Here is a 115,343-nt window from a genome sequence, read left to right on the forward strand (position 1 = left end):
CATGCGCCTGGCAGACTTTGTCGCGGAACTGACCCGCTATCGGCGTGGCTTCGTGCGCTACGACCCGGCCATTGCAAACCTGCGTATTTCCGGGGCCTTCCCCATCGCCGATACCCAGCGCACCTTGAACATGCTGGTGCAGACCTACCCGGTGCGCGCCAGCGGCCATTTGAACGGTTATTGGGTCAGCCTGTCGCCGGCTTGAGGCGGCGCCAAAATAAAACGCGCCGCGGGTGATACTTTTTTCGCGCTCGGCTGGCAAACACTCATACCCCTTTTCCCTTTCGTCCATAGGGCTGCCCTCCATGCTTGTGATTCGCAGCGCGCTGCTCAGCCTGGCCCTGGCCGGTGCCGCCCTGGCGGACGTGCCGGCGCAATGGGACAGCGTGACGGTGCGCACCTACCACATCGACCCCGGCCCGCTCGGCGCCACGTTGTCGAGCTTTGCCGTGGACGCCGGTATTGCCCTGTCATTTCTCCCGGCACTCACCGAGGGCCTGACCAGCCCAGGCTTATCCGGCCGTTACTCGCCCCAGGAAGCGGTCACGCGGCTGTTGGCCGGCAGTGGCCTGGACATGGTGCAGCGCAGCGACGGCAGCTACACCCTGGTGCCGGGTCAAGTCACGCTTTCGGACATCACCGTCAGCGCCCCCGAGCCACGCGCCAGCGACCTGCCGCCGCTGTATGCCGGCGGCCAGGCAGCCACCGGCGCGCGCCTGGGCATGCTGGGCAATACCGACGTGATAGATGCGCCGTTCAGTGTCAGCGCCTACACCGCCGCGCTGATCCAGGACCAGCAGGCAACCACGGTCGGCAATGTGCTGGAGCGTGATTCCTCGGTGCGCTCCACCGGGCAGACGGGCGGGATTGTCGACTCGTTCTTCATCCGCGGTTTCCCGGTGGGTGAAGGCAACCTGGGAGAACTGGCGTTCGACGGCGTGTACGGCGTGGCCTCCAACTACCGGGTGTTTACCGACTACGCCGAGCGCATCGAAGTGGTCAAAGGCCCCGGTGCGCTGCTGTACGGCATGTCACCCAACAGCGCGGTAGGCGGCGTGATCAACGTGGTGCCCAAGCGCTCCCTGGATGAAGACCTGACCCGCTACACCGCCAGCTACACCCAGGACGCGCAGGTCGGCAGCCACCTCGATATCAGCCGGCGCTTTGGCGACGAGCGCCGCTTCGGCGTACGCCTCAACGGTAGCCTGCAGAACGGTGACACGGTGATCGACCAGCAGTCGCGCGATATAGGCATTGGCGCGCTGTCCCTGGACTACCAGGGCGAACGCCTGCGCACCAGCCTTGATCTGATTTCCCAGCAGGAGAAACTCGACGCCGCCTCGCGCCCCTTCCTGATTGCTGCCGGCGTCGACGTCCCCTCCGCCGCCAACGGCCGCACCAACGTCAGCCAGGACTGGGGCTGGTCGCGCACGCGAGATAAATCCGCGCTGCTGAGCGGCGAATACGACCTCACCGACGCGCTCACACTGTTTGCCCATGCCGGTGGCGGCAAATCGGCAGTAGCGCGGATGTCCGACCAGACGCCGACCCTCATCAACGCTGCCGGCGACACGTCTTCGATCCCCGGTTATTACCGTTTCGATGTGCAGCGCTACACGGTCGACGCCGGTGCGCGGCTGCGCTTCGAAACCGGGCCGATCAGCCACAGCGCCACCGTGCAGGCCAGCCGTTATCGCGACGAGCTGTCGCGGGGGATTATTTCCGGGGCCCCGGTGCTGTCCAATCTCTACCACCCGGTGGACCGGCCCAAGCCTGCGATCGCCAAGCCCGCCACGCCGAAAGTATCAGCCAGCGAACTGTCCGGCGTAGCCATCGCCGATACGTTGTCGGTGCTCGACCAACGCGTGCAAGTCACCGTCGGCCTGCGCCAGCAGCGTATCCAGTCCAGCAACTACAACAGCGCCGGCGGGGCCACCAGCACCTACGACGACAGCAAGGTCACGCCACTGTTCGGCGCAGTGCTCAAGCCCTGGGAGCATGTGGCGTTCTACTACAACTACCTTGAAGGGTTGAGCAAGGGTGACGTGGCGCCTTCCAACGCCGCCAACGCCGGCGAGGTGTTTGCGCCTTACGTGTCCAAGCAGCATGAGGTCGGGGTCAAGGTCGACTACGGCACCTTCATGTCGACCCTGGCGCTGTTCCAGATCCACAAGCCCAGCGGCGAGTTGGCCGCCGGGCGCTTCTCGGTACAGGGCGAACAGCGCAACCGCGGCCTGGAACTCAATGTGTTGGGCGAAGTCGCCCACGGCACGCGCCTGCTCGGTGGCGTGACCCTGCTGGATGCCCAACTGACCAAAACCGCGATTGCCGCCAACACCGGCAACACACCGGTGGGCGTGCCCGACGTGCAAGCCAACCTGTGGGCCGAATGGGACACCTCATGGGTCGAGGGCCTGACGCTCACCACAGGCGCCATCTACACCGGCAGCCAGTACGTCAACCAGGCCAACACCCAACAGCTCGATGCGTGGACCCGCTTCGACATCGGCGCACGCTACAGCACGCGTATCGCCGAGCACCCGACCACCCTGCGCGCCACGGTGCAGAACCTGTTCGACCGCGAGTATTGGTCAGGCGTCGCCTCCTACGGTGCGTTTTCCCAAGGCTCGCCGCGCACCCTCCTCCTCTCGGCCACGGTCGATTTCTGACACCTGCAAGGGCTTGATTCATGATCTGCATTGTTCGACGTTGCCACCTTCTAGCGGCGCTGCTGTTCACCGGGTTGTTGGGGGCTAGCCTGCCGAGCATGGCGGCGCTGACCACCGTCACCGATCTGCTTGGGCGCCAGGTCAAGGTCAAGCTGCCGGTGCAGCGGGTGATTCTTGGCGAGGGCCGCCAGCTGTACCTGGTGGCGGCGCTGGACACGCAAAACCCGATTGAACGGATCGTTGGCTGGCGCAAGGACCTGATCCAGTCCGACCCGGACACCTACAACGCCTACCTGCGCGCGTTTCCCGCCATCGCCAAGATCCCCACCTTCGGCGGCTTTGAAGACGGCACCTTTGATATCGAGCAGGCCATCTCCCAACGCCCTGACGTAATCATCCTCAATATCGAGGCGCAGCATGCCACCGAGGATGCGCGCTATATCGAGAAGCTCGATGCCTTGGGCATCCCGGTGGTGTACGTGGATTTTCGCAACCAACCGATGACCAACACCGAGCCGACCATGCGCCTGTTCGGCCAGTTGTTCGGCAAAGAGCAACGGGCCGAGGATTTCATTGCGTTTCACAACCAGCAGATCCGCCGCGTGACCGACGTGATTGCGGCGCAGCAACCGGCGCGCCCGTCAGTGTTTATCGAGCGTATCGGTGGCTACACCGACGACTGCTGCCTGAGTTTTGGCAATGAAAACTTCGGCCTGTTCGTGCAGATGGCCGGCGGCGACAACATCGCCAAAGGCATTATTCCCACCACCTTTGGCCAGTTGAACCCCGAACAGGTGATCGTGGCCAACCCCGACCAGGTCGTTGTCACCAGCGCCAATTGGGAGGCGTTTGCCCCCGGCGGGCATTGGGTTGGCGTGGGGCCGGGCGCCGATATGGCCCAGGCCCGAGCCAAGCTGGCGTGGTACACCCAGCGCCCCGCCTATGCCGGTATCAAGGCCCAGGGCCCGCAAGCCTTCCACGCCATCTGGCATCAGTTCTACAACAGCCCGTATCAGTTCGTGGCGATCCAGCAACTGGCCAAGTGGTTTCATCCCGACCTGTTTGCCGACCTGGACCCGGACGCTGCGTTTCGAGAACTGCACGAACGCTTCCTGCCCGTCCCTTATGAGTCGGGTTACTTCGTGAGCCTCAAGCCATGAGCGCCCCGACCTACCGCAACCTGGTGATACGCAAACGCCTGATCCTCCTTGCCCTGGCATTGCTGTTGTTGTGCAGCGTGCTGCTCGACCTGGCCCTGGGCCCGGCCAGCTACAGCCTCAGCGAAGTGCTCGGCGCCCTGTTCTCGCCCGACAGTGCCGCGCCGCAAGTGCGTGTGGTGATGTGGGACATCCGCCTGCCCGTCGCCCTGATGGCGGTCGCCGTTGGCGCGGCGTTGTCCCTGGCCGGGGCGCAGATGCAGACCATCCTCAACAACCCGCTGGCCAGCCCCTTTACCCTGGGCATTTCTGCCGCCGCCAGTTTCGGTGCGGCCATGGGCCTGGCGTTTGGAGTGGCGTTGTTTCCGCTGGCGGCGCAGTACATGGTGCCGGTCAACGCGTTCATCATGGCGATGCTCTCGGCGCTGCTGATCCACTTCCTGAGCCTGCGCCGTGGGGTGACGGCCGAAACCATTGTGCTGCTGGGCATTGCCCTGGTCTTTACCTTCAACGCGCTGCTGGCCCTGGTACAGTTTTTCGCCACCGAACAAGCCGTGGCAGCCGTGGTGTTCTGGACCATGGGCAGCCTGACCAAAGCCACCTGGCCCAAGCTGGGGGTGATCTGCCTGATCATCCTGGTCACCCTGCCGATTTTCGCCAAGCGCGCCTGGGCCCTCACCGCACTGCGCATGGGTGACGACAAGGCCGCCAGCTTCGGCATCAACGTGCGCAGCCTGCGCTTTCAAACGTTGATCATGGTCAGCCTGCTCGCCTCGTTCCCGGTCGCCTTTGTCGGCACCATCGGCTTTATCGGCCTGGTGGGCCCGCACATCGCACGCATGTTGATTGGCGAGGACCAGCGCTTCTTCCTGCCCGCCTCGCTGCTCACCGGCGCGTTGATTCTGTCAGCCAGCTCGGTGGTCAGCAAAACCCTGATTCCGGGGGCGATTTTCCCAATAGGCGTGGTTACGTCACTGATCGGCGTGCCGTTCTTTATATCCCTGATCCTGGGCGGCAAGAAAAACTCATGGTAAGTCTCCAGTTGAAAGACCTCGGCGCCCGCTACGGCCAGCGCACCATCATCCGCGACGTGAACACCGCAGCCTTTGTCGGCGGCCAGGTGGTGGCGGTGGTCGGGCCCAACGCTGCCGGTAAATCCACCCTGTTCAAGCGCATGGCCGGGCTGATCGACGGGCCAGGCGAGGTGCTGCTGCAGGGCTCGCAAAAAGGTGCACAAGCCATCAGCTACATGCCCCAAGGACTGAACGCCAGCGCCCGGTTGACGGTGTACGAATCGGTACTGCTGGCGCGTAAACAACTGACGCCGGGGTGGGTGGTACAAGACGACGAGTTGAACTTGGTCGACGAAATGCTCAGCGCCCTGGGCATCACCGGCCTGGCCTTTCGCAACCTCGGTGAACTCAGCGGCGGCCAACAACAGCTGGTGTCCATCGCCCAGACGCTGGTGCGCGAACCCGACGTACTGCTGATGGACGAACCCACCAGCGCCCTCGATATGCATCGCCAGGTACAAGTACTGGATTTCATGCGCACCCTGGCGCGCAAACGCGAGGTGATTGTGTTTATCGCACTGCATGACCTGAACCAGGCACTGCGCTTTGCCGACCAGGTGCTGGTCATCGCCGACGGCACAGCCCAGGGCAGCGGGCCGAGCCAGGCGGTGATCAACGAAGCGATGCTGCGCGAGGTTTACCAGGTGCAGGCACGCATCGAGCGCTGCAGCCGGGGGCAGCCGCATATTTTGATTGATGGGGTTGTGTGAAGACCATGCGAAAGCATGGGTATCCACGATACGAAGCGAGCCGCTCTTGCTCTTGCTCTTGATCTGCTTTTGATCTTGATCTCAGGCGCCCCGTTAAACCACGCTGGCCGAACGCAGGCTTGAATTCGTGGGTAACCCGGCAGGACGCCGGGTTAGCCGCCCCGCGCCATGGATGGCGCGTGGCGGCGGCCCACGGATTCAAGCCTGCGTTCGGGCACACCGAGCCTGGGCGAGGTGCCGAGTGGTGGGGCAAGAGCCCTTTGGTTACTTTGGGGCTTTTTTTTCCAAAGTGACCCGCTGTCAGAGCGGAACCCTAAGTGGCCGTTACCGCAGGAATGGATATGTACACGGTATAACAGCGTCGGCTGTCAGGGCGCCATCGCAGGCAAGCCAGCTCCCACAGAGATGCCGGGACTTCAGTCAAAATCTCGGATCAGCCACTGCTTCTATCGCTCAATCCTCGCGAATACTTGCCTGATCCTCCGACTTATCGCCTGCCGGGATAGATACCCCTTGCGCCGTGGTCTAGAGTCCAACCATGCGCGCGTGGCCAAGATGAAACCGGTTCTCAACCCCGCCGCCATAACCCGTCGCCCATGAGCGACACCAGGGCATGCCACCGCGCACGTCCCTGATAAGAAAAAGCACCACCAACCGATGATCAGCAGGTGAGCCCGCATGGAATTACGTATCAACCAAAAGGCCTATCAGGTCGATGCCGAAGCCGACACCCCGTTGTTGTGGGTGATCCGCGATAACCTGGGCATGACCGGCACCAAATACGGCTGCGGCCTGGCCCAGTGCGGCGCCTGTTCGGTGCTGGTGGACGGCAACGTGGTACGCGCCTGCGTGACGCCCGTGGCCGGCGTGGTTGGTCGGGAGATCACCACCATCGAGGCCGTGGAGGCCGATGACGTGGGCAAGCGTGTGGTGGCGGCCTGGGTCGAACATCAAGTGGCGCAATGCGGTTACTGCCAGTCCGGGCAGGTGATCGCGGCCACCGCGCTGCTCAAGCACACCCCCGCGCCAACCAAGGCGCAGATCGACGCGGCGATGGTCAACCTCTGCCGTTGCGGCACCTACAATGCCATCCATACCGCCATGGATGCCTTGGCCGCCGGGAAGGAGACCGCCTGATGAACACCACCGAGATCATTCCCGGCGTTACCCTGGGCGAACCAATCAACTTGTCCCGTCGCCGCTTCCTGGCCAGCACTGCCGTGGGCGCGCTGGTGATTGGCTTCGGCTTGCCGCTGGGCACCTCCCGCGTGCAAGCCGCGACCGGCGCCGTCGCTGAACGCGGCACTCAAGTACCCGCCTTCCTGGAAATTCGCCCCGACGGCAGCGTGCGCCTGCTCAGCCCTTTCATGGAAGGCGGCCAAGGCACCCACACCGCCATGGCGCAGATCGTCGGTGAAGAATTGGATGCAGACCCGGCCACGTTCATCGTCGAAGCGGCCCCGCCCGGCGAAGCCTACGTGGTGATGGAAAATGGCATGCGCATCACCGGCGGCAGTATGTCGGTGCGCATGAGCTACCCGACCATGCGCCGCCTCGGCGCCCTCGCCCGTGCGATGCTGATGCAAGCTGCCGCCGAGCAACTGCGTGTACCGCTCAGCGAGCTGACCACCCAACCCGGTCGCGTGGTGCACGCCGCTTCCGGTCGCTCCCTGGGCTACGGCGAATTGGCAGGTGCCGCCCTGGATATGCCGGTGCCCGACCCGGCCAGCATCACCCTGCGCGATCCAAGCCAGTTCCGCTGGATCGGCAAGCCGGTCAAGCGCCTGGATGCCTATGACAAATCCACCGGCAAGGCGCAGTACACCATCGACCTGAAAATCGACGGCATGCTCCACGCGGCGGTCCAACACGCGCCGCGCCTGGGCATGACCGTGGGCAGCCTGCGCAACCAGGCGCAGGTGCAAGCCATGAAAGGCGTGCATTCGGTTCACACCCTGCCCGGCGCCGTGGCCGTGGTGGCCGAGCGTTGGTGGCATGCCAAGCGCGCCGTCGAAGCCATCCAGGTGGAGTGGCTTGAAGCCGCCGCCGACTCCACCGTGCGGGCGATGCCGGCGGATTTTTCCAGCGACAAGTACCGCGACTTCCTTGCCGCCCAGCAAGGCCCGGCCCGCGATGAGGAAAACGAAGGCGATGTGCCCGGCGCACTGGCCAGCGCCAAGACCCGCGTCGAAGCCACCTACCACAACCAGTACCTCAACCACGCCCAGTTGGAGCCGCCTTCAGCCCTGGCACGCTTTAACCCCGACGGCACGCTGGAGGTGTGGCTGCCTAACCAGGCGCCGGATATGTTCCGTGCCGACATCGCCAAACGCACCGGCCTGAGCACTGAGCAAATCACCCTGCACTCGCCGCTGCTGGGCGGTTTTTTCGGCCGGCATTTCCTGTATGACTCCGCCAACCCTTACCCGCAGGCCATCGCGCTGGCCAAGGCGGTGGGTCGGCCGATCAAGCTGATCTGGAGCCGTGAAGAAGAGTTCGTGCGCGATGTATTGCGCCCGGTCGCCGTGGTCAAGTTCCGCGCCGCGCTGGATGACAAAGGCCTGCCTGTGGCCATCGAAGCGGTGAGCGCCACCGAAGGCCCCACCGAAGCCATCGCCGGCAAACAGGGCGACGCCATCGACCCTACCGCCCTGGAAGGCTTGTCGGGCAAGAGCTACGCGATCCCCAACAAACGCATTGCGCAGATCTACGTCAAAGGTCCGGCCATGCTCGGTTACTGGCGCTCGGTGGGTAACTCGCTCAATGACTTTTTCTACGAAGCCTTCCTGGACGAACTGGCCGACAAAGGCGGCCATGATCCCTATGAACTGCGCCTGCACCTGCTGCGCGACAACCCGCGCCTGACCACCCTGCTGCAAGCGGCCGCCGAGCTGTCTGGCGGTTGGAAGCGTGGGCCCTACACCGCCGAAGACGGCACCCGCCGTGCACGCGGCGTAGCCATGGCCTCGCCGTTTGGCTCCCATGCAGCGGTGGTGGCCGAGGTGTCGATCGAGAACGGCCAGGTCAAGGTTCATCACATCTGGGAAGCGATTGACCCGGGCAGCATCGTCAACCCGGCGATTGTAGAGGCGCAGGTCAACGGTGCCGTGGCCTTGGGCCTGTCGCAAACCTTGTTGGAGGAAGCGGTGTACGTGGATGGCAAGCCACGGGCGCGCAACTACGACCTTTATCCGGTGCTGCCGCCTTCCCGTATGGCGCAGGTCCACGTGAAGATCGTGGAGAGCGGAGAAAAAATGGGCGGTATCGGCGAACCGCCGTTGCCGGCTGTGGCCCCGGCCGTGGCGAATGCCGTGGCGCAGCTGACCGGCCAACGCATCCGCAGTCTGCCTTTGAGCCGTTACACCTTCAGCTAACCGACAGGGAGTGCCCATGAATAACCGCCGATTCGCAAGAACCGCAGGGTGGCTGGTGCTGCCCTGCGTGGTCGCCGCTGGCGTGCTGGCCTGGTACGTCACACGCCAGCCCGCCTCGCCTTTTGAACAACAGCAAAGCACAAGTTTCGACCCCGCCTTGGTCAGCCGCGGTGAATACGTCGCCCGCGTAAGTGACTGCGTGGCCTGCCACAGCCTGCCAGGCAAGACGCCCTTCGCCGGCGGCCTGGAAATGGCTACGCCGCTGGGAGCGATCCACGCCACCAACATCACCCCCGAGCGCGAGCATGGCATCGGCACCTATAGCCTGGCCGACTTCGACCGCGCGGTACGCCACGGCGTGGCGCCGGGTGGGCGACGGCTCTACCCGGCCATGCCCTACCCGTCTTACGTCAAACTCAGCGATGACGACATACAGGCGCTGTACGCGTTCTTCATGAAAGGCGTGCAACCGGCCAACGAACCTAACCTGCCCAGCGACATTCCCTGGCCGCTCAACCTGCGTTGGCCCATCGCCCTGTGGAACGGTGTGTTTGCGCCCACCGCGACCTACGCCGCCAAGCCCGGCCAGGACGCGCTGTGGAACCGTGGCGCGTATATCGTGCAAGGCCCTGGCCACTGCGGCAGTTGCCACACGCCACGCGGGCTAGCGTTCAACGAGAAAGCCCTGGACGAATCCGGCGCGCCATTCCTGGCCGGTGCCCTGCTCGACGGCTGGTACGCCCCCAGCCTGCGCCAGGACCACAACACCGGCCTGGGCCGCTGGAGTGAGGAACAGATCGTGCAGTTCCTCAAGACCGGTCGCAACCAGCATGCCGTGGTCTACGGCTCCATGACCGAGGCCTTCAACAACTCCACGCAGTTCATGCAGGATGATGACCTGGCCGCGATCGCTCGCTATCTGAAGTCACTGCCCGGCGACCCACAGCGTGACGGCAGCCCCTGGCAGTATCAGGCAGTCACGGCGCGCTCGGATGCCCCCGGCGCCCACACGTACGCCACCCGCTGCGCCTCCTGCCATGGCCTCGACGGCAAAGGCCAACCCGACTGGATGCCACCCCTGGCAGGCGCCACCTCGGCCCTGGCCACGGAAAATGCTTCGGCGATCAACATCACCCTCAACGGCTCGCAACGTGTGGTCACCGCCGGGATGCCGGACGCCTACCGCATGCCAGCATTTCGTGAGCAATTGTCCGACCAGGAAATCGCCGACGTGTTGAGCTACGTGCGTGGTACCTGGGGCAACCACGGCGGCGCGGTCGATGCGAAGGCCGTTAGCAAGTTGCGCGGGCATACGGACCCTGCGAGCAGTAGCCCGATTATTTTGCATATGCGCTGAGGACCAGGCGGTGCAGCGCTTGTGGCCGTTGATAGGCCCAAGGGGTGCACTGCCTCTGAGCACAGGCAGCGAAACGACTGGTATTTCCGAAATGGAGCATATAGCCAAATAGTTTTCTGCCCCACTGGCGAGCAATCGGTACCGCGACTAACCTCCCCTCAGTATCAGAAAGGAATCACCCAGCAGCCACGGAGGCTACCCCCCGCTAAATATGATCCAACTGCCCACGTTATCGAACGTTATAAATGGATTATCCAAGCTACTCGTTGTTGTAGGTCAGTGCGCGAAAACAGGCTCACTCACTTGACAGTAATCAGTAAATAGGGAGCGAGGCGACCTATTTGATTTCTGCGTCTCCCATTGCCTCTAAGCAGTGCAATTCACGCCCTTAATAAACACGTCTTATCGCCACGCAAAAGGGCGCAGGCGTGCTCATATAAAATTATTGCTTCAGCAGGAGATAACCATGAGACAAGTTCAAAAAATCACCGTCAATAACAAAGGCGGTTACGTGTTTAACTTCAAGGTCCAATGGCTCAAGAGCGACGGTAAGTGGTACACGTCCCAATGGAGTAGCGGTGACTATCCGGTGGCGCAGTCTCGGACCACACCGAATCTGGAAACCATCGGCGTGCCTTCAGACGCGCTGGCCGTCACGGTGTATGGGCATGCACTGGCCGGGTCATCAGGCCAAGGCACGCCGTTTGTGGGGTTTGCCGCAAACGGCCAGATCGCGACCTACGATGCGGTAGGAACAACCCTCATCGGCTTTGCGATTAACTTGATCGAATAAATCAAGTTCTTTACCACGGGGTATCCGGCCCCCACTTTTCGTGACTTGCCGTTGGAAGTTGGCGCCGGCTTTCTTTTTTACTCTCAACTCACCTGACGTTAAACACCACGTAACAGGACACCAACATGAAACAAGTCGAACGCATTGGTTGCCTTAACAACGGCATTTTTGTCATGAACTTTTCGATTCAGTGGCTTGATTCGGCCGGCCAATGGCATACCTGCGATTGGAACAGTGGCAACTTCGAAAATGGTGTGTACAGGGTCAGTCCTTCACTTGCATTGCTCGGCATTCCCGCGGATGCAATTGGCGTCACGCCTTATGTGTCCGCCGTCGCAGGCATCCAAAATCAAGGAGAACCTTTAGTTCAGTCGGCCAATAACGGCAGGCTGGCCGCCTATGAAGTCACGGGAACAACCTTGAATTTCAAGGTTCAGCCGCTACCGTGGAAAAACTGGGCTCAGAACATCGTCGACACCCTGGAAATCGATGGTCAATACTACTTCTCCCCAACCCATCTGGCAGCGCTTCAAGACATCGTGCGCCAGGCCGGCGCGGCAGGCGCGACAGTACGCGTATCGGGCCAACGGCACGCGCAACCGGCCTTGGTTGCCGAAGACAATCGCATCGCCCCAGCCCCCCACCGCTGGCTCATCGACCTCGCCTGTTACGCAGACTTGGGCCCGAACGGGGATGAGTCTATTGTGCTGGGCACCGCCCCACATACGATCACCGTGAACACGGGTGTGCGCGAGGATGAGTTGGATGCCTTCCTGACCGCCCATGACCTGATGCTCAAGACCGCGACCGCCGGCGGCTTCTTCAGCCTGGGGGGCATGACCGCTGTCGATGTCCACGGCGCAACCATCCGCGCACCGATTTTTGCCGAAACCGCTTCGGCGTTCACCCTCATGGGGCCGGACGGCCAGGTGCGGACCATTGACGCACAGACGCCAGCAGTCGACGGATGGTCGCCCTTGCAATTTGCACGCGTCTCCCTCGGTGCGTTGGGCGTTGTCACTTCAGTGACTCTGGATGTATTGCCCCGCCCATGGGCAACCACGTTGAATGCAGGCAAAGACACCAACGTTGTCTGCGCTGACGAGCCAACCTTCATCGCCCGGTTCAAGGCGCTGCTTACGGACCATGACCGCGTCGAATCCTTTCTCAATCCCTACACCGACAATTTCCTGATCTTGTGGTGGGATGTGGTTGCTTCCCCTGCGACCCAGGTTCCCAACCTGAAGACAAGCGTACCGAATGCCTGTGCCCTGGCGGGAGAGAATGTATTCGGAGCACCCTACCTGATACCGTTTGAGCCCATCATCGAGCCGCCCCTCATCGCCGCCCAGTATGGCAATAACACGACAACGGCGAGTGCAATCATCGACGCTGGGTTCCTTACGATCGAAACGCTTTTTGATCAAGCCGCGGCGGTCTACTCAGACTTGTGGCTAACCAAGGCCTCACGTGTTATTTTCATGTCGTACTTTATCGAGCTCCCGGCTCTGGATGACGAAGGCCTCAGTAAAGCCTGGCAAGGACTCGACGCCGTAAAGGCACGGATCAAGAGTACCAGCGACTTCCTGGTGGTTGCCCCGCTGGAGTTCCGCTTCGTCCGTGGTGGGGACACAGCGTTGGCCGGGACGTACACGCAAACCCCAGACGCTACCTTCGTGAACCTGGATCTTATCGGTTACGTACCCGCTGTGGCGGCGTCTGACTACCCGGATCGCCTCCTGCACTTTTTTGCGGATATTGAACGAGACTGGGTTGCCCTGGGTGGCATGCCGCACACCGGCAAAATGTTCGGTTTTTACAACCCGGCTCAACCCTCGGGAACTTACTCTGAGCCGTTCAACCCGGAATTCCTGAAGGACCTTGCACAGCGCCGCAGCGAGAGAACTGCGGCCTTCAACGCCTTTCGCAAGGCCTGTGATCCAGCGGGTCGATTCCACAACCACTTTGTCGCGACGCTGCTGGGAGACATGCCGTAGCAGGGGTGTTGTGCGCTTGCCTGTGAATTCATCGACTCGGTTTGTCTGATGTACCGAGGTGTTTGCATCGCAGGCAAGCCAGCCCCCACATTCGGGCGATGAGTACCCTTGAGTTAAGCGTCGGCTGTTTGGACGGCTTATTTGCTCTCGTCCGCCTTGCCTTCCTGCATCTGCACTGACGACTGGGTGCCACTGTTGTTGTCTTTGGTGGCGTTATCGGCGTTGTCAAAACAGCCGTGTAGCATGAACGCGCTGCATAGACCCAGGCACATATAGAGTTTCTTCATGAGGGTTCACCTGTTGATGAGTGAGTGATGTACGCGTGACGAAAGTACGATTCGTCCGCCCATGATCTATCTGTCTGGAATAGAGGCGCTGGCGTTCAAAAAATAGCCCCTTGGCTGACGAATGGGGGCCGCGTGTTATTCAAACGGGATCACCGAGATCTTGCCGTTGCGCTCAAGAATCGCGAAGCGGATCTGCTTGAGCTCTACAAGCCCTTGGGTGGACCGGGCCGCCTCAAGGATGTCGCCCTCGTCCAGGCGCGCATGCTTGAGGCGTTTATGCAGCACCTGGCCTTGCTCGACCAGCACCGTCGGCCCGCCATCGAGCACCCGCGCGAACCAGGCTGAACGCTGCTTGACCAGCGAGAATCCGATATCGATGGCAATCAGGGTGGCGATGACCAGCACAGCATTGGTCATCGAGAAGTCTTCGCCCAGCAACGCCTGTTGGGTGGCCTCGCCGATGACCATCAACAGCACCAGGTCAAAGGTGGTGAGTTCAGCCAGCGTGCGCCTGCCGGCAACCTTGAACAGCACCAGCAGTACCAGGTAAATCGCCATAGCCCGCAGTACAGAGTCCATGGTTGACCCTCGCAACAGTGAATGGGAAACGACCGATTCATACGGATTAGGTGACCACCGCGCCGCTCAGGTTCATTCTTTCGACTCGCCCCGGCCACCATCTAAAAAGATGATGGTTCCAGCGCAACTGAAGCGTTGAAGTGATCGAAATTTCGGCAGAAACCCAATTGATATAGGGGCGCTTGAAGCGGGTCACACGTCTATATCGACCACGTTGAAGAAGGAAACCCCTGTCATGAACGACTCACAACGCGCCTGGGAATTGGCCATGGTGCTGATTGCCAATGGCCGGATCCCCTTTGACCCCGCCAACCCGAGCGGGTCGGTGAAGATCCTGTCCAAGCATTTGCAAGCACTGGAAGAAGCACTGCGTGAACAGGCCACAGACGTCGCCACGCATGAGCGCCTGGGCAAGAACAGCAGCCGCAGGCCCTCATTGGTGTGTGCCGACTAGGCGTCAGGCTTTGGTGCGGTTACAGCCGATCCGATTCGGCAACTGGCCCTGCCTGGTTTTCAGCGTGGCCTGCAGCGCTTGCGGCAAGGTGCTCCAGAACGTCAGCCCGGAGCGCTCTTCGATGTGATCCACGGTGACCTGGTAATCACAGAAGTCTGCGCCCTTGGCAGTTTCCTGGTTCATCACGAACGAGGCGTACAGGCCCGTTTCCGGCGAACTGCCGACCACGATGATTTTCCAGTAGCCGCTGGGGATGGTGTGCACTTTATTCGTGCCCGGCAACGAGCCGACAAAATGCTCATACAACGGGCCGGTAGCCACATACACCTGATCGACGCCTGGCTCCTTGCTGAGGTTGCGCTCCTGGTCTTCCAGGCGCGCCCACGGCCCCTGGTTGAGCTCGGCCTTTTGCGGGGTGATGTTCGACAAGTAGTTGAGCGTTTGCCAATCGGCCACACCGGCCATCGAAGCCAGGTTGGCCTGATGCCCCCGGTCGATTTTGAGCGCGACGTTGGCGCCGTTGTAATCCACCGGGTCCAGGGTTTCCCCGGCTGGAATATCCGGGTCGGTGCGCCAGTCACGGGATCGCCCGCTGGCCGCCGTGGCTTTGGTGATTTTGTAGGAGACCCAATTGGCAAACTTGGTCGAGCCGTTGTTGTTCAACGTGTAGGCCTGGCGGTTCAACGTCACTGGGCTGCCACCGGTGGGGCAACCAACCGCGCAGTTATCGAACGGCAAGGCTGGCGCAGGGAGGACGGCGGACTGGCGCGAGGGTGTGGTACAGGCGGCCATCAACGGGATCAACAAAAACGCCAGGTACTTGAACGATGTGCTTCCTTGCATGGTGTTACTCCTTGGGATGTATCTGTTAAAAGACTGAATGGCCTCGGCCGATGCGCTTCCTGCGCAAGTCGAGATAACCATTGGAACACATAAACATTTCTAAACAACGACCGCAACCAGGCCAACAAACGTAACCCCTTCGCACCCTGTAACTGTGCTATAGCGGGCGATAGCATCGCCTCATCAATGCACAAGGGACTGTCATCAAGCACGTGGGGGCAAATGTTCAAACAGAGGATGCTCCACGACCATGGCTGAATACCTTCTTCCTCCCGCTGCCCCACACTGGCTGATCCGCCAAGCCACCCCCGACGATGTGCATGCATTGGTCGCACTGGATGCCTACGCAACCGAGCATGCCAGCCGTCGTGTGTTTATCTATGACGCCGTGGTTCGCCAGCAATGCTTGGTAGCCGCCGACGCTAACGTGTGCGCCGGCTACCTGGTGCTCACCCACGACTTTTTCAACCATGGGTTTATTGCGCTGGTGGTGGTTTCACCGCTGTACCAGCGCCAAGGCGTCGCCCTTCGTCTGCTGTCAGCGGCCGAAGCAGCCTGCAAGACGCCCAAGCTGTTCGCGTCGACCAATGCCTCCAACGGCGCGTCCCACGCCCTGCTGACGAAAGCCGGCTTCATCCCCAGCGGGCAGATCGAAAATCTGGACGATAACGACCCTGAACGTGTGTACGTCAAGTTCATCCGCTGACCTTCAGGCAATGCCTTTTGTAGGAGCGAGCTTGCTCGCGAAAAACGCCCAGGCGCCGCACTTCTTCAGGGAGCACGCGTTATCGTTGAGGTTTTTCGCGAGCAAGCTCGCTCCTACAGGAAGTAGAAAGCAGAAAGCCTTCTGCGCGGGCAGGAACCTTTTCTTGAATGGGCAATCTGTGGTTCACCCTTTTGAACCGATCGAGACCCTGCGCATGCTTGTGAAAAAAGCCGTCCTCTGCCTTGCACTGCTAAGTGCGGGCTTTATCGCAGGCTATGCGGCAAAACCCACCCCGCAGTTGCAAGTCACCGCTGGCCAACTGATGGAGTGCGGGGAACTCATGATCCCGACGCTGGGGATGTGAGTCGGTCCGCGGGATGCACGTTGAACCCATTGCGCCCCGCTGCCTTCGCGCCGTAAAGCGCTGTGTCCGCAGCCTCCACCAGACCCAACACCGGCTCCAGCCGTGAACCCGTGCCCGTCGCGATACCGATACTCACACTCACGTGCCCGAAGGGGCTGCCTGGATGAGTGATGTTCTCCTGCTGCAGGCGCGTAAGGATGCGTTGCGCGACCACCGCAGCCCCTGCGTTGTCAGTCGCGGGCAGGATGATCGCCATTTCTTCTCCGCCATAGCGCGCCACCAGGTCCGACGGGCGCCGCACGCAGGTTTCCAATAACGTGCTGACCGCTTGCAAGCACGCATCTCCCGCGACGTGACCAAAGGCATCGTTAAAGCGTTTGAAATGGTCGATATCGAGCATCAGCAATGCCAGCGACGTACCCTCGCGCTGCGCCCGGCGCGCTTCCACGGCCAGCGTCTCATCAAAACAGCGACGGTTGGCCAGGCCGGTCAGCGCGTCCTTCTTCGCCAAGAGTGCCAACTGCCGATTGGAGTCGAGCAACTGTTGCTGGGCGACACGCAACGCCTCTTCCGCCGCCGTACGCCTGCGGATATCCAGGATCAGAAACCAGCCGATCAGTCCCGTCAGCCCCAGCAGCCCCGCCACCACGACCGCTGACAGTGCCGCCTCGATACGCCACGCCGCGAGGGCTTCGTGCTTGCCCAACGCGACGGTGGTGATCAGCGGCAGGGTTTCGCTTTTGCGAAAGGCATAGAGCCGCTCTACCCCGTCCAGGCTGGAGGTATAGGCCGCAGTGCCCACCGGTTGGTCGACCAAGTACTTGGAATAAATAGGCGAGGAGGAAAAGTTGCGGCCCATGTCCTGCTCGCGGAAGGGGTAACGCACCAGCAACGTGCCGTCGGCGTAGGACAGGCCGATGGCGCCCTCCTGGCCTACATCGAGTTTGCCGAATACCCGCAGAAAGTTTTCCACCCCCAGGGTCACAGCGACCACGCCAGCGAAGTTGCCCGCCGCGTCGTTGAAACGGCGGCTGATGGTCACCACCCATTCATGGTTGGAACGGCTCTGAATCGGCGGGCCAATAAAAGGTTCAGCGCTCGGATCGTCGCGATGGTGGATGAAATAGGCCCGATCACTGCTATTGGCGCCCTCCGGGATCGCGCGATTGGAAGACAGCAGCCACCGGCCCTGATGATCATAAATGGTGATGCCGCTGAGCTGCGGCATCAGCGGCTGCTGTCGGTTGATCAGCGTACTGATGCGCTGGATTTGCACCGGGCCACTGCCTTCGGTTTCCAGGCGCTCCACCAACCCCAGCAACAGCAACGAGCTTTGCCGCACGATGCCTTCGGTATAGGTGTTAAGGGCCTGGGTCAGGTTCAAGCCATGCACGTCCACTTCCGCCAGCGCACGGTCGCGGGAAGACAGGACTTTCCAAATCGTCAGCGAAGTCAGGGAACAGCCGATCACCAACAGCAAGAGCATCACAAGACGGGTATCACGCTTCACGTCAGCACCTTAAGGAAGTCCGGTTTCCATCCAGCCATCATTCGAACGTCGGTACTCACAGGGGCAACCGGTTCCAGAGTGCCAGCATACAAGCAGTCTGTGCGGGCTGCAGCAACAGAGTGTGGGGCTGAGCGCCGGCCAGAGGAACCAGCGGCTTTAATGACCACTACCAAGCAGCGTATTGAATGCTAAACCAACCGTTCAGGTCGCTATTAATTCAATATCAATCGACGCAGCAAAACTTATACGAAGCGGCACTTTGCGAGCCTACTTGTACAAGTTCCATCTGCCCCTCTACCGTTCATCGCCCTTTTAAAAAAATTTCAAAACATCTGCGCACCTGCCCTTATCAGAAAAGATGTCCGTTGCATAAACGGGCAACTAGCGAAACGACATTTCAAAACTGGGAGTATTGTTATGACGACGAGCAATAAAAACCCTGGAAACTTTGCCAACGATCGCGAAAAAGCATCACAGGCGGGCAAGAAAGGTGGACAGGCCTCTGGCGGCAACTTCGCCAACGACCGCGAGAAAGCCGCGGAAGCCGGGCGTAAAGGCGGCCAGAACAGTCATGGTGGTGGACGTAAGTCCTGACCACACGGGCAGTACCGCTGTTCCGTTCGTTAACAAAGGGCATTGATCATGCGTGCGTCCATTGATAATCAGCGCGGCGAGCCAGCTCGCAGGCCGATTGTAGAAGTGCAAACTAAAGCAAGGACTGGCCTGCGTTCTAATACGTCTGCGTGTTACGAACATCAGCAACTTGTTGAACAAGCCGAAGCCACGATAAGTGCATCTAAAACGCCACCCTTGTGTGAAAGGCACTTATAACCGTGCAGCTTGATGCACGCGACCAAGTGCACGTTTCCAGCACAATCGAAGTGAACGTTACATTACCGACATAACGACGAGGTAACTGAACATGACTAATCAAGACAAGCAAGGCCAAATGAGCGTCAGCGAAGCCGGGAAAAAAGGCGGCGAAGCCACTTCTGCGTCCCATGACAAAGAGTTCTACCAGGAGATCGGCAGCAAAGGTGGCCAAAACAGTGGCGGGAACTTCAAGAACGATCCCGAACGCGCCGCTGAAGCCGGCAGCAAAGGCGGCCAGAACAGCGGCGGCAATTTCAAGAATGACCCCGAACGCGCCGCCGAAGCGGGCAGCAAAGGTGGCCAGAACAGTGGCGGCAATTTCGCCAACGACCGCGAAAAAGCTTCCGAAGCCGGGCGTAAAGGTGGCGAACACAGCCACGGCGGCGGGCGCAAAAGCTGATGTGCTTGATGCAGGGGAGCAATGCTCCCCTGCTTTCATTGATGAGGGACACCATGCCTTTACACATTATCAACTTCACCGCACCGGTCACCGCCTCCACGTGCAGCCAACTGATCGAAAAAGCCTCATTAGCCGTGCAGCAAGGTGCCCAAGGCCTGGTACTGAATATCGCCACCATGGGCGGCGAATGCAGCTACGGCTTTACGATGTACAACTTTTTATTGTCCCTGCCGATCCCGGTGCATACCCATAACCTCGGCACCGTGGAATCCATGGGCAATATCATCTTCCTGGCCGGTGAGCGCAGGACCGCCTGCAAACACAGCAAATTCCTGTTCCACCCCTTTCATTGGCATGTGCAAGGCGCGGTTGACCACTCGCGCATGTCTGAATACGCAATGAGCCTCGACTATGACTTGCAGTTGTACGCACGCATCGTCGCCGAGCGCACCGCCGATGCCGTCGAAAAACTGGAGACCGAAAAATACCTGATCGCCGCGCCACGCATTCTCGACCCGCAACAAGCGCTCACCGCCGGCTTGATCCATGGGATCGAACTTCCCGTGGTCAAGGCGGAATTCGTGAGCAGCTTCATTCATTCCTAGGGCTTATCAGGCAAAAACTGCACAACACGAAAAGTACGCAGCAGAACGGCAAAAACCTGACCCCACGAACCGAGCGGGCGCACGCGCCCGCAACTACGTAACTATCACCACAAAATACTGGCAATAGAACATCAACTAAGCGCTTGTTTGAATTCTTCCTTTTTAGCAGTTGAAAACGTCCACTTCTTAATTGAGAGTGGCCGTTTCATTCAGGGAGGAATCGATGTGACGCATCTACAAGCGAACCGAGGTTGCCTGCACTGCAAACAGCCTTATGAATCAACGCTGGATGACCCGGACTACCTGATGTCGCCAGCGTCAGACATGCTGTGCCCGGCGTGCAGGCAACAGTATGCAGCCGACATCATGAAAGAGGCGCTGCAACGCAGCGTGCAAAAATTGTGCATATTGCAGGAGCGACGCAAAAAACAGTAAACACTTGCCTCGTTCCTGCCGCCCCCTAATGCACATCATCCATTAAAAACCCATTCATTCGGGGGACGGTGGTACATAGGGTTTTGCAATAAACGGGATACTCCCAGACGGACGCCATCTTACATTCTCAAGACCGTAGCGCTCGGCCAGCGGTTTGCTGATGCGTTTGATCTTTTCATTACGCGACCTGGGAATAATGCCAATGCCTGCATCGCAACAGGCCCAATGCCAGGCTTCTGCGTTATTCATCACCTCCGCTCTTATAATGAAAGACTTAGGCTCGTGGTGGTATTCGTATTCGATGACATATAAAGAATTTTTCATAACCTCTCCTTCTGATTTTTTGTTATTTGCTCAGAACGAAGGTTCAGAATTTTTAATGTTTGAATGACGACGATCACACACTTGCCGTCGCACTACCGTTCGTCGGCCTCGCATTAAAAAAATAAAACCGCTCATGCGTCTTTTGTTTCTTAGTAGTGAGTCTGTTCACTCCAGGCTCTTGGTAAAAAACTCCTGTCTTGCCCGCACTCCGTGCGGGCTTTTTTATTTGCGGCGGCGCTACACCCTGTGGCGAGGGAGCTTGCTCCCGTGACGTAGCGACCGACGGTAACCACGATGCGAAGCGAGCCGCTCGTGATCTTGCTCTTGATCTGCTTGTGATCTTGATCTTAAGCGCCCCGTTAAACCACGCTGGCCGAACGCAGGCTTGAATTCGTGGGTAACCCGGCAGGACGCCGGGTTAGCCGCCCCGCGCCATGGATGGCGCGTGGCGGCGGCCCACGGATTCAAGCCTGTGTTCGGGCATACCGAGCGTGAGCGAGGTGCCGAGTGGTGGGCAAGAGCCCTTTGGTTGCTTTGGGGCTTTTCCAAAGTGACCCGCCGTCAGGGCGGCCCCCTAAGTGGCCGTAACCACAGCAATGGATATGTACACAAACCAACTGTGTTGACTGTTAGGCCGCCATCGCAGGCAAGCCAGCTCCCACATTAAATTGCGGGCGTCAGTTAGTTAGGCGTCGGCTGTAAGGCCGCCTTCGCGAGCAAGCCCGCTCACAGTTGCAGCGCAGGGCCTCAGGTAGGTCCCGACTGTCGGCCGCGCCACTCAATCGTCGTCGTGCAAGTGAGCGTCCGCACAGGGCAGTCGGCCGGACTCACCACCGGCAATCCGTTCCGCCTGATCAATGCCGCGTTTGAGCGCGTCCCGCACCGTCCATTCGGCGCCCGACAATTGCTTGGTACGTTCAACCACGCATTGCCCCGTCGCGGTGTAGACGCACAGCAGCACTTCGATATCGCCATCTTTCCGCTCCCGAGCCCTGACTTCGATATGGCAGCCGTTTTCAACCTCCTGGGTAAAGCACTCTTCGTCGAGTGCCTTGGCGGCCCAGGCTTCATAGGTTTTGCCACGTATAAACATAGCGCTTCTCCAAAACCGTTAGTGGGGTTGGCCATCAACTAACGACTGAACTTCTTAACCCGAATTCAGACTTTTTCCAAGGCCAATTCCATCATGCACCGATAAAAACCCTTTACCGTTTCGCCTGTTAAACCGTTCGTCAGGCGAGGAAACAAATTGTTAAACCAACCCACCGGGCTCTATTCAAAATGTTCGGGAGCGCGGCGAAATGCGCCCTGCAGAGCGGCAGCAAAAGCTAATAGAACCGAGCAGTAGAAGCACTTTGTCTACTGACGGCACCTTATTGCCGAGTGTTTAACACCTGGCGGCGTCTGAGGTTAACAAGCGCTTCGCTTAGTTAACGCTTGAGCACTGATTCGGCGCAGCAAAACGCAAGTTTCCAACACAGGAGCAAGGCATGAAACGAGCGATGGGTTATTGCCTGGTCACTATTACCAGCCTCTTCTTACTCACCAGTTGCAACCTGGTGGTATTCAACCCCAAGGGGCAAGTAGCAACCGATGAGCGCGACCTGATCATTCTCGCCACCGGCCTGATGCTGCTGGTGGTCGTTCCGGTGATTGTGATGATGTTTGTCTTCGCCTACCGCTACCGCGCCACCAATAAAAAAGCCCGCTACTCCCCCCGCTGGGCCAGCTCGCACAAAATCGAGGCGGTGGTGTGGGGCGTTCCCCTGCTGATCATCATCGTCCTGGGATGGGTGACCTGGGAGACCACCCACGCACTCGATCCCTATCGCCCGCTGGAATCAGACACCCCGCCCATCAATGTGCAGGTGGTGGCCACCGACTGGAAGTGGCTGTTTATCTACCCTGACCTGGGCATCGCCAGCGTCAACGAGCTGGCCCTGCCGGTGCACACGCCAGTGAGTTTCACCGTCACCTCCGACGCGGCCATGACCTCGTTCTTTATTCCCGCACTCGGCGGGCAGATCTACGCCATGGCCGGCATGCAGACCAAGCTGCACCTGATCGCCAACGAGACCGGTGAGTTCAGAGGGATCGCCGCCAACTACAACGGCCCCGGTTTTTCCGACATGCATTTCACCACGCTGTCGCTGAGCGCTGCCGACTTCCAAAGCTGGGTGACAAAGGTCAAGGGCGCGGCCACGCCTCTGGACCACAGCACTTACGCGCAATTGGCCAAGCCCACCCTCAAGCACCCCGTGACCTATTACTCGGCGGTACAGGAGCGCCTGTTCCTGGACATCGTCGACAAATACGAAGGCATGAACAAGGCCAATAAACCCCAGCGCTCGCCATTGAGCGACGCTGCACAACGCACCGATCAACACCCAAGTCTGCTGGCTGAGGAGCGGTAACCATGTTCGGAAAACTGTCGTGGGACGCGATCCCAACCACTGAACCCATTGTGATGTACACCCTGGCCGTCGTCGGCCTGATCGGGGTGGCGCTGGTGGGCGCGATCACCTGGAAACGCAAGTGGGGCTATTTGTGGCGCGAGTGGTTCACCTCGGTAGACCACAAGAAGATCGGTTGCATGTACATCATCGTCGCGCTGGTGATGCTGCTGCGCGGGTTCTCCGATGCGATCATGATGCGCACCCAGCAAGCCATGGCCGCCAGCGGCGGGCCGGGTTACCTGCCGCCGGAACATTACGACCAGATCTTCACCGCCCACGGCGTGATCATGATCTTCTTCATGGCCATGCCCTTCGTCGTCGGCTTGATGAACATCGTCGTGCCGTTGCAAATCGGCGCTCGCGATGTGGCTTATCCGTTTCTCAACGCCCTGAGTTTCTGGCTGTTTGTGGTGGGTGCGGCGCTGGTGAACATTTCGCTGGGGGTGGGTGAGTTCGCGCGCACCGGCTGGGTCGCGTATCCGCCGTTATCCGAGCTGGGCTACAGCCCCGGCGTCGGCGTGGATTACTACATCTGGTCATTGCAGATATCCGGCATCGGCACGCTGCTCACGGGGGTGAATTTCTTCGTCACCATCCTGAAGATGCGCACCGAAGGCATGACGCTGTTCAAGATGCCGGTGTTCACCTGGAACGCGCTGTGCACCTCGGTGCTGATTCTGGCGGCCTTCCCGATCCTCACCGCCACCCTGCTGATGCTGACCCTGGACCGTTACCTGGGCATGCATTTCTTCACCAACGAGGCCGGCGGCAACCCAATGATGTATGTGAACCTCATCTGGGCCTGGGGGCATCCTGAGGTGTACATCTTGATCCTGCCGGCGTTCGGGGTGTTTTCCGAGATCGCAGCCACCTTCAGCAGCAAGCGGTTGTTCGGCTACGTGTCGCTGGTGTGGGCGACCATCGCGATCACCGTGTTGTCGTTCATCGTGTGGCTGCATCACTTTTTCACCATGGGCGCGGGGGGCAACGTCAACGCGTTCTTCGGCATCATGACGATGATCATCGCGGTGCCGACCGGGGTGAAAATCTTCACCTGGTTGTTCACCATGTACCGCGGCCGCGTGCGTTTCGAAACGCCCATGCTATGGACCCTGGGCTTTATCGTGACCTTCAGCATCGGCGGCATGACCGGGGTGCTGCTGGCGGTGCCGGGGGCCGACTTCCTGCTGCACAACAGCCTGTTTCTGATCGCGCACTTTCACAACGTGATCATCGGCGGTGCGGTGTTCGGCTATATGGCCGGCCTGACGTATTGGTTCCCCAAGGCGTTCGGTTTCCGCTTGAACGACAAGCTGGGGCGCATCGCTTTCTGGTGCTGGCTGGTGGGCTTTTATTTCGCGTTCATGCCCTCCTACGTGCTGGGTTTCATGGGCATGACGCGCCGTCTCAATCATTTCGACAACCCCGAATGGCGGCCCTGGCTGCTGCTGGAGTTGGTGGGGGTGGCAATCATCCTCTGCGGTGTGGCGACGCAGGCCCTGCAGCTGTTGGTGAGCATCCGCAACCGTCATCAATACCGCGACCGCACCGGCGACCCATGGGACGGGCGCACCCTGGAATGGGCCACTGCGTCTCCGCCGCCGCTGTACAACTTCGCCGAGCAGCCCAAGGTCAATGACCTGGACGCGTACTGGGGCATGAAGGAGCGCGGCGTCAGCACCCTCAGCCACACCGACTATCGCAGCATCCACATGCCGCGCAATACCGCGTCGGGCCTGGTCATCAGCCTGTTTGCGCTGGTCTGCAGCTTTGCGCTGGTGTGGCACATCTGGTGGATGGCGGCGTTCGGCCTGGTGGCCTCGGTGGTGGCGTTCGTGGTGCGCAGCTACGACGAAGACACCGATTACTTCGTGCCCGCGCAGGAAGTCGCGCGCATCGAAACGGCACGTCTCAAAGACCTGGCAGAGGCTTGACCCATGTCCAATATCGTTATGGAAAAAGACATCGCTCACACCCACGAACAAGGGCATGAAGACGCCGGTTCCCTGAGCCTGTTCGGGTTCTGGATCTACCTGATGACCGACTGCATCCTGTTCGCGACCTTGTTTGCCGGCTACGCCGTGTTGCGCGACAGCGTGGCGGGCGGGCCGTCGAGCATGGACATTTTCGAACTGCCCTATGTGCTGGCCGAAACCATGCTGCTGCTGTTGAGCAGTATCACCTACGGCTACGCCATGCTCGCCATGAACCACGGCAAACAACGCGATGTGTTGCGCTGGCTGGGGCTCACGTTCGTGCTGGGCGCGGGCTTTATCGCCATGGAGATCAACGAATTCCACCACTTGATCGCAGAAGGCTACGGGCCGGACCGCAGTGCCTTCCTGACGGCCTTCTTCACCCTCGTCGGCACCCACGGCGCGCACGTGTTGACTGGGCTGATCTGGATGGCGGTGCTGATGGTCCAGGTCAAGCAACGCGGCCTGACCAGCACCAACGCCACCCGGCTCAGTTGCCTGAGCCTGTTCTGGCACTTTTTGGACGTGGTATGGATCTGCGTCTTTACCGTGGTCTATCTGTTGGGGGTGGTGTGACATGTACAAGCAAAGCTCGCTTCACAGCAGTGCCGGTACGAGCCATGGCAGCAGCCGCTCCTACCTGGTCGGGTTCCTGGTGTCGGTCCTGCTCACCCTGATCCCGTTCGGCCTGGTGATGTTCCCGTCACTGCCGCGCACCTTCACCGCCTGGCTGGTGGTGGCGTTGGGCGCGATACAAATCGTGGTCCACCTCAAGTTCTTCCTGCACCTGGACACGGCCGAAGAACAACGCTGGAACCTGATTGCGCTGATTTTCTCGGCGGTCATCATTCTTCTGTTGGTGGGGCTTTCGTTATGGATCATGGACAGTATTCATCACAACATGCTGGCGCACTGAAACACTGGCGGGGGTTGTTCAATACCGCTATCGAGCTCACCAAGCCGGGCATTATTGTCGGCAACCTGGCCTCGGTGCTGGGCGGTTACCTGCTCGCCGCCAGCGGGCATGTGGCCTCGGTGACGCACGGGCTCGCGACCCTGCTCGGCACGGCTCTGGTGATCGGGTGCGGTTGTGTCATCAACAACTGCATTGACCGCGACATCGACCGGCGCATGGTGCGCACCTGTCACCGTCCGCTGGCACTGCGCACCATCAGGGTGTCCACTGCCGCAGGCTATGGGATCGTCCTGGGCGCCTGCGGTTTTGGCTTGCTGTGGGCCGGCAGCAATGCGTTGGCGTGCATGCTGGCCATGGTCGGGCTGGTGATCTATGCGGGGGTCTACACCTACTGGCTCAAGCGGCGTTCCCACTGGGCCACCTTGATCGGCAGCGTCTCTGGGGCGATGCCGCCGGTGATCGGCTATTGCGCGGTCACCGGGCGGTTTGACCTCACGGCGTTGCTGCTGATCGTGGTGTTCTGTTGTTGGCAGATGCCGCATTCACACGCGATCACCGTGATGCGCCGCGAGGATTTCCGCGCCGCAGGCCTGCCGCTGTTGAGCCTGGCCCAAGCCCACCGGCAGATACTGGCGTACATGCTGGCCTTCCTCGCAAGCGCTCTGATGCTGGGCGCGGTGGCGCAGATGGCGGCGTTGTATTTTGTGGTGATGCTCGGGCTTGGGGGGTATTGGCTCACCCTGGCGGCCAACAGCACACGACTGACTGACCCGACCGCCTGGGCGCGCAGGATATTCGGGTTTTCGATAGTGCTGGTGCTGGCGCTTAACCTGGCGTTGGCAGTACTGAGGTAGCTCTGCGGGCAGCGCCCTCCCCCTGTAGGAGCGAGCTTGCTCGCGAAAAACGTCAACGATAACGCGGGTTGCCTGCATAAACGCGGCGCCTGTGAGTTTTTCGCGAGCAAGCTCGCTCCTACAGAAGGTCATATCGTCGTCGGCTGTCTGGCATCAAGCACCGCACGGATTTTGCGGGGCAAGTCAGCAGGCTGATACGGCTTGGGAATCAACTCGAACTCATGCACCTCTATGTCCGCGCGGGCCAACGCGTCTTTCGCATAGCCGGTGGTCAGCAAGATCCTGATGTGCGGGTACAAGCGCGACACCTCCCGCGCCAGTGCCGCGCCATTCATTGCGCCGGGCATGATCAAGTCACTGAACACCAGGTCATACGTCGCCTGCCTGAGCATGCCCAATGCCTCGGCGGCATTGAGGGCGATGTCTGTGTGGTAACCGTAGTCAGACAGAATGACCTGCGCCAACTCGGCCACCTCGGGCCGGTCCTCTACAATCAGGATTCGCTCGTTACCTTGGGGTGAGGTCGCCTCAGGTGCCTGCTCGACCCACAGCTGGCTGTCATCGGCCGGAAAGTACAAGCGTATCGTCGTACCGATGCCCGGGTCTGAATGAATCCGCGCTGTGCCGCCCGATTGCTTGACGAAGCCGTACACCATCGACAACCCCAGGCCCGAGCCCTGGCCTTCTTCCTTGGTGGTGAAGAACGGCTGCATGACTTTGTCCTGAATACCTGCGTCGATGCCGTTGCCGTTATCCGAGACCGAAATGCTCACGTAACAGCCCTCCGCCAACCCCTCACGCTCGGCATCGATATCGCCGGGCACTTGGACGTTGCAGGTCTTGACGGTGACCGACGGATCAGCACGCCCGTGCAAAGCGTCTTGGGCGTTCGACAACAGATGCTGCACCGCCAGCTCCGCCTGGACCGGGTCGATGCGGCAATTCCACAGCTCGTCGGCAAGCTCCACCTGCAACGCGACGCCCCGCAGCGCACGGGCCATGAAGTCCGGGCGGCCGAGCAAGCTGTTCAAGTTGATCACCCGGCTGTCGAGCCGTTGCTTGCGCGAAAACGCCAGCAACTGCTGAGTCAGGGTTTGCGCCTTTTCCGCCGCCGCCCTGGCACGGCTGGCGCTGCTGACGATGCGCTGCGGATCGCTGCCGGGGCGCTTGGCGCTCTGCTGGATCAAGTCGAGATAGCCCATCATCACTTGCAGCAGGTTATTGAAGTCATGGGCGATGCCACCGGTCAGTTGCCCCAGCGCTTCCAAATCTTGTGCGCGACGCACGCGCTGCTCAGCGTCGTGGCGCCGGCTCACGTCCAGCTGCGAGGCGAAAAAATACACCAGTTGCCCACGTTCGTTGAACAACGGCGAAATGAACAGCTCGTTCCAGAAGGTCGAGCCGTCCTTGCGGTAATTGAGCACCTCGACACAGGCCTCATGGTGCCGCTCAACTGCGCGTTGCACCTGGTGCAGCGCGTTTTTGTCGGTTTGGGGCCCCTGCAGGAACCGGCAATTGCGTCCGATCACTTCGTCCAGTTCAAAGCCTGTCAGGGTCAGGAACGCCTGGTTGGCAAAGATGATCGGGTTATCCGGCTCGGCGGGGTCGGTCACGATCATTGCGCTGTGGCTGGCTTGCATGGCCGCAAAGAACAGGTCTTTGCGGCTGGCAGACAGCATCGCCAATTCCATACCCTCGACCACAGGCTTCTTCTTTGTCGCCAAGGTTCACCTCCAGATACGTGGTATGTGTTCCATGGACCGTGAAAATGCTGCGCAGTGCCATCAAAGGGCGCGGCGCCCGTGATTGGGCGCCGCGCGACCGTACAGCCTGGGTCATGGCTCAGGTTTTGGCTGCAGCCCCCTGCCCAGGTCAGCGCCGGTGGTGGGGTCGCTGGTGGGGTCCGAGAGCGTGCGGATCTTCATCGCGCTCAGCACCGCTTCCTCGTCGGCGTCCAACTGCACGCTGGCGGTGCCGTCACCGCCATCGACCGCCGGTTGTGGGTTTTCCACGAACTCCCAACCATCACCCTGGTTCCAGGGCCCGCGCAGGTTTTCCGCACCTTGGGACATGTTGAAGTACACCTGCGTGAACTCCGGCTTGCCCGGCAACTTGCCTTGGGGGAAATTCGGTTGAATGGCATGCAGCGCTTTTTCGAATGAAAGCTGGTGAGCGATTTCCCGCGTCATCAAAAACCCCAGCGCATCTTTTACTCCCGGGTCATCGGTGACGTTCATCAGCCGCTCATAGACGATTTTGGCCCGGGCTTCGGCGGCGATGTTCGAACGCATGTCTGCGGTGGGTTCACCGATGGTGTCAATGTAGGCGGCAGTCCACGGCACACCGGCAGAGTTGGTCAGCGGCGAGCCCGCCCCGTACAGCAGGCTGGTGATGTGCGAGTCATTGCCGGCGCCATTGAGGGCACGATACAACTCGCCCTCCTCTTCCACGCCTTCGGCCATCCGCCCCTTGGCGCCCTTGTTGAGCATCACGATGATGGAGCCGACGATCTCCAGATGGCTGAGTTCTTCGGTGGCGATGTCCATCAGCAAATCTTTGCGCCCCGGGTCGTCTTCCGCCAAGGCTTGGGTGAAGTAACGGGACGCGGCGGCCAACTCACCTTGAGCGCCGCCAAACTGCTCGAGCAAAAGGTTGGCCAGGCCCGGGTTGGGCTCGGCGACACGCACGGTGTATTGAAGTCGCTTGTTATGTAGAAACATGAACAAATCTCCTCAGGCTTACGGAAAAAGGCGCCCTGCTGGAATGCGCGCCTACCTTGCATGGGAAGTGGCCTGCGCATGGAAAATTTCAAAATAAACCGGCGCCTCACGACCAGCGGTAATACGCTGCAGGCCAAGCGAAACGGCGCTTGTAGCGCAGCTCTCTCAATCGGCACCGTGGTTTTCCGACTCGGGCACGACGTCGATGCCGGGCGTACCGCTGGCGGGTTTGATGCTGGCGTCAGCGGGTGTCGCGGCGCTGTCGGGATGGTCCCAATCGGTGGTCGCGTTGGGGTCTTCGTCGCGCCCGGCAGTGCCAATCACGCAACCGTCTTCATTGGGTGCGCCTGGTTGCTCAAGCGGCCGGTACTGTGGGTTGGATGGGTTGGGCTTCATGGCTGAAATGCTCCCGTTCACAGGTTAGGAACCTCGTTGGAACGACGCCTTTTTTTGGAGTGCGACGAAAAAGACGAATGGCAGGACCCTAAACTAAGCCGGCAGTTTCGATCTTATTAATACCGAAGCGCTGACCGGCAATAAAAGTTATACGAAGCGGCGCATCAACCAAGTTCCTGTATAACTTTTTCAGCGAAATCACCGTTCGTCGCCGGTTAGAAAAATCGGTAAAACATTTCCCAAACAGCCAATATCGGAATAAGTGTCCGTTGCGAAACGGCCAACTAACGAAACGCTAACTTAGCGATTGGAGAACTATCATGACTACAGGTAATAAAAACCCGGGCAACTTTGCCAATGATCGCGAAAAAGCCTCCGAAGCCGGTAAAAAAGGCGGCCAGGCGTCGGGCGGCAACTTCGCCAACGACCGTGAAAAAGCCTCGGAAGCCGGCCGTAAAGGTGGGCAGCACAGCCATGGCGGCGGTCGGAAGTCGGGTTCTTGAGTAACGGTGGGAGGGGCAGCCTGGCTGCCCCTTCAAACCAAACGCACAGAACATAAGTGACATATTCATCACTGATAAATAATCGTAAACGTCGCCGACGCATTGGCCGGGCCTGGCGTGACTCGGTTGGCGGTTTGCAGATAACGGGCACGCAAGCGGATGTTGTAGCTGGACTCGAAGGACAGTGGGTTAATACCGCTGGCCCGATTCATCCCCAGGGGTACCGGGGTACTGTCTAGTGTCGCTACTTGGATGCCGACTCCGCTTGCGGCAGGCGAATTACCTGTGCCTGTGGGATCAATGCTCAGCACGCCCGTACTGGCATTGATCGCCGGGCGCGAGGAGTCGATGCGAAATTGCAGGGTGTTACCCGCTAGGGTTCCGCCGGAGCCAACGCCGCTGGGTGAATTACCACTTTGCGAAAGCCAGCCAGGTCCGGTGGTGGAATAGGTGCCATGGAACGCCGGGCAATCATTCAAGTTGATGGAAAAATCTGTCCACCCTGTGGCGCTGTTAAGCCCGGTGAACTTATTGGTCAAGTGCGTCCCCATCGGCACTGAAACATCCGGCGTACTGCATGTGCGCGAGACAATCTGGATACTGCCGGAGATGCCCATCCTGAAACCCTGCATCCTGGCATCGCCGAAGTTGCCAAACAGGCTCACGACCGGCAATGAGCTGCCCGCCAATACACCTGGCGTTACTTCCCCTAGTTTGATCAGTATCAATTCGAAGTTCGAAGGTCCATCAAACGGAATCAGGCAGCGAGAGCCCGATGTGCAGGCAGTCCAGGATTTGTTGGTTTGCCTGGGCAGCACGCCGCCGAGACTATTGATAACCACCCCCAGCCCTGGAATTCGGGTTCTGTAGACCTTGTTGGCATAGGGGCCGCTGGACCAATTGGCTAAGCCAGAAGTCGCCTCGACCGTCAACTCGGTCCACTGTTGAAACGGAGCAAACCGGCAGTCCAGCTCGGGTGCCTGGCCCAAGGCCATGCTGAAGCGCTGTCGATAGACTTCGGCGCCCACCGGCACATCACGTCCGACGGTAATCGCCGAGACCTGCAATGGCATGTTGCCCACTGCGGCCTGGATACCGTTGTTATATGTACAGGTCACTGCCATGGCCGTATCGGCCATCGCCCAAAGTGCCGCCAGCGCTAGGCTGGGTTTGATCAAAGCGCCCATGTTCATAACGGTACCTTTTGCATGTTGTTGGGCGGCGTGCTGCCCGCGACCTGTTTGCCGGCGGCGCAAATAGCGTCCACCTGCTGCAATTGCTGGCCCTCGCCGGGGCCGGGAGGAATCATCAGGGCACACTGTTGATGGGTCTTGCTGCCCCAGTTGATCAACAACTGGCGGGTTTCTGGCTTGATCCGGGCATAGAGCAGACCGCCCTGCCCGACCATTCCCACCGAGGCGCCTTCGCCGTCGGTCACGCCTGCGCCAAATGGCAAGCTGCTGCCATCGTCCAGGCGCACATTGAGCAGCACCGCACGGCCCTGATTAGTGGTGTATTTAAGATGCACCACGGCACCGGCGCGTGGGGCGACTTGTTGGCTAGTCTCGTTGAGTTCGACATCCAGCGAACTGCCAATCGGGTCGATGGCCACCTCGTTCAGCTCATAAGGCCGTAGGTACGGCACCACGGCATTGCCGCGACTGTCGAGCGTGAGGCCGGGGTATCCCGAAACCTTGGCGCCCGCGGCACCCGGCGCACTGACCACCGCCATGGTTTCGCCGCGGTACGGCGTCATGGTCACACCCTCGGCGTGGGCCACCACGGTGCCGCTGGCGCCCATCGAGGCACTGGTATAGCCATCGCCACGCCCCAGTGCCGCACTGAGCATGGCTCGCCCACCCGTGTACTGACCGTTAAGCGCGGCGCTCTTGCTGTGGTTGGCGCCGTCATGGCCGAAATTGGCGCTATAGCCATATTGACGGTCTTGGCCGGCGGTGCCGCTGATACCGGCCTGCTCACTGTAATTGCCTTGGGTATCGCGGCCCACCTGCGCGGTTATTTGCGGAGTGTTACCCGACGCGCCGAAATCCAGGGGCATGCTCATGGTCAGCAAAAAGCTGTTCTCCATGTCGCCCAGCCCCATGCGGCTGCGGTTGGCATTCACACTGAAGCTGACGCGGTTGAACTGCTTGCTGTAGCTGAACTGGTACTGCACATCACTGCCCGGCTGATTCCAGTAGTTTTGCGCGTAACCGCTGATAGAGACTTGCCCCCAAGCCCCAAGGTTCTGGTCGGCGGTCACCGAAAAACGACTGCGCGGGCGACCGAACATGCTCGAATCCCAGCCATTTTTCTCGGCATCCAGCAGTTGGATGGCGTTGCTGAAATCCAGGTAGTCCTGAGTGGAAAACCGATAGGCCGCCAGCGAGAAGTTACTGCCGGTACTGAGCACATTCTTGCTGTACGACACCCGCATGCTCTGGCCCTTGGCAGCGCCGCCGGCCAGGTCGGTCTGGGCGTGCGTGATGTCCACGGCCATCGCACCGATGGGTGTGCCGAACGCCAGGCCGGTGAGCACCGCCGTGTAGTCATCGCTCGATTGCAGACCGGCAAAACCGGTGAAGGTATTGTTCAAGCCGTACTGCACAGTCCCTTGCAGCAGGCGCGCCTGATCGTCGACGAAGTTGTTGCGGGTTTCACCCGCGGTGAGGCTGAACCGCGAGGTGCCGGGGCGTAGCAACTGGCTGACCGAGGCGTAGGGCACGATAAAGTTCTGCTCAGTACCGTCGGCTTCGGCCACGCTCACGCTGAGGTCGCCACCATAGCCGGTGGAGTACAGGTCATCGATCACAAACGCGCCGGGCGCCACGGTGGTTTCCAGCAAGATATTGCCGGCCTGGCGAATGGTTACCCGCGCATTGGTGCGGGCAATACCCCGGATGACCGGCGCATACCCGCGCATCGAATCAGGCAGCATGCGGTCGTCAGTGGACAATTGCACGCCACGGTAGGACAAGGTGTCGAAGATCTCGCCGGTGGTGTTGGACTCACCCACCGTCAGTTGGCTTTTCAACGCGGTGATATCACGCTGAGCGTATGTGTCCAGAGCCTGATACCGGCTGCCCAAACGTGACTGCCAGCTCATGGACGCGTTGTGGCGCAGGCGCCAGTCCCCCAGGTTCAGGCCCGCGTTGAGGCCCATGAACGCCGAATCGGAGTTGCCACTGCGGGTGCGGTTACGATTGGCGTTGAAGTTGTAGCTGAGCATGGCGGCCGTCACGCCACGGTCCCACAACTGCGGGCTGACGTAACCCCGCGCATTACGCTTGAGCGCCACCTGGGGAATGCTCAGGTCCAGCGCCTGGTTCTCTGGGGAGAAGTTCGCGGTAGCGCCAGGGATTACCTGCCACACTGCCGGGCACGCCTGACTGTCGAGCATCGTGCTGGCCTCGGGCGTAAGGCTGGCCATTTGCACACCCTGGCGCTCAAGCAAGCCACGGTTCATACACACCACCGGCTTGCTGCCGTCGGCCTGGGCGTCAATGCGAATATCCTGCCGGTTGTTCAGTTGCCCGTTGAGGATGATGTCGGCTCGGTATTGACCGGGCATCACCGGGTTGCCGGCCTGGTAGGCACTCAGGTCAAGATTGCGCGAGTCTTCGGGCAGGAAGGCGTCATTGAACTGCACTTCTTGCGCCAACGCGCCTTGCATGCTCCACACGCCTGGAGCAATGGCCAATGCCTTGAGGATCAGGGCAGTGAGCGGATTCAAGGCGAAGCGAGGCCGCGCCCGCAGAAAAAGCCTGGAGCAAGAAAAGGTCGACATAGATGACTCGCGGGTAAAAACGTCAGGAATGGATCAGGGCTGCAGCGTGTTGCGGGTCGGGACCAGCGCGCCGTAATCGTTGATGGCGCTGAATTCCACCTGGGCCTGGCTCGACGGCCTGGCCTTGAGCGTGGGCAGCGCGAACTGCCGGGTTTCCCCAGGGCCGACCATGCCGTCCTCACTGCGATAGCGTTGGTTACCCGCCACCAGGTCCAACTCGATCAGCGAGACGTGGAACGCCGACGGGTTGTACGCCTTCAGCGCCAGGCCTTGGCCATCGCGTGCCGTAACCAATTGCCACTGCACCTGCTCAACCGCCTCATTGGGATTTCCAGGCAAGCCGACCGGGCGATAGAACAGCTTGATGCGCGAACGGAAAGCCATTTGCAGCGTGTTGAGGTCTGCACCCGCCTCGGGTTTGGGCGGGATTTCGAGAACGTTGAGCCAGAACACCGACTCTTTGTCCTGCGCCAAAGGCGCGCCGGTAAAGAGCACTCGCAAGCTTTGGCCCTTGGTCGGGTCAATGCGCGCCACCGGGGGCGACAATAGGAACGGCGCCTTGGAGCTGGTGGGTGTCGATTCGACGCTGCCGGTGTCGATCCATGATTGGACCAGTGCGGGCAACGTGCCGTTATTGTTCAGTTTTACGGTGATTTCTTTCTGGTCCGCCGGATAGACCAGGCGCGTACCGGTAATCACCACTGCAGCGAATGCATGGGAACACATCAGTGTGGCCAGGCCGATCAGCAGCAGTGGTTTGAATGCACGTGTGCACGACATAGAGCAATCCCTTTACCGTCTGGATGCACGCCCTTCAATACCGAGCAGGGCGTGTGTCCAAAGCCTGCGACTTACTGATAATTGATGGAGTAAGTCACGGAGCCCACAACGGTGCCCGGCGTGGTAGCCGACTGGGCGTAGTACTGAACGGCGTACGGCAGCACAGCGGTCAGGGCAGTTGGGTCAACAGTTACGCGGCTGGTGGAGGTAACCTGAGACGTGTTGCCGGCCTTGATCGCGTTGCCATTGGTGGCATCCACCAACTGCAGTTGGACCTTGGTGGCTGAACCGCTGATGTTCTTCACATTACCGCTGGCCGGATCCACGCCACCGCCCGACTCAAAGAACGCCGCCGCGGTTTTGATCGCAGCAGAGCACTTGCTCAGTTCGATGTTGAAACCGGTCTGGCCAGCTACTTGCCCGGCGGAAGCCAAGGAAGCGGTGGAGATGGTTGGCAAGGTGACGGTGGTCGCGCCGGAAGCTGCTGCACCATTGACGGCCACTTGGCAGGTTTCGGCTTTCAGCTCACCGTTGAAATCAATTTTGCCGTCCGAAGCCATGGCAGCAGAAGAGACGGTGGCAGCGACCAGTACAGCGAGGGCGCGAGCTTTGTAATTCATGAGTAACTCCGAGAACGCGATAGGCTTGATTAAGTTGTGAAGTTCCCTGGACGGGAAATACTTCTGCGTTGTTGCGAAATGAAGTGTAAGCAGCGCACTTAATTTTCAAAATAGGAGTGCTCTGAAAAACAAATAACCCGGGCAAATCACCTTATAAACAGGCGATTAAAGTCAACAAACAAAGTCCCCCACCATAGTGGGCTGGCTTTAATAAGCCAACAGACAAAGCGTCTATAGGAGTGGTCCTAAAAGCGCGCCTGAACGGTATATTTAAATCCAGCTTATATAATGAGTCATCGTTATCCTGATCATCAGATGTTGACTGACCCACCGTTATCGCAGCCTAAGCATCTACACAACTTCGAGGTTAGGCTGGACCCGTGGCGGCCTGACATCCGACGCTTATCTACCTGGCGCGCCGCAGTCCAAATGTGGGAGCTGGCTTGCCTGCGAAGGCGGCCTGACAGTCAACACAGTTGGATTGGGTACATATCCGTTCCTGCGGTAACGGCCACCTAGGGTTCCGCCCTGACGGCGGCTCCCTTTTGAACAGCGCAAAAGCAAGCAAAACGCTCTTGCCCCACCACTCGGCACCTCGCTTAGGCTCGGTGTGCCCGTAATCCGCCAGTGATTTGGGGGCCGCCTGAACGGCTCGCTTCGCATCGTGGTTACCATTGAGCGCTACAGAATTGTATAGATACCCATCGCTATCGCAGGCAAGCTCTAATGCCGTTCAGTTAAGGCATTTTGTAGGAGCGAGCTTGCTCGCGAAAAACTCACAGGCGCCGCGTTCATTCAGGAAGCACACATTATCGTTGACGTTTTTCGCGAGCAAGCTCGCTCCTACAGAGGGCGATATACGCTTAACTGAACGGCATTAAGGCAAGCCCCACCTGTGAGAACGAGCGGGTACAGCAACGAGGCTATGCTGGCGCAGGCCTTTGACCAAGCAGCACGCTGAGACGCTCGGCTATCTGCTGCGCTGGCCAGTCACGCTCATCGCGCAATAGCCGTTCCAGGCTTTCGACAGTGCTCACCAGGTCGTCCCGCTCCAGCCCCAGCGCCGCCCCGTGCAGACGCTGAACTGCCTGCAACGCTTGGCTTCGCTCGCGCAAGGCCAGTGCCTCGATCAAGTCGTTAAAGGCCGTGCGCAGGATATGCGACTCCTCCTCTGACTCTTCCTTGGGCATTGCCGGCAGCGGACCTTGCGGCATGTCACACCAAAGCTCGATCATCTGCTGCAACTTGGCTGGTGTAACCGGCTTGACCAGCACCCCGTCGAGCCCCGCATCAAAACAACGCTCTAGGTGCTCGTTATCGCTGAAGCCCGCGACAGCTACAAGCGGACAATGGGCACGCTGCAGCACCTGCTCCAACTCACGAAAGGCGCCCGCCAGCGGCTCGATTTCACTGTTTGGCAAGTCGCAATCGATCAATACCATATCGACCCGTCGCACATTGAATAGCGTCAACCCTTGGGCGCCATCAACCGCCAGCAACACCCTACAACCCAGCGCTTGCAGGTGTGCAGGCAGTGTCTGTTGGCCGGTCACAGGCGCCTGCACCACCAACACGTGTGCACCGTTACCCTCCACTTGGGCCGGCGCCGCTTCAGCCTGGGGTATATCCAGGGTCTTGGCCCACTCGACGGACAGCTTGACTTCAACCTCAGTACCCACGCCTTGGGTGCTGTTGAGGGTCAGCTCACCCGACATCAGCCTCACGAGGCGACGGCAAATCACCAGGCCAAGCCCGCTACCACCGGTACGTTTGTAAGAATGCTTGGCCCGTGCGTAGGGTCGAAACAGGCTGGCCTGCGCCTGCTGTGACAAGCCAATGCCGCTGTCGATGATGCGGATCAGCACGTGCGGCCCACGAACCTCTGGCCATTCAACCACCTTGAGCTGCACCTCTACCCCGCCTACCTCGGTGAACTTGACCGCGTTGGAGATCAGGTTGCGCAGCACCTGACTCAAGCGCATGCCCTCCAGCATCAAGGGGCCGCTGGGGCGTTCACCACTCAATGTCAGCAGCAGGCCTTTTTCTTCGGCGCCGGCGCGATACTCCTCCACCACCTGCTGGACTAAGGCCCAGAGGTCCACAGGCTCCAGGGTCAGGGTCAGTTGCCCGGCCTCCATCCTGGAAATGTCCAGCACGTCATCCACCAGCCGCAGCAAGGTATTGGCGCCGCTGTTGGCCAATTGAGTGAAGTGGCGCTGCTGTTCGTCCAGCGGTGTGTGCTCCAACAACTCGATAGCCGCCAGCACCGCGTTCATCGGCGAACGCACTTCATGGCTGACCACCGCCAAAAACATCGCCTTTTCCCGCTCGCTCTGCACGGCCTGGCGGCGCTGACGACGGCTTTGCCAGGCGAACGCGATCAACAGCAGCACCACCGACAGCAACAGCCACAACTCACCCTGGAAATGCTCGGCGATGTCCTTGATCGTCGGAATGTCCAGGTTCATGTCATCGAACCAGGCGTCATAGATCGCTTTGCGCTCATCGTTGCTGATGGACCCCAGCACTTTCTCCAGGATCGACAACAGGATCTCGTCGCTGTCACGCACCGCCATGCTCACGCCGGTGTGCAATTGCGGCACCACCCCGGATACTTGCAACACCCCCTGATACTGCCGGGAAAGATAGGGGATCAGTAACCATTCAGAGGCGATGGCGGCATCCGCCCGACCGTCCTTGACCATCGCCATGATGTCGACGGCGTTCTGGCCGGAGATCACCGTTATGCCGGGGACCTTCTGCTGCAAAAACGCCTGATACCCCTCGCGCCCCAACATCACCAGACGTTTGCCGGCAAGTTGTTCCAGGTCCACGAATGGCTGTTGGCCAAAGCGGCTGACGAGGATGGTGGAACTGGTGTTGTAGGGCGTCGTATAGCGCATGCCCAGGTCCTTGACCGGATCGTCGTCGCGGCGCCGGGTCGGCAAGATATCCACCTCGCCGCTGATCAGCATGTCCTTGCGGGCGCTACGATTGCCGGTGACCACCGACTGGAAATGCAGGCCGGTACGCGCCGCAATCAAACCCAGGTACTTGGCCGATAGCCCACGCAACTGGCCGTCGCTGATGTACTCGAAGGGCAGCAGGTTGTCGAACACACCGACACGCAGCACGGGGTTGGCGGCGATCCAGTCACGCTCTTGCTGGGTCAAGGTCATCGACGGCGGGTCGGCCTGCGCATCGGCCAGGCCCGCGCTTGCCAGCAGCAACCACCCCAGCAGCAGGCGCAACCGTGCAACCCTCATGGTTGCGTCATCGGCGGCGGCGCGACCATGGCCAGCATGTCCAGCGGGGTCTCCTCGCTCGCGGCACGCCAGTGCTGAACCAACGCCTGAAGCGTGTGCACGTAAACCGGGTTGCCCCAGCCCTCCTCTGCCCGCAACAGGTTCTCCATGTGCGCGGCCGCCTGGGCCAGGGCCGGCCATTCGATGATCAGTGCCGCGCCGTGTAACCGATGGGCAACATGGATGGCCGAAGGGCGATCACAGAGCGCCATCGCCCTGAGCAGGCTCCCCAGGTCAGCCGCCATCTCACGGTTGATAGCGGCCTGATCAAGTGTCGGGGCCATCAAGCTGGCACGCGGTGCCGCCAACGTGACGCCGCACCACTGCTCGATCACGTCACTCAACTGCCCCAGACGTATGGGCTTGCTCAACGCCCCATCCATGCCCGCCGCCAGGCAGCGTTGAAGGTGCTGCTCGCCGGTCAAGGCGGAAATGGCAATGATCGGGCAGCGCGCTCGCCCCCATTGCTGTTCGAGCGCCCGCAGTTCGCAGACCAGGCTGTAGCCGTCCTGATCCGGCAGGTCGCAGTCCATCAATACCAACGCGTAAGCGCGCTCAGCGAACCGCACGCGGGCCTGGGCCGCATCGGCGGCAATCACTGGCACACAACCAAACCCGCTGATTTGCGCCCGCAGCACTTCCTGGTTGGCCAGGGTGTCTTCCACCACCAGCAGCTGCAAACCATCGGTGACATGCAAAGGCATTGGGGCCGGGGCTCGCGTCGGTTCAGCGGCCTCAGGGGCAAGGGTTGCGGGCAAGTACAGGTTGATACACGTTCCCACTCCCGGCTCGCTGCGCAGGGTCAGCGAGCCTTGCATCAAATCGACCAATTGCCGACATATCATCAGGCCCAGGCCGCTGCCTCCCGCACGCTTATAGGACTGACTCGCCTGGGCATAAGGCCGGAACAAAGAGGCCTGCACCGCTTCGCCCATACCGATGCCGGTGTCGCGGACTTCAACCTGCAACTGATGCTTACCGTCCAGCAAGTCTTCCAGGCGCAGGGTGATGTCAACAGCGCCGGTATCGGTGAACTTGATGGCGTTGGACAACAGGTTATGAAACACCTGCGTCAGCCGCGAACGGTCGAGCCACAACGACGGCAGGGGTGTCTGCACGCTCACATTCAGACTCAAGTGCTTTTCCCCGGCACGCAGGCGATGCAAGCCCACTACGCCATGCACCAGCGCGATGACATCCGTCGCCTCAAGTGTCAGGCGTAACGCCTTGGCCCCTGAATCCGGCCGGTGCAGCACATCATCGAGCAAGCGCACCAGCATATTGGCGCCGCTGTTGGCCAAGTGCGCGAAGTGGCGCTGCTGGTCATTGAGTCGGGTGTGCCACAGCAGCTCCATGGCCGCCAGCACGGCGTTCATTGGCGAGCGTATTTCGTGGCCCATCACCGCCAGGAACATGGTTTTTTCCTGCTCGTTCCGCTCGGCCTGCCGCTGCTGGCGGTAACCGCGATAGACCAGCACACACAGGCCAATCAACGCCAACATGCCCAGAATCAAAAGGTGCAAGTAATGGCTGGCGATGTCCCACAGGGTCGGCGCATCTACCTCCAGGTCCCGGTACCAATGCTCGTACATCGCATTCTGTTGTGAGGGGCTGATCGAGCCTAGGGCTTTGCCAATGATCGAGGCCAGCATGGCGTTATCGGCGCGCACCGCCATGTTCACATCCAACATGCTACTGCCCACCACGCCAGAAATTTCCAGCACGCCCTGAAACTGTCGATACAAATAGGGCATCAAGAAGGCTTCGGAGGCCACGACTGCATCGGCACCACCGTCCCGGAGGGTGTTCAGCATGGCCAAGGCCTGGGGGCTTTTGATCAGAGTGGCTCGGGGTGCCCTTTTTCTGAGCAACTGCTCGTAATACTCCACATCGGGGATCACGACGGTTTTATCTTGTAGCTGGTCAAGGTCAAAAATATCGGCGTCGTCGACACGGGTCACGATGATCGGCACGGTAGTGTCGTAGACCAGCGCGGTAAGATCCTCGATAGGCGGCTCGTCACGAAAGCGAAAGTGCGAAGACAGCAGGTCTACCTGGCCATCCAACAGCATGCGCTCACGTGCAGCCCGGGTCTTGACCGGCACATAGGTGAATTCAAGCCCCGTGGCATCGCGCACATATTGCAGGTACTGCACCGGCCGCCCTTGCAGCACGCCATTACTCATGTACTCGAAGGGGACCAGGTTTTCCATCACCCCCACTCGAAGGACCGGATGCTGCGCTATCCACAGCCGCTCCTGCTCCGTCAGCTCAACCGGCGCCGCACAGGCAAGCGCGGCATCCAGCATCAGCAACATGAATAAGAGGGCACCCGGTCGCCATCGCCTCATGGTGAGCCGATGATTTTATTGAGCTTGAACAGTTCATTGTTCGAGGTGACCCCCAATTTGCGAAACGCTGAGGTTTTCTGGGTGCTGATGGTCTTGATGCTGCGATTGAATTTTTCTGCGATTTCACTCACGGTCATGCCCGCCAGATAGCAGCGGATCACCTCCTGCTCACGGCTGGTCAGCTCGGCCTGGACCAGGGCATCCGAGGCTTCGCTGGGGTCTTTGCGCGTCTCGCTGGTGACGGTTTCCGCCAGGCGATACGTCATGTCGGTGCTCAGGTACACCGCGCCGGAGACTACCTTGCGAATGGCCTTGACCACTTGCGTCATGTCCTCGCCCTTGCCAACAAAGCCACGGGCACCGACCCGCATGGCCAGGGCCACGGTAGCCGGGTCATGATGGGCGGACAACACCAGGATCTGGCAACTGGGAAACTTGACCCGCAAGGCGCGGATCAGCGATACGCCATCCATCTCGTCGGGGCTCAGGGAGAAATCCAGCAGCAGCAGGTCAGCCGGAGCGCTGACCAGGCCGGCGAGCAAGTCGCGGCTTTTTTCATAAATGCCAACCACGTCAAAGTTGGCCTCGGCCGCCAAGGTGTTGGCGAGCCCATGCCGAACAACAGCGTGGTCGTCCAATAGAGCAATGCGTACAGGTTTCATCGTATTCGAACCCACTTGGCCCCGCTTAGGTGGCGCGGTCAAACAACAGGGACAGCTATTACGGCACTTCAAGGAGTATATGCAACAACCGCCAAAGGGCACGCCCGCCTACCGCTGTTTTTGCGCGCGTCGGCGTGGCCTGCGTTTAGCGTTAAACACTCTCGATGATGTGCTTGATCCGAAACAGCTCGTTGTTGGACATCACGCCCAACTTGCGAAAAGCCGAGGCCTTTTGCGAACTGATGGTCTTGATACTGCGGCTGAATTTTTCAGCAATTTCGGTGATGGTCATGCCGGCCAGGTAACAGCGGATCACCTCTTGCTCCCGCGCAGACAGGCTGACAAAACGCATCGCGTCATCGCGTGATTGCTCCTCACCGTCATAGTTGACCGCCGTGGCTTCGGCCACCCGATAGGCCATGTCGGCACTCAGGTAGACAGCGCCCGAAGCCACCAGCCGCACTGCGCTGATCAATTGGCTCATGTCTTCACCCTTGCCGATAAACCCACGAGCACCGACGCGCAGGGCAAGAATCACCGTGGCCGCGTCATGGTGTGTGGAAAACACCAGGATTCGGCAGCCCGGGTACTTTACCCGCAGGGCACGGATCAGCAGGATGCCATCCAGCTCATGAGGGCCGAGCACAAAATCGAGCAACAACACCTCGGCCGGGTGTGTCAGCAGGCCGGCCATCAACTCACGACTGCGAGCGTAGACCCCCACCACTTCAAAATCAGGTTCCTGTACCAACCGATTGACCAAACCATGCCGCACGATTGCATGATCATCCAGCAAAGCAATTTGTAGGCGTTTCATAAATGACGGAACACTCTGTATAGCGTGCAAAAAAATGGACAACAGCGCTGCCTCACTCTGAATAAGTTAAGGTCCTCTCAGACTCATCCATTTCATCAATTACATCCGTGCAACTGAACATCACACGCCACACGCTCACTCCCTATAACTTAACGCGCACAGGCTCACCATCGCAGTTAAAAAATGCGCCAATTCTTCACAATAACAACGGTATAAAACTTAATAGATCTGCGAAAAACTTAATATAAGAAAACTCCTAAAAACCAAGAGCTGACCTACACACATCAAGTTCCAATACTTACCTGCCCGCCAAACTTTACAGCCTCAGCCGTTCTTTTCCCGCTCAATCACAAAGTTCAAGAAGGCGTCTATTTCCATCGGGCGCGCCAGCGCATAGCCCTGCCCTACCCGGCAACCCAGGCGGTGCAGCAGGGGGATCGTGGACTCGTCCTCGATCCCCTCCGCCACCAGGCTCAGGTTAAGCAGACCTGCCCAGTTCACAATGCCTGCGATCACCTTGCGTGACGAGGCGTGCTGCTCGACACCGCGCACAAACGAGCCGTCGATTTTCATTTCATCAAACGACAGGTTCGCCAACAGCTTGAAAGTGGCTGCGCCGCTGCCGAAGTCATCCAGCGAAACCTGAAAACCCTTGGCGCGAATAGTCGTCAATGACGCCGAAAGATGCAGCTCATCCGGCTCCTGCACATCTTCGGTCAGTTCGACTTTCAGCAAGCGGCTCGGCAGATCTGCCTGGCGCATGCGCAAGGCCAGGCGCTCGGCAAAATTGGGGGTGCACAGGGTCTTGGCCGACGCATTCACCGCGATAGGGATCGTAATGTTTTCGCGCTTTAACGCTAGCATCACGCGCAGAGTCCACATCTCCACCAGGCTGAACAGCAACAGGTCCAGGCCGAGACGGTTGACCAGCGGCATCAACACCGCAGGCGGAATTTCACCAAAGCGCGGGTGCTTCCAGCGCACCAACGCCTCAGCGCCGACGATGCGCCGGCTCAGCAACTCGAACTGTGGCTGAAAGACAAAGCGCAATCCCTCGCCGGTGGTCAGGGCGTTGATGACTTCATCCTCAGCCAGCGACTCAAACGTCATGGCCTGCAGCTTGGGGTCCGGTTGAGCGAGGGTCAGCAGCACCGTGCGCAAGGCATCGCCCAGCTCCAGCGGGCCACCGTCACGCAAGATCTGCACGCTGATTCCCGCCGACTGCGCCAGGCGCGAATGGGATTCCAGTGCGCTGATGGCTACGCCGCCCATGTGCTTGACCCACAACTGCTTAGCGGGCGCTTCGCACGCCGGTGTAACTGTTGCTTCGATCAAATTTTCCTGCACATTCAGGGTGGTTTCGCCGGTCCAGAAAATACTCGGAAACTGCATTAACGTACCCGCGTCATGCAGTGCTTTGAGCACACTTGGCAACATCAAGCCATCGCCACACTCGGAGCGGATTTCGCACACAATGATGTCCACGCGGTGCTCGCTTAACCACGCCTGCAGCGCCTCCAGTGAGGCGACCGTGGCCAGCGGCGTGACCCCCATGCCACCCAACGCAGAGGCGAGGCGCAAGACACACGCAGGGTCGGTTGCCAACGTGATCACGCTCAGGGCGCTGAACTCGTTAGGCACGGCGGCATTTAAGATCATGACAAAGAATTTCCCGAGATTGTTTCAGCGAAAAAGCTTATCAGTGCCTAAAAAGAAGCAAATAGGAATGGGACTAAAAGCATAAAACTGAGGCGGTGGCGGGTCCCGCGAAAAGCGTGCAATAGCTCACATCAGGATTAATTGGATTCCAGCAACGGTCTGCCCGAGCGCTGTTTTATTTGCACATCCACCCGGTTCATGACGCGCGCCAGAATCGATCGGTCCGGAACACCGGAGGCAATAAAGCCGCAGCGTTGCGCCGTGACTGAATTATCGGGAAACGCTTGCAGGGTCACGCCCTGATAAATCAATGAGTGTCTGACACACGCGTACTCCTCAAGCATTTGCTTAAACTGTGCGCCCGCCGCGTGCACGGTTTCTTCATTGATCACCAACAGATCGAATACATCTCTTGCGTTATCCAATAACGTAATCAACACCTTGAGGGAATCGACAGGCACAACGCGGTGGTATCCCAAATGGCCAAGGTCTTTTTCAATACTCATTCGCCGGGTGGCATCGCTATCTACCAACGCGATCCGCAAACGTGGATTGGACATAAAAGCCCTCCTGATTGACATCAAATATTGCTGCGCGAGTTCAACTGGGTCGCCAGCCAGGCCAACGCGCGCGCAGCGTTCATGGGACGAGCACAGAGATAGCCCTGGGCCTCGTTGCATCCCAGCTTCAGTAATCCCAGGCGCTGGTTTTCGTTCTCGACGCCCTCCACCACCACTCGCATGCCCAGTGCCTCGCCCAGTGCCAATGTGCTACTGACCACGGCACGGTTGCGCGCACTGCTTTGAAGATCGCGGGTAAATGCGGCGTCCAGTTTGATTTCGGTAAACGGCAACTGGCACAGGCGCTCCAGCGAGGAATAGCCGGTGCCGAAGTCATCAATCGACAGGCCGGCACCCATCATGCGCAGTCGTATCAGGGTGTCGAGCACGGCGGGAGAAACTTCCAGCAGGCCGCATTCAGTGATTTCAAACGTCAGACGACACGCAGCAATGGCGTGGGATTGGAGTGAGTCGCAAAGACGCGGCAGTAATAAGCCATGACCGAGCTGGTCGGACTCCAGGTTAAACGCCAGCGATAGGAACTGCTCCTGCTCTGCCAACTGCTGCAAGAACTCAAGGCCTTGTTGCAACAGCGCGAAGAACAGTTCATCCAACGCGCCAACTTGAGCGAGCAGCGGCAAAAAATCTGCCGGATACAACAGGCCGTATTGTGGATGTTGCCAACGCGCCAGCACTTCAAAACCGCGCACCTGCCCCGTGCTCAAATTGAACTTGGGCTGGAAAAACGCCTTGAACTCATGCCTTGAAAAACCCCCAGCCACGCACGCCTTGCTCAAGAACCCAGACCGGCTGCTTCGGCGCGCCTGCTTTGTCGGCGCCCCAATCCTCTCCAGGTAGCGGCTGAGCATAGGCGCAATGGCGCTTGCTGGCACCGGGAAGTCCACATAACCCAATACACTGATGCCCAACAGGCCTGCCATGCGATCAATTGCATCGTGCAGGTCCGTGCCATGGGCGCTGAACATAATGAGCGCTTTAGCCAAGTGGCCACGGCCGAGCACTTCGATGGCCCTCAAGCCGTGTGCGCCCTCGTCCTTCAAGTTGCACAAGGCGATATCGACAGGCCCGGTACGCTCGAGCAACTCAACGGCCGCCGCGACATCGGTAACGGCGGCCACCTCTTCACACCCGACCTCCCGGAACACCTGGGTGGCAACAAGCCGCTTGAACGGGTGTTCTTCGATGACCAGAACACGAATAGGTAGGAAGGACATGGCAGAGCACACATAGGTGGGGATGTGCGAATTATCGGCAGACCTTCAGCCGGCGTATTTAGGAACGCTCCTAGAAAGGGCCAGAAAATCTGCATGGGTTTATCGCAACGATAAAAGGCTGCCCCGTGGTTAATCCTGTTGAACACTTAACAGCGCCTGCTCAAGATCATCTATGGCGCGTTCAACCCCAGCCACGCTCGCTTCAAGGGCAATAACCGAGACCTGAGGATCAGCACAGGCCACCTCCAGCGCCCGACACCGCTGCACCAACTGTTCACCTTTGACGACTCGGGCAGCACCTTTGATCCGATGGGCCAACTCGACTAGCCTGTCGGTATCAGCCGCCTGTAATAGCGCCCCCAGTCGCTGCCGATCCTTGCGATTGTTGTTGATCAATTCATTGAGAATCTGCCGAAACTTCACCGGCTCGCTGCTGATCAACAACTCCAGCGGGCCAAGATCAAGCAGACGTGCCGCCTCAGACACCGCGCTCAAGCGTTCTACCACTGCCAGAGGGGCATCCACTTCGCACGCGTGGCTGTGCTGGAAGGCAATCAACCGCGCGTCAAGTTCGTCCAGGCCAATGGGTTTAATCAGGCACTCATTCATACCCGCCTGAATGCCTAGCTCGATTTCTTCGGGCTGGGCATCCGCCGTGAGCCCAATGATGACGGTGGTGTCAATCGTTTGTTCGGTCTCGATTTGGCGAATCGCCTGAGTCAAGGCCACGCCGCTCATGCCAGGCATGTGGCAGTCAGTGATGACTACATCGAACGCCTGCTCACGCCACAGCGCCAGCGCTGACTCACCATCGGCCGCCTCGATGACATCATGGCCGAGAAAGGCCAGTTGCTGGCCTAGCACCTGCCGGTTGATCTGATGATCATCCACTACCAATACCTGCAGGCGATAACGGTGCTGCGGTTGCGCAATCGTGGTCAGTCGAGGGGCGTTGATACGTTCCAATACCTGCAGACGCAGCTCGACATTCACGCAGGTGCCACGGCCAAGCTCACTGCTCATGCCGACCCACCCGCCCATCATTTCGCACAGCGAACGGCAAATCACCAGGCCAAGGCCGGTACCTTCACCGCTTTGCACATTGCGCTGCGCCTGGACAAACGGGCGGAACAGCCGCGCCTGATCGGCAGCACTGATACCCACGCCGGTGTCCTCGACCCGAAGGCTGACGTTGAGCAGGTTATCGTCGCTCAATGCACCCGCGATGCTGACTTTGATCGTGCCTTCTTCGGTGAACTTGATGGCGTTGCTCACCAGGTTCGACAGGATTTGCTTGAACCGCAGGCCGTCAACCAGCACGTCGCAACTGATGCTCGACTCAATGTCGAGCAGCAGATTCAGGCGTTTCTGTCGCGCCAACCCTTCAAATACACGTGCAACTGACTCTACCAACTCGCGCAGGTTGGAGCGCTTGGGCGAAAGGCTCAGGCGTCCGGATTCAATACGTGCGATATCAAGAATATCGCCTATCAGCTCCAACAGACTTTTGGCGGAAACGTGAGCGATTTCGATATTGGCACGGTTGATGGGTTCGCTGTCGGCACGCTTGAGGGCAAGCTCAAGAATGCCGATCACCGCGTTCATGGGGGTGCGAATTTCATGGCTCATGGTCGCCAGGAAATGGGTCTTGGCCCGACTGGCGTCATCGGCCAGGTTCTTGGCCTCCTGCAATTGCTCCACCAACTGGCGGTGTTCGGTAATATCCATCCAGCCGCAGATAATGCCTTTGGTGACGCCCTGGGAATCCTGGAACGGTTGTACCCAGTGATTGATCCAGACTTCGCGGCCTTGCAGCACAACGGCATGCACCGACTCGTGAGACTGGCCCTCATTCATCGCTTGCAGGTAGTAGCGGTGAAGGTCCGGTGTAGATTCGAAGGACTCACTGGGCAGTTCGCTGACGGTTTTGTTCAACACCTGCTCTGCACTCAACCCCGTACTGTTCAGATAACTGCGGTTGCATGACACCATGCGCCCATTGATATCTCGCACGTAGAGCGCTGGCGGCATGCAGTCAGTCAGGGTTTCCACAAATTGCAACTGATCGTTGAGCATGCGTTCGGCCTTGAGCCTGGCGCGGATCTGTCGACGCAAATAGAACACCCAGATCAACGAGAGCAATAGCAGAAGCGCCGCACCGGCAACCACTTCGCTGATCACCCGCTCATAATCGACCCATGTCTGCCCGCTCATACCGGGCGGAGAACGCCAGCGGTTTGAGATAGCGTTGAACTCGTCCGGCGAAATACTCTGCAGGACTTTGTCGATAATCGACTGCAGCTCGGCATCGCTACGGCGCAGGGCAAAATTGAGATTGGCCGGCCCGACGTCCAGCGCCTGATTGATGGCCAGCTTCTCTCGGAACAGGCGCTCTATGTAATAACGTGCGGCAGGCAGTGACACGACTGCCGCATCGGCCTTGCCTTGATAAACCATGTTCATGGCATCCAGCGAACCACCCGCCTCGATCACGATCGCTTCAGGGTAATGCTTGCGTAGTTGCGTCAGCGCCACATGGCCGGAGGGAATGGTGACACGTTTGTCGACCAGGTTACCCAACTTGCCTTGCTGGTCCAGGTTGCTCAGCAATACGAAAGGACCGCCCACCAGCGGCCTGGAAAAACGCAAGTACTCTTCACGCTCGGGGCTTGCCGTCATGAGCGCCAGTTCGGCCTCACCCTTCTGTAGCGCCTGGATGATCTGCGGGTACCCACCACTGTGCACCACCACCTGAAAATTCAGGCCCGTGCTGAGCGTGATGACTTCCAGCAGATCTGCCACCCCGCCTGAAAAAACTCCGTTGGCATCGAAGTATGCTCCGGGTGCCAGATCATCGTTAATCACAAGCCGCGCCACTGGATGACGTTCGATCCAGCGCCGCTGTTCTGAGGTAAGGTCGATAGGTTCTTCACTGGGTATAAAGCTGTTACCGACCCAGCGTTTGGCCAGGTTGATTAATTGGTCTTCGCCAATGGCATTGATTGCAACGTTAAGCAAGCGTTGTAGCTGTGTGTTGTCAACACGCATGGCATAGCTATAGCCACCGACGGGCAGGTCGATAAAGCGCTCATAGCGTACGAAGCCGTAAAACGCGCGGTTGATGCGGTAATAGGCACTGTACAAATCGTCGAGGTAGACATCGGCTTGCCCAAAAGCTGCGGCGGCAATCGCTTTGTCATGGTCACTGTAGACCCTGAAATCCGCACGCGGGAAACGCTTTATCAGGTCGCCGCTATGCTCCTCAGTCACAGCCACGCGCAAGCCCTCCAAGTCCGTCGGCGAATATCGCGGCTCGGCGCTGCGCTTGAACAGCGCAAGCCGATCCCGAGCATAAGGCACGCTGAGGATCAGGTTCTCGCTCGGTGACAACGCCCCATGCCTGCTGACCATATCCACACTGCCGGCCTGTAATGCCTGCTCGGCCTGCGTGGCGCTGGCGAAAGCTACAATCTTGACCTTCACGCCCAACAACTGAGCCACCAAGGCCGTCACATCGGCACTGATACCTTCGTATTGGTGATCTTCTGCATTGACGGAAAAGGGTTCCGATTCATCGGGTGAAATCCCTAACCGCAGCTCAGCCTTATGCCTTAACCAGTGCCAGTCCTCGGTTGTAATTGCGATGTCGTGGCGATCGAGGCGCAGTTGGCTGGACAGCACCTGCGGCGCCAGAGGCAGCGAAACCGCCGCCACTTGGGTGCTGATCAGCAACAGACACAAGGGCAACCAGGAAGAACGTAAACGCATGGAAGATCAGGACCGAAAGTGGGAGGGACACAGGGAAACGTTGGCAGGTCCTTCTGCACACGCACTAGGGATGTCTAGCGAAGAGAGTGGGCACAATGATAGTTCAAAGCGGATGCGTTCCTTCAGCCATCCGCCAAGGTCGATCTCTCAGAAGCGACCTGGTGCACGCAGTATGTGATGAAATGACGCTCGGGCATCGGTCGAGCAAACAGAAAGCCTTGTGCCACGCTGGCTCCCAACTCGATCAGGCACGCCTGTTGCTCAGCGGTTTCGACCCCTTCGATGACCAGCGACATATCCAGCGCCTTTGCCAGGGCGACCGCGCAACTGATGATCGCAGCGTTTCGAGGCCGATGTTGCATCTGAAGCACAAAAGCGCGATCGAGCTTGATTTGATTGAATGGCAGATCACTGAGCCGCGCCAGTGACGAATAGCCGGCGCCGAAATCATCCATCGCCAGGCCACATCCGAGCATACGCAGGCGCGCCAGGTTTTCCAGGCTGCTGGCGGGTACACGGATCAAGCCGGACTCGGTGATCTCAAACATCACACTGGGCGCAGCTACCTGATATCGCTTGAGTAACTCGGTAATTTTTTCGGTCAACTTGCGGCACGCCAGCTGCGCAGGATGCAGGTTGAACGCCAATTCAATCGCCACGCCCTGCGATGCCAAGCGCTGACGCAGCGAGAGACCTTGTTCGAACAGGTGCCAGAACATCTGTTCGATCAAGCCATGCGTTTCCATTACCGGCAAAAAATGTGCGGGAGCCAATACGCCCCACTGAGGATGCGCCCAGCGTGCCAGCACTTCCGCGCCGACTAATTTCTGGCCCTCCAGCGTCACTTTTGGCTGGTAATAGGCCTCAAACTCGCCGTTGTTGAGGGCACGCTGTATATCGGCAAAACTCGCTAACTCCGTGGATTCCAACGGCCTGGGCGCAACGTTGCCCAGCGCACGGTAGCGTTTTACCAGCTGACTGAAGTCCACCAGGTTGAAGGGTTTGCCCAAGTCGCCAAGCAAAGTCAGGCCCAGACAATGAATCATTGATATCGCGGTCTGGCGCAGTACCGCGTCAAGCTCGCTGCACAACACAACTGCACGTACCTTTGCGCTGTTGCTGGCATGACGCAGGAAGGCCAGCCCATCCATTCCTGACATTTTCAGATCGCAAAGAAGAATATCCACATGAGTGCTGGCAGCCAGGATAGCCACGGCTTCGGCGCCATCCGCCGCTTGAAGAACCGGCATGGCCAGGTTTTTTTCCAAGGCAGTCACAGTCACCAGGCGCTGGAAGGGCTCGTCCTCCAGCACCAGCACAATCAAATCTTGCATCACAGTTCTACACACAAGAGGGAGGCCCAGTGTGCGAAAGCCTCGCTGACGCATCCATGAGAAATTTCCTACATCAAAAGAGAAATTTCTGAAGCCGCGCTATCCGGTTAGACAGTCCTGCTCTATCCTGTAAATAGTATTAACCCTTATTAATCCGCTTATATTGCCTCGTCATAATGCGCGCTGAAGGTCAATTTAAACTATGCACAGTGTCCTTGTAGTCGACGATCATCCGGTAATTCGGCTTGCCGTAAAAGTAGTGTTGGAAAAGCATGGGATGCGCGTGGTAGGAGAAGCAGATAATGGGCTCGATGCCGTCCGACTGGTTCGGGAACTCACGCCTCAAGTGGTAATTCTTGATATTGGTATCCCTAACCTTGATGGTTTCAGCGTGATTACTCGCATCAAGGCGCTCAACGTACGCAGTGAGATATTGATACTGACATCTCAGCCGGCCGACTCAGCCTGCCGTCGCTGCATCCAGCTGGGCGCTCGCGGTTTCGTCAATAAGGAAGAAGATCTGTCCAGCTTGGTGACAGCCATCAAGGCGGTTGATGCCGGTTATAACTTTTTCCCGGCACTGACTTATGACAGCGTGAACTCGGCAGAGCAATTGACTGAACGTGAGCAGATACACTCATTGACTGATCGGGAAGTCACGGTACTGCAATACCTGGCGCAGGGTTATTCAAATAAACAGATCAGCGACATGCTGTTCCTGAGCAACAAAACCATCAGCACTTATAAAACCCGCTTGCTGCAAAAGCTGGGTGCCAGTTCCCTGGTAGACCTGGCTGAATTTGCCAAGCGCAATGCCTTGACCTCCTGATACACACCACCAACGTAGGAAACGTCTGATGGGTACATAGGCAACGTCCCACTCACTTTTAACCCTCTCACTCCTAGACTCGCTCCAGCTCAACGGCACACAGATGCCAGAGCTTTACAGAGAGTTGCGTTGAATCCACTTCCCGGATTTCAACACCTAACCAGGAGTAAGAAAATGAAAGTTAGTACGTTGGCTGGTGCAATCATGGCAATCACCCTTGCAGCGACTTCAGCTGTGAGTATGGCGGCAGACAAGGGGCACGGCACCATCACCTTCAAAGGCTCGATTATCGACGCCCCCTGCTCTATTGCCCAAAATTCGCAGTACCAAACGGTCGAGATGGATCAGATTGCCAACGTCGCACTGAGAAACGGCGGCAAATCCCAACTGACCCCCTTCAAGATTGAGCTGCTGGGCTGCGACATGGGCACGCTGAAGTCCGCGACCGCCAAGTTCACCGGTTCGCCTGCCGCCAACCCCAAGTTGCTCGCCCTTAAAGGCAGCGCTAAAGGCGCCAGCCTGGCCATCGCCGACCACACCGGCGAATTGCTTGATCTGGGCAGCGAGTCGCCCGCTCAGACATTGGCCGATGGCAATAACTACCTGCTGTTCAATGCTTATCTGCAAGGTGACATGAGCACCCCTGCAGGCGGCGGCGAAGCGGTTGCAGCAACGGTTGTTCCAGGCAGCTTCGAGACCTTCGCCAACTTCACCCTCGATTACCAATAACAGGCATCGTCACTCAGGCACCCCGGCGTACGCCGGGGTTGCTTGCGGAGGTTTGGATGACGCGCTCAACCGCTGTGTGGGTGATGCTTTATGCCTTGGGACAGCCCGCCTGTGCTACCGAACCTGCGGCCAACAGTGCACTCAAGGGCCGGGTGCAATTGACGGGCAGCATTGTTGACAGCGCCTGCACTTTATATATGGGCAGCGACAGTCAGACGGTCAACTTTAAACCCACGGCGCTCAATCGATTGATAGACAGGAGCCCTGCGGCCCAACAATCCCTGAGCCTCTATATCGGCAATTGCATAAGTTCAACAACGCAGCGCAATTCCGATAGTTCAAAGCGCTTCAAGCTGACCTTCGAAGGAGAGGGTCAAGGCCAATATTTCGGCATGCAAGGCAGCGCCCATGGCGTTGCACTACAGATAAAGGACACACAAGGCAGGTTAGTGTCCCCCGGCATGTTACTTGAGCACAGCCTCGTCTCCAGCGACCTGCTGGTGCTGAGCTACTCACTGACTCTTGTCGGAAGCGGACAGACACTGGAAGCGGGCGACTATCACGCCACGATCAAGCTGAGCATTCAGCACTTCTGAACTGCAGACACGCATTACGCCGTGTCGCTCAAGGATTTAGTCACGTGGATCACGCAAAGGTACTGGCTGCCACTGCATTGTGCTGCGCTGCGGCGTGGGCAAGTGCGGCCGAAGAATTCCAATTCAATACGGATGTACTGGACCTCAAGGATCGCCAGAACCTGGACCTGGGCGTATTTGCCTCGGCCAATTTCATCATGCCTGGCGAGTACAACCTGCTGGTACACGTCAATCGCGATACGTTGGTGGAATTTCCCATTGCATTCATGCCGGCGCCGAACGATGCCAAGAGCAGCCTGGCCTGCCTGTCGCCAGCGCTGGTCAAGCAGTTGGGCTTGAAACAACCCGTGCTCGACGCCCTGACCTGGTGGCACGACGGCGCTTGCCTGGATCTCAACAGTGTAGCCGGTATGCAGGCGCGTGCTGACCTGAGCAGTTCCGGCCTGTACTTGAGTATTCCCCAGGATCAACTGGAATACACAGCACCCAACTGGGACCCACCTTCGCGCTGGGACGAAGGCGTTTCGGGGGTATTGCTGGATTACAACTTCAACGCCCAGACCACCCAGCGTCAGCGTGGCCAAGGGCGTACTGACAACCTAAGCGGCAACGGTACCGCAGGGATCAACCTGGGTGCCTGGCGCCTGCGCGGCGACTGGCAAACCCAGCTGCAACGCAGTGGCGACCAACCCTCCCAACAACAGTTTGCCTGGAGCCGCCTGTATGCGCTGCGAGCGGTGCCCTCGTTGCGTTCAAACCTGATACTGGGCGAGGACTATCTGGATTCGAACCTGTTCGGCAGTTTTCGCTATACCGGCGCCAACCTGAGCAGCAACGACAATATGCTGCCACCCAACCTCAGGGGTTACGCTCCCGAAGTCACTGGCGTAGCGCGCAGCAACGCACGGGTGGTGATTCGCCAACAGGGCCGCGTGCTCTACGACACCCAGGTGCCCCAGGGCGCTTTCCGTATCCAGGACCTCAACAACGCGGTCAGTGGCCAGCTGGACGTGCGCGTCGAAGAACAGGATGGCAGTGTTCAGGAATTTCAGGTCGACACCGCAAGCATTCCCTACCTGACTCGTCCCGGTACGGTGCGCTACAAGCTGGCCGTCGGCAAACCTTCGGACTGGGACCACCAGCGCAATGGCCCGGCCTTCGCCACCGGTGAGTTTTCCTGGGGCGTGAGCAATGGCTGGTCACTGTATGGCGGGGGGCTGGGTGCCAAGGATTATGGCTCCCTGGCCGTCGGCGTAGGCCGCGATCTGATGCAATTCGGTGCGCTGTCAGTGGACGTCACCCAGTCCAGGGCCACATTGCCGGGCCAGGACACGTTGAGCGGCAAATCCTACCGTGCCAGTTACTCCAAGCGCTTCGACGAGTACGACAGCCAGGTGACATTCGCCGGCTATCGCTTCTCCGAGAAGAACTACATGAGCATGAACGAATTCATCGAAACCCGGCGTGGTGCCCTGCCGCTGAACCAGAGCAAGGAATTGTATACCGCAAGCCTGAGCAAACAGTTTCGCGGATCCGACCTCAGCGTCTACTTCAACTACAACCACCAGACCTACTGGAACAGCCGCGCCAGCGATCGCTACAGCCTGTCGCTGTCCCGCTACTTCGATGTGGGCCGTTTGAAAAACCTCAGCCTGTCATTGACAGCCTACCAGAACCAGGCCAACGGCACATCCGATGACGGTGCCTACTTGTCGGTCAGTATTCCATGGGACGGCACCGGCTCGATCAGCTACAGCTCCTCCGTCAGTCGTGGTGAAAGCACCCACAGCGTGAGTTATTACGACCGGCTCGATGAGCGTAACCACTACATGCTCAGTGCCGGCAAAGCCTCCAGCGGCGAGACGGCCAGCGGTTTTATCGCCCATGACGGCGACCAGGCGCAGGTAGTAGCCAGCGCCAGCTACCAGGCTGCGCAATACACCTCGGCCGGCCTGTCGTTGCAAGGTGGTGCGACGTTGACGGGCGAAGGCGCCGCCTTGCACCGCAGCAACGTCATGGGCGGCACTCGTCTTCTGGTGGATACCCAGGGAGTGGCGGATGTACCGGTGCGCGGCAATGGCGGCACCACCCGTACCAACCGCTTTGGCAAGGCGGTGATCACCGACGTCAACAGCTACTACCGCAACTACGCAAGCATCGAACTGGACAGCCTGCCGGACGATGTCGAAGCCACCCAGTCCACCACCCAGGCGACCCTGACGGAAGGCGCCATCGGCTATCGCCGCTTCGATGTCATCGCCGGCAGCAAGGCCATGGTCGTGATTCGCATGGCCGACCGCAGCGCCCCGCCGTTTGGCGCGAATGCCCAGAACCCTCTGGGCCAGGCCACCGGCATCGTGGGTGAGGAAGGCTCGACCTACTTGAGCGGCATGAAGCCGGGTGAACGCATGTCGCTGCATTGGGATGGCCGCGCGCAGTGCACATTCACCCTCCCCGAGCAGGTCGTTTCACCAGACAAACCACTGGAGCTGCTTTGCCAGCCCATCCCCGCAGCGGACGAAACCGCCGTTTAACCCATTGCACAGGTACGCCTACGTATGACCCGTTTAACACGCAACACCCTGCCCTTGCTCGCCCTGCTGAGCGGCTGCGCGGCGCCCTTGAGCCAGGCCGCTGTATCGCTGGATCGCACCCGCGTGATTTTCCCCGGCGGCGAAAAATCGGTCAGCCTGGGCATCAGTAACCAGAATGCCCAACTGCCCTACCTGGCTCAGGCCTGGATCGAAAACGAACACGCCGAAAAGATCACCAGCCCGTTGGTGGTATTACCGCCCATTCAGCGTCTGGAAGCCGGCGCCACCAGCCAGATCAAAATCCAGGGCCTGCCCGAGCTGAGCCTTTTGGCCCAGGATCGCGAATCGCTGTTCTATTTCAACCTGCGCGAAATCCCGCCGCGCAGCGATAAACCCAACACCTTGCAGATCGCCCTGCAAACCCGCGTAAAGCTGTTCTACCGGCCCGCGGCCATTGCCGCAAAAACCGGAGCAAACCAGACGCCCTGGCAGGAAGCGCTGACCCTGACCCGCCAGGGCGACAGTTACCTGGCCAATAACCCGACTCCGTACTTCGTCACGCTGATCGACGCCACGAAAACACTGGAATCGGCCAGCGCTAGCGACTTCAAGCCTTTGATGATTGCCCCCAAGGCGCAGGTCGACCTGGGCGTCAGCGCCAAGGCGTTGGGCGACAAGCCCGTGCTGACCTACATCAACGACTACGGCGGCCGACCACAGTTGCAATTTCACTGCAGTGCAGACACCTGCACCGCCAAGCCCGTCACCAGTCAACGCTGACCCTCAAGCCATGACGTACTCACGTGAGTGGAAACGATGAAGTTTGCAATCCTCAGTTGCCTCGGAGTCTTGCTGTACAGCGCTTCAACGCTTGCGCAAGCCGAGGGTGGGCTCGCACAGACCGCCGAAATCCAGGTCGCCGGAACCTTGCTTGAAAGTGCGTGTTACCTAGACCCGGCCTCGGCCTACCAAATCCTGCAAGTGGGTGATTTGAGCACGGCCCGGATGGCACGCATCGGCGATCAGGGCGCCCCCCTGGCGCTGCAACTCAAGTTACAGGGGTGCGTGCGCAGCGAAGGCGGTCGACAGGACCAAGCTCATGGTGTGCTGGTGTGGAGCGCGATCGAACCCGTCGCCACGCTGACCTTCAGCTCCGTGGCCGACGCCGACAGCCCCGAGCTGATCAAGGTCAGCGGCGCAGAAGGTTTCGGTCTGCGCCTGCTCGATGTACAGGGCAACGACGTGCATCTGGGGCGTGAAGCCCCGACCTGGTTCGTCTCGCCGGGCGACAACCACCTGACATATTACATCCGCCCGCAACGCACGGCAGCGCCTTTGCGCCCGGGCAGCTTCCACGCCAGCCTGAATGTGAACCTGGCGTATGACTGAGGATTGCAGCATGACGCGTATGCGCAGGTTTCTTCTGGCCACGCTGCTCACCTGTGCAGGGTCTGTACAGGCCGTTGAACCGAAGGTGGTGACGATCAAGGGTGTCGTGTATGCCGCGATCCCCTGCGTGATCAATGACAACAAACCCATTACGGCCGCTTTTGGCGACGTGCTGATCGCCGCTATCGACGGTCATTACAAAACCATCACCTTGAACTACACGCTCGATTGCGCGCGGTCGGCGTCCCGTGAGCTACAGATGCAGGTTCGCGGTAACAGCGCAGGGTTCGATCCCGCGTCACTGCAGGTGCAAGGGTTTGACAACCTGGGGATCGCCCTCACGAAAGACGGCACGCCGCTGGCGATCAATACCTGGAGCGACTTCGATACCGACAAGCAGCCGCTGCTGCAGGCCGTGCTGGTCAAGAGCAACGCTGGTGAAGTCAAGGCCGGCAGTTTCAGCGCAGGCGCAACCTTGATGGTGGACTACCGATGAGACAGTTTGATCGTTGGCTGGCAACCCTGTGCGTGGCGACCTTGGCGCTGCCGTGTCTGGGCGCAGACAACCTGCAATTTTCCGGCACCTTGCTGGCGCCTCCTGTGTGCCAGGTCAGCGATCAGGGCGGACGGCTGGAGGTGCGTTTCAAAGGCAATATCGCGATCAGCCGGATTGATGGCGAACGCTATCGCCAGGCAATTCCTTACCAGATCGAATGCCCCGGTGCCAGCAACGCGCCTGTCACCTGGCATATGCGCCTGACCCTCAAAGGGGCGTACGCCCATTTCGATCCTACCGCCCTGAAGACCTCGGAGCTTGACCTGGGTATCAAGGTATTGCTCGGTGGCACTGCGCTGATTCCCGGCGAACCCAGGGACATTGACTTCAACACCGCGGCGCTCCCGACGCTGGAAGCCGTGCCGGTGAAACTCGCCGGCGCGGCGTTGCGCAGCATCGAATTCACCGCTTCGGCGTTATTGATGGCCGAACTCTACTAAGGAACCTCTATGAGCAAATGGGCCATGACCCTCAGCGTTTGGGTCGCTACCGCCGTTTGGTGGTCCGCGGCGCAGGCAGCAGAGGACAACCTGCACTTCTCCGGCGTCCTGGTGGATGAACCCTGCGTGCTGGCGGTGGAGGACGAGAACGTGGAGTTGGACTTCACTACAGTCATCGACAAGGACCTCTACCTGAACGGCAGAACACGCGGGCGCCCGATCAATTTGCACCTGCGCAACTGCGACCTGGAAGTCGGCAAGCGGATGGTCAGCATCACCTTCAGCAGCAGCGCCGAAAGTACCGAGCTGCCCGGGCTGTTGATGCTACAGAGCGCCACGGTCCGCGGCCTGCTGGTGGGCCTGGAAAGCACCAGCGGCGACGCCTTGCCGCTGAACAAGACTCACCCCATGAAGGTGCTTGCCAGCGGCGACAACCTGGTCAGCTTCAATGCCTACCTGCAAGGCGAGCCCGAGGCCTTGGCCAAGCGCACCCTCGGCCTGGGCGCCTTTGATGCATCCCTTACCTTTGCCTTGAGTTACGAGTAATCGCCATGAACTGTTTGTTGATCGCCCTGCGCCATTGCCTGGTGTCTTGCGTGCTGTTGTTCGCCGTGACGGGTCAGGCAGGCGCCATAACTATCACCTCCACTGAAAGCCGATACGAGTCAGGCGGCATCCGTTATTACTTCACCGTAGACAACTGGTCGATATACGACACCACTCCCAGCCCATGCAGAAGCGACAACTATGGAGTCGACACCTGCGTTGTCGAACTGGCAATGCGACCGAACCCCGCCAATGCGTCGACAATAGGAGAAAGGTATGAATGGAGAGTACCGGTCGGACGAGGCAAAGCCACAATGGGGGATATGTTGACAACGCTTAACCGCTACGGGTTTTCGATACCGTTCAGAGGTTCTGTTCTGGTGAGCAAACAGAGTAACGTCAACAGTGAGATGTGTCTAAGTTTCAGCGTATCGACAATAGGGCCGGCGATAGGTGGCGTTATCGGCCTTTTCGGCCCTTGCACACGCGTTATGCCCCCCATTCTGCGATGCGATATCAGCGGCGATACCACCATCGATCACAAGAGTCTGGCCGATACACAACTGGACGGCGCAACGGCATCGATTCAACTGACGGTACACTGTAAGGGGACGACCAGCGTCACTATCACAACAAGCATCTCAAACTACTTTGGCGTGAAACTCAGAAGCGATGGAAGCCTTTATTCCAGGATCACCGTCAATGGCAGGGACGCCACCTATGGCACTTATCAGACGGTGCGCGATGACGAGCCAACTCCCGTCAACATTACTTCAACCCTGATCACGCACGGCACTGTTGCCCCGGGCAGCTTTTCCGGCTCTACAGTCATCACCATTTCACCGCCTTGAGGACAGACACATCCAGCAAACTCGCATCGCACAGCCATTACCTTGCCAGTATTTACGCCAACTGATTCTGAGCTAGCCTTAACGCGCTGAGTCCTTTATGCGGTGAACTCATGGATACGTTAACGAAAGCCGAAATCGAAACGGCCCTGTCCGCTCGCCTTCCCAAGTGCGCGGTCAAGTGCGCGCTCAACCCGGACGGCAGCCTTTCAGTCACCGTAACGGCGCGCGGTATGGACCAATTCACCATCGCCAACATCAACCGCGCCCACTACCACGGTGTTTCCGGGATCAACCGGCTTGTGCGGGAAATACGTGAAGAAATGGTCATAGCCAGGCAGTCTTTCTGGCTGTCATCGGTGGGGTAACAGATATGCCAGACGCTACTGACGCAACGCTGCAACCGGTCAACATTGAATACCTGCAAGACACGCTGTTCGGTGTGAACACGCTCGCCAGCGAGTGCATGGCGCAGCTTGTGCGCGCTGCGCCCGGTGTGCAGTTGCGGCTTGCGCCGCCATGGCCCGCGCAATTGCTGAAGGCCCACAGGATTAGCTTTGAATGGAACGGTCAGGCCTATCGTGGCGTGGTGCAGGCGGCTGAATCCTTGACCAACGGCGACTTGCTGCTGGACATCGAACCGCAGCCGTAAACGCGCGCACTTGGCAGCATTAGGCGCGTTCACCCGCCAACGCCCGCTGGTGAAAATGCGGCAGCCATTTCAACGCGTGAAGAGACGCGGCCAACTGCACCTGCTCACGAGAGCCCATAAAACGTTCCTTGCGACTGAACACACTCAGAGCCCCGCCGTTTCGATAAGCCCAGGCAAAACAGACAGTGCCTGGGGGAATGCCGTCCATCCCATCCGGCCCCAGCAGGCCAGTGGTGGCGACCGCCACATCGGCGGGGCTGTCGCGCAGCGCGCCTTGGGCCATTTCCTGGGCGACCTCACAACTGGTGAGGTTGAACGTTTCGATGGTGTAAGGGCGTACGTTTAACAGCCGCTGTTTCGCCTCTGGCGAATACACCACGTACCCGCTTTCGATCCATGAACCGCTGCCGTCGACCTGGGAAAGCAAGGTGATGATCTTGCCTGCGGTACACGACTCCGCCGTCGTGATGACCAATTGATGGTGCTTGAGGTATTCAACGATAGAAGCAGCGACCGACATGCTGAACGCTCCTGTGCAGAGGGGTGTTGCTGATTGATTTTTGTCAAAAAAAATCGATTTGTAAAAAAGAATTTCGAAAATCTGCTGGGGTCTACAGAGGAACATCCCCCAGGAGACAGCACCATGAAGTTCGCGAAATTCTGCCAAAAACTCTCCAACCAGGCGGGCAGCTCAAAAACCTTTCTGACGGCCGTCAGCTTGATTGCTGTTTGGGCGCTCACCGGGCCTTATTTTCAATACAACGACACCTGGCAGTTAATCATCAACACCTCCACCACCATCATCACCTTCCTGATGGTGTTCCTGATCCAGAATACCCAGAACCGCGACAACGATATTCTTCATCTGAAACTGGACGAGCTGATTCGTGCCACCAAAGAAGCCCACAATGCAGCGTTGAGCCTGGATAAGCTCGGATCGCGAGAGCTGCAGAAATTGCGCGAGCAATACAGCAAGTTGGGGCAGCCTAACGCGGTTGATGACAGCGAGCGGGAGGCGGATTCTTCCGGTGCTTCTAGTGGCCCAATCTGAGGCCTACATGGGTCTGCGTGCAGCGATCGATGGTAACCACGATGCGAAGCGAGCCGCTCTTGATCTTGATCTGCTTTTGATCTTGGGCGCCCCGTTAAACCACGCTGGCCGAACGCAGGCTTGAATTCGTGGGTAACCCGGCAGGACGCCGGGTTAGCCGCCCCGCGCCATGGATGGCGCGTGGCGGCGGCCCACGGATTCAAGCCTGCGTTCGGGCACACCGAGCCTAAGCGAGGTGCCGAGTGGTGGGGCAAGAGCGCTTTGCTTACTTACGCGCTTTTCGAAAGTGAGCCGCCGTCAGGGCGGACCCCTAAGTGGCCGTTACCGCAGCAATGGATATGCACACAATCCAACTTTGTCGCCTGCCAGGCCGCCTTCGCGAGCAAGCCCGCTCCCACAATTTGATCGTGGGGCATCAGGTAGATAGGGGCCGGCTGGGAGGCCGTCATCGCAGGCAAGCCAGCTCCCACAGTTTGATCGCGGGGCATCAGGTAGATAGGGGCCGGCTGGGAGGCCGTCATCGCAGGCAAGCCAGCTCCCACAGTTTGATCGCGGGGCATCAGATAGATAGGGGCCGGCTGTGAGGCCGTCATCGCCGGCAAGCCACATGCGTGAGTGTTCAACTCAAAGCATTTTGAACGCTCCGCACGCTCGTCTTTCCAACGAGAACAGGATTAAACCTGGCTTTGATCCTCGAGCGTGAACACACCGGCAACAGGAGGCAGCCGACCATGACTGACAACCCCACCCAACTCTTAGCCGCAGTAGCGATGCTGGCCCTGCTCAGCGCCTGCGCTGGCAACAACTCCCCCTCGAATGTCGAGGCCCCCGGAAAACCCACGAAGCCCTCGACCCGAACGCTGGAAGCCGGCGCCGCCCTGCTGCAATCTCGCCCACCGATTGACGCACTGAACGCCTACCTGGACGGCTTTCACTTCTACAACGGCCATCCCGATGTACAAATGGAAGCCCATCACTACTGTGCAATCCTCAACGAGGAGGTCATCCAGTGCGTGATCTACGACGGCAACCGCAAGGATGCCAAGTTGATGGGCGTGGAGTACATCATCAGCGAGGCGCAATTCAACACGCTGCCCGCGCCTGAGAAGGCGCTATGGCATAGCCATGTGCATGAAGTGAAGTCAGGGCAACTGGTGGCTCCGGGAATCCCCGAGGTGGCGGAGCATGCACTGATGGAGAAGCTGGTGCACACCTACGGCAAGACCTGGCACACCTGGCATACCGATCTGGATAAACGCCTGCCCCTGGGTGTCCCGCAGTTGATGATGGGGTTCACCGCTGACGGCCAGGCCGACCCGCGTATGGTCGCCGAGCGAGATAAACGCCTGGGCATCGACAGTACCGAAAAGAAAAAGGCTCGCGCCGATATCCCCGCGCCGCCCATCGCACCCGGTGCAGACGCGTGGCGCCAGGGCACGGTTATCCAGATCGCCGACCCAACCCAAAAGGCCCACCGGCACTGACGCCGCCATTCAGTCATTTGGATTGAACGATCATTTGCGGGCCCTTCTCTACCCAAGACCAGCCAAAGGAGGATGTCATGATGATTGATACCGCAACCGGAATGAGGCCTGGCGAGCGATACGCCGTGGAAAACCTGGAGCGCACCCCGAACTTCAGCGGGTTTTTCTTGGACGGAAAATATTACCTGGGCCCTGAACTGATGACGGCAGTCGGATGGCTTGAGGGCCAGACGTTTATCTACGATGAGCTCGATGCCACAGGCGAACCGGTGTTTCCCGACCGCGTCGCTGGCACCCTCGAAAACTTGACCCTGATACTGACTGACGGCGCCCGCCTACAACTGCACCCGGTGCCCGTCCACGTGCCCGAGGATTCGCCTGGCGTCATGCAGGCCAAGGGGAAACTGCACGGCAAAACCGTGGTGATCACCGGCGCCTCCAGTGGCATTGGCCGCGCGGCTGCTCACGCCTTTGCCGAGCAAAGTACCCGCTTGGTGTTGGCGGCCCGAGATGAAAAAGCCTTGGAAGAGGTCGTCGAGGAATGCGCTGCGCGTGGCGCCGAGGCCATCGCCGTTAAAACCGATGTGACCCAGGGCGACCAGATGCGCGCCCTTGCCGAACAGGCGGCGGCCTTCGGCAATGGCCGCATCGATATCTGGATCAACAACGCCGGAGTAGGTGCGGTCGGCAGTTTCGAGGACACGCCCCTGGAAGCCCACGAACAGGTGCTGCAAACCGACCTGCTCGGGTACCTGCGCGGCGCCCACGTAGTGTGGCCCTATTTCAAAGCCCAGCACCGCGGCATTCTGATCAACACCTTGTCGCTGGGCAGTTGGGTAGCCCAGCCCTATGCCGTCGCCTACTCCGCCAGTAAATACGGCCTGCGCGGCCTGACTGAGGCACTGCGTGGCGAGCTGACTGACTACCCGGATATTCATGTGTGCGACATCTATCCCGCCGTGATGGACACACCGGGCTTTCGCGATGGCGGCAATTTTACCGGCCACGAGTTGACGCCACCGCCACCGGTCTATGACCCGCATAAAGTCGCGCAAGCGATGGTAGCCTGTGCGCTGCAACCGAGGGACAGCACCACAGTAGGCAGTGCTGCCACTGTGGCCCGTGTCGCGCATTTTTTGCTGCCCGGCTTTGCCCGGTTATCCGGTTGGCTCACCCGCCTCGGCCTGGAGCGCAGCCAGCGCGCCGCGACCTCTGCGGGCAACCTCTACACCCCGGCAAGCGGCGAACGTCGTGTCGAAGGCGGCTGGCGGCAAACCCGCCGTACGCCCTATGGCATTGTTGCAATAGGCGCAGCGCTGCTAGTGGGTGGCGTTGTCGTTGCGCGCAAATATTCAGCTCGTCACAAATGAACACGGCAAATCCCGAATGCCAGCCAGTCAAGCGCAGCTCCTCTGTGGGAGCGGGCTTGCTCGCGAAGGCGTCGGTCCATTAAACATTGATGTGACTGATCCACCGCTTTCGCGAGCAAGCCCGCTCCCACATTTGATCTTCGTTGTCTCCCCTTTATGAGGTAACCCAGCATGTCTTACGATTACCAAGGTACTGCCAGTGTCATCACTGCCTCGCGCCATCTTGGAACACCCTCAGATGAACGCCTTAACGAATCAAAAAGCATCCAAATGGCCAGCAGCGGGAAACCGACCATCGCGCGCTTGGACTTTGACACGCCATTGGATTGGCCCGGCAATCCCAACTTTATTACCGTCAATTTGCCTGACGGCTCCTCTGTCAGCGGGGTGATCGCCGAGCTGGAACGCCCGGCCGATGGGCCTGGATGGGTCACCTTTACGGTAGATGATTAAGCCTCATCCACGCCCTGCGCCCAGTCATCGAATTGTCGGACAACTTATTTGAATTTTTTTTGACGTCAAATATCTGTACTTCATGAGTATCAAGGAGGCCTCATGAAACACAACGACCTATTCACTATCGAGTACCAGCTGCACGGCGAGCCCAAGTCCTTCATCGTGCGCGCGCCGCGCATGGACAATGCCGAGGCTTGGCATTGGGCCAGTTGTGACGCTGGTGTGGCGGTGATCCCCAAATTCGGGCAACACACGTTCAAGCGTGTGTCCAAACCGATGGCGGAGAAATACGGCATTACCCAGGTGCGCTGGAGTGGCGCGGCACAGATTCAATGGGCGGAGGGCCTCAGAGGATGAACAGCCAGACTCTTGGTTACACAACGACAAACAGGCGGGACGATGAGGTCGCGCGAAACGCCGAGATGTTTTTTGAAGCGGATCGATTGGATGCGTTGGCGTACGAGATCATTGAGTCCTACAGCGGCGATGCGCAGACGTGGGCGCGCTTTACCGAGGCGAAGAAACGTGCGGATGCGCAGCGTACAGTGGCCTATCGGGAGTGGATGCGAATTCATCGTTCCAAGCGCAAATAACGTCAGCCTGTGGGAGCTGGCTTGCCTGCGATAGCGGCCTGACAACCCATCAGGATGTCAGGCCGAGTGTATATCCCCTCGCGTTCACGCCCCTGACTCAGGGTCTGTCGAAGGCCCGCCGGGAGCAACACCGCCTTGCTCCTTCCCGCGTTGTCCGCCTGCCGGAGCCTGCGATTTATCGTTTCGCTTCGCTGCCGACGGGCGCACCTTGCGCTCGGAATGATTCGGTTCGTGGTGCTTCGAGGCTTCGCTCATACCGCCCTCCTCAATCACTGATCAAAGTATCGGCTTGCCACCCGTCACACCGTAGCGTTCGCCGGAGATGTAACTACCCTCATCCGACGCCAGCAGCACATAGATCGGCGCCACTTCCACTGGCTGGCCGGGACGTCCCAGTGGGGTGTTGCCACCAAAGTTTTTCACCATATCCTCCGTCATTGTCGAGACGATCAACGGTGTCCAGATGGGCCCGGGTGCCACGCTGTTGACGCGAATCCCGCGCTCGCCGAGCATCTGCGCCAGGCCGGCGGTGAAGTTGGCAATCGCGCCTTTGGTGGCCGCATAGGGCAACAGGCTGGGGTTGGGCATGTCGGAGTTGACCGAGCTGGTATTGATGATCGAACTGCCCTCGGCCATGTGAGGCAGCGCGGCCTTGCAGATGCGGAACATCGCGGTGATGTTGACGTTAAAGGTTTTCACCCAGTCCTCATCGGGGATGTCTTCCAGAGACTGATAGGTCATCTGGAACGCTGCGTTGTTGACCAGCACATCGATGCGGCCGAACTTCTCCACGGTGTCGTTGACGATGGCCGTGCACTGCGCCGCATCGCCCAGGTCGCCGGGCAGTAACAGGCATTGACGACCCGCCGCCTCGACCCAGCGTGCGGTTTCCTTGGCGTCTTCATGTTCATCCAGGTACGACACTGCCACGTCCGCGCCTTCACGTGCGAAGGCAATGGCCACCGCCCGCCCGATGCCGCTGTCGGCTCCGGTGACCAAGGCGATTTTATTGGCGAGCCGGCCCGAGCCTTGGTACGACTGCTCACCGCAATCGGGCATCGGGTCCATCTTGCGCTGCTCACCGGGTACGGACTGTTGCTGGGGTTGGAACGGTGGTTTTGGATAGCTATTCATCAGAGCTTCTCCTGGGTGGGTTTCTCTTTGCGAGGGTTTGCCAGCAAGCGAAGTTCAGACGGTTTTTCAGAAAATCGGATAACCGTGCACCCACGGTGGCCACTCGTCAGTTTGATTAAACCTTCCGACGGTTGCGCGTCTCAACCGGGGCGTAGTGGTCCGTCGAATGACCGGGTGGCCTCAAGGCATTTTTGTTGGCAGCAGGTTTTCAGCTATATTTCATCGTCGGTTCAGCCCTCGCCCTCGTTGTTCAAGTTCTTCCCTCTACACCCCGTCTTCCTGTGCGCCGTTAACCAAGGTTGGTATTTATGAAGTCTGCCCCCCCGCGGTCCCCCAACGTACCGCAACGCAAAGATCTGACCCCCAGTAACCTGAGTTTCCCGGTGGTGGGTATCGGTGCGTCAGCGGGCGGGTTGCAAGCCGTGAAAGCGTTTTTTGAGCACATGCCCAAAGACTGCGGCATGGCCTTCGTGGTGATCCTGCATCTTTCGCCCGACCATCAAAGCGTGGCGGACAAGATCATTCAGGAGACGACCCGCATGCCGGTGTCGCAGGTCAATGACGCCACGCCCATCGAAAAGAACCACGTGTACGTCATCTCACCGGCGCAGCTGTTGAAGATGAACGATGGCTACCTCGCGGTCTCGCCTGCCGTACGTGAAGACGGGACGCACATTGCCATCGACCTGTTTTTTCGCGACCTGGCAGACACCCATAAAGAACGCGCGTTTTGCCTGATCCTGTCCGGTACCGGCTCAGACGGCGCGGTGGGGCTGTCACGGATCAAAGAGCAAGGCGGCATCACCCTGGTGCAAGCCCCGGAAGACGCCGAGTACGATGGCATGCCGCTGGCGGCCATCGAAACCCAGATGGTCGACCTGGTGCTGCCTGTGGTGGAAATGCCGCAGAAGCTGCTGGAACTGTGGCGCAATGCCCAGTCGATTGTGCTGCCCACCGCCAACGACCCGGAGATCAAGACCACCCCACCCAGCTCCGAACGCGATGCCGCCGTGGCCGAACAACTGTTGCTGGATATTCTGATCCAACTGCGCGCCAGTACCGGGCATGACTTCAAGCATTACAAACGCGCCACGGTGTTGCGTCGTATCGAGCGGCGCTTGCAGGTCACGGCTCAACCCGACCTGGCCACCTATTACAACTTCCTTCAGGCCAACCCGGACGAAACCAAGGCGTTGCTGGGCGACATGCTGATTGGCGTGACCAACTTCTTCCGCGACCGCGAGGCCTTCGAAGCGCTTGAGCGAGACGTGATCCCCAACCTGGTGAAGTCACTGGAAGACAGCGTGCCGCACCGTGAGGAGGTGCGTATCTGGTCGGCGGGTTGCTCAACCGGCGAGGAGGCTTACAGCCTGGCGATGCTGGTGGCCGAGCAACTGGCGCTGGATGCCAGCGGCGCAAAGATGCAGGTGTTTGCCACCGATATTGATGAGCGGGCCATTACCCATGGCCGCAACGGCGTGTACCCCGAAGCGATCATCACCGACGTACCGCCCCAACGGTTGCGCCAGTACTTTGCCAAAGAGAAGAACCAGCACTACCGGGTGCGCAAGGAAATTCGCGAGAAGGTGCTGTTCGCCAAACACAGCCTGCTGGCCGACCCACCGTTCTCGCAGATCGACCTGATTGTGTGCCGAAACCTGTTGATCTACCTGGACCGCGAAGTGCAACGCGACATCCTGCAAATGTTCCACTTCGCGTTGCGCCCCGGTGGTTACCTGTTCCTTGGCTCTTCGGAGTCGGCCGACGGCTGCCTGGACCTGTTTGTACCGGTAGACAAACGCAACCGCATTTTTCGTGTGCGCGCCGGCTCTTCAGCGGTACGCCGCGCCCCGACCATGCCGCGAGGCGGCTATCTGCGCCCGAGCACCACGACACTGACGATTGAAACCAAGGCGCCCAACAAGGTCTCGTTCGCGGATATCCACCTGCGCGCCCTGGAAAAAGCCGCGCCGCCCAGCGTCATCGTGAATATGCAGGCCGATATCCTGCACATGAGCGAAGGCGCCGGGCGATTCCTGCGCTACGTGGCCGGCGAGGTGACGCACAACCTGCTGACGCTGGTGCACCCCGATTTGCGCCTGGATATTCGCACCACGCTGTTCCAGGTCCAGCAATCGAATAACCCGGTGTCTTCGCGCAAGATCCGCATCCAACGCGAGCAAGGCCCCTTCCTGGTGGACATCAGCGCCCGCCCCTACCGCGATGAAGCGACCGAAAACGACTACGTGCTGGTGATCTTCCAGGAAACCGCCGTCGACCCGTTGCTGCCCGACATCGACGCCGTCAGCCAGGCCGAAAACGCGATCATGAGCAACCTGGAGCGCGAGCTGCAACGCACCAAGTTGCACCTGCAGGACACCATCGAACAGGCGGAAGTCTCCAGCGAGGAACTCAAGGCCTCCAACGAAGAAATGCAGGCGGTCAACGAAGAACTGCGCTCGGCCACCGAGGAGCTGGAAACCAGCAAGGAAGAGTTGCAGTCGATCAACGAAGAATTGCTGACCGTCAATTTCGAGCTCAAGACCAAGGTGGAAGAGACGGACAAGGTCAACGATTACCTGACCAACCTGATCGCGTCCACCGACATTGCCACGGTCTTCGTCGACCGCAACATGCGCATTCGCTGGTTCACACCGCGGGCCACGGATATTTTTAGCATGCTGCCCGTGGACACCGGGCGTTCGCTGCTGGACATCACCCACCGCCTCGATTACCCGCAAATGACCGAAGACGCCACCACCGTGTTTGAGTCGCTGAGCATGATCGAGCGGGAAATCAGCAGCAACGACGACCGCTGGTACATTGCGCGGTTACTGCCGTACCGCTCCAGCGAAGATCACATTGACGGCACCGTGCTGACCTTCATTGATATCACCAAGCGGCGCCAGGCCGAAGAGGAACTGCGTCTGGGCGAGGAGCGCATGCGCCTGGTCGCCGAGAGCACCCATGACTTTGCCATCATCATCCTCGATGATCATGGCGCCATCACCGACTGGAACACCGGTGCCGAACTGATCTTCGGCTACACCAAGGACGAGGTGCTGGGCGCTTATTACGACCTGATTTTCTCCCCGGAAGACCGCTCCGCTGGCGTGCCGGAGAGCGAACTGCGCACCGCCCGCGAACATGGGCGTGGCGAAGATGAACGCTGGCACGTGCGCAAGGACGGCAGCCGCTTCTATTGCAGTGGCGAGGTCACCCAGCTCAAGAGCAACAGTTTGCGCGGCTACGTCAAGATTGCCCGCGACCTTACCGGCCACAAGCGCACGCAAGATGAACAGAATCAGCGCTTGAAGGAAACCCAGACCAACAGCCACCTCAAGGATGAGTTCTTCGCGGTGATGTCCCACGAACTCAAGCATCCGTTGAACCTGATCCAGCTGAACGCCGAACTGTTGCGGCGCTTGCCCGCCACCAAGGTTGCGGGCCCGGCCATCAAGGCGGTCAATACCATCTGCGAAGCGGTGTCCAGCCAGGCGCGGATCATTGACGACCTGCTGGACGTCGCCCGGGTTCGCACGGGCAAGCTGAAGCTGAAAAAGCAACCGATCGACCTGATTCGCACCCTCAAGGACATTCATAGCGTGGTGCTTGCCGACGGTCATCGTCGCCAGGTCAGCCTTCAGACACCTTCGGTGCCGGGCCCGTTGATCGTTGACGTAGACCCGACGCGCATCGAGCAAGTGATCTGGAACCTGGTCAACAACGCCCTGAAATTCACCCCCGAGGACGGCCAGGTGCAGTTGGTGGTCAGCCGAACGGACGGGCGCGCGCAACTGGACGTCATCGACAGCGGCGCAGGCCTGGCCGCAGACAGCCTGGAGAAAATCTTCGACCTGTTCGGGCAAGCGGAAAATCAGCATCAGACCCATCAGCGTGAAGGCCTGGGCATTGGCTTGTCGCTGGTACGGCAGTTGGTGGAGGCCCATGGTGGTTCGGTGAGTGTGCAGTCGCGAGGGTTGGGCTTCGGTTGCACCTTCTCGATCTGGCTGCCTCTGTGCGTACAGCAGGATCATCTGCTCGATAGCGGCGCTACCCAGAACGAAGATCAGCGCCTCAATGGCCTCAAGGTTCTACTGGTCGATGATTCAGCCGAAGTCCTTGAGGTGCTGAACATGCTGCTGGAAATGGAAGGCGCCCAAGTGAGCGCCTTCAGCGACCCTTTGAGCGCGCTTGAAACAGCCCGGGATGCCCATTACGACGTGATTATTTCGGACATCGGCATGCCGAAAATGAATGGCCATGAGCTGATGCAGAAGCTGCGTAAAGTAGGCCACCTTCGACAGGCTCCCGCCATCGCCTTAACGGGCTATGGCGCTGGCAATGACCAGAAAAAGGCGACTGAATCGGGCTTTAATGCGCATGTCAGCAAACCCGTTGGCCATGATTCGCTCATCACCTTGATCGAAAAACTGTGCCGCTCCCGCCCCTAGGCGTGGGGCAGGCGTTCAAGGGTAGATGAACTGAGAAAAGCGCACGGACGCGCCCGTTTCTGGTCGCGACACCTGGGTCTCCACACTGCCCATCGTGTCGCTGCGCAAGGTCAGGTACAACACGGCCTGGCCGGCGCTGTCACTCAGCATCCAGACGCTCACACCCTCCCCGGCCGCCCTGGCCTTGAGCGGCTGAGGCTGCAGCATCTCGATATTGAAACCGCGCAGCAGCTCACCGCTCAACTCAATCTCCAGGGGCTCTTGGGCCTTACCTAGCACATGAATCACCAGCCCATCGGAAGCGCCATTGCGTAAAAAGCGTTGGTACTCCACGCGCAACTGCCCATCGGCACTGCGCACCTCACGGGTGCTCAGTGGCCCGCTGGAAAACAGGCCCGCCAGGCTCAGCCCGATCAACACCAGCAGCGCATACCACCCCACCCGCTCAAAGCGCCAGACCTTGCGCTGCAAGGCCATGTTTTCCTGCACCGGATAATTGCGGCTGTGTAAGTCGTCAGGGTCTGGGTTGTTCATAGCCGGGCCCGGACTCAACCCTTGCTGTGCTCGGGAGAAGACGGTCCCTTGGTGACACCCCGTGGGCCGGCAATCGCCCATATCGCGGCGCCCAGGAACGGCAGTACCACGACTACCGCACTCCAGCCTGCCTTGCTTGCCGAGGCGTTATCGCTGCGCCAGATGCTGTTGATGATCCACGCATCGAGCAGTACGAGGATCACTGCCAGGCCTATCCAGAAGTAAGTGGTTTGCATGATGCACCTCCAGGTTATGTAACTTTTGGTGCGCGGGTGCGGGCAGGGTTCATTATTTTTAGGTTCTCTGCCTGGCGCTTGGTTTGCCGCCATCATGCGGGCAACTTCGCCGATCTACTTAATGATCGAACCTCTTCAAACAAGACAAGCTGAAACGTCTCAGCTCCTATAAAAAGCCAAATCATGCACAAATGCATTTTTTGCCTTGACCACGGGAATCGAGTCTTCTAAAGTCAAATCACTGTATATGAATACAGTAATTTGATTCCCTTCATGGACGAGACTTACTATGAAAAGCACCCCTTCGAAATTTGGCAAAACACCCCATCAACCCAGCCTGTGGACCCGCGCCGATGCGCTTAAAGTGCATGCGGACGACCCCACCACCACCCAGCCGCTGGTCAGTGCGAACTTCCCGGTATTGAGTGACGAGGTGTTTATCTGGGACACCATGCCGCTGCGTGATATCGACGGCAACATCACCTCCGTCGATGGGTGGTCGGTGATCTTCACCCTCACCGCGGATCGCCACCCGAACGACCCGCAATACCTCGATCAGAATGGCAACTACGACGTCATCCGCGACTGGAACGATCGCCATGGCCGGGCAAAGATGTACTACTGGTTCTCCCGCACCGGCAAAGACTGGAAGCTCGGCGGCCGAGTGATGGCTGAAGGGGTTTCGCCCACCGTGCGCGAATGGGCCGGCACGCCGATCCTGTTGAACGAGCAAGGCGAAGTAGACCTGTACTACACCGCCGTCACGCCCGGCGCGACCATCGTCAAGGTGCGTGGCCGCGTGGTGACCACCGAGCATGGCGTCAGCCTGGTGGGCTTTGAGAAGGTCAAGCCGCTGTTCGAGGCGGACGGCAAGATGTACCAGACCGAAGCGCAAAATGCGTTCTGGGGCTTTCGCGATCCATGGCCGTTCCGCGACCCGAAAGACGGCAAGCTGTACATGCTGTTCGAAGGCAACGTGGCTGGCGAACGCGGCTCGCACAAGGTCGGTAAAGCCGAAATCGGCGACGTGCCGCCAGGTTATGAAGACGTCGGTAACTCGCGCTTCCAGACTGCCTGCGTCGGTATCGCCGTGGCCCGCGACGAAGACGGCGACGACTGGGAAATGCTGCCACCGCTGCTGACCGCGGTGGGCGTCAACGACCAGACCGAACGCCCGCACTTCGTGTTCCAGGACGGCAAGTACTACCTGTTCACCATCAGCCACACCTTCACCTACGCCGACGGCGTGACCGGCCCGGACGGCGTGTACGGCTTCGTCGCCGATTCGCTGTTCGGTCCGTATGTGCCGTTGAACGGCTCTGGTCTGGTACTGGGCAACCCGTCCTCCCAACCGTTCCAGACCTACTCGCACTGCGTCATGCCCAACGGCCTGGTGACCTCCTTCATCGACAGCGTACCGACCGACGACACCGGCACGCAGATCCGTATCGGCGGCACCGAAGCACCGACGGTGGGCATCAAGATCAAAGGGCAGCAAACGTTTGTGGTCGCTGAGTATGACTACGGTTACATCCCGCCGATGCTCGACGTTACGCTCAAGTAACCGGAGGCTGTAAGGCAACGGGTTTGAATTCGGTGACAAACCCGTAGTGGATAGCATCGAGATATCCCGTCTGATGCAACTTACGCCCCCTCACTGGCTACAAGGATGTAGCTAGTGAGGGGGGTGCGCGCCGCACCTGTGGCGAGGGAGCTTGCTCCCGTAGCGGTCTGACAGCAGACGCTGCTCTCACTGACACGCCGCGATCCAAATGTGGGGAATCAGGTAGATACGCCTAGGCTGACAGGCCGTCACGGCAGCAAGCTCCCTCGCCACAGGTTCAGCGTCACATCACCGTTGCTTGGAGATTCAGGAAATATAAATCCCCGTCCCATTCAACTCAGTCATATTTACGCCAACCAACGTCACCGAGTTGTCGCCAAACGACAACAGCGCATTGTCCTCGAACATCGAGACATGGGAGCGGTAATCGTATTGCTGGCCCAGGTCAGGAATCCCCATGAACACCAGTTTATCGCTGCCCTGGTACCCCTCGATCCGGTCATTGCCAAAGAGGCCGTTGAACAGGAAAGTATTGCTGCCACCACCCGACACCATCAGGTCATTGCCCTCCCCACCGACGAACACATTATTGCCCTGGCCACCGATCAAATGATCGTCACCGCCCAAACCGAATAACCATTCCCCTGCAGCATGAGCGGTGAGGATATTGTCCTGCGCATCGCCGTTGGCAGAGGCCGTGTAGGGCGTCAAGGCTGTGCCGGCCAGCAGGCCTTGGCCGGTTACGTTATAGGTGCTCCAGGGGACTGAATTCCACAATATGTAGGACTTCTCTTGGCTCACCAGCGCACCAATATCCCGGGTCATACTGATGCCGCCATAGGCGTCGTTGATATAGAGCGTGCCATCGCCATCGTTGGCAAAGCCGAAGCTGGCCAATGGTTTGTGCAGTTCGAAGACGTTATCGCCCTGCCCGCCCAGCAGGATGTTGTAGCCGCCATCATCGCGAAAACGATCATTGCCGCCGCCGCCTTCCAGGAAGTCATTGCCGGCTCCGCCCTTGAGCAGGTCGTTGCCCTCGGTGCCGAGGATAAAGGTGTTACCGGTGTGTTTTTCAGCGTAGCGGTTCAGGTCTTCTACCCAGGTGGTTTCACGCGCAGCCTCTGTGAGGCTGGAGACCACGATGGTCGAATCCTTGCTCGTCAGGTCGTAGAACTCGGAGGACGCGATACGCCCCAAGCCTTCGATATAACCGCTCAAGGAGTGAGCCTTGGCAACGCCCCAATTCAGCGTATTGGGTAAATGTGCCGAGAACGACGCGTAATTATCCGTAAAGATGACGAGGTTGTTGGCGGCCGAATCCCAGCCCCGGTCGTTACCCCAGAAGAGTGCCGAGGTATTGATGCCTTTGCCATCAATGGCTTTGAACACCGGGTCGTTCTCGTAGCCGATATTCAACACCTGGGCGTCACCCGAACGTTGAGTGGGTGAGGCAAAGGTTACGTAGTTGGCGTCCTGATAAAAACCGCCCCAGTGATCGTGGCTCAAAGTCGCCACGCTGTTGGCGCCCAGTGCGCCGAGGCTATGGCCGGTGACCAGGACGTCCTTGCCGCTCAAGCCCTGGCTCGCGGCGTAACGAGCGACGTTTTCGAGCAGGGCGCTGAAGGCGAACTTGGCGTAATTGGCGGCGTATCCAGGCAGTGCTGCGGCCGCCAGGTCGCTGGCCACATCACCCGCGCCATCCCAGGTCAAGCCAAAGGACGTGCCGCGAAAGGCGATGCCCATGGCAATCAGCCTGCCGCCCCCATCGTACTGCCCGAGAATCTCAACGTTGGCTGATGGGGCCAAGGCGGTCTCGCCCCAAAAGGTGCCTTGCGTGTCGACCTTCTGCGTCACGCCCAGTGCCTGCGCCCCAATAGGCGCCCAGCCACCCGTCGCCAGGGGTTTGCCAGTGGAGTCATACGCGTACTCGGATAAAACCAAGGCATTGTTCAGCAGCGCCTTGGCGTGCTCGCCCTTCATGCTCTTGTAATCGAAAACGCCCATATCCTTGGTCCCCTTTTAAATGACTATCAGATGGCCATCAGCTCGCACGGCCGGGGTCGATTGAGTGCGTGGCGCGGGGGAGTGTCAAGGGTTACCTAGAAATTCAATAGTGCTCGTTTAACCGAGCGTCTGCACGTAGGCAGGGCACATCGGTATTGCCTTCAACACCGTATTGTCTTAGAGCCTCCCGCAGGAACTGTTTACTCACTTCAAGATGACGCTACACGCATCTCTAAACTGATCGTTACACTCAAGAATCGCTGGCGAATAGTAATCCAGCGATACCCGCCATGATGGGAACGCTCCGACAGACATCACGTGCTCACGGCCATCAACAGACGCGAGCCGCAGACTCAGAAACCGACCGCCCGAAAGGCTATAAACACACCCACTGATGAACCCCTCGCTATCAATTGCACTATTAGTCAAAACAAAAATAGCTTTATTAAACCGTATGACTTCCTCCACCGCAGCGCCCACTACAACCCCAACCCAGGCCACTCCAGTTCTTTTTGCTGCAGACATGAAAACGCCGTCTTTGTTTTCAATATCCATAGGTAGCGGGCATGACTCTGAGGAATTGGACGATTCAGGAGCGTCAAAATAACTCGCTTCTGCATGAGCAAACATAAGTATCTGCGCGCACAGACCCCCCCAACGAATAAAAACAATCACACCGCTACCTCTGGACTTCATGCAGGAACCGTTATGTGCACAAACATCTATCTACAGGTAATTGCGCAGCCCCGTGCCTAGCTGCAACACCTTAGAAAAACCAACGCATACCCAGCGAGAACTCGCTTGAGACCAGGTGAGCCTTCATCTTTTCATCCTGCAGTCCACGGGCATTCGGGAAGTTGTTCCAGCCACTTTCGGTATCGCCCATGTCAACGTAGCGATAGCCCAGGTCCAAGGCCAGGCGATCCGTTACGTCGTAGGCGACGCCTGCGCCGACCGACCACGCCAGATTGGTTTGGGTGGAGGCGCCATACTGGCGCGACTCGTTGCCCTGCCAGCCCTTCGACTCAAGGCGAGCAAGACCCAGGCCGGCCGAACCATAAATCGATACCTTCTCGCTGATACGCCAGTCGCGATAGGCATTGAGCATCACACGCTTGGAGTCAATATGGTGCTCATTGAGACTGGTTGGGAAGGTGGTCGAGCCACTGGTGAATTTATCCCGTTGCGGCAGGGTCAACTCGCCCTCCACACGCCAGCCATTGCCGAATCGGTAACCCACGCCCACAGACCCCGTCATGTCCTTCTGACTGTCGTCACCGGACACGAACGAACCAATACCGGGACGGGCACTGGAATCCATGTTGCGGGCTTTGCGTTCAGCGCTGATCACACGGACCACCCCGTAGTAGCCCTCCTCGTCGGCCGGGGCGGCAACCGCCTGTGAAATGTAGAGGGTCGAACTGGCAAGCAGCAATACGGGAACGCTCTTGAACATATGCATTATTTTTTCTCTTACGGTTTAAATGGAAAGCATCACGCTTGGGCTGAGTGACGTACTCAATGCCTGTGTGATTGCGCTGTTGCGTCGTCGGCCACCGGATAGTCCCTGCCGTAGCCCTGGGTCATCGCGCAGTTCATGTCTGGATCAATGAAATTCATCAGCCTGCTCAACGAGTCGGCTTGCGGTATCTCGGCGAGGCTCAACCGGACCAGCTGCTGAGGACTGCGCCAAGTCAGCTCCAACGACGGTGCCGGGCTGTCATAGAACAGCACATGACGAATGTGCGAACGGACGCTGCAGAACTGTTGGATATCCGTACCATCCGGCACCACCAAGGCCTTGCTGACGATCAACAGATCGAACGGTTGCTGCGGGTCGCTGGTGAGCAACTCCAGTTCGTCGAAGCTGGCGATCGGCGCGATACGGTGATAGCCAAGGCGATTGAGCAATTTCTCGATGTGCAGCCATTGCTCGTGACGAGCATCGGCGATCAGGATGCGCAGGGCTTTGTTGGTCATGCGCGCTGGCTCCGCTGTTGCTCGCCCTGAAACCAGCGCAGCAGGTCGCCACCACTCATGGGCTTGGCACACCAGTAACCCTGCCCCTGGGTGCAGCCCATGTTCAGCAGATATTGGTGCTGCTCGTCGGTTTCGATGCCCTCCGCCACCACTGTCATCCCCAGCGACTCTCCCAGCGCCAGAGTGCTGCTGATCACTGCGTGGCAACGCGGCTCTTGCGCCAATGCCTGGATAAACCCGGCGTCCAGCTTGATCTCATTGAAAGGCAGTTGGAACAAACGTTGAAGTGAAGAAAAACCGGTACCGAAATCGTCGATCGACAATCGGCACCCCATCATCTGTAAGCGAAACAGACACTCCAGACTGGTTTGCGGCGCTTGCAGCAAGCCGCTCTCGGTCAACTCGAAGGTCAGGCTCGAACCCCGCGCGTCGTACTCACTGAGCAACGTGCCGATATGCGACGCAAAACTGCTATTGGCCAACTGCACAGCGTGAAGATTGAAGGCGAAATCAAGGTCATGCCCCTGCCCCCGCAATTGCCGTTGCAGTGCAAGTCCCTCGTGCAATTGCTGGCACAGCAACTCATCAAGCAAGCCGCAACGCTCCAGGACTGGCAAAAAGCTAGTGGGGGGCAAGGTTTTTCCGGACGCGTGGCGCCAGCGCGCCAGCACTTCGACGCCCGTGATTTCTCCGGTTTCCAGGATGAATTTCGGTTGAAAAAAACCACACAGCTCGTGCGCCACCAACGCCTGCCGAACCTGGGCCTCATCCGGCAAGACCTCCTGTGGCTCTGGCGGTGCTCCAGTACGCGGCAGACTGCGCTGCTTTTTTAGCAAGCGCTCCAGGGTTTCGTAGTGCAGTGGTTTGCCGATATCGCCAAGCAACTCCAAGTCCAACAGGGAAATGATCTGCCGCACGGTGCGACGCAATTGCTCGGACAGCGAACTGCTGATGATCACCGAACCCACCAGCCCTGCATGGCCGACCGCCTGTAAAAACTCAAGGCCGTCCATGCCCTCCATGCGCAGGTCACACAATGCGATATCCACCGGACCAACCCTCGCCAACACCGCCAGTGCCTCTGCCCCGTCCGCCGCCTGAAACACCTCTGTGCAGCCCAATTGCTGCAACATGCTGACAGCAATGGCACGCTGGAAAGAATGATCTTCAAGAACGATGACGCGCAACGGAGAAACGGTCATGTGGACCCCCATGAGAAGTACTGTCACTCATCTTGCTTCAGCGACCCGGTAAACAACCGGTACAAATGCCTTAGTTTTTGTATGAAATTTCCCAAGGGCTGGTTCATGCAAAAAGGAGCGGAACTAAAAATTCCGGGCAAAAAAAACCCAGCAAACGCTGGGCAAAGGAGGGAAGTCAGAAATTACCAGGTATAGCGATAGCCAAGTGTCACGCCCCATGGCTGTTCAATGTCATTGCCCTTGGCGAACTCCGTATCGAGGGAGAGCTTGCTGCGCTCGCTGACTTGCACGATTGCGCCAAAACCCAACTCGACCCTATTGCCCGGCAACTCGGACTTGAGCTTGTAGCCATTGACCTGTACATGGCTGTCACCGGCATGTTCGGCGATGAAGGACGCCTTGGCATAAGGTTGGGCCTGCATGCCATTGCTCAGCGCCAAGTTGCGACCGAACAACGAGCCGACGCGGCTTTGCAGCGAGTCCATAGCCGCCGATTCGACCCGCAAGCCGTTGCTCGCGGTGTAACGCGCGCCCGTGGTGCGGGTGGCACTGAGTTCAACCTGCGGCTCGACGAACCAGCCATCCTTGAGTTTGATGTGCTTGCCTACCTCCACATCCATGCCATAACCGTTAGCGCTGTAAGACCCTTTGACCGCGTTGCCCAGGTTGGTTGGCAGCTTGAGGTCATTGTCGAAACGGCTGTACTTGATAACGCTGTCGACGTACACGCCATTGTCGTTCAGGTAAGTGGCATAGGCCCCCAGCATCCGGCTGTCGATCTGCCCGGATGCGCCCTCGCCAAAGTTCAGCTCGGACTTGGCCGTACCGAACATGCCGCCGACATATACCTTGCCACTGGCCAGGCCGATCGCCTTGTCCGCGCCGATCTCGATCCCGCTGTTGTTCTGGCTAAAGGCCCGACTGGAGTGCTCGGCAACGTTGTAGCGACTGCCGATGGCCCGGGTCCAGACACCGCCTTCGTCCTTGCCCAGACGCAGCTCACCCAAGCGTTTGACCAGGGTGTTCATCTGCGCATTCCACAAGGTGGCGGCAGCGGCCTGCGAGGCAATCGCAGCGTTGGCACCCGCAGAGAGATACGCTGGCGCCGGGTTAAATGGACTGACGGGGGGATCAATCGGACTGACCGGATTCACTGGGGGATCAACGGGGTCAACCGGAGGATCAACGGGCGTGACACCTGCGGTGTTGACCAGGTACCAGTCGTCCGCCTGCTGCTCAAGGGTGTAGCGGAAGGCGCCGGCGTCCACATGCCCGCCATACAGGTTGAAGCCCCCCGCGCCACCATTGCCATCCACCAGCATCAGCTTACCGTTGGCCGCCGCCGGTTCATGGCCGGAGTCTTCCACCACCAGGGTGTGGGCGCCTTCGATCGAACCGCCAACCGTAATCAGGTCGCCCTGCTCGCTGGCAAGGTCGGTGCTCATCATGAAGGTGCCGCTACCGGTGAGGTTGCCATCAATGGCCAACACACTGCGCGAAGGATTGCTGAAACGCACCGACCCTCGATCAAGGTTCAACTGCCCGATCTGCGAACTGCCCGTCATGTCCCAGGTGCTTTGATTGACTGTCAGCACATTCAAACCATGGGCCGTGCCAGACAGGTGGGATCCCTCCTCCAGCAGCAATTGTGCGTTGTGCGCGTTGGCCTGGACGGTGCCGCTCAGGCTCGATTGGCTGGCCTTGACCAGTACATCTTCACTGTCGATCACGCGACCATCGGCGAGGGTACGTTGATCCACCGCCAACAGAGTGTCCGCGCGCAGCGTCGAGCCACTTAGATCGATCTGCGCACTGCCGCCCTGGACGCTGATGGCGCGGCCATTGGCGACGTCAAGCTGGGTGTTGTTCACCTCGAATGTATTACTGACGCCAGCACTGGCCAGCGATTGCAGGCCCATGCTGTCGGCTCCTGCGGCCTGGATGTTCAGGCTGTCGAGGCGCAAGGTCCCACCGTTGTTGGCCTGGGCCGCCCGCGCGCCATTGCCACTGAGGGTGATCGACGAATCGGCAGCCTCGATGGTCGAGCCGGAATAGGCCGCCAGGCCGATTGCCGTCTGGTCGCTGCTCAGGTCGATGTTCTCAAGAGTGATGAGTGAACGATCGCTGGCAAAAGCTCCGACACTGTTGGCCCCGACCTGTAGCGACAAATGGCGCGCCTCCATGGACGACACGTTGCCAGCATACAGGCCATAGGCCTGGTTGCCCTGGGTGCGCACGCTGCCACCGTCGATGCTGGCTTTGCCGCCCAACTGGGTAAAGACGCCGATGGCGCCATCACCCTGGGTGTCGATGCTGAGGTTGTTTGCCAGCAGTTGACTGTTTGCATCCGGCACCCAGACGCCAAAGGCGTTCGCGCCGCGGGTAGAAATTCGAGTGTCATCCAGGGTCGCGATGGCGTTGCGATTGACGTTGACCCCGATAGCGTTGTCGCCCGTGGTGAGGATGTCACTGTCGGTGAGATTAGCCCGCGCCCGTTGACCGGCGTCGGCACCCAGCAGATACAGCCCGTGAGCATTGTCGCCAGAGGTCTGGAAACGACTGCTGCTGGCACTGAGCAGGCTGGCACCCGCCAAATCAGCGGCCGAGGAGAACCGCCCCTGGGTCTCCAGGCTCACGCCGATAACCTGCACCTGTGCGCCCTGCCTCAGGTTCAAGGCAAAGGCGCTCTCGCCCACCGTGCTCACCTGCGTTTGGTCCAACATGCCCGTCTGATTCACGCCGGAAAAACTAAAACCATGGCTAGCCTCACCCAGGGTCGATACCAGTGAATCACTGACCTGCACAGAACTGTGGGTACCCGTCAGCAGCACCCCATGGCTGAACTGCCCATTGGCGGTAATGACGCTGTCACGGATGTTGATCGGGAAATCATTCCCGCCATCACGCACACCGGGCAAGTTGTTCCCGCTCACGGTGATGGTCGCGCCATCCAGTACCAGGCCAGGCGCGGCTATGGCATGCGCGCTCCCCATGCCCATGACTTCCAGCGCCACGCCCCCTACAACACAGACCAGGCGATACTTCGGTTTAGCAGGCATAAAACACATCCCTTATTTTTTTAAGCTCGCACGAACCCGCATCGCAATACTTGGATTGCAACGCTCGTTCAGACTTTTGCCCTTCTTCTTAGAAACAAGGATTAGCCCCGAAGGCTGTTCCTCACGCTTGAAACCACCGCATCAGTTCCTGGTGCTTATTCGCCGTGAAACCGAGCGGTCTGTACTCCGCTCAGTAGGTCCTTACCTGAAAGGAAAGATTGGCCTCCAGGGTCTTGGCGTCGCGGGTACGCAATTCGGCGACCGGCACTATCGGCTGGACGTCCACCTGCACCGATAACACCGAACCCGTCGCCGGCACACCACCGCTCACCGGAATGATCATGTCCCCCGGCACCACGTTGACTACCGAGCTGTAGGCACCGGCCACCGCACCAGGCGACTTGACCTGGGCCAGGTCAACGCTGCGCCCATCGAGCAAGGCGTTGCTCAAGGCCACGCGAGTCTGCCCCTGCTTGGCGAACTTGAAGTTCGCTCCAAGCTGCTCGCCGTGCAGCACCAACAGCAACTTCGAGGGCTGTGGGCAGCTGGCGTTGAGGCTGATGACCCGATTGCCCAGGTTGTGCTGGTTGCCGGCATTCAAGGCAGCATTGGCGTTGGGCGCTATGACCTGCCCGAAATCCATCTGCGACTGGCTCAGGTTGATCTTGCAGTCATCGGCCAAAGCCTGCCCGCTCATTGCCGCGCCCCCCATCAGCAGTACACCGAGAGAGAGTGCTTTAAGGCCCAACATAGACGTTTTCATAAGCGTTCCTCGCCCCGACACGGGGTCGACCATCAGCCGGCCGCGCACGTGGCGTTGGCTGTTTCAAAATAGACGTTCAGATCCGGCTCTTGCGCAAGGCTGAACTCAAGCGCGCAGGACGTGCTATCGGTGGTGTGAATGTTCAGGGCCTCACTCAACTGCCGTTGGTCAAGAACACCTGGCCGTCATCCACCACCGTGGTGACGAAATGGCCCTTGGCATCGAACACGGCCAGGCCTTTGCCCATCGGTTTGCCGCTGACATCGACCACCCGCAACAAGGCCCGACGTGATTTGACCACCGAAAAGTCGAGCTTCTGTACCGAACCACGGCCGGCCGAAACCGACTTGAAACCGTTCTGGATATCAACGTTGCGCGGCAGACTCTTGGTCTCGATTTCCACCCGGGTGTTCTGGTAGGCATTGAGTTGCGGGATCACTGCATTGCCCCACGGGTCGGTCCATACTGGGCCACTTGGCGTGGTCAATTTGACGCCGCCAACATCGCCGACCTTGGCCACGCCGAAGGTATCGGTCAACGCGTAGGGCGACAGCGTCACGCCGTTTTCATGCAACGCCATGCCGCCACGCAATTGGCCGCTATAGCTGGTGCTGTCGGCACCATTGCGCGCGTAACCCAGGTTGACCTGTGCATAACGTGGCTTCAGGTTGACGTTGCCGGAGAAGTCCTGTTGTTTGCGTTCGGTATCACGCTCCGCGCTCAGACGATAGGTCGCGAAGTCATTGCTATTGTCATCGTAGGTGGTACCAAAACGGGTACTGCCATCGCGTTTGTTAGCGTACGCCCGCACATTGCGCTTGCCACCCAGGGGCACACTGACGGTCAGGTACATGGCATTGCCGTCGTCGCTGGAAGAGCGCCGCCCGCCGAAAAGCGCCTCCTCACGATTGCCACCCAGAGAGCGCTCGACGTTCAGGCTGACCGTCGCCTGCTTGAAGGTCTTCGTCCAGGACGCATTCAGGTGCCGGGTGTTTTGCCCGTCGAACGTGGTGCCGGTGGAGTAACTGGCGGTCAATCCCCCCAGGACGTCATCGTTCCAGCCCAGGGACATACCGTACTGCTCACGGGTAAGCCCCTCGAGATAACCTGGGGTGTGTTTACGCGCAGTGTCGAGCAGATCGCGATAACCCGCAGTCTGCCGGGTGGCATTGACGCCCGCACTGATCCTCGGAGTCAGGCTGGTGTTCAGCGAGATACTCGCCTGGGCGCCGCTCTTGCCTTCCTGACCAGCGTTGGCAAACGTGTTCTGCACATTCAACGAAGTAGTGGGGGTCAAGCTCGAATCCAGGGTCCAGGCCACGGCACGGTAGTCGTTGTCGCTGAGCATCAGCCCCGTGGACACTTTATTGCTCTGATTCAACAGCCAGCCACCCGAGCCCGTGACAACCATCGGCGATTGCATGTCTCGGGCATCGAAGGTACGCACCTTACCGGCAGCCATTGAATAGCCTGGCTCGCTGAGCGCAACCTGGGCCAGCGACGCTGCGGCAATAGTAAAGCTGCGCTGGGAGCCGTCCGCTTCGATCACTCGCACGTCCAGGTCTGTACGACCGTTCAACAGCTGGACATTCGGCAGTTTGAACGGGCCCGCAGGTACCAGGCTGGTATGAATCAACGCACCGGCCTGGCGCACCTCTACCCGCGCCGCACTCTGGGCAATGCCCTCGACGGTCGCACCGCCCAGCCCGCGCCCTTGCAACGCGGCTTCAGGGATAACCTGCACACCGGTGATTGCCGCGCCCTGGAACACCGAGTTGCGGATGTTGATCTGCCCCGCCTGCAGTGTGGATTTGAGCGGTACGAAGGTTTTTTGCGCATAGGTATAGAGCGACTGGAACCGGCTGACGTCGTTCTGCATCGAGTACGCCTGACGGCTGCGCACGATCCAGTCACCGGCGTTGAAACCCAGTTCGGTATTGGCCGCGTAATAGCTGCTCTGCCCACCGGAGAACTGGTTGTTCTGCCCCAGCACTTCATAGTTGAACAGCCCGGCGCTACCACCGCCTTGATAGATTCCCAGGTCTTCGCTGGCCGGGCGAAGGGCATCCCCGCTGACCAGCAAGGCGACTTCTTCGCGGTTCGGGCGCAGTTGCACTTCGGTCTGCGGGTAGGCTGCGGCAAAGTCGTAGCAGCCGTCCGCCGACACTTGATCGTTGTTCAACCGAAACTTGTCCGCGGGAACCCGCAGGTTGGCTTGGTCCAGCAGCGCCCGGTCGAAACACAAAGAGCCCTGCGCATCGAACTGCGCTTCCACGCTGCCGCGATTGCTGCCGTTGACCTGCAAACCCACCCGGCGGCGCCCCTCGGAAAACCGGGGTGCCTGGCTGAAGTACTCCGCCACCTTCGGATCGAGGCTGCGGCTTTTCAGCATGTCCAGATCAAAAGACGCCAGGGCCGGCGCATCCTGGAGTGCCGTGTCGCGGGTTGCGACAGGCGAGGCGGCGCTGACCATCTGCATGTCACAGGCGATCAGGCCGGCGATCATCGCCAGCAACGGCTTGACCCGCCAGGCTGGCATCGGCAAAGGGAGTTCGCGCGTATTCCCTGGAGGGGAATACACCATCGTTGGTTGAGCAATCATGGGCACACCACTTGGAGAGTTGGGACGGGATCAGTGCTTCTTCAGTGGGGCGTCAAAAGGCTGGGTGGCGAAGCCGTAGAGGGTGACCGGATAGAGGCGCACCGAGGCATCAGCCCCCAAGGTGGTGCCTGCAGGCAGCTCGAAGTGATGAGTCTTGCCCGGCAGGATGTAGCTGGCAGGCAGCTCCAGCGTGAGGTTGGCCGGCATGACGTTGAACGCCTGGTTAAGCCGCACTACGTACCGGCTGTCATTCTTCACCGTCAGATCACGGCCAGTGAGGCTCCACTCCAGCAAGGTCCAGGGATCGGTCTTGGCCGGCAAATCGGCCGGGCTGATCAGCACGGGCAGATCCTGGCGCACCGTCACACCAATTTTCGCTTGAGCGTTGGGGTCTTTTTGCGGGATGCCTTCAAACGTTACCCGCTTAAGCCGCTGGGTGGTGATAGGGCGTTGCGATTGAACGATAAACCGCACCAGTTGCTTTTCACCGGCCTCAACCCGCGCAACGGGTGGGCTCACCACCAGAAGGCTTTCTTTATCCTCCGGCACATTTTCCAGTGAGGTGTACAACAGTGCAGCTTGGTTATCGGTATTGGTCACATTCATGGTGCCTTCACCGTCAGCGACATTAACCAGCACCACGGAAGTCTCTGGGAGCATACCGGCGGCCTGGGACGTCGGGCTAAGAAAAACCATCAACAGAATAGAAAGCGCCAGCAAGATTAATTTATTTAAAATATTCATATCGAACACTCCACTCGTTAAAATCAAAAAACAAAACCAACATCCAAACTTAAAAAAACATGCAAAGCTTCGCCCTGCATGCAAAACACACATAAAAAACAACCCACTTTAAATATTGCGCACGATGAACGTGCGCAATAGCGATCCCTGACAGTTACAAGTAGCGAACGGTCATGGTAGCCAAGCCATCCAGAGTAATAGAGTTGCTCATATCCAGAGTGCTTGTGGGGGAGATACTAGGGGCCACTTCAAAGGTCCCCGTGTAAATTGAGTAGGCTGCTGGAATCAACGTGCCAGGCGCAGCATATGCCTGAACAACGGCACCAGCATTATTCTGCCCCCCCCCTACGACCGCGATCCATGGAGCAGTGCCATTCCGGGAGATGAGGTCTACAGGCGCTCCGTCACCAGTGGCACCGCTGCCAGGTCGCTGGGCAAGGGTGTAACGCCCAATGCTGGCGGTACCTTGAAGGCCAAGGCCAAAACCAGTAGGCCCACCACCGACTGCGCTGCTGACCCGACTATCCTGCCAGGACGTACCAATAGCGATAGGCGCATCGCAGGTGATGGTATACGACATGGTGCGAACTTGAAGAGGCGTTGCAACAGTAGGACTAAGCGATGCAGTAGGGATGACGCCATAGTCGATAACGCCACCACCTGCAAAGTTTGGAGTACACGCCGTGGGTGCAATAGTACCGATGACACGCAACTCAGCCGTGTCCACAGCAAACGCACTATTAGCACTGACCGCCAACAATGAACCCAACAGCAATTTTCTAGAAAAGCTCATCAATACCACCTATAAATAAACTTGCATCCAAAGAAAAGGTTATTGAGGTCAAGGTTGATCGTGCTTTACCTTATACCCGTTCACCTGCAACTAGGATAAATAGGTGGCCGTAGTCGAAACAGTGACAGCTGCCCAAGACCGTGTAGGGATTTTCCTACAAGCTCCGATCCTCCCCATGTAAGGTCTGGAGACTGTACCTTTCGGCTGCTGCCGGACAGCCCTCACGCGTTCAATGAGTACTGTTTCAAAGATAGTGCTAACTTGGACATCTCCAGTTCTAACCCGGCAACCGCCTGAGCCAGCACCTGCTCATTGTCCTTGGCTTCACACACCGCTTCGACTTGCTCACACGCGGCGATCAGCTTTCTTGCTTTGACGATACGTGCGCCGCCTTTGATCTTATGCGCCAGGTTCGACAGCCCTTGCCAGTCCTGCCCAGCCCCCTCCTCCGATAACCGGGCCATATCCTGCTCATTGCTGATGGCCAGATCATTGAGCAACTCGCGCAGCGCCGCGTGATCGCCGCGTACCAGTTTGTCCAGGGAGGAAAAGTCGATGTCGTCAGACTGTGAAGGTGCTTGCTGCTCTGCCGGCAACTCCACGTCGCCGCCCTCGAAGCTGTCCAGGCGTTTCTTCAGCGACTCCAGGCTGATCGGTTTGAACAGGCAGTCGTCCATCCCCGCCTCCAGGCAACGGGCCTTTTCATCCGGTTGCGCGTTGGCGGTAAAACCGATGATCAGGCAGCGCTCCAACCCTTGCTCCGCTTCGCCGGCGCGAATGGCACGAGACAACGCGTAGCCGTCCAGGATGGGCATGTTGCAGTCGGTGATGACGACATCGAAACGCTGCTTGCGCCAGGCACGCAACCCATGAGCACCGTCCTGGGCCTCCGCCATTTCATGGCCCAGGTAGCTCAACTGCTTGGACAGCAGCAGCCGATTGGCCGGGTAGTCGTCGACCACCAATATCTTCAAGCGCCGCTGGCTTGGCTCGAGCGTATCGCCTTCTTCAACCGGCGCTGGCTCGAGTACGGGCACTTGCAGCAACACTTCAACCTGTGTGCCCTGTCCCAGCACACTGTTCAAGTGCAGCTGGCCCCCCATCATTTCGCAGAGTGTGCGGCTGATAACCAGCCCCAGGCCCGAGCCACTGCGACCCGACTGATTATTGTTGCTGGCCTGGGTGAAGGGTGAGAACAGACGTTGCTGATCTTCGTCAGAGATGCCCTGGCCGCTGTCCTCCACCCGCACGCGGACCGACAATGGTTCGCCCGGTGTATCCGCCAGCACTTCGACCAGCAGGCGAACCTCGCCCTCAGTGGTGAACTTGATCGCGTTACTGAGCAGGTTGGAAATGACTTGCTTGAAACGCAGCGGATCGATCGACACGTCACAATCGGCGCGGTCATCCAGCACCAGTTCCAGCTTCAGGTGTTTTTGCTGCGCCAAACCTTCGAAGATCCGCGCCACTGACCTGACCAACTCGCTGAGATTGGCCCGGCCAGGGGTCAACGACAGCTTGCCGGACTCGATCCGGGAGATGTCGAGAATGTCGCCGATCAGGTCGAGCAGACCGTGAGCAGCCCCCGACGCAACTTCGATCGCGAACCGGTCGAGCACACCCTGCTCGGATTTTTTCAGGGCCAGTTCCAGCATGCCGATCACCGCATTGAGCGGTGTGCGGATTTCATGGCTCATGGTCGCCAGGAACGTGGTCTTGGCCCGATTGGCTTTTTGGACCATTTCCAGCAACTGCTCGCGCTCACTGATATCCATCCAGCCGGCAATCATACCGCTGACGGCGCCTTCACTGTCTCTATACGGCAGCATCCAATGATAGATCGTCAACCTGCGGCCATCCGGTAGCACTAGCGCGCGGTCCTGGACTTTTGACACGCCGTCACGCAGTACCTGCAAATAATCAGCGTAATAAGTTGCAGCTTCCGTGCTGTCGACAAATGCGTTTTCAGTGATGCGCTTACCCAGCACGTCCTCACTGCTCAAGCCTAAGGCCTCAAGATAACTGGAGTTACAGATCACTATGCGTCCTTCGAGATCACGCACATAGATCGGATGCGGTGTGCCGTCGATCAGCACCCGCTTGAACTCCAACTGATTATTGAGCGCCCGCTCGGCCACTTCGCGACGGTGGATCAAGCGACGCAGGTAGGCGATCCAGGCAATCGCCACTAACAGCAATACACCGGCAGTAAGGAAGCCCTGGATGATCACGCCACGATTGCGCAGCCAGAAGTTGTCATCCACCACCACTTCACTGCGCCAGCGACTGGTGATCTCGGCCATCTCCTCCGGCGAGATGCTCAGCAGCGCTTTTTCCAGAATGGCGTACAACTCCAGCTCGCCGCGATGGGTGGCGAAGGCGAACCGGGCGGGGTCGATACCCACAGTGCTGGTGACCTGCAGGCGGTCCCGGTACTGGCGCGAAATCATGTAGCGGGCACTGAGCAACGAGTTGGCGCCCGCATCGACTTCATTGTTGGCAACCATCGCCATGACCTGGGCGGCGTTGTCCGCATAGACAATTTGAACCCGCGGATAGCGGCTGGCGATGAAGTCGGTGAGAAACATACCGCGAATGATCGCCAGCCGCTTGCCAGCCATATCGCCAAGGGTCGCCGGGCTATTGGGCCCGACACGGCTGATCAAGACGTAAGGCGTCGAAAGATACGGCCTTGTGAAGCGCATCAACCCTTCCCGCTCGGCACTCGGGGTCAAGGCCGCCAGCATGTCGACCTTCCCGGCATGCAGGGTGTCGATCTGCCGGGCCATGGAAGTACCGCGCACCACATCGAACTTCAAGCCGGTACGCAGGCTGACCTTGGCCAACACATCGGCGCTGACGCCGCGAAGCGCCCCTTTTTTATCGAAAAAAGACAGCGGCAGAAAGTTTTCCATCGCTGCAACGCTCACTCGTGGATGATCCTCCAACCAGCGCTGTTCCTTGGGGGTCAGGTGCAGCCGATTCTGCCCCGGGATATTCATCTCGGAGGCCCGCCAGCGCCGCAGGATGGTCATGCGCTCTTCAATGGGGATCGCCGCGATGGCGGCGTTCACGATGCCCAGTAGTCGAGTGTTGGCGGCAGATAAGGCAAACGCAAAACGGCTACCTTCCAGCCGTGCAAAGTCGGTGAGCTTGACGTTATTCAGGTAGTCCATGCTGATCAGGTAATTGGCGCTGATCGCGTCGCCCAGGTAAGCGTCTGCCCTGCCGAAGGCAACTGCCCCAATTGCACTCAAGGTCGAAGGATAAAGTTGCAGCTCAGCATCGGGGTAGGCACGGCTGACCGCCTGCGGTGACAGGTAGTGGTACAGCATGGCGACCTTTTTTCCAGCCAGGTCTGGGGTAAACGAAGCACCGGCATCGTTACGAGCCACGATCATCGGCTGATCATCAGCATAAGCAACCGACATCACCAGTTCCGAATCGACCGCTTCAAACCCATTGGCGGTCCCCAACAGATCGACCTCACCCTCCTTCAACGCACGGATCACATCCGCTCTGGACGGATATCGGCGCACCTGTACCTGGATATGCAGCAGTTGAGCCAGCAGCCCTGCGTAATCGGCGGTGAGCCCTTCATAGTCATGGCCATTGCCAGTCAGATCGAAAGGCGGGTAATCCGGCACCGAAACCCCGAGGTACAGGGTGCCTTTTTTGCGCAACCAGCCCCAGTCCGCCTCAGCCAACCCTACCTGGTGCTCGCCCAGCGCAGAGCGCCCCAGCAATTCCAGCGTCTCCACCCTGGGCTGTTCATCGGCAAGGGCTTGTTGGGCGCCCCCGAAAACCAGCAGCACCCCAAGCAGGCACAGGCACAGCCGTCGAGAATACTTCATCAGATCAGATTATTTCGTTTAGCCAGGTCCGCCAGGTGCACCAAGGAGCTCAGGTTGAGCTTCTCGACTATTCGGGCTTTATACGTACTGATGGTCTTGTTGCTCAGAATCATCTGTTCACCGATCTGCTTGTTACTCAAGCCCTTGGCAAGCAGTTGCAAGATTGATAGTTCTCTATCAGAAAGGCTTTGTATCAACGCCTGCTCCGAGGCATCGACGTCCTTCCTGCGCACCGAGTTCATGGTCAGGTCGGGAAAGAAGGTAAAGCCGGACTTGATGGCATTAATGGCTTTCGCCAGTTCGTCCAGGTCTTCCGCCTTTGAAACGTAGCCGGCCGCCCCTGCCCGCATGCAACGCATGGAAAAAAATACGGCAGACAGCGACGTCAGCACCAGCACCTTCACCGGCAGCTTCAAATCCGAGATTCGATTCAGGGCAATCAGGCCATCCACCCCCGGCATGGTGATATCCAGCACGATGAGGTTTGGCTGATGTTCACGAGTCAGCCGGACCGCATCGGCCCCGTTGTCGGCCTCCGCCACAATCTCGTACTGCTCTTGCTTCAAAATCATTCTTACGGCGGAACGAATGAACGGATGATCGTCCACAATCATGGCTTTGAGCATAAGAGCCTCTAAAAAGATGACGAAACTAAAAACGGAAGAGATAACCGCGCTTTACCAAAACACCCGGTAACAGTTTATGCCTGACTTTCAGCATATTCGATGCATGGCAAAGTTGCCTGAGATTTGTTTTCCCAGGCTCAAACGCTCGCCAGGCGCCGTCCTAGCCCGCAACGAAAGGCGCCTGCAACCACGTCAGCAGCTCATGGGACGACATTGGCTTGGCGTAGTAGAAACCTTGACCCTGTTCACACCCCATCTTGATCAGTGCGTGGCTCTCCTGCTGCTTGCTGACCCCTTCGATCACCAGCGTCATGTTCAGCGCGCGCGCCAGCGCCAGGGTGCTGGCAATCAGCGCTTTGCTACGCGGCTCATGAATGCTGCGGACAAACTCCCCGTCCAGTTTAATTTCGGTGAAGGGCAACTGGCAGAGCAGTTTCAGCGAGGAAAAGCCGACGGCAAAGTCATCGATCGACAGCCCGCACCCCATCACACGCAAGCGCAGCAAACCTTCCTGGACCCGCGGTTGAATCTCAAGCAGGCCATTCTCTGCCAGCTCGAAGGTCAGGTTCGCCGCGGATATGCCATAACGTTCCAATGCCTGGCGAATATGGTCGATGAGCCCCATCTCGCGTAATTGCGAAGCATGCAAGTTGAACGACATCTCCAGGGCCCGACCATCGCGCCGTAAGATACTCAGCAGGCTCAGGCCCTGCTCTAGTAACTGTGTGAACATCACGTCGATCAAGTCGTAAGCCAGGACGGCCGCCAGGAAATCCCTGGGCAGCAGCAAACCCTTGGTTGGGTGCTGCCAACGCGCCAGGACCTCGACCCCGGACACCTGACCATCGGCCAGCACAAACTTGGGCTGGAAAAATGCCCGGAATTCGCCCAGGGCCAGGCCGCGGCGAATGTCTTCTTCGTTAGGTAGCGCCGTCGCCGGCGAAGGTATCGAGGCGGTGATCGGGCATTGACGCTGGTAACGCAGCAGGACTTTGTGCAGCGCTTTGGACTGGATCGGCGTGCTGAGGGTACCGAGCAGTTGCAGACCGGAAAATGAGGCCATCTGTTCGATCGCCCGACGCAACTGCGGTTGGAAATCGCAATAGAGAATCACCGACCGGACCATCAAGAGCTGGCCCGCACAGTTAAGGAAGTCCAGGCAGTCCATGCCCTTGTGCGCCAAGTCGCACAAGGCCACATCCACCGCGCCCTGCCTTTGCAGCAAGGCCAAAGCCTGCTCGCCAGTGCTCGCCTGCAAAATATTGAGAACACCCAGTTGCTGCAGCGCGACGACCATCGCGTTGCGCTGAGCGGAGTGCTTTTCCAAAACTAGAATACGCAGTGAGATCATTTTTCGTTCGCTACTTCCGCCGAGCCAGGAAATAGTAGTTTGAAAGATGACGACTCAATGATGAGCAGGGTTGGGGAGCAGATACCTGTAGGAAATTTCCCAAGCACGGTATGGCTGTTTACGGCGATTCAGGTCGCACGAGCGGCCAGCCCGATCAATACCTACGGCACTGGGCATTGCCTGTCGCAGTTACCGATGCTGCGGGGCGCACGTCCCGCTCCCGCTACGATGCCCAGGGCAATCAGCTCTGGGAAAGAGCCCCACTATCTCTCTTTTCGACGTCCCAACAGTGCAATCAGGTAGGCGACGGAGTCGGCGTTGTTAAGTACCGTCAGGATGCGTTTAAGCGGATCGGTGCGGAAAACTCGCCGGGCATCGGCGAGGGTTTGGGTGCCGGTAACGGTGAGCAGCCTGTCGAGCACATGCTGTGTCGCCGTGCCCTGTGTAGGGTCTGTTTTGAGGCCGGTTGCAATATCGACAACCTGGAACAATTCATGGGTCGGGGTATTGAGCGACAGCCTTGAACGATGGCGGTTTTCCAGAGTTATTTTAGTGTTACGGCCCTCTGGGGTCTGGGGATCAATCAGGTCATCAAAGGGATGGGTGGAATGCACGTAAGCCAAGTCCAACGTCTCACATACATGATGAGTGATTTCGTGAATGAGGGTAGTCGCACGGGCATGGACGCTGACATAGAACGGTTTTATCAACAAATGACCGTATTTCAGACCTGGATTGAAAAACATCTCGGTCAAGTACACCAGTTGAAGGGGGTCAGGGACAATCGTAAAGGCCATCAACGTGTGCCCGCCCTGAAGAGCCGGCAACCGCGAACGGCCAATGACAAATCGCGTTGAGTCCGAGGAGGTCAGTGAGGGCTCCATCAACGCAGTGCAGACCGTATCGACGATCTCCTGAATTTTTTCAAGGTGTTCGACCTCGAGCGTCTGCAAGCCGAAAAACGCTTTGATCTGTTTAACGAGCTCAGGTGCAGCAAGGGGGGTTTGTGCGATCAGGCGCAAATTTTCCTGGGCGTTCTTTGCATAAAACGTCGCCAAGGCAAGTGCATCGGTGATAACCCAGGATTCCCGAGCGTAAAGCGCTCGTATCTCGCGCATCCCGCTGGCCAATACATTCATACTGGAGCGCGCAAATGGCTCGGAGTAGAAGCGATTAAGTAATCGTGCAAGTGTGCGTCGCCCCGTCAGCACTGGGCCGGCGCTACTGAGCATCCACTGTTGTCGAGGGTTGAGCTGTACCTCAGGACCGACTTCGCCATCACCGATGATGCGCCAACCCTGGCCATGCTTGATGACTTGGAACACTTTCCCTGCCACCGCCGCGTAGTAATGGTTGGAGGTCGATCGGTAAAGGTTGAGTGAGGTGTCTTTGATCAGGTTGGCCAAGCTCGGTTCAAGGACTTCGAAACGCTGGAGCCGGGTGCGGGAAGCAGCGGTAATGTCCAGCGCGGGCCAGGACACCACAGAGGCCGCAGGTGTGGAAGGCGGCGGGATCGGCTCGGGTGCCGGGGGCATGCCGCCCTCTGATACGGGAGGCATGGAATCGCGCAAACCGACCAGCAAGGCAACCCCTCCAATGAAATGCCCCAGTGCCTCATGCCATTGGTGGCTTTGCAGCTCTTCGGAAGATGCTTTGAACAGTTTGAAGCTCTGCCAGACCACCAAGGGGTAAGCCAGTTTTCCGGCAAAAAACACGATGGCCTGCTTCACTCCCTCAGAGAACACGGCCTTGGCCGTCTCCCAGGCGGTGCCTGCATCAGCGGTTTTTTGGCAGCCCAGCAGCGTTGTCAGCAGCTCGACATTGTCGGTATACAACTGGTTGAACAAGGGCGCGGTGATGGGGTTGGATGCCAGTTGGAGAGTGGTGTTGGCTTGGGGTTGCTCCAGTGCGCTGGTCAGTGCCGCGTGGTCAACGGCCGGGACCACCAGCCGAACCCAACGTTGTAAGGCACCAGAGGCTGTCAACTCGGCACGCAGTGCGGCCTCCACCGTGTATTCCTTAAGGGTGTAGCCTGGGCTATAGGGGGCATAAAGGACTAGAGGCCCCTCGTCACCCGAGGTGGGACCGATCAGGTAAACCCCAGGGATCTTGATCGTCTTCCTCCCTCCATCAACCAGCAGTTGCAAAGGGCGGATCATCGCGTTGGCATCCACCACTGTCGCACGAGCGATCGCATCGGGCATGTCCATGATCTGTTGAATGAGCCCGAAGGCCGCCGCTGAAAGCTGGCCTTGCAACCTCATGCCATGCGCGTATTGCATCAGTTGCCACGGCAGTTGCTTGGCGAATCGCGTAGAGCGTTGCGCAAAGTCCGAGCTGGCAGAGCCCAATGCGGATTGGATGTACGTTTGATAAGCCGCGTTGATGTTCAGCGCCTGTGTCCGCGTTTTCAGCGTCTGCCCATCCAGGGTGTCAGGCAGCGGCGTTGTCCCGGTGCTGGCGACGAGGGGCACCTCATCCTTCCAATACGATTGATGACTCAAGGCATAGTCCAGCAGCGACTGATTGCGGGCAGGTGTACTGCCCTGCCCCGGTAGCCCGACTTCGACGTCATCAGGTGCGACGCTGTCCTGAACATCAAGCGCCTTCAGTAAAGTGCGGAGTTTCTTGCGCGTGAACTGAGCCAGGGAGTCGATCCCGTGCAGGTAATCCTGATTGTCGGTGACATTGTTTCGATACTGCTCCAACAATTCGACATAGAGCTGTTGATCGACAGCACTGGCGTTGCCGAACCATTGCAAACCCTGTTGCAGGATCATGGCCCGGACCATGTCCATGGCACGCTGCACGTTGGTGGGCGCCAGGTTTTGTGTGGCTTGAACCTGCCACAGCTTACGCAACTGTTCGACCGACAGTTTCATGGACAGGATGTGCGTCAGCTCACGGTCTTTTTGTTGAGCATAGGTTCGTTGCAAGTGCTCGACGAGGTTATCCTCGATCAGTTCAAGGGAACTGAGCGCATAGCGCGGATGTGAATCCCAATCCGGTTGCGCCAGGTTCGCCAGGAAAGCCTGTCGTTCGTCCGGGATTGCCAGGCGTCGGTCCAGCTCTGCTTTGAAGTGACTCAATGAGTGGAAACTTTCCAGGCCCAACTCGGGTGTCCATAGCAGCGTGCGACCGCAATATTGAGGGTCAAGCCCACCGCGCTCGGTCAGCACGAAACAGTTATTGAGTACCAGCGGGGTACTCTGCCCAGTCGGTACGACCTGCAAAGAAAACGCATCAGGGCGGAACCCATTGACGCCAGTGCGTAAGTCTCTGGCGTAAATACCTAACACGGTCAAAAGCACTTCGTAGTCGAGAGGCAATAAAGCATTGTTCCAGAGCCTGACTTGCACTTCCCCTGTCAAGCCCATCTCCATTGCCTTTCTCAGCAAGGGTTGCATGTTGGGGGACACGCTGTGGGTTCTACACAGGTACTGTTTAAACCCACCGACTGCACTGTTGATCAACGTATTGAAGGTAGTGGCGTCCATGCCTGAGACCTTGGTGGCGGGTTTGCCAGGAGCAGTTGAATAGACGTGCGTGTTAAGCGGATCGATAAGTGGGCCCGCTTCGCCACATAAACGCGCCAGAAAATAGTCGACCATACTGCTCGATGAGAGCAGTTGAGGTTTGTCAGTGTCACTCGAAGGGTTGCTGTATTGGCGTACAGAGAGGCACGCGGCCTGCAAGTGTTGCTGCTTGATGGCGTGCAGTTTGGTATTGAGATAGGTGATAACGGAACGCTCCAGCGAGGGGCGAAACGATAGGTGTTGTTCGATTTCGGCGCTGACATTTTCGAGTAAATGCACAGTTGTGCGCATTGCAGCCAGCGTTGGTGGAATCCTGGGTTCAGTCACCGTCGCCGTCCAGGTCTCTGCCAACTGGGTACTCCAACGCCCCATGGGTTCGAAGGTCAGTAATGTGGGGTCAATCATGCCACGCACATCCAGCACATGATCAACCAGGGCGTCGAGGTCCATCGTGCCCTGGCTAAGGCGATACTGATCAAGGGCGTATTCAAGATTGCGACCTTGTTTTTCGACAATGCCCTCCATGATGCGTTGGAAAATAACCCCGGTGATGGGGGCTTTGGTGACGTCGCAAGCCAGCAGGTCTACTTCGTCATAGCGTTCCGGCCTGGATAGATGTGATCTCCAGGCATCCGCATGCTGCCGCGGGTTGAGACCATCAAGCAGGTGGGTTTTGAGTGCTCCCAACTCGGTAAACGATTGCAGGCCCTGGTGGGGGGTATAGAGCAGCCAGGGCGAGCCATCGTCGCTTTTGTTACTGCTGATGATGAGTGTGCCTGCCAGCTCGGCCGGGGCCTGTTCAGGCTCACTCAGCAGTGCCTTTTCAACATCGATCGCAGGAGCAAGCGTTGTCGCGGGCTGCGCAGCCTTGAGCGGCAAGGCCTGTAGTTGCAGACGCTGCTCAACCGTAATCGTAGTTTGCTGTTGTTGCTCCAACGCCACCGTGAAAAAGGCATTGGCCATAGCATGGGTAAAAAGTTGTAGTCGTGAGAGCCCTGCGGCGGCCGGCAGCGCCCAAAATGTCTTGGGCTGTTGCTTCATATAGGCTTTCAAGCCCCGGGCCAATCCTTGGACTGATACGTCCCAACGCAACTGAACATCAGCTTCCTGAGTAGGCTGCTGGGGGTTGTAATAGCGCCGGGTCTCCCCGGCAGGCCAGTCATTGGCGACGAAATACCTGAGCACGGTTTCGCTCAAGGAGCGGGTGGTCGTATGTCGGGGCGTTGGCGTATCAGAGTTGCCTGATTTTCGGGATGCATCGATGACATAACTCTGCACTTGGATGTGGTGCTGATCGCCCCCCGTAAAAGACTGCGTCAATTCAGTGCAAATGTATTCATCCAGCAGCGAAGTGAAACTGGGCAGTTTGAGCAGCTCCTCGCGCATCAAACGGGCATTGTCGAGCAGGTTGTTGGAGAGGGTCGTATGTTGTGCTTCGAAGACAGCGCCGGCCACGGTGTGTGCGGTAATCGTCAGGGTCGCAGTGGGGGTTAGGGTTAGTTGCTGGGAGATGGAAAGGTAATCAAGCAACGCTTGGCGCTGCGACGCGTCTTTGAGCCACGAACCCAGTTGCGTCTTGAGTGCTTCATGGCTTTCCAGCTTTTCCAGACCACGCGCTGGCGTATAGAGAATAACCCCACCTTCCGGGGCGGGGCTCATGACGAATGCACCTGCAAGTTCAATAGCCGGTTGACCGAGCACGTTCAGCTGCAGGGTCTGGACGTGCATCGGTGCTTTTTGTGCCTGGCGCAAAGCATCGGTGGCCAAGTAAACGGAATCGAACCAGTCAAGGTCCTTGAGGGTAAAGTTACGGGTGCGTTGGCGCTCGCTCAGTTGCGTGCGATCAGTTTGGGTTTCGCTGAAAAAATACGGTGGGGTGTCGGTGCTCATTGAATGCTCTCCATACCGGACTGGCTACTGAAAATCACTCTGGCGTTCCACGTTTCAGCTCAGGGGCTACATATGCACCAGCGCTTCATACCCCGGTGGAATGCCCGACACATCCCGCGCCGTCCCCCCGGAAAAGCGCAAGTGCGCTCAACAGAGTAACGGTATCGCCCTCAGTGATGAACGCGTCCCGGAAGGCTTTCCCGGTCTGCGGGTTGAACAGGCCATCACGCTCAAACCGCTCAAACGCCTGGCGGGCCAGAACGCCGGACCACGTGTAGGAATACAGTTTGGCGCCATAGCTACCCATCGGTTGTTCGAAACTGTTGATCGGACGAGCGCCATCAGGCCACTGCAAATGCCCGACTTCAACATTGGCGTCGGTGAATACTTCATGCGGTGTGCGCCCGTCGCCATAGGTGCGGTGCAACTCGAAGTCAACGAGGCCCGTGAGCAAAATACTGGCGGTTTCCTGACTGGTCTGGGTATGAGCAAATCGGCTCATTTGCGTCGCCATTTTGTCAGGCAAGGGATTTCCCGTCTGCACATGCCCGGATAGATAGATCAGGAACGACGGCGTAAGGCAGAACTGCTCCAGCACTAGGCCGAAGAACTCCGTCGTATCGTGGCTTAATTGGCCCATGCCCGAAATCGCCCGGTAGGGGGCGGCGGACAACAGATGCTGCAGGCAGTGTCCGAACTCATGCAATAGGACCCTCAATTGCAGGTGATCCAGCAAGCAAGGCTGGGCCGCCGTAGGTCGTGGCAACTGGCTGCGCAGCACGGCTATGGGCCGTTGTGGGCGCCCCTCGGCAGTCATTCGGTGATTGCGCAAGCCCATGGCGGCGCCAATTTCGCCGCCCGCCACGCGGCGATAAGGGTCAATAAACAAATGTCCAATCGGCTGCGCGTACTCCCTGAGTTCAAATACCCGCACATCCGGGTGCCAGGTATCGACCGTGGCTTGTTCAATCAGCTCAACGCCGAACAGCGTTTGGGTGAACGTGCACAAGCGTTGCAGCACTGTCTCCAACGGGAAGTAGAGGCGCACTGCGTCCTGGGAGACACCCGACACGTCCTGGCGAATTTTTTCCGCGAAAAAGTCGTAATCCCACGGTTCTAGCGCATCGACTCCCCGTTGCGCGGCATAGCGTTGCAGTTGTTGTGCATCATGGGCAAATGTCGTGCGTGCCTGATCAATCTGTTGATGCACACAGGCAGTGACCTCATCGGTCGTCTCCGCCATTTGTTCCACCAGCGCCAGCTCGGCGAAGTTGGCATAGCCCAGCAATTGTGCTTTCTGGTGACGACTGTCGAGCAACACGGTCAGAACCGCTTCATTGTCAGTGGCAATGGCGTCAGGCCCCGTGCCCACGGCACGGCTGTAGTAAGCCAGCATCATTTCCTGGCGCAAGGCTCTATGGTCGGCGTAGCTCATCACCTCCTGAAAGGATTGCTTCGAAAGGGTTAATAACCATCCCCCCAGGCCTGCGTCCCGAGCCGCGAACTCCATGCGCGCCAGGGCTGCGTCAGGTAGTCCGCTCAGCAGCGCCTTGTCTTGAATGTGCTTACGCCATGCGTCACTGGAGTCGCTCACACGACGCAGGAACTCGTGGCTGAATTCATCGATTTGCAGGTTCAACGCTTTCAGCCGTCGCTGCTTTTCAGGAGAAAGATCAAGGCCAGCCAAGTGGTACTTGCGCAATATTTTACGCAACGCGCTGTGGCGTTGTTCATTGAAAAGGGTCGCGATCGGGCTGTCGGCAAGTTGTCGGTGCAGTTGATACAGGTCGTTGTTCCCGGCCAACTCAACCCTGTACTGCATGGCCAGCTCATAACTGCGGTGTGATGCCAGCGTCCATGCAGGCCCTTGGGGGTGGGAGTCAAGCAGCTCGATGATTTTGAGAACGCCATCCAGGCGAGCCTCCAACGCCTCCACTGCTTGCACCAGGTCGTCCCAGGTGGGGAATGGCGTCTGGCTGGCAATGATCGTGGCGGTGGTGTTGCGACTTTCAGTGATGATCTGCTCAATGGCGGGCACCAAGTGTTCTGCTCGGATGGCAGAGAACGGTGGCAGGTCGTAGGGCAGTAACAGTGGATTGCTTTCAGGCATGAAGTCACTCTTCAAAGGTAGCTGTCGAAGCAGCCAGCCTAGGGAGTGAATCATCGTTGGATGGGATAGATAGGTATGGGTAATAGTCTGGTCGGCAGGCTAACTCAATCAACATCACACCTTGAGCCCCCGCCTTTGCGGGGGCTCTAGAGAAGGTCGAGGCGGTTTGAAAATCCGAATCAAAGGTGCAACGCGGGCTTGGACTCGCGAACGCCATGCACAGAAGGGACCCGAACACGCAGCGCAATCAGCACCGCAGCCAGCAGCATCAGCACCGCTGCCGCTATGAACACGCCCGCGCTGCCACCGAGGCTGAACACTGCACCGCCAGCGGCGGCGCCCGTGGCGATGGCGGACTGCACAGAGGCCACCACCATCCCCCCGGCGCTTTCCGCCTGATCAGGTACCGCGCTGGCGACCCAGTTCGACCACGCCACCGGCACACCGCCAAAGGCCAAGCCCCAGATTGCCAGCAGTACCGCCTGCCCCGGCAACGAGGGCGGCAACAGCACCAACGCCAGTGCTGCAACCCCGACCAGCACAGGCATTAACACCAGAGTGGCCAGCGGGTGACGCTCCAGCAACTTGCCGGCCAACAGTGTGCCGACGAAGTTCGCCACCCCGAAGCCCAGCAACATCAGCGACAGCCCTTGCGGGCCGATGCCGGTAGTGCCTTCAAGGAATGGCCGAACATAAGTGAACATCGCGAAGTGGCCGCTATGCACCAGTACACAACCGAACATCCCCATGGCGATGCCCGGGCGCTGCAACACGTCGAAAACCGTGCGCAGACGTGCCGGCCGGCGCGGCGCAAGGCGGGGCAAAGTCAATGACTGAAACGCCAGGGTCACCATGCCGACCGCCGCCGCTGCAAAGAACGCACTGCGCCAGCCATATAGCCCGCCCAGATAGCTGCCCAGCGGCACTGCAACGACCGTCCCGACGGCAATGCCGCTGAAAATGATCGAAAGCGCCCGAGGCAACAGCGCACTCGGCACCAAGCGCATCGCCACCGCCGCAGCCATGCTCCAGAACCCGCCAAGGGCAACCCCCAGCAAGATGCGCATCAACAGCAGCACCGCGAAGCTGGAAGAAACGGCGACCAACAGATTGGAGGCAACCATCAACGTGGAAAACCCCAACAACACCCAACGTCGGTCGATGCCGCGGGTCAGGCCTGGCACCAACAAACCGGCGAACAACGCTACCACTGCTGTCACCGTTACCGCCTGGCCAGCCAGCGCTTCGGACACGCCCAAATCAGTCGCCATCAGTGTTAACAAACTGGCCGGAAGGTACTCAGCGGTCAGTAACCCGAACACCCCCATTGCCAGCGAGAAGACGGCCATCCACGCGGGGGCCGCAGGCTCTGCATCCGAGAAGGCGTCGGGATGGCGGTTGGATACGGCATTACACACACAGTCAGTCATTACAGGGATCTCCCAATCATCATTGCGACACGCAGTCTAGGCGCGCGAATCTGGATGATCTATGATCCAAAATCTCTCATTTTTGACTAAAACACCTGAACAATGTCTGCAGAACCGTTTGCTCTTGCCTCGGATCTCATCAACGAGCTGTTGCGCGGCATGCGCCTGCGTGGCGTCGAATACCGGCGTATACAAACCAGTCCGAGTTTCGGTTTGGGCTTCGCTGAAAAACCTGGGCATGCCTGGTTCCATTTCATGGCCATCGGCAATGCGGTCCTGCGAATGGCGGACGGCACCACCTATGCGCTGTCTGCCGGCAACGCCGTGTTCATCTCCCATGGCGCGGCCCATCAACTGTATTCCCATGCGGACGTCGCCGTTCAGGACATCGACCGCCTAGACGGCGTCCCCCTCGGTGACACCGTGAGCGCGGTGCACACCGGAACCGATGCCAACCCAACGCCGAGCACCATTTTGTTCAGTGGTTGTATGGAGTTTGAACTGGGCAGCATCCATGGCCTCGGCAAACTGATGCCGGGCCTGATGTTGATTGATGCCGACGGCCAGCGCTACCCCGGGCTGGTGCCTATTCTGACCACCATGGAGCGCGAAGTCAGCGCCGCACGTGTGGGCTTCGCCGGTATCCTCGCGCGGTTGGCCGACGTGGTGGCCGCCATGATCGTTCGCGGCTGGGTGGAGTGTGCCTGCGGGAATGCCTCTGGCCTGGTCGCCGCTTTACGCGATCCACGCTTGGCCGGTGCACTGCTAGCGCTCCATCAACAACCGGGCCGCGACTGGACCGTTGCGCAATTGGCAGCGCAATGCAACACCTCACGCTCGGCCTTCGCGGACCGCTTCCAGGTGACGATTGGCATGACGCCGCTGCGCTATGTCACCGAACTGCGAATGCGGCTCGCAAGCCAGTGGCTGACCCTCGAAAGGCTGCCGATCGAAGAGGTAGCACAGCGCTTGGGCTATACATCCCAAGCCGCTTTCAGTCGCGCATTCAAGCGTATTACGGGCAAGACACCGGGGTTAAGTCGCAAGGTGAGGCAGCCCGCTGTTACTTGAAGCTGAGCGCACGTAGTCGACGGTCTGTGCCTCTGAATCATTTAACGCCCGTTACGTCGAGGAATGGGTCACGGCAGTGCACAACCGACTAAAGGACTGTCAAGTATGACAGTAGACGCCTGCAACGCCTCATCTGAGAATGAACGCCACGCGGCGAGAATCCCCAGCCTCTGATACTGGGCCAGCACGTTTGCCGCCAGCACTCGATGAGGGGCTCAGTCATGGAGATCACTGAATGCCGTGCCGCAGACAACGTCATCTTGACACTAAAGCAGCCGATGAACGCGCGACGCACACGCCTGCTGTGCGGTTATCTGCGCCAGATCAATCCGCCGGCCGAGTATTTGATCCTGGTCGAGGAATGGACGGCGCAAGCCCATTACGTGCAGTTCAACCAAATTACAGGGTGCGCGCGCATCACCAAAAAACTGCGGCCACACCCGGCCTGAGCATCTCCTCATGAACTTGCGCCCACGCGCCATCAGCGTAACGCTGGCGATCGGCTTGCTCACTACCATGGGAGTGGCACAGGCAGAACGCGCCCTCATCGAGCCGTCGCAGATACAAGAAGCGATAACGATTGAAACAGCGATCGAGGCTCAAAGTGCCACAGCCGCCCCCACCGACACCGCTTGGTATGCCGTCCTCAAAGGCAGTACGCCCGTCCTCATCACCGCGCCCCACGCCACGAAGCCCTATCGAGAAGGCAGCTATCGTTTTTCCGACGGCGCAGGCACGGCGGCGCTGGCCAAACTGCTCAATACCTTAACCTGCGCAACGGTCATTTATACCCAATACCGCAGCCCATCCGACCCCAACTACTACGACGACAATGCCTTCAAGGCCGAAGTCGCCGAGCTGATCAAACAGCACAAGCCCAAGCTATTGATTGACCTCCACGGCAGCAGCACCTCGCGCCCCTACGATGTCGACTTTGGCACCATGGAAGGGGCGTCGTTGCTGGGCCGCACGGATATCGTCCCTTCCTTGCGCAAAGCGTTGCGCAAGGAAGGGCTTCGCAACTTCTCAGACGACTACTTCCCTGCCGCCAAGCATCATACGCTCACACGATTTGCCTCCTCTCTTGGCGTTCCCAGCGTTCAGCTGGAAATCAACAGCACTTGGCTGCTTCCATCGCAGGGGGATATCTATGCCCAACGTTTCTCCCAATTGCTGCAAGGCCTTACCCGGTACATTCGAAATACAAATGACACTGAAAACGGTGCGTGTCGAGCGGGTGGTGTGTGATCGCTGACTTATGGACGCTCATCGCTGATAGCGGTTGCGGCGACACTTCCAACCTTGCTTGGGTCTCTCTTCGTCTGGCGCTCTTCAAGCAGGGTCCTCGGCAACACAAACCCTTCAAAACTGCGCTGAGTAATCGGGTTATTAGCCTTCTCTGCCCCAATCCGATAACGCATCAACCCATCGGCGACAGAAAAAGTCAGGTCTACGCTGGTGTCGGTGCGGCCATTGAGGTGCCCACGGCTGAGCAGGCGGAACAGCGACCACGGCCCGCGATAGCTCAGGCTGGCGGTGTTGCCGGTGCTGTGCACCAGGGTCAGTTGGCTGCCGTTGGTGTTGCCCAGGCTGTTGGGCCAGACCAGCCCGATGCGTTGCGGGGCGCCGTGTTGGTACGGGATAAGCTGGCCGTCGACGCTGAGCATGCTGCTCAGGCGGGTGGCGCTCAGGGCCAGAGGTTCGATGGTGAGTTGCACCGCGAGGTGGCCGCGATGGTTGAAGAAGGTATCGCGGATGCGCTCGATTTTTTTCAGCTGTTCCAGCACATCGCTGCGCACCAGGTAGCCGCCAAGGCTGTCGGAGTAAAGCGCATCGAGGTTGTCTTTGAGGAACACGTTCAGGTACTGATCATGGAATTGCTGCAAGCGTCCTTGTGGACCGAAGAAGGCCTCGAAATCATCCAGCGACGCATCCTCGCCACTGGCCTTGAACGGATAGCGGCCCGCCAGACGCTCGCGGTAGAAGCTGTAGATTTCGCTGTCCCAGCGTTTCTCCAGCTCGCGCAGAGCGGCAATCACCAGTACCTGAGACGTCTGGTCGGCAAGCTTTTTGACTTGCTGGTTCAGCGGTTCGGGCAGGCCCACGGCAACACGTTGCAGGTTGGCGATGGGGTCGGCGCCGCCCAGGGAGAAGCGGTTAAGCACGGTTTTAAGGGCGGCTTTGCCGGGGTCGGGATTGTCGTGCACGGCTTTGGCGTAGTCATAGACGGCGCTGACCGAGCGCAGGGTTTCTTCGTAGTAAGACGGCTGGTCGCCTCGTGCGTTGATCAGTTCTGAAAGACTGGAGAATGCGCGCCGAATCCCGGCCGCCTGTTGTTGCCCCTCAGACACCTTGTCGAGCTTGAGCGGCGCTTGCCCTTCAGCCAAGGGCACGGTCGGGTAGATCACGCTGTTGTCGCGCAGGGTTTCCAGCAAGCGTCGTAGCGGCGCGGCCGGGCCGGTGACTTGCTCCAATACCGCCACACCGTGGCTAAGGTCGTCGAAGTCGGTCACTGCAAACTGGTTCAACGCCCGCCGCCAGCTGTCCACGTAGTCGGCGCTGTACAGGGCGCGGATACGCTGGGTCAGCACGTTGCGGTCTTCGGCGGAGTAGTCCAGACGTTGTCGTTCGCCCAGTACCCACTGGTCGATCATTGCCAGTTCGATGATGCCCTCGGTGCCCGGTTCGAAATAGTCCTTGAAGCCCTTGGCGGTGAGCAGCGGCGGCAATTGCAGGCTGCTGCCCGCTTGATCGGTGTTCAGCGGACGGTAAACGATATCGAATGCCGGGCCGATCTCGTTGCGCAGGTCCAACGGGCGATGCAAACGTTCCAGAGCGTCCTGTTTGAGGCTCATATAGACCCGTTCGGCCATGGGCAACTGGCGCAGTTGCTGCTGCACTTGGGTAATGCGTTCGCGGTAGTGCGGCAGGTCGGCATCGGCGTATTTCAGCGCGTAGCCCAGGTGCCCCATCAGATCAGCCTGCAGCTGGCCCTGACCGGGATAGGCACGCTGCCATTGCTTGGCAACCCACTCTTCGACGATGGCCGCACGGCGGTTGGGGCGCTCTTCGAGCATACGGTACACGCGCAAGGCCGCCAGTTGCTTGTTGCTACCGGCGGGCGCCGCGTTGATGGCGTCGAGCACACCGCTGGCAATCGCCGGCAGGAAGCGCTTGGACAACAGATTCAGGTAGGCTTCGTCCACGGTGGGGCCAATCGCCCTGCCCTGGTACAAGCCCATGTCCGACAGCAACGGCCAGGCTTGGCGGTAGTCGCCATAGACCAGCACCGCATCACGGATCTGGTCCAGGGGCAGCAACAGGTTGCGCCCGGTGGGGTCGACCTTGGCGTCGATATCCCGCTCACTGAACTCCTGGCTCTTGGCCAATACGTTGGCCGCCTTGTCGCGGTTGATATTGAAGTAAAACTGCCAGGTGCCGATGGTCACCAAACATCCCAGGGACGCAACGCTGAACCCCGCGATCAACAGCCGACGCTTGCTGCGGGCCACCTTGATGTTGTCGCCCGCCAGCCCCGCTTCGGGGTAGATCACCCGCTGGAACAGTTGCTGGGCAAAGTAGATGGTCGTGCCACCGGCCGGTTTGACCTCCGGTGGCGGTGGCGGCAGTTGATACGCCTGCCCTGCTTCTTTGATGAAAGCATTGCTCAGAGTGCCCTGCTGCAACACCGAGGAAAAATACAGCCCGCGCACCAACGCGGGTGTGGTGAACCGATCACTGCCAAGCATTTCAGTCAGGAAACCAAACAACGCGCGGCGCAAGCCCGCCATCTGATGCATCAGCGCCTGCAAGCGATCACACTCATCCAACGTGCGCGCCTCCCGGGTGCTGTTGAAAACCTGTTCGCAGAGGCAATCAACAAAGGCTTGATACTGACGCGTCAGCTCCGCCAGCCAGGCATCAAAATCATCCACCGCGTCCAGGCTGAACGTGAAGCCCAGCAGGTCTTCGCGACCACTGCGCGATAACCTGGCGAAGAACTCTTCGAAGCCTTCCAGCAGGTCAAACTTGCTCAGCGTCACGTACACCGGCAAGCGCGTGCCCAATTGCCGCGTCAGCTCAAACAGCCGGGTGCGCAGCAGGTTAGCGTGGGCCTTGCGTTGTTCGGGACGTTGCGCCAACAAGACCTGTATATCAATTACCAGCACTACGCCGTTCAATGCCCGACGGCTGCGGTTACGCGTCAGCCAGTCGAGCAGGTGCGACCAAAGCCGCGCATGAGTGCCGGTGGGCAACACCGGCTTGAACTTGCCCTGCTGCTCGACGTTTTCAGCCGGTGAATCCGGGTGGCTGAGAAATTCACCCGGTGGGTCAATCAACACCGCCTCGTCCCCGATCCACCAATCCACCGGGTAGGCCAGTTGCTCTTCCTGAGCCCTGACCCCAGCCTTGGTCACATGAGACAACGAAAAGCTCTGGTTGGAGCGGGTGATCAGACTGGTCTTGCCGGCATTCTCCTCACCGAGCACCAGGTACCACGGCAGTTGATACAGTGAACGGCGGCGCTCCATATTATTCAGCAGGCTGCCCAGGCTGCGGTCCAACGCCCGCTCTTGAGCCTCGATATAAGGCAAGCAAGGGTCGGCTTGCACGGCAGCCTCATGCTGGCGTTCAACCTGCAAACGCTGATAACGCTCGCGCACGCGCCACGCCCAGATCAGCAGCGGCACCACGATCACCGCCACACTGGCCGAGACCCGCATCGCCCACTCGCCCAACGGTTGGCGCTCACGCCACGTCCACTGCGGGCCCAGCCACCAGATGGCGACCAGCAAGAACATCACCCCCAACAGCACCAACACCGGCCATGCCTGGTTGAATTGGCGCAGCACCGGCAGGCCCCAGCGTTTGAGGTAACTCCAGACTGTTTTCATGAATCGCTCCTAACGCTTTTTTAGAGTTCGTTGCTTACACACGGTGAACGCATCCCTGTTGCTCCCGCTGAACCACGCCCGGGGGCATGGCTTGCGTTTTCAACGCTGGCGATGAATTCATGGAGGATGCGTTTGCTTTCGACAGCCTCCTTGACACTGGGGCCGCGACTGTTGGCCTCAGGGTCCGGTCTGGGCGCGACCGCGCCGTAGCGGATGCGTACGGATTTGAGGATTGCGTCCCACACGGCCATGGCTTCGTAGTCGGTGAGCGAGGGGTTGACGGGTTCTGGTGACGCGGGTTGTTGCCAGAGAGGTAGTTCGTAGCCTTTGTTGGCGAATTCGGGCAGGGTCCAGCGAACCAAATCCTCTGGTTCGTCGGGGCCGATCGGTTCGGCTTTCATACCTCCAGCCGACATGCGAAAGTTCATGCTCGGGCGACTTAGCGATGGATCCTCACGATAGTTTTCGGCTCCGAAGAGGAGTTGACGATGAGTATCGTCGCTGAAGCCAATCAGGGATTCTTCCGCCGACATTCCCGCAAGAGTGATCTTCTTCGTGCGCAGATTTTCATAATCACCTGCGAGGAAAACCCGTGCGCCTTCCTCGGTCCGGGTTTTTATGCTCTTCGTTTGACTAGGCGATAAAGCATTGATGTAAATTTCCAGCGAAATATCAGAGGCAGGCGGACTGAACTCAAAGCTTGCGATCTCCTGATCGTGGTGACTTCGGATCACAATCGGCCCCAGGGCAAAGCCTGCACCGGCTTTCTCAGGTGCAATTTTGAATATCTCCTTGGACAGCTTTGACAGGCGCGCTTCAACCGGTGCGGTGTTTCCTTTAAAGGAGTCAGCCCGAAGCATGACGTAAGCGTCATCGACCAGCAGGTGGAGTTCGTGGACGAAGGTCTGGCGCTGGGTTTTACGCATGTAGTACTGCAACATGGCACTTTGCGGTGTATCAACCCTGGCGGAAACCAACATCGGTATATCGTTCATCTCATCATTCTTGACCGCCGCGATTCTACTGGCTCGCTCACGTATAGCTGTGTCAAAACGTTCCCGCGTCACGCCCTCTCCCAGCACACGTACTTCAACAGACGCATGATCGGCGCCCAGCCCGTAGTAGAGCTTCACGTCGCCGCCACCACTCCAGTTGGCCGGCAAATCAATCAAACCTCGGCCCAACGCCCAGGTGCGCATGTTGCTGGTCAATTCGTGCACGGTTTGTTTCTCCTGTTCACTGGGTTGTTTGAAGGCCGCGCAGCCCGTGAGCAACGCGAGCGTCAAGCACATGAAAAGAAGCTGGGGGGCTTTAGAATGAAGGCGGCCAAAAGAAAGCCGATGGGCGCTATTCATTGATCGCTATCCCCTGGTAATGACCTACGTTTTTCCAAGCTGGCAATGAACTCATCGAGGATGCGCTTGCTTTCGGCAGCTTCTTCGGCACTGGGCCCGCGAATGTTGGCCCAGGGGTCCGGCTTGGGCGCGACCGAGCCGTAGCGGATGCGTACGGATTTGAGGATCGCGTCCCACACGGCCATGGCTTCGTAGTCGGTGAGCGAGGGGTTGACGGGTTCCGGTGACGCGGGTCGTTGCCAGAGAGGCCGCTCGTAGCCTTTGTTGGCGAATTGGGGAAGGGTCCAGCGCACAAGATCCCTGGGTTTATCAGGATCTATGGCGGTACGCTTCTTTCCGCCTGCCGATAGGCGAATACTCATAGCTGGACGGCTTAGGGATGGGTTATCTCGATAGTTCTCGCTGACGAAAAGTATTTGACGATGTGTGTCATCACTGAAGCCGATCAAGGATTCTTCGGCTTGCATTCCGGCTAATGTGATTTGGCCCATCCGCAGTTGTTCATAATCGCCTGCGAGGAATATTTTCCCGTCTTTTTGGGTTCGGACATGCAAACGTTCTCCATCATCAGGTGATAAGGCGTTGTAGTAGACGTTCAGCGATACGTCTGAAGCGGGGGGGCGAAAATAGAAACTGGCGATCTCATGGTCGTGATGACTGCGAATGACAATGGAGCCCAGTGCAAAGCCTGCGCCTGCGGTTTCAGGGGTGACTTTGAAGATTTCTTTTGAAAGCTTTAACAGACGATCTTCAACAGGGGCGGTATTACCCTTGAAGGAGTCAGCTCGGAGCATGACGTAGACGTCATCGACCAGCAGGTGGAGTTCGTGAACGAAAGTCTGACGCGGTGTGGGACGCCGATAGTATTGCAACATGACACTTTGCGGTGTCTGCGCTTTGGCTGACACCAGCATTGATACGTCATCCATCTCATAGTTTTTGACCGCGGCGATCCTGCTGGCCCGTTCCTGCAAGGCCGCGGAAAAGCGTTGCTGTGACACCCCCTCGCCCAACACCCGCACTTCAACGGATGCATGATCGGCCCCCAGCCCGTAGTACAACTTCACATCCCCGCCCCCCGTCCAGTTGGCGGGCAAATCTATCAGCCCACGGCCCAGCGCCCAGGTGCGCATGTTGCTGGTCAACTCGTGCACGGTTTGTTTCTCCTGTTCACTGGGTTGTCTGAAAGTGGTGCAACCTGCAAGCGATCCAAGCAGCAGGCATGTAAAAAAAACGGTCAGCCTGCGCATAGAGGCCTCTTGGCTTTCGCCGCGATCTTGATCAGGGAGTAGAGGGTGAATTGCTGAGTGAGCGGGTTGGCGTAGGACGCTTCATGATCGAACCCTGGGGCCTGCACTTGCTGGCGGACAGAACCCTGGCGGACCTGCCTGATTGGCGCGCGGCCGGAGCTCACCGGTACGGTGCCGTCGCCAGCGCCGTCCTGCATACGGCAATGCAGTTCCCAATAGCTGGTCTGCACGGTCTTCACTGGCGCATTGGGGTCACCGCGTGGGGGCATTACGCTTTCGGCTTGCCCGCCTACGTACAACGGGCTTCGCCCGTCGTCACGCACCTCATGCATTTGCAAGCTGGACACCGTGAAGGCGTCCGGGCTTGAGGCATAAGGGCCATTGAGGCGAGACCCACGACGCATCTCCCAGGTGATGGCTTCGAAACTGGGGTGCTTATCGTCGTTGCCGTAGTAAACGTAGGTTTGAGGGTGGTAAGACCCAGCAATATCCTGGTGAAACTCTTTTGCGCTCCGGATGTTATTCGCGAAATCTTTCCAAGTAATCGGATCTCCATCCTTCGGTGCCAACCACTCCTCGCGCAACAATCCCCACCAACGGTCACGGCGTAGATAAATCTCTTCGTAAGGATCCTTTACCGGTTGACGCGGCATAGCCGGGGCTCCGCGCTCGTCAATCAGCCGCAGCCAGCCCGGGGCATAGTCCTGGGTGGGCAGCAATTGCAAGGCACCGGGTGCCTGCGCAAATACAGCGGTGACCTCCTGGCCGGTGGGGCCAATGACCGCGCCGGCAATGGGGTCTTCGTCGCGCATGCCGACCTTGCAGCGACGGTAAGCGACCGGCGCCCCGATGGCGGGCATCACGCCGTGCACGACGCCGGCAATTTTGTCGGCCATACCCGGTAGCTGCGCGCATCGCCGTGCCACCAGCCCGCCCATGGAGTGGGTAACCAGAATCACCTGTTGGCAGTTGCGACCGTACTGCTGCATGAGTTCATCAATACGCTCAGCCAGCCTTGACGCGGCCTCCTCGTTGGAGTCCAGCCAGTTGTAACCACAGGCATGCACCGGCATGCGGTAGCCACCACGCGCCGCCAACTCGTCCGACATAATCGACGGCAACTGCGCCGCCAGGTTAACGCCCAACCCGGGCATGGCGATGGGCATTTCGGGTTTCAACTCGGTGACTTGAACTGGGCCGGGCTCGATACTGCGGGTATGCAGATGCTCAGGCCGAATGTCGAATTGCGGCCATTTGTGCGGCATGAATTCGCTGTTAAGGGTGTCTTCCAGCCACAGAAGAAATGCGTGATAGCTGGTTTCGCTAACTTCGCCCCACCCGCGCTCTCTATAACGCAGGGTCAAGGCCAGGGCAGCCTTTTTCCTGTCCCGTTCCGGCTGGGTAATGACCGTGCCTACGGCTAGTTTGGGCACCGCTCCTTCGTTATCTACTTCCACCTTGTCAGGATGCAACAAGCGTTGCCGCACTCCTGGCTTTTTGTTGAACCAATTTGTGGCCAACCATATGTTCTTACCCATAAACCCGGCATCCAACCGCCAGACAGGCACCCCCTCCTCTCCCGAATCTTCACTTTCCTGCTCCGCAGGCTTGCTCTTCAAATTCGACCCCATAATCCCCGGCACAAAGATCACCGGCAGCACGCCATCCGGCGGCAATATGCAGTGCACCGGATCGGTGATATGGCTGGGCGTGAGGGTCCAGGTATGCACGGGGTTGCCCCGCGCGTTGTAGTGCATGGGGGCGACACGGGGGGTCGTCGGGCTATCGGTCATATGGGGTCTCCGTTTTCAAGCCATTCCAATGTCAACCCTTCCAGCGTCATGCCCTGTTGCAGGGTGACGTAGCCTTCGCCATCAGTGCGGCCTTCGAAGCGTGCGCCGTCTTTGCGAACCAAGGCGTAGGCACGGTTGCGCATGGGTTGACCGTTGAAAAAGGGTTGAAAGCGTTCGTTGAACGAGGTGCTGGGCCAGCTGTTGAGTTGCGTCGCGGCATGGCTGGGGTCAATGAAGTGTTTGTTCGCAGCCTTCACAATGAAATCGCCGGGCATGCCCAGCTCGATATTGCCGCCCTGCATCTTGATGTAGGCCCCGCCGCACAGCAGGGTGATGTGTTTGTCCGCCGCCACCAGCACGTGTTGCTGGCTGGCGCTGATTTCCACGCTCTGATCTGCTTGCACCTGGATGCTGTTGTGCTGGGCCTGCAGCAGCAGTTGACCGTTCTGGGCGATATGGCGCATGTCACCGCCCTGGGCGAACAGGCCCAGCTCGTCACCCGCGTTAATCACCACTTTTTTACCGGCGGTCAGTTGCAGGTTTTGTTGCGCGACGCTGTCGATGTGTTCGCCTGCGCCTATGGCAATGCTGCGGGATGTGGCGGCAGCAATACCCGCGGGCCCGCTCAGGACGATGATGGGCTGCGCGCCAGTGCCTGTGCCGTTGGGCTGGTCATTGGCGCCCTGCCCCAGGGTGTTGACGGCCTCGGTGAGGGCCTGTTGCGGTTGCCAATCCTGAGCAATGCCTTGGGCAACCTCAGCCGAACTGCCTAACTGCTTGGCCAACGCCAGGGCGGTTTGCAGCACCTCAATGACTTGCTGGCGCTCCAGGTGGCCCGCAGCGGCCTTCAGTTGTGCTTCAGCAGTCAGCAATAAACCTTTTGCTGCGCGCAACGCACCGTGCCCATCCGTACGTAACTCAAACCCCTCCCCCCTGGGTTTACCGCCACCGTAATGGCGAGGATGAGTGAGGTAACCCAGATGCAGCGCGCTATGCTCGTGATCACTCATCAACGCCGCGCTGATTTGCGCCGTAGTGTCGTCAATGCGCAGCTCATTGGCGCGGGTCCCCTTGAATTCGCGACTTTTGGTTGTCGCTACGGCGTTGAGCTTAGGGAGCTCGTAGGGCGGCAAATTGGTCTCGCGATAAGTCCGGCCTGTGGCGATGGGCTGGTCCGGGTCACCATCCAGAAAGCTGATGATCAGTTCCTGATCCACGCGCGGCACGGCCATGGCGCCCCAGGTCGCACCGGCCCAACCCTGCGCCACACGAATCCAGCACGAGCTCTGATCGTTGTTTTTGTCCGCACGATCCCACGGGAATTGCACCTTGACCCGGCCCCATTCATCGCAATAGATCTCTTCCCCTGGCGGGCCGACCACGGTGGCGATTTGTGGGCCGTCGATGCAGGGTTTGTCGCGCAGCGGGGCTTTCCAATCCGAGGTCCAGCGGATGGCGCTGGCGGTCATTTCATAAGAAGTGCCGTGGTCGCTGCCGAACGCCTCTTCCTGCAAGCTGGTGTGCTGTTTGCCTTCGTGGGTGATGGCGATGGTGCGCCAACGGTCGTTGAAGTCTTCGCGGGGATGCTCGTTGAGATCGAACGTCAGTCCCGGTTGCAGGCGTGCATCGTCACCGACCAGGTGCGCCAGTTTGGCGTCATTGCGCAGTGCGGTGAGTCGAGTCTTGGTGAAGGGTTTGCCGGCGATGTCGCGCTTGTAGCGCGGGTGGGTGAAGGTGTAATCGCGCTGTACCTGCACGGCGGTGCGTACCTGTTCGGTGTAGTGGAAGCGGGTTAACGCCGGTTCCGTGGCGTCACCCCCCGCCATTGGCTGATAGATCACTGGGCAATCGGTATGGGTCCCAATGGTGCCCAGGCCACCAACACGGTCGGTGAGGACGAGGGTGTGGCCGTCGGCGCGGTGTTCGAAGGCGTAGAGCAGGCCCTCTTCGGCGGCGAGGCGGCTGATGAAGGCGAGGTCGGTTTCACCGGCCTGTACGCAGTATTCGCGTCGTTGATGCTCAAAGCAGATTTCGCTGCGGATGTCGGATAGCCGATGCTCTGCAAGCACGCTGGCGATGATGTCGGGCACGGTCTGGCCTTGGAAAATTCGCCAGTTGGAACGCAGGTCGAAACGCGCCAGGGTCGGTTCGACTACCGCGGTGTAGTGGGTGCGACGAAAGCCGGTGTCGCCCTGGGTGAACAGGCTGACCAGGCCGTGCACGTAGCGCACTGGGGCTTCGCCGCGCCAGATCGTGAACAGCCCCGCCAGGTCGAGCACGTTATTGAAGTCGATGGCGGCGTTGTGGCTGGCCAGTTCCAGGGTGAGCTTGAACGGCTTTGACAGGCTTTCATCGAGCTTGAAAGAGACCACGTCGAAGGGGTCGCTTTTCAAGGGCTCGAAGGTAAAACGCAAGTCGCTTTGGCGGGGCACGTGACTAGTCCTTACGTTCACTGATAATGGTTGCCACCTTCTGATACAACTCCGGCTCCCACCCCTGCGCCGTGGTCTCGCGCATCAACCGTGCAACGTTGGCGTACAGGTCGTCCGCCAGCCACGACAGGCCACGGGATGCCAGCAGGTCGGCGGCAATCACCGTGGCGTAGCTGCGCTGGCGCGGGGCCTCATGGGCAGCGTGCAGTTCCTGCAGGCGCAGCAGCACCCGCTCGACGCCTTCAGTGTTGAGTTGAGCGGCCAGCTCGTCGCGCAGGCCAGCGTATTCCTGCACGGGGCTGCCCGCCGTTTGTGCCTGGTCGGCGCCTGTGATCCAAGCCTGGGTCTGTGCATCCACGAACGGCGTACCGTCGCTGAAGCACAACTCCAGCAAGGCCGGTAAACGGCAGACAAAACGTTCGCAGGTTTGGCGAATGGCGCCGGCCACCTCTTCCATCGCCAGGCGCGAGGCGACCTGGGCGGCCAGGTAACTGCCGCGCAGCCAGTACGGCGAGGCGCACACGCTTTTTTCGATGCGCAGTAACAGGTTCGGCTCAATGGCGTTGTGGTTAAGCGCATCCTGATAACCGTCGACGATATCTTTGGGCACGGCGGTCAGTTCGGTGCGCCGGTCTCGGACGATTGAAGGCGCGGTGCGCAGATGCGACCACAGACCGAAGCGGCGCAATTGGTAGCCGGTGGGGTCGTAAGGGTCTTGCTGGTTGATCTGCTCGGCCATGTTCAACACCGCACGGCGTTGTTCACGTTCGTTACTGGGCGCTTGCGGTTTAGGCGGGCTGAAAAAGGCTGCGTCCAGGGCGCCGCTGGCGGTGGGCATACGGGCAGGCGCGTTCACCGCGGCCGGCTCGCTGTATTTGTCCAACTGCCGTTGCAAGGCGTCCAACGCTGCGGGGTCGAGCTTGGCGCTGTCGACGCACTGTTGCAGGCTGGCCAGCGCCCGTTGCGCCGCTGCTTGGTAAGCCGGTTCAAAACTGCTGCGCTCCAGGGCCGGCAGCACCTGGCCCAGGTCCTCCAGCAGCCGCTGCACCTGCTTGCGCTTGTTCAAGTAACCGGTGGGGCCGGGTTTGGGGTAGGCGTTGTCCCAATACTGTTCGACCATACCCGCAATCAGCCCGAGGGCATCGGCCCAGCGCACCCACTGGCGGGTACGCAACCAGACCACTTGCAGATGGCCGACAATGCGCCAGTGCTTGCACTGGGTCGCCAGGTAGTCGCGGGAGGCTTCATCGATGTAGGGCCAGTCGATATCGCTCTCGCGCAAGCCGCCCAGCTTGACCATCTCCTGGTCGATGGCCTGGTAGGTTTCGTCCTCTACATCGAAATCCCCGGCAGGTTGCCCGGGGTCAATGGGGGCCAGCAGCCGCTCGACGATGTCGAC

General features: G+C 59.1%; 93 protein-coding genes and 1 pseudogene (2 of these 94 only partly in view). 46 read left to right on the forward strand and 48 right to left on the reverse strand.

Going from position 1 to position 115,343, the window contains the following annotated elements; genetic code table 11:
* The 10 genes from TX24_RS07800 to TX24_RS07845 form a co-directional block, all read left to right on the forward strand.
* Positions 1-205, forward strand: the 3' portion of a protein-coding gene (locus TX24_RS07800) for a FecR domain-containing protein (protein ID WP_003190508.1). 764 nt of this gene lie to the left of the window's left edge; the window shows 205 of its 969 coding nt (coding positions 765-969); its start codon lies off the left edge, out of view; the stop codon is at positions 203-205.
* 100 nt (positions 206-305) lie between these two features.
* Positions 306-2,669, forward strand: a complete 2,364-nt coding sequence (locus tag TX24_RS07805) for a TonB-dependent receptor (RefSeq protein WP_003190506.1) — start codon at positions 306-308, stop codon at positions 2,667-2,669.
* 20 nt (positions 2,670-2,689) lie between these two features.
* Positions 2,690-3,829, forward strand: a complete 1,140-nt coding sequence (locus TX24_RS07810; RefSeq protein ID WP_057710072.1) for an ABC transporter substrate-binding protein — start codon at positions 2,690-2,692, stop codon at positions 3,827-3,829.
* The gene (locus TX24_RS07815; protein WP_003190501.1) at positions 3,826-4,860 is read left to right on the forward strand and encodes a FecCD family ABC transporter permease; all 1,035 of its coding nucleotides are present in this window, start codon (positions 3,826-3,828) and stop codon (positions 4,858-4,860) included. Before TX24_RS07810 ends, TX24_RS07815 begins: the two co-directional genes overlap by 4 nt.
* Positions 4,854-5,609, forward strand: coding sequence for an ABC transporter ATP-binding protein (locus tag TX24_RS07820; protein WP_057710073.1), 756 nt, complete (start codon positions 4,854-4,856; stop codon positions 5,607-5,609). The genes TX24_RS07815 and TX24_RS07820 overlap by 7 nt, the downstream gene beginning before the upstream one ends.
* A gap of 678 nt (positions 5,610-6,287) precedes the next feature.
* Positions 6,288-6,746, forward strand: a complete 459-nt coding sequence (locus TX24_RS07825; RefSeq protein WP_057710074.1) for a (2Fe-2S)-binding protein — start codon at positions 6,288-6,290, stop codon at positions 6,744-6,746.
* The gene (locus tag TX24_RS07830; protein ID WP_057710075.1) at positions 6,746-8,983 is read left to right on the forward strand and encodes a xanthine dehydrogenase family protein molybdopterin-binding subunit; all 2,238 of its coding nucleotides are present in this window, start codon (positions 6,746-6,748) and stop codon (positions 8,981-8,983) included. Before TX24_RS07825 ends, TX24_RS07830 begins: the two co-directional genes overlap by 1 nt.
* 16 nt (positions 8,984-8,999) lie before the next feature.
* On the forward strand, positions 9,000-10,340 hold the full coding sequence (locus tag TX24_RS07835; protein ID WP_057710076.1) for a c-type cytochrome: 1,341 nt from the start codon (positions 9,000-9,002) through the stop codon (positions 10,338-10,340).
* A 466-nt stretch (positions 10,341-10,806) separates the two neighbouring features.
* Entirely contained in the window at positions 10,807-11,133 is a 327-nt protein-coding gene (locus TX24_RS07840; protein ID WP_003190491.1) for a hypothetical protein, read from the forward strand.
* 125 nt (positions 11,134-11,258) lie between these two features.
* Positions 11,259-13,130 carry a D-arabinono-1,4-lactone oxidase gene (locus TX24_RS07845; RefSeq protein ID WP_057710077.1) on the forward strand — a complete coding sequence of 624 codons (1,872 nt, stop codon included), beginning with the start codon at positions 11,259-11,261 and terminating at the stop codon, positions 13,128-13,130.
* 137 nt (positions 13,131-13,267) lie between these two features.
* On the opposite strand, the gene TX24_RS32120 is transcribed toward TX24_RS07845, so the two are convergent.
* On the reverse strand, positions 13,268-13,417 hold the full coding sequence (locus TX24_RS32120) for a hypothetical protein (protein ID WP_003190489.1): 150 nt from the start codon (positions 13,415-13,417) through the stop codon (positions 13,268-13,270).
* Positions 13,418-13,552: 135 nt separating this feature from the next.
* Positions 13,553-13,996, reverse strand: a complete 444-nt coding sequence (locus TX24_RS07850; protein WP_034134983.1) for a DUF421 domain-containing protein — start codon at positions 13,994-13,996, stop codon at positions 13,553-13,555.
* Between the two features lie 235 nt (positions 13,997-14,231).
* On the opposite strand from TX24_RS07850, the gene TX24_RS07855 reads away from it, so the two are divergent.
* Positions 14,232-14,450: a hypothetical protein gene (locus tag TX24_RS07855; RefSeq protein ID WP_003190486.1), complete on the forward strand. Its 219-nt coding sequence runs from the start codon at positions 14,232-14,234 to the stop codon at positions 14,448-14,450.
* Between the two features lie 3 nt (positions 14,451-14,453).
* On the opposite strand, the gene TX24_RS07860 is transcribed toward TX24_RS07855, so the two are convergent.
* Positions 14,454-15,293 (reverse strand): DNA/RNA non-specific endonuclease, encoded by an 840-nt coding sequence (locus TX24_RS07860; RefSeq protein ID WP_057710078.1) that lies wholly within the window; start codon positions 15,291-15,293, stop codon positions 14,454-14,456.
* A 250-nt stretch (positions 15,294-15,543) separates the two neighbouring features.
* Between TX24_RS07860 and TX24_RS07865 the strand changes: the two genes are divergently transcribed.
* Positions 15,544-15,999, forward strand: coding sequence for a GNAT family N-acetyltransferase (locus TX24_RS07865; protein WP_034134981.1), 456 nt, complete (start codon positions 15,544-15,546; stop codon positions 15,997-15,999).
* Positions 16,000-16,030: 31 nt separating this feature from the next.
* The gene (locus TX24_RS32455; RefSeq protein ID WP_044272584.1) at positions 16,031-16,363 is read left to right on the forward strand and encodes a hypothetical protein; all 333 of its coding nucleotides are present in this window, start codon (positions 16,031-16,033) and stop codon (positions 16,361-16,363) included.
* Here TX24_RS32455 and TX24_RS07875 read toward each other — a convergent pair.
* Positions 16,338-17,873 carry a sensor domain-containing diguanylate cyclase gene (locus tag TX24_RS07875; protein ID WP_057710079.1) on the reverse strand — a complete coding sequence of 512 codons (1,536 nt, stop codon included), beginning with the start codon at positions 17,871-17,873 and terminating at the stop codon, positions 16,338-16,340. The genes TX24_RS32455 and TX24_RS07875 overlap by 26 nt on opposite strands.
* A gap of 441 nt (positions 17,874-18,314) precedes the next feature.
* Between TX24_RS07875 and TX24_RS07880 the strand changes: the two are divergent.
* From TX24_RS07880 to TX24_RS07895, 4 genes and pseudogenes are all read left to right on the forward strand, one after another.
* Positions 18,315-18,467: pseudogene (locus TX24_RS07880) on the forward strand (con-10 family general stress protein); the annotation flags it as partial.
* A 328-nt stretch (positions 18,468-18,795) separates the two neighbouring features.
* Entirely contained in the window at positions 18,796-19,146 is a 351-nt protein-coding gene (locus TX24_RS07885; protein ID WP_057710081.1) for a con-10 family general stress protein, read from the forward strand.
* A 53-nt stretch (positions 19,147-19,199) separates the two neighbouring features.
* Complete coding sequence (locus TX24_RS07890) at positions 19,200-19,751, forward strand: ATP-dependent Clp protease proteolytic subunit (protein ID WP_034134978.1); 552 nt, start codon at positions 19,200-19,202, stop codon at positions 19,749-19,751.
* A gap of 147 nt (positions 19,752-19,898) precedes the next feature.
* Positions 19,899-20,186, forward strand: a complete 288-nt coding sequence (locus tag TX24_RS07895; protein WP_169855222.1) for a hypothetical protein — start codon at positions 19,899-19,901, stop codon at positions 20,184-20,186.
* A gap of 54 nt (positions 20,187-20,240) precedes the next feature.
* Here the strand turns inward: TX24_RS07895 and TX24_RS30495 are convergent, their stop codons facing one another.
* Both TX24_RS30495 and TX24_RS07900 read right to left on the reverse strand, forming a co-directional pair.
* On the reverse strand, positions 20,241-20,510 hold the full coding sequence (locus TX24_RS30495) for a DUF6555 family protein (protein ID WP_082628773.1): 270 nt from the start codon (positions 20,508-20,510) through the stop codon (positions 20,241-20,243).
* 778 nt (positions 20,511-21,288) lie between these two features.
* The gene (locus tag TX24_RS07900; protein WP_003190472.1) at positions 21,289-21,603 is read right to left on the reverse strand and encodes a hypothetical protein; all 315 of its coding nucleotides are present in this window, start codon (positions 21,601-21,603) and stop codon (positions 21,289-21,291) included.
* 397 nt (positions 21,604-22,000) lie between these two features.
* On the opposite strand from TX24_RS07900, the gene cyoA reads away from it, so the two are divergent.
* From cyoA to cyoE, 5 genes are read left to right on the forward strand one after another with little or no spacing between them, the layout of a single operon-like run.
* Complete coding sequence (gene cyoA / locus TX24_RS07905; RefSeq protein WP_057710082.1) at positions 22,001-22,924, forward strand: ubiquinol oxidase subunit II; 924 nt, start codon at positions 22,001-22,003, stop codon at positions 22,922-22,924.
* A gap of 2 nt (positions 22,925-22,926) precedes the next feature.
* Positions 22,927-24,900 carry a cytochrome o ubiquinol oxidase subunit I gene (gene cyoB / locus TX24_RS07910; RefSeq protein WP_057710083.1) on the forward strand — a complete coding sequence of 658 codons (1,974 nt, stop codon included), beginning with the start codon at positions 22,927-22,929 and terminating at the stop codon, positions 24,898-24,900.
* A gap of 3 nt (positions 24,901-24,903) precedes the next feature.
* Entirely contained in the window at positions 24,904-25,518 is a 615-nt protein-coding gene (cyoC, locus tag TX24_RS07915; RefSeq protein ID WP_020303216.1) for a cytochrome o ubiquinol oxidase subunit III, read from the forward strand.
* A 1-nt stretch (position 25,519) separates the two neighbouring features.
* Positions 25,520-25,858, forward strand: coding sequence for a cytochrome o ubiquinol oxidase subunit IV (gene cyoD, locus TX24_RS07920; protein WP_019821483.1), 339 nt, complete (start codon positions 25,520-25,522; stop codon positions 25,856-25,858).
* 14 nt (positions 25,859-25,872) lie between these two features.
* On the forward strand, positions 25,873-26,712 hold the full coding sequence (cyoE, locus tag TX24_RS07925) for a heme o synthase (protein ID WP_244175836.1): 840 nt from the start codon (positions 25,873-25,875) through the stop codon (positions 26,710-26,712).
* A gap of 128 nt (positions 26,713-26,840) precedes the next feature.
* Here cyoE and TX24_RS07930 read toward each other — a convergent pair whose 3' ends face one another.
* The 3 genes from TX24_RS07930 to TX24_RS07940 form a co-directional block, all read right to left on the reverse strand.
* Complete coding sequence (locus TX24_RS07930; RefSeq protein WP_169878772.1) at positions 26,841-28,436, reverse strand: histidine kinase famiy protein; 1,596 nt, start codon at positions 28,434-28,436, stop codon at positions 26,841-26,843.
* A 111-nt stretch (positions 28,437-28,547) separates the two neighbouring features.
* Entirely contained in the window at positions 28,548-29,432 is an 885-nt protein-coding gene (locus TX24_RS07935) for a manganese catalase family protein (RefSeq protein ID WP_034135316.1), read from the reverse strand.
* A 165-nt stretch (positions 29,433-29,597) separates the two neighbouring features.
* Complete coding sequence (locus TX24_RS07940) at positions 29,598-29,828, reverse strand: hypothetical protein (protein ID WP_057710085.1); 231 nt, start codon at positions 29,826-29,828, stop codon at positions 29,598-29,600.
* A gap of 320 nt (positions 29,829-30,148) precedes the next feature.
* On the opposite strand from TX24_RS07940, the gene TX24_RS07945 reads away from it, so the two are divergent.
* Complete coding sequence (locus tag TX24_RS07945) at positions 30,149-30,331, forward strand: con-10 family general stress protein (protein WP_003190457.1); 183 nt, start codon at positions 30,149-30,151, stop codon at positions 30,329-30,331.
* 68 nt (positions 30,332-30,399) lie between these two features.
* On the opposite strand, the gene TX24_RS07950 is transcribed toward TX24_RS07945, so the two are convergent.
* From TX24_RS07950 to TX24_RS08010, 13 genes are all read right to left on the reverse strand, one after another.
* On the reverse strand, positions 30,400-31,524 hold the full coding sequence (locus TX24_RS07950; RefSeq protein ID WP_057710086.1) for a fimbrial protein: 1,125 nt from the start codon (positions 31,522-31,524) through the stop codon (positions 30,400-30,402).
* A complete protein-coding gene (locus TX24_RS07955) occupies positions 31,521-34,118 on the reverse strand; it encodes a fimbria/pilus outer membrane usher protein (RefSeq protein WP_034135315.1) in 2,598 nt (865 codons plus the stop codon). The genes TX24_RS07950 and TX24_RS07955 overlap by 4 nt, the downstream gene beginning before the upstream one ends.
* Before the next feature lie 33 nt (positions 34,119-34,151).
* Positions 34,152-34,898 carry a fimbria/pilus periplasmic chaperone gene (locus TX24_RS07960; RefSeq protein WP_003190451.1) on the reverse strand — a complete coding sequence of 249 codons (747 nt, stop codon included), beginning with the start codon at positions 34,896-34,898 and terminating at the stop codon, positions 34,152-34,154.
* Between the two features lie 71 nt (positions 34,899-34,969).
* On the reverse strand, positions 34,970-35,518 hold the full coding sequence (locus tag TX24_RS07965; protein ID WP_003190448.1) for a fimbrial protein: 549 nt from the start codon (positions 35,516-35,518) through the stop codon (positions 34,970-34,972).
* Between the two features lie 923 nt (positions 35,519-36,441).
* A complete protein-coding gene (locus TX24_RS07970; protein ID WP_057710087.1) occupies positions 36,442-38,784 on the reverse strand; it encodes an ATP-binding protein in 2,343 nt (780 codons plus the stop codon).
* Positions 38,781-41,141 carry an ATP-binding protein gene (locus TX24_RS07975; RefSeq protein ID WP_057710088.1) on the reverse strand — a complete coding sequence of 787 codons (2,361 nt, stop codon included), beginning with the start codon at positions 41,139-41,141 and terminating at the stop codon, positions 38,781-38,783. Before TX24_RS07975 ends, TX24_RS07970 begins: the two co-directional genes overlap by 4 nt.
* Positions 41,142-41,170: 29 nt before the next feature.
* Entirely contained in the window at positions 41,171-41,836 is a 666-nt protein-coding gene (locus TX24_RS07980; RefSeq protein WP_003190442.1) for a response regulator transcription factor, read from the reverse strand.
* Positions 41,837-41,987: 151 nt separating this feature from the next.
* The gene (locus tag TX24_RS07985; protein ID WP_003190440.1) at positions 41,988-42,653 is read right to left on the reverse strand and encodes a response regulator transcription factor; all 666 of its coding nucleotides are present in this window, start codon (positions 42,651-42,653) and stop codon (positions 41,988-41,990) included.
* Positions 42,654-42,977: 324 nt separating this feature from the next.
* Entirely contained in the window at positions 42,978-44,312 is a 1,335-nt protein-coding gene (locus TX24_RS07990; protein ID WP_057710089.1) for an EAL domain-containing protein, read from the reverse strand.
* Between the two features lie 137 nt (positions 44,313-44,449).
* Positions 44,450-44,872: a hypothetical protein gene (locus TX24_RS07995; RefSeq protein ID WP_003190437.1), complete on the reverse strand. Its 423-nt coding sequence runs from the start codon at positions 44,870-44,872 to the stop codon at positions 44,450-44,452.
* Between the two features lie 20 nt (positions 44,873-44,892).
* Positions 44,893-46,107, reverse strand: coding sequence for an EAL domain-containing response regulator (locus TX24_RS08000; protein WP_003190435.1), 1,215 nt, complete (start codon positions 46,105-46,107; stop codon positions 44,893-44,895).
* Between the two features lie 129 nt (positions 46,108-46,236).
* Complete coding sequence (locus tag TX24_RS08005; protein WP_057710090.1) at positions 46,237-49,875, reverse strand: transporter substrate-binding domain-containing protein; 3,639 nt, start codon at positions 49,873-49,875, stop codon at positions 46,237-46,239.
* Between the two features lie 122 nt (positions 49,876-49,997).
* On the reverse strand, positions 49,998-51,209 hold the full coding sequence (locus TX24_RS08010; protein WP_057710091.1) for an EAL domain-containing response regulator: 1,212 nt from the start codon (positions 51,207-51,209) through the stop codon (positions 49,998-50,000).
* Between the two features lie 202 nt (positions 51,210-51,411).
* Here TX24_RS08010 and TX24_RS08015 point away from each other — a divergent pair, with 202 nt between their 5' ends.
* The 12 genes from TX24_RS08015 (at position 51,412) to TX24_RS08070 (ending at position 60,328) form a co-directional block, all read left to right on the forward strand.
* Complete coding sequence (locus TX24_RS08015) at positions 51,412-52,038, forward strand: response regulator transcription factor (RefSeq protein WP_057710092.1); 627 nt, start codon at positions 51,412-51,414, stop codon at positions 52,036-52,038.
* 174 nt (positions 52,039-52,212) lie between these two features.
* Complete coding sequence (locus TX24_RS08020; protein ID WP_082628774.1) at positions 52,213-52,767, forward strand: fimbrial protein; 555 nt, start codon at positions 52,213-52,215, stop codon at positions 52,765-52,767.
* 56 nt (positions 52,768-52,823) lie between these two features.
* The gene (locus TX24_RS08025) at positions 52,824-53,363 is read left to right on the forward strand and encodes a fimbrial protein (protein ID WP_057710093.1); all 540 of its coding nucleotides are present in this window, start codon (positions 52,824-52,826) and stop codon (positions 53,361-53,363) included.
* A 44-nt stretch (positions 53,364-53,407) separates the two neighbouring features.
* Positions 53,408-55,897, forward strand: coding sequence for an outer membrane usher protein (locus TX24_RS08030; RefSeq protein WP_057710094.1), 2,490 nt, complete (start codon positions 53,408-53,410; stop codon positions 55,895-55,897).
* 24 nt (positions 55,898-55,921) lie between these two features.
* Positions 55,922-56,677, forward strand: a complete 756-nt coding sequence (locus tag TX24_RS08035) for a fimbria/pilus periplasmic chaperone (RefSeq protein WP_057710095.1) — start codon at positions 55,922-55,924, stop codon at positions 56,675-56,677.
* A gap of 36 nt (positions 56,678-56,713) precedes the next feature.
* On the forward strand, positions 56,714-57,286 hold the full coding sequence (locus TX24_RS08040; protein ID WP_057710096.1) for a fimbrial protein: 573 nt from the start codon (positions 56,714-56,716) through the stop codon (positions 57,284-57,286).
* Between the two features lie 10 nt (positions 57,287-57,296).
* A complete protein-coding gene (locus TX24_RS08045; RefSeq protein WP_057710097.1) occupies positions 57,297-57,782 on the forward strand; it encodes a fimbrial protein in 486 nt (161 codons plus the stop codon).
* Positions 57,779-58,282 (forward strand): fimbrial protein, encoded by a 504-nt coding sequence (locus TX24_RS08050; RefSeq protein ID WP_057710098.1) that lies wholly within the window; start codon positions 57,779-57,781, stop codon positions 58,280-58,282. Before TX24_RS08045 ends, TX24_RS08050 begins: the two co-directional genes overlap by 4 nt.
* A 9-nt stretch (positions 58,283-58,291) precedes the next feature.
* Entirely contained in the window at positions 58,292-58,828 is a 537-nt protein-coding gene (locus TX24_RS08055) for a fimbrial protein (protein WP_057710099.1), read from the forward strand.
* A gap of 5 nt (positions 58,829-58,833) precedes the next feature.
* Positions 58,834-59,679: an MrpH family fimbial adhesin gene (locus TX24_RS08060; protein WP_057710100.1), complete on the forward strand. Its 846-nt coding sequence runs from the start codon at positions 58,834-58,836 to the stop codon at positions 59,677-59,679.
* A gap of 110 nt (positions 59,680-59,789) precedes the next feature.
* Entirely contained in the window at positions 59,790-60,044 is a 255-nt protein-coding gene (locus tag TX24_RS08065; protein ID WP_034135309.1) for a hypothetical protein, read from the forward strand.
* Between the two features lie 5 nt (positions 60,045-60,049).
* Positions 60,050-60,328 (forward strand): hypothetical protein, encoded by a 279-nt coding sequence (locus TX24_RS08070; protein WP_057710101.1) that lies wholly within the window; start codon positions 60,050-60,052, stop codon positions 60,326-60,328.
* 19 nt (positions 60,329-60,347) lie between these two features.
* Here the strand turns inward: TX24_RS08070 and TX24_RS08075 are convergent, their stop codons facing one another.
* Positions 60,348-60,848, reverse strand: coding sequence for a CinA family protein (locus tag TX24_RS08075; protein WP_034127098.1), 501 nt, complete (start codon positions 60,846-60,848; stop codon positions 60,348-60,350).
* A gap of 123 nt (positions 60,849-60,971) precedes the next feature.
* Here TX24_RS08075 and TX24_RS08080 point away from each other — a divergent pair, with 123 nt between their 5' ends.
* From TX24_RS08080 to TX24_RS08110, 6 genes are all read left to right on the forward strand, one after another.
* The gene (locus tag TX24_RS08080) at positions 60,972-61,379 is read left to right on the forward strand and encodes a low affinity iron permease family protein (RefSeq protein WP_057710102.1); all 408 of its coding nucleotides are present in this window, start codon (positions 60,972-60,974) and stop codon (positions 61,377-61,379) included.
* A 731-nt stretch (positions 61,380-62,110) separates the two neighbouring features.
* Positions 62,111-62,863 (forward strand): OBAP family protein, encoded by a 753-nt coding sequence (locus tag TX24_RS08090; RefSeq protein WP_057710103.1) that lies wholly within the window; start codon positions 62,111-62,113, stop codon positions 62,861-62,863.
* Between the two features lie 80 nt (positions 62,864-62,943).
* A complete protein-coding gene (locus tag TX24_RS08095) occupies positions 62,944-64,233 on the forward strand; it encodes an SDR family oxidoreductase (RefSeq protein ID WP_057710185.1) in 1,290 nt (429 codons plus the stop codon).
* Positions 64,234-64,404: 171 nt separating this feature from the next.
* Positions 64,405-64,686, forward strand: a complete 282-nt coding sequence (locus tag TX24_RS08100) for a hypothetical protein (RefSeq protein WP_032900539.1) — start codon at positions 64,405-64,407, stop codon at positions 64,684-64,686.
* 102 nt (positions 64,687-64,788) lie between these two features.
* Positions 64,789-65,046, forward strand: a complete 258-nt coding sequence (locus TX24_RS08105) for a DUF6555 family protein (RefSeq protein ID WP_003190423.1) — start codon at positions 64,789-64,791, stop codon at positions 65,044-65,046.
* Positions 65,043-65,282 carry a hypothetical protein gene (locus TX24_RS08110; protein WP_032892362.1) on the forward strand — a complete coding sequence of 80 codons (240 nt, stop codon included), beginning with the start codon at positions 65,043-65,045 and terminating at the stop codon, positions 65,280-65,282. The genes TX24_RS08105 and TX24_RS08110 overlap by 4 nt, the downstream gene beginning before the upstream one ends.
* 276 nt (positions 65,283-65,558) lie before the next feature.
* Here the strand turns inward: TX24_RS08110 and TX24_RS08115 are convergent, their stop codons facing one another.
* Positions 65,559-66,416: an SDR family oxidoreductase gene (locus TX24_RS08115; RefSeq protein ID WP_034135306.1), complete on the reverse strand. Its 858-nt coding sequence runs from the start codon at positions 66,414-66,416 to the stop codon at positions 65,559-65,561.
* A 308-nt stretch (positions 66,417-66,724) separates the two neighbouring features.
* Here TX24_RS08115 and TX24_RS08120 point away from each other — a divergent pair, with 308 nt between their 5' ends.
* Positions 66,725-70,870 (forward strand): CheR family methyltransferase, encoded by a 4,146-nt coding sequence (locus TX24_RS08120; RefSeq protein ID WP_034135305.1) that lies wholly within the window; start codon positions 66,725-66,727, stop codon positions 70,868-70,870.
* 15 nt (positions 70,871-70,885) lie between these two features.
* On the opposite strand, the gene TX24_RS08125 is transcribed toward TX24_RS08120, so the two are convergent.
* Both TX24_RS08125 and TX24_RS08130 read right to left on the reverse strand, forming a co-directional pair.
* Positions 70,886-71,404, reverse strand: coding sequence for a hypothetical protein (locus tag TX24_RS08125; RefSeq protein WP_034135304.1), 519 nt, complete (start codon positions 71,402-71,404; stop codon positions 70,886-70,888).
* 14 nt (positions 71,405-71,418) lie between these two features.
* Positions 71,419-71,640, reverse strand: a complete 222-nt coding sequence (locus TX24_RS08130; protein ID WP_003190416.1) for a PLDc N-terminal domain-containing protein — start codon at positions 71,638-71,640, stop codon at positions 71,419-71,421.
* Between the two features lie 289 nt (positions 71,641-71,929).
* Between TX24_RS08130 and TX24_RS08135 the strand changes: the two genes are divergently transcribed.
* The gene (locus TX24_RS08135; RefSeq protein ID WP_034127090.1) at positions 71,930-73,204 is read left to right on the forward strand and encodes a glycoside hydrolase family 68 protein; all 1,275 of its coding nucleotides are present in this window, start codon (positions 71,930-71,932) and stop codon (positions 73,202-73,204) included.
* 306 nt (positions 73,205-73,510) lie between these two features.
* Here TX24_RS08135 and TX24_RS08140 read toward each other — a convergent pair whose 3' ends face one another.
* The 16 genes from TX24_RS08140 to TX24_RS08205 all read right to left on the reverse strand — a co-directional run bounded on the left by TX24_RS08140 (position 73,511) and on the right by TX24_RS08205 (position 101,148).
* Positions 73,511-75,208 (reverse strand): polyurethane esterase, encoded by a 1,698-nt coding sequence (locus TX24_RS08140; RefSeq protein ID WP_057710104.1) that lies wholly within the window; start codon positions 75,206-75,208, stop codon positions 73,511-73,513.
* Positions 75,209-75,412: 204 nt separating this feature from the next.
* Positions 75,413-75,904, reverse strand: a complete 492-nt coding sequence (locus TX24_RS30520; protein ID WP_082628777.1) for a DUF3757 domain-containing protein — start codon at positions 75,902-75,904, stop codon at positions 75,413-75,415.
* Positions 75,905-75,974: 70 nt separating this feature from the next.
* Entirely contained in the window at positions 75,975-76,670 is a 696-nt protein-coding gene (locus TX24_RS08145) for an outer membrane protein (protein WP_003190410.1), read from the reverse strand.
* A 56-nt stretch (positions 76,671-76,726) separates the two neighbouring features.
* Positions 76,727-77,188 (reverse strand): hypothetical protein, encoded by a 462-nt coding sequence (locus TX24_RS08150; RefSeq protein WP_003190409.1) that lies wholly within the window; start codon positions 77,186-77,188, stop codon positions 76,727-76,729.
* The gene (locus TX24_RS08155; RefSeq protein ID WP_057710105.1) at positions 77,185-78,390 is read right to left on the reverse strand and encodes an EAL domain-containing response regulator; all 1,206 of its coding nucleotides are present in this window, start codon (positions 78,388-78,390) and stop codon (positions 77,185-77,187) included. The genes TX24_RS08150 and TX24_RS08155 overlap by 4 nt, the downstream gene beginning before the upstream one ends.
* 182 nt (positions 78,391-78,572) lie before the next feature.
* Entirely contained in the window at positions 78,573-81,449 is a 2,877-nt protein-coding gene (locus TX24_RS08160) for an autotransporter outer membrane beta-barrel domain-containing protein (RefSeq protein WP_157255542.1), read from the reverse strand.
* Positions 81,450-81,639: 190 nt separating this feature from the next.
* Complete coding sequence (locus TX24_RS08165; protein ID WP_157255543.1) at positions 81,640-82,212, reverse strand: DUF1120 domain-containing protein; 573 nt, start codon at positions 82,210-82,212, stop codon at positions 81,640-81,642.
* Between the two features lie 154 nt (positions 82,213-82,366).
* Complete coding sequence (locus TX24_RS08170) at positions 82,367-84,814, reverse strand: fimbrial biogenesis usher protein (RefSeq protein ID WP_082628779.1); 2,448 nt, start codon at positions 84,812-84,814, stop codon at positions 82,367-82,369.
* Between the two features lie 30 nt (positions 84,815-84,844).
* Entirely contained in the window at positions 84,845-85,558 is a 714-nt protein-coding gene (locus TX24_RS08175; protein ID WP_087149715.1) for a fimbria/pilus chaperone family protein, read from the reverse strand.
* A gap of 154 nt (positions 85,559-85,712) precedes the next feature.
* Entirely contained in the window at positions 85,713-86,351 is a 639-nt protein-coding gene (locus TX24_RS32890; RefSeq protein ID WP_082628780.1) for a DUF1120 domain-containing protein, read from the reverse strand.
* Between the two features lie 221 nt (positions 86,352-86,572).
* Positions 86,573-90,205: a transporter substrate-binding domain-containing protein gene (locus TX24_RS08180; RefSeq protein ID WP_057710109.1), complete on the reverse strand. Its 3,633-nt coding sequence runs from the start codon at positions 90,203-90,205 to the stop codon at positions 86,573-86,575.
* A complete protein-coding gene (locus TX24_RS08185) occupies positions 90,205-90,831 on the reverse strand; it encodes a response regulator transcription factor (RefSeq protein ID WP_057710110.1) in 627 nt (208 codons plus the stop codon). Before TX24_RS08185 ends, TX24_RS08180 begins: the two co-directional genes overlap by 1 nt.
* Before the next feature lie 160 nt (positions 90,832-90,991).
* Complete coding sequence (locus TX24_RS08190; RefSeq protein ID WP_078468076.1) at positions 90,992-92,182, reverse strand: EAL domain-containing response regulator; 1,191 nt, start codon at positions 92,180-92,182, stop codon at positions 90,992-90,994.
* A 263-nt stretch (positions 92,183-92,445) separates the two neighbouring features.
* Positions 92,446-97,608, reverse strand: coding sequence for a dermonecrotic toxin domain-containing protein (locus TX24_RS08195; RefSeq protein ID WP_057710112.1), 5,163 nt, complete (start codon positions 97,606-97,608; stop codon positions 92,446-92,448).
* A gap of 85 nt (positions 97,609-97,693) precedes the next feature.
* Positions 97,694-99,718: a M3 family metallopeptidase gene (locus TX24_RS08200; RefSeq protein ID WP_057710113.1), complete on the reverse strand. Its 2,025-nt coding sequence runs from the start codon at positions 99,716-99,718 to the stop codon at positions 97,694-97,696.
* Between the two features lie 179 nt (positions 99,719-99,897).
* Complete coding sequence (locus TX24_RS08205) at positions 99,898-101,148, reverse strand: MFS transporter (protein ID WP_057710114.1); 1,251 nt, start codon at positions 101,146-101,148, stop codon at positions 99,898-99,900.
* A 102-nt stretch (positions 101,149-101,250) separates the two neighbouring features.
* On the opposite strand from TX24_RS08205, the gene TX24_RS08210 reads away from it, so the two are divergent.
* The 3 genes from TX24_RS08210 to TX24_RS08220 all read left to right on the forward strand — a co-directional run bounded on the left by TX24_RS08210 (position 101,251) and on the right by TX24_RS08220 (position 103,467).
* On the forward strand, positions 101,251-102,219 hold the full coding sequence (locus tag TX24_RS08210) for an AraC family transcriptional regulator (RefSeq protein ID WP_057710115.1): 969 nt from the start codon (positions 101,251-101,253) through the stop codon (positions 102,217-102,219).
* 221 nt (positions 102,220-102,440) lie between these two features.
* A complete protein-coding gene (locus TX24_RS08215) occupies positions 102,441-102,668 on the forward strand; it encodes a hypothetical protein (protein WP_034135298.1) in 228 nt (75 codons plus the stop codon).
* A 10-nt stretch (positions 102,669-102,678) separates the two neighbouring features.
* On the forward strand, positions 102,679-103,467 hold the full coding sequence (locus tag TX24_RS08220; protein WP_057710116.1) for an N-formylglutamate amidohydrolase: 789 nt from the start codon (positions 102,679-102,681) through the stop codon (positions 103,465-103,467).
* An 8-nt stretch (positions 103,468-103,475) separates the two neighbouring features.
* Here TX24_RS08220 and tssM read toward each other — a convergent pair whose 3' ends face one another.
* The 6 genes in view from tssM to tssA are tightly spaced (at most 20 nt apart) and all read right to left on the reverse strand, a layout consistent with a single transcriptional unit that may run on beyond the window.
* Positions 103,476-107,114 (reverse strand): type VI secretion system membrane subunit TssM, encoded by a 3,639-nt coding sequence (gene tssM, locus TX24_RS08225; protein ID WP_057710117.1) that lies wholly within the window; start codon positions 107,112-107,114, stop codon positions 103,476-103,478.
* Positions 107,115-107,134: 20 nt separating this feature from the next.
* Complete coding sequence (locus TX24_RS08230) at positions 107,135-108,469, reverse strand: T6SS immunity protein Tli4 family protein (protein WP_244175839.1); 1,335 nt, start codon at positions 108,467-108,469, stop codon at positions 107,135-107,137.
* Complete coding sequence (locus TX24_RS08235) at positions 108,466-109,719, reverse strand: T6SS immunity protein Tli4 family protein (protein ID WP_057710118.1); 1,254 nt, start codon at positions 109,717-109,719, stop codon at positions 108,466-108,468. Before TX24_RS08235 ends, TX24_RS08230 begins: the two co-directional genes overlap by 4 nt.
* Positions 109,707-111,512 carry an esterase/lipase family protein gene (locus TX24_RS08240; protein ID WP_057710119.1) on the reverse strand — a complete coding sequence of 602 codons (1,806 nt, stop codon included), beginning with the start codon at positions 111,510-111,512 and terminating at the stop codon, positions 109,707-109,709. The genes TX24_RS08235 and TX24_RS08240 overlap by 13 nt, the downstream gene beginning before the upstream one ends.
* Positions 111,509-113,944, reverse strand: coding sequence for a type VI secretion system Vgr family protein (locus TX24_RS08245; RefSeq protein WP_057710120.1), 2,436 nt, complete (start codon positions 113,942-113,944; stop codon positions 111,509-111,511). Before TX24_RS08245 ends, TX24_RS08240 begins: the two co-directional genes overlap by 4 nt.
* Positions 113,945-113,948: 4 nt before the next feature.
* A protein-coding gene (gene tssA, locus TX24_RS08250) for a type VI secretion system protein TssA (protein WP_057710121.1) crosses the window boundary here: on the reverse strand, positions 113,949-115,343 show its 3' portion. The gene runs 24 nt beyond the window's last position; only the last 1,395 of its 1,419 coding nucleotides appear in the window; its start codon lies off the right edge, out of view — the gene reads right to left on this strand; the stop codon is at positions 113,949-113,951.

This window comes from Pseudomonas lactis (assembly GCF_001439845.1).
Taxonomy (GTDB): Bacteria; Pseudomonadota; Gammaproteobacteria; order Pseudomonadales; family Pseudomonadaceae; genus Aquipseudomonas; species Aquipseudomonas lactis.

What these genes read in the sequence shown, in the direction of transcription:
- TX24_RS07805 (WP_003190506.1), top strand. Translation starts at nt 306, where the DNA reads ATGCTTGTGATTCGCAGCGCGCTGCTCAGCCTGGCCCTGGCCGGTGCC.
- TX24_RS07810 (WP_057710072.1), top strand. Translation starts at nt 2,690, where the DNA reads ATGATCTGCATTGTTCGACGTTGCCACCTTCTAGCGGCGCTGCTGTTC.
- TX24_RS07815 (WP_003190501.1), top strand. Translation starts at nt 3,826, where the DNA reads ATGAGCGCCCCGACCTACCGCAACCTGGTGATACGCAAACGCCTGATC.
- TX24_RS07820 (WP_057710073.1), top strand. Translation starts at nt 4,854, where the DNA reads ATGGTAAGTCTCCAGTTGAAAGACCTCGGCGCCCGCTACGGCCAGCGC.
- TX24_RS07825 (WP_057710074.1), top strand. Translation starts at nt 6,288, where the DNA reads ATGGAATTACGTATCAACCAAAAGGCCTATCAGGTCGATGCCGAAGCC.
- TX24_RS07830 (WP_057710075.1), top strand. Translation starts at nt 6,746, where the DNA reads ATGAACACCACCGAGATCATTCCCGGCGTTACCCTGGGCGAACCAATC.
- TX24_RS07835 (WP_057710076.1), top strand. Translation starts at nt 9,000, where the DNA reads ATGAATAACCGCCGATTCGCAAGAACCGCAGGGTGGCTGGTGCTGCCC.
- TX24_RS07840 (WP_003190491.1), top strand. Translation starts at nt 10,807, where the DNA reads ATGAGACAAGTTCAAAAAATCACCGTCAATAACAAAGGCGGTTACGTG.
- TX24_RS07845 (WP_057710077.1), top strand. Translation starts at nt 11,259, where the DNA reads ATGAAACAAGTCGAACGCATTGGTTGCCTTAACAACGGCATTTTTGTC.
- TX24_RS32120 (WP_003190489.1), bottom strand. Translation starts at nt 13,417, where the DNA reads ATGAAGAAACTCTATATGTGCCTGGGTCTATGCAGCGCGTTCATGCTA.
- TX24_RS07850 (WP_034134983.1), bottom strand. Translation starts at nt 13,996, where the DNA reads ATGGACTCTGTACTGCGGGCTATGGCGATTTACCTGGTACTGCTGGTG.
- TX24_RS07855 (WP_003190486.1), top strand. Translation starts at nt 14,232, where the DNA reads ATGAACGACTCACAACGCGCCTGGGAATTGGCCATGGTGCTGATTGCC.
- TX24_RS07860 (WP_057710078.1), bottom strand. Translation starts at nt 15,293, where the DNA reads ATGCAAGGAAGCACATCGTTCAAGTACCTGGCGTTTTTGTTGATCCCG.
- TX24_RS07865 (WP_034134981.1), top strand. Translation starts at nt 15,544, where the DNA reads ATGGCTGAATACCTTCTTCCTCCCGCTGCCCCACACTGGCTGATCCGC.
- TX24_RS07885 (WP_057710081.1), top strand. Translation starts at nt 18,796, where the DNA reads ATGACTAATCAAGACAAGCAAGGCCAAATGAGCGTCAGCGAAGCCGGG.
- TX24_RS07890 (WP_034134978.1), top strand. Translation starts at nt 19,200, where the DNA reads ATGCCTTTACACATTATCAACTTCACCGCACCGGTCACCGCCTCCACG.
- TX24_RS30495 (WP_082628773.1), bottom strand. Translation starts at nt 20,510, where the DNA reads ATGAAAAATTCTTTATATGTCATCGAATACGAATACCACCACGAGCCT.
- TX24_RS07900 (WP_003190472.1), bottom strand. Translation starts at nt 21,603, where the DNA reads ATGTTTATACGTGGCAAAACCTATGAAGCCTGGGCCGCCAAGGCACTC.
- cyoA (WP_057710082.1), top strand. Translation starts at nt 22,001, where the DNA reads ATGAAACGAGCGATGGGTTATTGCCTGGTCACTATTACCAGCCTCTTC.
- cyoB (WP_057710083.1), top strand. Translation starts at nt 22,927, where the DNA reads ATGTTCGGAAAACTGTCGTGGGACGCGATCCCAACCACTGAACCCATT.
- cyoC (WP_020303216.1), top strand. Translation starts at nt 24,904, where the DNA reads ATGTCCAATATCGTTATGGAAAAAGACATCGCTCACACCCACGAACAA.
- cyoD (WP_019821483.1), top strand. Translation starts at nt 25,520, where the DNA reads ATGTACAAGCAAAGCTCGCTTCACAGCAGTGCCGGTACGAGCCATGGC.
- TX24_RS07935 (WP_034135316.1), bottom strand. Translation starts at nt 29,432, where the DNA reads ATGTTTCTACATAACAAGCGACTTCAATACACCGTGCGTGTCGCCGAG.
- TX24_RS07940 (WP_057710085.1), bottom strand. Translation starts at nt 29,828, where the DNA reads ATGAAGCCCAACCCATCCAACCCACAGTACCGGCCGCTTGAGCAACCA.
- TX24_RS07945 (WP_003190457.1), top strand. Translation starts at nt 30,149, where the DNA reads ATGACTACAGGTAATAAAAACCCGGGCAACTTTGCCAATGATCGCGAA.
- TX24_RS07950 (WP_057710086.1), bottom strand. Translation starts at nt 31,524, where the DNA reads ATGAACATGGGCGCTTTGATCAAACCCAGCCTAGCGCTGGCGGCACTT.
- TX24_RS07955 (WP_034135315.1), bottom strand. Translation starts at nt 34,118, where the DNA reads ATGTCGACCTTTTCTTGCTCCAGGCTTTTTCTGCGGGCGCGGCCTCGC.
- TX24_RS07960 (WP_003190451.1), bottom strand. Translation starts at nt 34,898, where the DNA reads ATGTCGTGCACACGTGCATTCAAACCACTGCTGCTGATCGGCCTGGCC.
- TX24_RS07965 (WP_003190448.1), bottom strand. Translation starts at nt 35,518, where the DNA reads ATGAATTACAAAGCTCGCGCCCTCGCTGTACTGGTCGCTGCCACCGTC.
- TX24_RS07970 (WP_057710087.1), bottom strand. Translation starts at nt 38,784, where the DNA reads ATGAGGGTTGCACGGTTGCGCCTGCTGCTGGGGTGGTTGCTGCTGGCA.
- TX24_RS07975 (WP_057710088.1), bottom strand. Translation starts at nt 41,141, where the DNA reads ATGTTGCTGATGCTGGATGCCGCGCTTGCCTGTGCGGCGCCGGTTGAG.
- TX24_RS07980 (WP_003190442.1), bottom strand. Translation starts at nt 41,836, where the DNA reads ATGAAACCTGTACGCATTGCTCTATTGGACGACCACGCTGTTGTTCGG.
- TX24_RS07985 (WP_003190440.1), bottom strand. Translation starts at nt 42,653, where the DNA reads ATGAAACGCCTACAAATTGCTTTGCTGGATGATCATGCAATCGTGCGG.
- TX24_RS07990 (WP_057710089.1), bottom strand. Translation starts at nt 44,312, where the DNA reads ATGATCTTAAATGCCGCCGTGCCTAACGAGTTCAGCGCCCTGAGCGTG.
- TX24_RS07995 (WP_003190437.1), bottom strand. Translation starts at nt 44,872, where the DNA reads ATGTCCAATCCACGTTTGCGGATCGCGTTGGTAGATAGCGATGCCACC.
- TX24_RS08000 (WP_003190435.1), bottom strand. Translation starts at nt 46,107, where the DNA reads ATGTCCTTCCTACCTATTCGTGTTCTGGTCATCGAAGAACACCCGTTC.
- TX24_RS08005 (WP_057710090.1), bottom strand. Translation starts at nt 49,875, where the DNA reads ATGCGTTTACGTTCTTCCTGGTTGCCCTTGTGTCTGTTGCTGATCAGC.
- TX24_RS08010 (WP_057710091.1), bottom strand. Translation starts at nt 51,209, where the DNA reads ATGCAAGATTTGATTGTGCTGGTGCTGGAGGACGAGCCCTTCCAGCGC.
- TX24_RS08015 (WP_057710092.1), top strand. Translation starts at nt 51,412, where the DNA reads ATGCACAGTGTCCTTGTAGTCGACGATCATCCGGTAATTCGGCTTGCC.
- TX24_RS08020 (WP_082628774.1), top strand. Translation starts at nt 52,213, where the DNA reads ATGAAAGTTAGTACGTTGGCTGGTGCAATCATGGCAATCACCCTTGCA.
- TX24_RS08025 (WP_057710093.1), top strand. Translation starts at nt 52,824, where the DNA reads ATGACGCGCTCAACCGCTGTGTGGGTGATGCTTTATGCCTTGGGACAG.
- TX24_RS08035 (WP_057710095.1), top strand. Translation starts at nt 55,922, where the DNA reads ATGACCCGTTTAACACGCAACACCCTGCCCTTGCTCGCCCTGCTGAGC.
- TX24_RS08040 (WP_057710096.1), top strand. Translation starts at nt 56,714, where the DNA reads ATGAAGTTTGCAATCCTCAGTTGCCTCGGAGTCTTGCTGTACAGCGCT.
- TX24_RS08045 (WP_057710097.1), top strand. Translation starts at nt 57,297, where the DNA reads ATGACGCGTATGCGCAGGTTTCTTCTGGCCACGCTGCTCACCTGTGCA.
- TX24_RS08050 (WP_057710098.1), top strand. Translation starts at nt 57,779, where the DNA reads ATGAGACAGTTTGATCGTTGGCTGGCAACCCTGTGCGTGGCGACCTTG.
- TX24_RS08055 (WP_057710099.1), top strand. Translation starts at nt 58,292, where the DNA reads ATGAGCAAATGGGCCATGACCCTCAGCGTTTGGGTCGCTACCGCCGTT.
- TX24_RS08060 (WP_057710100.1), top strand. Translation starts at nt 58,834, where the DNA reads ATGAACTGTTTGTTGATCGCCCTGCGCCATTGCCTGGTGTCTTGCGTG.
- TX24_RS08065 (WP_034135309.1), top strand. Translation starts at nt 59,790, where the DNA reads ATGGATACGTTAACGAAAGCCGAAATCGAAACGGCCCTGTCCGCTCGC.
- TX24_RS08070 (WP_057710101.1), top strand. Translation starts at nt 60,050, where the DNA reads ATGCCAGACGCTACTGACGCAACGCTGCAACCGGTCAACATTGAATAC.
- TX24_RS08075 (WP_034127098.1), bottom strand. Translation starts at nt 60,848, where the DNA reads ATGTCGGTCGCTGCTTCTATCGTTGAATACCTCAAGCACCATCAATTG.
- TX24_RS08080 (WP_057710102.1), top strand. Translation starts at nt 60,972, where the DNA reads ATGAAGTTCGCGAAATTCTGCCAAAAACTCTCCAACCAGGCGGGCAGC.
- TX24_RS08090 (WP_057710103.1), top strand. Translation starts at nt 62,111, where the DNA reads ATGACTGACAACCCCACCCAACTCTTAGCCGCAGTAGCGATGCTGGCC.
- TX24_RS08095 (WP_057710185.1), top strand. Translation starts at nt 62,944, where the DNA reads ATGATTGATACCGCAACCGGAATGAGGCCTGGCGAGCGATACGCCGTG.
- TX24_RS08100 (WP_032900539.1), top strand. Translation starts at nt 64,405, where the DNA reads ATGTCTTACGATTACCAAGGTACTGCCAGTGTCATCACTGCCTCGCGC.
- TX24_RS08105 (WP_003190423.1), top strand. Translation starts at nt 64,789, where the DNA reads ATGAAACACAACGACCTATTCACTATCGAGTACCAGCTGCACGGCGAG.
- TX24_RS08110 (WP_032892362.1), top strand. Translation starts at nt 65,043, where the DNA reads ATGAACAGCCAGACTCTTGGTTACACAACGACAAACAGGCGGGACGAT.
- TX24_RS08115 (WP_034135306.1), bottom strand. Translation starts at nt 66,416, where the DNA reads ATGAATAGCTATCCAAAACCACCGTTCCAACCCCAGCAACAGTCCGTA.
- TX24_RS08120 (WP_034135305.1), top strand. Translation starts at nt 66,725, where the DNA reads ATGAAGTCTGCCCCCCCGCGGTCCCCCAACGTACCGCAACGCAAAGAT.
- TX24_RS08125 (WP_034135304.1), bottom strand. Translation starts at nt 71,404, where the DNA reads ATGAACAACCCAGACCCTGACGACTTACACAGCCGCAATTATCCGGTG.
- TX24_RS08130 (WP_003190416.1), bottom strand. Translation starts at nt 71,640, where the DNA reads ATGCAAACCACTTACTTCTGGATAGGCCTGGCAGTGATCCTCGTACTG.
- TX24_RS08135 (WP_034127090.1), top strand. Translation starts at nt 71,930, where the DNA reads ATGAAAAGCACCCCTTCGAAATTTGGCAAAACACCCCATCAACCCAGC.
- TX24_RS08140 (WP_057710104.1), bottom strand. Translation starts at nt 75,208, where the DNA reads ATGGGCGTTTTCGATTACAAGAGCATGAAGGGCGAGCACGCCAAGGCG.
- TX24_RS30520 (WP_082628777.1), bottom strand. Translation starts at nt 75,904, where the DNA reads ATGAAGTCCAGAGGTAGCGGTGTGATTGTTTTTATTCGTTGGGGGGGT.
- TX24_RS08145 (WP_003190410.1), bottom strand. Translation starts at nt 76,670, where the DNA reads ATGCATATGTTCAAGAGCGTTCCCGTATTGCTGCTTGCCAGTTCGACC.
- TX24_RS08150 (WP_003190409.1), bottom strand. Translation starts at nt 77,188, where the DNA reads ATGACCAACAAAGCCCTGCGCATCCTGATCGCCGATGCTCGTCACGAG.
- TX24_RS08155 (WP_057710105.1), bottom strand. Translation starts at nt 78,390, where the DNA reads ATGACCGTTTCTCCGTTGCGCGTCATCGTTCTTGAAGATCATTCTTTC.
- TX24_RS08160 (WP_157255542.1), bottom strand. Translation starts at nt 81,449, where the DNA reads ATGCCTGCTAAACCGAAGTATCGCCTGGTCTGTGTTGTAGGGGGCGTG.
- TX24_RS08165 (WP_157255543.1), bottom strand. Translation starts at nt 82,212, where the DNA reads ATGAAAACGTCTATGTTGGGCCTTAAAGCACTCTCTCTCGGTGTACTG.
- TX24_RS08170 (WP_082628779.1), bottom strand. Translation starts at nt 84,814, where the DNA reads ATGATTGCTCAACCAACGATGGTGTATTCCCCTCCAGGGAATACGCGC.
- TX24_RS08175 (WP_087149715.1), bottom strand. Translation starts at nt 85,558, where the DNA reads ATGAATATTTTAAATAAATTAATCTTGCTGGCGCTTTCTATTCTGTTG.
- TX24_RS32890 (WP_082628780.1), bottom strand. Translation starts at nt 86,351, where the DNA reads ATGAGCTTTTCTAGAAAATTGCTGTTGGGTTCATTGTTGGCGGTCAGT.
- TX24_RS08180 (WP_057710109.1), bottom strand. Translation starts at nt 90,205, where the DNA reads ATGAAGTATTCTCGACGGCTGTGCCTGTGCCTGCTTGGGGTGCTGCTG.
- TX24_RS08185 (WP_057710110.1), bottom strand. Translation starts at nt 90,831, where the DNA reads ATGCTCAAAGCCATGATTGTGGACGATCATCCGTTCATTCGTTCCGCC.
- TX24_RS08190 (WP_078468076.1), bottom strand. Translation starts at nt 92,182, where the DNA reads ATGATCTCACTGCGTATTCTAGTTTTGGAAAAGCACTCCGCTCAGCGC.
- TX24_RS08195 (WP_057710112.1), bottom strand. Translation starts at nt 97,608, where the DNA reads ATGAGCACCGACACCCCACCGTATTTTTTCAGCGAAACCCAAACTGAT.
- TX24_RS08200 (WP_057710113.1), bottom strand. Translation starts at nt 99,718, where the DNA reads ATGCCTGAAAGCAATCCACTGTTACTGCCCTACGACCTGCCACCGTTC.
- TX24_RS08205 (WP_057710114.1), bottom strand. Translation starts at nt 101,148, where the DNA reads ATGACTGACTGTGTGTGTAATGCCGTATCCAACCGCCATCCCGACGCC.
- TX24_RS08210 (WP_057710115.1), top strand. Translation starts at nt 101,251, where the DNA reads ATGTCTGCAGAACCGTTTGCTCTTGCCTCGGATCTCATCAACGAGCTG.
- TX24_RS08215 (WP_034135298.1), top strand. Translation starts at nt 102,441, where the DNA reads ATGGAGATCACTGAATGCCGTGCCGCAGACAACGTCATCTTGACACTA.
- TX24_RS08220 (WP_057710116.1), top strand. Translation starts at nt 102,679, where the DNA reads ATGAACTTGCGCCCACGCGCCATCAGCGTAACGCTGGCGATCGGCTTG.
- tssM (WP_057710117.1), bottom strand. Translation starts at nt 107,114, where the DNA reads ATGAAAACAGTCTGGAGTTACCTCAAACGCTGGGGCCTGCCGGTGCTG.
- TX24_RS08230 (WP_244175839.1), bottom strand. Translation starts at nt 108,469, where the DNA reads ATGAATAGCGCCCATCGGCTTTCTTTTGGCCGCCTTCATTCTAAAGCC.
- TX24_RS08235 (WP_057710118.1), bottom strand. Translation starts at nt 109,719, where the DNA reads ATGCGCAGGCTGACCGTTTTTTTTACATGCCTGCTGCTTGGATCGCTT.
- TX24_RS08240 (WP_057710119.1), bottom strand. Translation starts at nt 111,512, where the DNA reads ATGACCGATAGCCCGACGACCCCCCGTGTCGCCCCCATGCACTACAAC.